95 protein-coding genes and 2 tRNA genes are annotated in these 100,962 nt (G+C 67.5%); 48 read left to right on the top strand and 49 right to left on the bottom strand.

Annotated elements, in window-relative coordinates; all coding sequences use genetic code 11:
• The 8 genes from ACE3P6_RS02850 to ACE3P6_RS02815 all read right to left on the bottom strand — a co-directional run.
• The coding region (locus ACE3P6_RS02850; RefSeq protein ID WP_374391445.1) for a hypothetical protein at nt 1–182 on the bottom strand (182 nt) is incomplete at its 3' end.
• A 4-nt stretch (nt 183–186) separates the two neighbouring features.
• Nucleotides 187–429: a DUF2484 family protein gene (locus ACE3P6_RS02845; RefSeq protein ID WP_294984018.1), complete on the bottom strand. Its 243-nt coding sequence runs from the start codon at nt 427–429 to the stop codon at nt 187–189.
• Nucleotides 429–695, bottom strand: coding sequence for a DUF2484 family protein (locus ACE3P6_RS02840; RefSeq protein WP_374391444.1), 267 nt, complete (start codon nt 693–695; stop codon nt 429–431). Before ACE3P6_RS02840 ends, ACE3P6_RS02845 begins: the two co-directional genes overlap by 1 nt.
• Before the next feature lie 79 nt (nt 696–774).
• Nucleotides 775–2,184 (bottom strand): UDP-N-acetylmuramate--L-alanine ligase, encoded by a 1,410-nt coding sequence (gene murC, locus ACE3P6_RS02835; RefSeq protein ID WP_374391442.1) that lies wholly within the window; start codon nt 2,182–2,184, stop codon nt 775–777.
• Nucleotides 2,181–3,275: a UDP-N-acetylglucosamine--N-acetylmuramyl-(pentapeptide) pyrophosphoryl-undecaprenol N-acetylglucosamine transferase gene (locus ACE3P6_RS02830; protein WP_374391440.1), complete on the bottom strand. Its 1,095-nt coding sequence runs from the start codon at nt 3,273–3,275 to the stop codon at nt 2,181–2,183. The genes murC and ACE3P6_RS02830 overlap by 4 nt, the downstream gene beginning before the upstream one ends.
• 88 nt (nt 3,276–3,363) lie before the next feature.
• Nucleotides 3,364–4,527 (bottom strand): putative peptidoglycan glycosyltransferase FtsW, encoded by a 1,164-nt coding sequence (locus ACE3P6_RS02825; RefSeq protein WP_374391438.1) that lies wholly within the window; start codon nt 4,525–4,527, stop codon nt 3,364–3,366.
• Between the two features lie 144 nt (nt 4,528–4,671).
• Nucleotides 4,672–5,310, bottom strand: a complete 639-nt coding sequence (locus ACE3P6_RS02820; RefSeq protein ID WP_374391437.1) for a nucleoside/nucleotide kinase family protein — start codon at nt 5,308–5,310, stop codon at nt 4,672–4,674.
• Nucleotides 5,311–5,479: 169 nt separating this feature from the next.
• Complete coding sequence (locus tag ACE3P6_RS02815) at nt 5,480–7,861, bottom strand: ATP-dependent helicase (RefSeq protein WP_374391436.1); 2,382 nt, start codon at nt 7,859–7,861, stop codon at nt 5,480–5,482.
• 202 nt (nt 7,862–8,063) lie between these two features.
• Here ACE3P6_RS02815 and ACE3P6_RS02810 point away from each other — a divergent pair, with 202 nt between their 5' ends.
• The gene (locus tag ACE3P6_RS02810; RefSeq protein WP_374391435.1) at nt 8,064–11,504 is read left to right on the top strand and encodes a pyruvate carboxylase; all 3,441 of its coding nucleotides are present in this window, start codon (nt 8,064–8,066) and stop codon (nt 11,502–11,504) included.
• Between the two features lie 142 nt (nt 11,505–11,646).
• Here ACE3P6_RS02810 and ACE3P6_RS02805 read toward each other — a convergent pair whose 3' ends face one another.
• Together ACE3P6_RS02805 and ACE3P6_RS02800 are read right to left on the bottom strand one after the other, a co-directional pair.
• On the bottom strand, nt 11,647–11,844 hold the full coding sequence (locus tag ACE3P6_RS02805) for a CsbD family protein (protein WP_374391434.1): 198 nt from the start codon (nt 11,842–11,844) through the stop codon (nt 11,647–11,649).
• Between the two features lie 163 nt (nt 11,845–12,007).
• The gene (locus ACE3P6_RS02800) at nt 12,008–12,253 is read right to left on the bottom strand and encodes an EF-hand domain-containing protein (RefSeq protein WP_374391433.1); all 246 of its coding nucleotides are present in this window, start codon (nt 12,251–12,253) and stop codon (nt 12,008–12,010) included.
• A 306-nt stretch (nt 12,254–12,559) separates the two neighbouring features.
• Between ACE3P6_RS02800 and ACE3P6_RS02795 the strand changes: the two genes are divergently transcribed.
• A tRNA-Gly gene (locus ACE3P6_RS02795) sits at nt 12,560–12,634 on the top strand.
• A gap of 143 nt (nt 12,635–12,777) precedes the next feature.
• Here the strand turns inward: ACE3P6_RS02795 and ACE3P6_RS02790 are convergent.
• The 3 genes from ACE3P6_RS02790 to ACE3P6_RS02780 are packed head-to-tail and all read right to left on the bottom strand — an operon-like array spanning nt 12,778 to nt 16,037.
• Nucleotides 12,778–13,572 (bottom strand): CpsD/CapB family tyrosine-protein kinase, encoded by a 795-nt coding sequence (locus ACE3P6_RS02790; RefSeq protein ID WP_374391432.1) that lies wholly within the window; start codon nt 13,570–13,572, stop codon nt 12,778–12,780.
• Nucleotides 13,573–13,578: 6 nt separating this feature from the next.
• Complete coding sequence (locus ACE3P6_RS02785; RefSeq protein WP_374391431.1) at nt 13,579–15,129, bottom strand: GumC family protein; 1,551 nt, start codon at nt 15,127–15,129, stop codon at nt 13,579–13,581.
• Nucleotides 15,126–16,037, bottom strand: a complete 912-nt coding sequence (locus tag ACE3P6_RS02780; RefSeq protein WP_374373112.1) for an ExeA family protein — start codon at nt 16,035–16,037, stop codon at nt 15,126–15,128. The genes ACE3P6_RS02785 and ACE3P6_RS02780 overlap by 4 nt, the downstream gene beginning before the upstream one ends.
• Before the next feature lie 564 nt (nt 16,038–16,601).
• Here ACE3P6_RS02780 and ACE3P6_RS02775 point away from each other — a divergent pair.
• From ACE3P6_RS02775 to ACE3P6_RS02750, 6 genes are all read left to right on the top strand, one after another.
• Entirely contained in the window at nt 16,602–22,934 is a 6,333-nt protein-coding gene (locus tag ACE3P6_RS02775; RefSeq protein ID WP_374391430.1) for an SDR family NAD(P)-dependent oxidoreductase, read from the top strand.
• Between the two features lie 13 nt (nt 22,935–22,947).
• Complete coding sequence (locus ACE3P6_RS02770) at nt 22,948–27,474, top strand: MupA/Atu3671 family FMN-dependent luciferase-like monooxygenase (RefSeq protein ID WP_374391428.1); 4,527 nt, start codon at nt 22,948–22,950, stop codon at nt 27,472–27,474.
• Entirely contained in the window at nt 27,471–28,118 is a 648-nt protein-coding gene (locus tag ACE3P6_RS02765; protein ID WP_374391427.1) for a 4'-phosphopantetheinyl transferase, read from the top strand. Before ACE3P6_RS02770 ends, ACE3P6_RS02765 begins: the two co-directional genes overlap by 4 nt.
• Nucleotides 28,115–29,062, top strand: coding sequence for a hypothetical protein (locus ACE3P6_RS02760; RefSeq protein ID WP_374391426.1), 948 nt, complete (start codon nt 28,115–28,117; stop codon nt 29,060–29,062). Before ACE3P6_RS02765 ends, ACE3P6_RS02760 begins: the two co-directional genes overlap by 4 nt.
• Nucleotides 29,063–29,229: 167 nt before the next feature.
• On the top strand, nt 29,230–29,835 hold the full coding sequence (locus tag ACE3P6_RS02755; protein ID WP_374373123.1) for a polysaccharide biosynthesis/export family protein: 606 nt from the start codon (nt 29,230–29,232) through the stop codon (nt 29,833–29,835).
• 6 nt (nt 29,836–29,841) lie between these two features.
• A complete protein-coding gene (locus ACE3P6_RS02750) occupies nt 29,842–31,176 on the top strand; it encodes a hypothetical protein (protein ID WP_374391424.1) in 1,335 nt (444 codons plus the stop codon).
• A 61-nt stretch (nt 31,177–31,237) separates the two neighbouring features.
• Here the strand turns inward: ACE3P6_RS02750 and ACE3P6_RS02745 are convergent, their stop codons facing one another.
• Together ACE3P6_RS02745 and ACE3P6_RS02740 are read right to left on the bottom strand one after the other, a co-directional pair.
• Complete coding sequence (locus ACE3P6_RS02745) at nt 31,238–32,209, bottom strand: glycosyltransferase family 2 protein (protein ID WP_374391423.1); 972 nt, start codon at nt 32,207–32,209, stop codon at nt 31,238–31,240.
• 45 nt (nt 32,210–32,254) lie between these two features.
• Complete coding sequence (locus ACE3P6_RS02740; RefSeq protein WP_374391422.1) at nt 32,255–33,034, bottom strand: WecB/TagA/CpsF family glycosyltransferase; 780 nt, start codon at nt 33,032–33,034, stop codon at nt 32,255–32,257.
• A gap of 18 nt (nt 33,035–33,052) precedes the next feature.
• Here ACE3P6_RS02740 and ACE3P6_RS02735 point away from each other — a divergent pair, with 18 nt between their 5' ends.
• Genes ACE3P6_RS02735 through ACE3P6_RS02725 form a run of 3 tightly spaced genes read left to right on the top strand, consistent with a single transcriptional unit; the run spans nt 33,053 to nt 35,366 of the window.
• A complete protein-coding gene (locus tag ACE3P6_RS02735; RefSeq protein WP_374391421.1) occupies nt 33,053–33,280 on the top strand; it encodes a hypothetical protein in 228 nt (75 codons plus the stop codon).
• Entirely contained in the window at nt 33,277–34,113 is an 837-nt protein-coding gene (locus ACE3P6_RS02730) for a glycosyltransferase family 2 protein (protein WP_374391420.1), read from the top strand. The genes ACE3P6_RS02735 and ACE3P6_RS02730 overlap by 4 nt, the downstream gene beginning before the upstream one ends.
• A 17-nt stretch (nt 34,114–34,130) precedes the next feature.
• Nucleotides 34,131–35,366: a glycosyltransferase gene (locus ACE3P6_RS02725; RefSeq protein ID WP_374391419.1), complete on the top strand. Its 1,236-nt coding sequence runs from the start codon at nt 34,131–34,133 to the stop codon at nt 35,364–35,366.
• 6 nt (nt 35,367–35,372) lie between these two features.
• On the opposite strand, the gene ACE3P6_RS02720 is transcribed toward ACE3P6_RS02725, so the two are convergent.
• A complete protein-coding gene (locus ACE3P6_RS02720) occupies nt 35,373–35,510 on the bottom strand; it encodes a hypothetical protein (protein ID WP_374391418.1) in 138 nt (45 codons plus the stop codon).
• Between the two features lie 21 nt (nt 35,511–35,531).
• Nucleotides 35,532–36,503, bottom strand: coding sequence for a glycosyltransferase (locus tag ACE3P6_RS02715; RefSeq protein WP_374391417.1), 972 nt, complete (start codon nt 36,501–36,503; stop codon nt 35,532–35,534).
• 178 nt (nt 36,504–36,681) lie between these two features.
• Between ACE3P6_RS02715 and ACE3P6_RS02710 the strand changes: the two genes are divergently transcribed.
• Nucleotides 36,682–38,160 carry a hypothetical protein gene (locus ACE3P6_RS02710; protein ID WP_374391416.1) on the top strand — a complete coding sequence of 493 codons (1,479 nt, stop codon included), beginning with the start codon at nt 36,682–36,684 and terminating at the stop codon, nt 38,158–38,160.
• A 6-nt stretch (nt 38,161–38,166) separates the two neighbouring features.
• Here ACE3P6_RS02710 and ACE3P6_RS02705 read toward each other — a convergent pair whose 3' ends face one another.
• Complete coding sequence (locus ACE3P6_RS02705) at nt 38,167–39,990, bottom strand: ABC transporter ATP-binding protein (protein WP_374391415.1); 1,824 nt, start codon at nt 39,988–39,990, stop codon at nt 38,167–38,169.
• Between the two features lie 414 nt (nt 39,991–40,404).
• On the opposite strand from ACE3P6_RS02705, the gene ACE3P6_RS02700 reads away from it, so the two are divergent.
• On the top strand, nt 40,405–40,635 hold the full coding sequence (locus ACE3P6_RS02700; protein WP_374391414.1) for a hypothetical protein: 231 nt from the start codon (nt 40,405–40,407) through the stop codon (nt 40,633–40,635).
• Nucleotides 40,636–40,819: 184 nt separating this feature from the next.
• Nucleotides 40,820–41,098 carry a hypothetical protein gene (locus ACE3P6_RS02695; protein WP_374391413.1) on the top strand — a complete coding sequence of 93 codons (279 nt, stop codon included), beginning with the start codon at nt 40,820–40,822 and terminating at the stop codon, nt 41,096–41,098.
• Here the strand turns inward: ACE3P6_RS02695 and ACE3P6_RS02690 are convergent.
• The 3 genes from ACE3P6_RS02690 to ACE3P6_RS02680 all read right to left on the bottom strand — a co-directional run bounded on the left by ACE3P6_RS02690 (nt 41,037) and on the right by ACE3P6_RS02680 (nt 44,333).
• Nucleotides 41,037–41,729: a sugar transferase gene (locus ACE3P6_RS02690; protein ID WP_374375214.1), complete on the bottom strand. Its 693-nt coding sequence runs from the start codon at nt 41,727–41,729 to the stop codon at nt 41,037–41,039. The genes ACE3P6_RS02695 and ACE3P6_RS02690 overlap by 62 nt on opposite strands.
• A gap of 558 nt (nt 41,730–42,287) precedes the next feature.
• A complete protein-coding gene (locus ACE3P6_RS02685) occupies nt 42,288–42,869 on the bottom strand; it encodes an isopropylmalate isomerase (protein ID WP_374391412.1) in 582 nt (193 codons plus the stop codon).
• Nucleotides 42,870–42,896: 27 nt separating this feature from the next.
• Nucleotides 42,897–44,333, bottom strand: a complete 1,437-nt coding sequence (locus ACE3P6_RS02680; protein ID WP_374391447.1) for a mannose-1-phosphate guanylyltransferase/mannose-6-phosphate isomerase — start codon at nt 44,331–44,333, stop codon at nt 42,897–42,899.
• 200 nt (nt 44,334–44,533) lie between these two features.
• On the opposite strand from ACE3P6_RS02680, the gene hisB reads away from it, so the two are divergent.
• From hisB to ACE3P6_RS02665, 3 genes are all read left to right on the top strand, one after another.
• Nucleotides 44,534–45,121, top strand: coding sequence for an imidazoleglycerol-phosphate dehydratase HisB (gene hisB, locus ACE3P6_RS02675; protein WP_374391411.1), 588 nt, complete (start codon nt 44,534–44,536; stop codon nt 45,119–45,121).
• Between the two features lie 67 nt (nt 45,122–45,188).
• Nucleotides 45,189–45,827 (top strand): imidazole glycerol phosphate synthase subunit HisH, encoded by a 639-nt coding sequence (hisH, locus tag ACE3P6_RS02670; RefSeq protein ID WP_374391410.1) that lies wholly within the window; start codon nt 45,189–45,191, stop codon nt 45,825–45,827.
• The gene (locus ACE3P6_RS02665; protein WP_374391409.1) at nt 45,824–46,732 is read left to right on the top strand and encodes a glutaminase; all 909 of its coding nucleotides are present in this window, start codon (nt 45,824–45,826) and stop codon (nt 46,730–46,732) included. The genes hisH and ACE3P6_RS02665 overlap by 4 nt, the downstream gene beginning before the upstream one ends.
• Here ACE3P6_RS02665 and ACE3P6_RS02660 read toward each other — a convergent pair.
• The 3 genes from ACE3P6_RS02660 to ACE3P6_RS02650 form a co-directional block, all read right to left on the bottom strand.
• Complete coding sequence (locus ACE3P6_RS02660; RefSeq protein ID WP_374391408.1) at nt 46,729–47,133, bottom strand: VOC family protein; 405 nt, start codon at nt 47,131–47,133, stop codon at nt 46,729–46,731. The genes ACE3P6_RS02665 and ACE3P6_RS02660 overlap by 4 nt on opposite strands.
• Nucleotides 47,134–47,164: 31 nt before the next feature.
• Nucleotides 47,165–48,040, bottom strand: a complete 876-nt coding sequence (locus ACE3P6_RS02655) for a DMT family transporter (protein WP_374391407.1) — start codon at nt 48,038–48,040, stop codon at nt 47,165–47,167.
• Between the two features lie 61 nt (nt 48,041–48,101).
• Nucleotides 48,102–48,491: a DUF2147 domain-containing protein gene (locus tag ACE3P6_RS02650; RefSeq protein ID WP_374391406.1), complete on the bottom strand. Its 390-nt coding sequence runs from the start codon at nt 48,489–48,491 to the stop codon at nt 48,102–48,104.
• A 138-nt stretch (nt 48,492–48,629) separates the two neighbouring features.
• On the opposite strand from ACE3P6_RS02650, the gene hisA reads away from it, so the two are divergent.
• The 3 genes from hisA to ACE3P6_RS02635 all read left to right on the top strand — a co-directional run bounded on the left by hisA (nt 48,630) and on the right by ACE3P6_RS02635 (nt 50,639).
• Nucleotides 48,630–49,349: a 1-(5-phosphoribosyl)-5-[(5-phosphoribosylamino)methylideneamino]imidazole-4-carboxamide isomerase gene (gene hisA / locus ACE3P6_RS02645; RefSeq protein WP_374391405.1), complete on the top strand. Its 720-nt coding sequence runs from the start codon at nt 48,630–48,632 to the stop codon at nt 49,347–49,349.
• Nucleotides 49,350–49,575: 226 nt separating this feature from the next.
• Nucleotides 49,576–50,337 (top strand): imidazole glycerol phosphate synthase subunit HisF, encoded by a 762-nt coding sequence (gene hisF, locus ACE3P6_RS02640; protein ID WP_374391404.1) that lies wholly within the window; start codon nt 49,576–49,578, stop codon nt 50,335–50,337.
• Nucleotides 50,334–50,639, top strand: coding sequence for a phosphoribosyl-ATP diphosphatase (locus tag ACE3P6_RS02635; protein ID WP_374391403.1), 306 nt, complete (start codon nt 50,334–50,336; stop codon nt 50,637–50,639). The genes hisF and ACE3P6_RS02635 overlap by 4 nt, the downstream gene beginning before the upstream one ends.
• A gap of 69 nt (nt 50,640–50,708) precedes the next feature.
• Here the strand turns inward: ACE3P6_RS02635 and ACE3P6_RS02630 are convergent, their stop codons facing one another.
• Complete coding sequence (locus ACE3P6_RS02630) at nt 50,709–51,116, bottom strand: CoA-binding protein (RefSeq protein WP_374391402.1); 408 nt, start codon at nt 51,114–51,116, stop codon at nt 50,709–50,711.
• Between the two features lie 157 nt (nt 51,117–51,273).
• The gene (rlmB, locus tag ACE3P6_RS02625; RefSeq protein ID WP_374391401.1) at nt 51,274–52,083 is read right to left on the bottom strand and encodes a 23S rRNA (guanosine(2251)-2'-O)-methyltransferase RlmB; all 810 of its coding nucleotides are present in this window, start codon (nt 52,081–52,083) and stop codon (nt 51,274–51,276) included.
• Between the two features lie 121 nt (nt 52,084–52,204).
• Here rlmB and ACE3P6_RS02620 point away from each other — a divergent pair.
• The 3 genes from ACE3P6_RS02620 to ACE3P6_RS02610 all read left to right on the top strand — a co-directional run bounded on the left by ACE3P6_RS02620 (nt 52,205) and on the right by ACE3P6_RS02610 (nt 54,198).
• Nucleotides 52,205–52,288 (top strand) — tRNA-Tyr (locus ACE3P6_RS02620).
• Between the two features lie 153 nt (nt 52,289–52,441).
• Nucleotides 52,442–53,233, top strand: a complete 792-nt coding sequence (locus ACE3P6_RS02615) for a dimethylarginine dimethylaminohydrolase family protein (protein ID WP_374391400.1) — start codon at nt 52,442–52,444, stop codon at nt 53,231–53,233.
• Nucleotides 53,230–54,198 (top strand): hypothetical protein, encoded by a 969-nt coding sequence (locus ACE3P6_RS02610; protein WP_374391399.1) that lies wholly within the window; start codon nt 53,230–53,232, stop codon nt 54,196–54,198. The genes ACE3P6_RS02615 and ACE3P6_RS02610 overlap by 4 nt, the downstream gene beginning before the upstream one ends.
• A 3-nt stretch (nt 54,199–54,201) precedes the next feature.
• Here the strand turns inward: ACE3P6_RS02610 and ACE3P6_RS02605 are convergent, their stop codons facing one another.
• Nucleotides 54,202–54,774 carry a tyrosine-protein phosphatase gene (locus ACE3P6_RS02605; protein ID WP_374391398.1) on the bottom strand — a complete coding sequence of 191 codons (573 nt, stop codon included), beginning with the start codon at nt 54,772–54,774 and terminating at the stop codon, nt 54,202–54,204.
• A gap of 96 nt (nt 54,775–54,870) precedes the next feature.
• Entirely contained in the window at nt 54,871–55,470 is a 600-nt protein-coding gene (locus ACE3P6_RS02600; protein ID WP_374391397.1) for a LysE family translocator, read from the bottom strand.
• A gap of 73 nt (nt 55,471–55,543) precedes the next feature.
• Here ACE3P6_RS02600 and ACE3P6_RS02595 point away from each other — a divergent pair, with 73 nt between their 5' ends.
• Nucleotides 55,544–55,996 carry an Lrp/AsnC family transcriptional regulator gene (locus tag ACE3P6_RS02595; RefSeq protein WP_374391396.1) on the top strand — a complete coding sequence of 151 codons (453 nt, stop codon included), beginning with the start codon at nt 55,544–55,546 and terminating at the stop codon, nt 55,994–55,996.
• 4 nt (nt 55,997–56,000) lie between these two features.
• Here the strand turns inward: ACE3P6_RS02595 and phhA are convergent, their stop codons facing one another.
• A complete protein-coding gene (phhA, locus tag ACE3P6_RS02590) occupies nt 56,001–56,789 on the bottom strand; it encodes a phenylalanine 4-monooxygenase (RefSeq protein WP_374391395.1) in 789 nt (262 codons plus the stop codon).
• Between the two features lie 111 nt (nt 56,790–56,900).
• Here phhA and ACE3P6_RS02585 point away from each other — a divergent pair, with 111 nt between their 5' ends.
• From ACE3P6_RS02585 to ACE3P6_RS02575, 3 genes are read left to right on the top strand one after another with little or no spacing between them, the layout of a single operon-like run.
• Nucleotides 56,901–57,374, top strand: coding sequence for an Lrp/AsnC family transcriptional regulator (locus ACE3P6_RS02585; protein WP_374391394.1), 474 nt, complete (start codon nt 56,901–56,903; stop codon nt 57,372–57,374).
• A 52-nt stretch (nt 57,375–57,426) separates the two neighbouring features.
• Nucleotides 57,427–57,879 carry an acyl-CoA thioesterase gene (locus ACE3P6_RS02580; RefSeq protein WP_374391393.1) on the top strand — a complete coding sequence of 151 codons (453 nt, stop codon included), beginning with the start codon at nt 57,427–57,429 and terminating at the stop codon, nt 57,877–57,879.
• Entirely contained in the window at nt 57,876–58,886 is a 1,011-nt protein-coding gene (locus ACE3P6_RS02575; RefSeq protein ID WP_374391392.1) for a GlxA family transcriptional regulator, read from the top strand. Before ACE3P6_RS02580 ends, ACE3P6_RS02575 begins: the two co-directional genes overlap by 4 nt.
• Here the strand turns inward: ACE3P6_RS02575 and ACE3P6_RS02570 are convergent.
• The 3 genes from ACE3P6_RS02570 to ACE3P6_RS02560 all read right to left on the bottom strand — a co-directional run bounded on the left by ACE3P6_RS02570 (nt 58,883) and on the right by ACE3P6_RS02560 (nt 62,009).
• Nucleotides 58,883–60,637 (bottom strand): monovalent cation:proton antiporter-2 (CPA2) family protein, encoded by a 1,755-nt coding sequence (locus ACE3P6_RS02570; RefSeq protein WP_374391391.1) that lies wholly within the window; start codon nt 60,635–60,637, stop codon nt 58,883–58,885. The genes ACE3P6_RS02575 and ACE3P6_RS02570 overlap by 4 nt on opposite strands.
• A gap of 141 nt (nt 60,638–60,778) precedes the next feature.
• Nucleotides 60,779–61,549, bottom strand: a complete 771-nt coding sequence (locus tag ACE3P6_RS02565; RefSeq protein WP_374391390.1) for an FkbM family methyltransferase — start codon at nt 61,547–61,549, stop codon at nt 60,779–60,781.
• 46 nt (nt 61,550–61,595) lie between these two features.
• Nucleotides 61,596–62,009: a VOC family protein gene (locus ACE3P6_RS02560; protein WP_374391389.1), complete on the bottom strand. Its 414-nt coding sequence runs from the start codon at nt 62,007–62,009 to the stop codon at nt 61,596–61,598.
• Between the two features lie 222 nt (nt 62,010–62,231).
• Here ACE3P6_RS02560 and ACE3P6_RS02555 point away from each other — a divergent pair, with 222 nt between their 5' ends.
• Nucleotides 62,232–63,521 carry an O-acetylhomoserine aminocarboxypropyltransferase/cysteine synthase family protein gene (locus ACE3P6_RS02555; protein WP_374391388.1) on the top strand — a complete coding sequence of 430 codons (1,290 nt, stop codon included), beginning with the start codon at nt 62,232–62,234 and terminating at the stop codon, nt 63,519–63,521.
• A gap of 15 nt (nt 63,522–63,536) precedes the next feature.
• Here ACE3P6_RS02555 and ACE3P6_RS02550 read toward each other — a convergent pair whose 3' ends face one another.
• From ACE3P6_RS02550 to ACE3P6_RS02540, 3 genes are all read right to left on the bottom strand, one after another.
• On the bottom strand, nt 63,537–64,334 hold the full coding sequence (locus ACE3P6_RS02550; RefSeq protein ID WP_374391387.1) for a hypothetical protein: 798 nt from the start codon (nt 64,332–64,334) through the stop codon (nt 63,537–63,539).
• A complete protein-coding gene (locus tag ACE3P6_RS02545) occupies nt 64,334–65,479 on the bottom strand; it encodes a hypothetical protein (RefSeq protein ID WP_374391386.1) in 1,146 nt (381 codons plus the stop codon). Before ACE3P6_RS02545 ends, ACE3P6_RS02550 begins: the two co-directional genes overlap by 1 nt.
• A gap of 119 nt (nt 65,480–65,598) precedes the next feature.
• The gene (locus ACE3P6_RS02540; protein WP_374391385.1) at nt 65,599–66,294 is read right to left on the bottom strand and encodes an SIMPL domain-containing protein; all 696 of its coding nucleotides are present in this window, start codon (nt 66,292–66,294) and stop codon (nt 65,599–65,601) included.
• A gap of 160 nt (nt 66,295–66,454) precedes the next feature.
• Between ACE3P6_RS02540 and ACE3P6_RS02535 the strand changes: the two genes are divergently transcribed.
• Nucleotides 66,455–69,349, top strand: coding sequence for a translation initiation factor 2 (locus tag ACE3P6_RS02535; protein ID WP_374391384.1), 2,895 nt, complete (start codon nt 66,455–66,457; stop codon nt 69,347–69,349).
• Nucleotides 69,350–69,498: 149 nt separating this feature from the next.
• Here the strand turns inward: ACE3P6_RS02535 and cobT are convergent, their stop codons facing one another.
• Nucleotides 69,499–70,503, bottom strand: coding sequence for a nicotinate-nucleotide--dimethylbenzimidazole phosphoribosyltransferase (gene cobT, locus ACE3P6_RS02530; RefSeq protein WP_374391383.1), 1,005 nt, complete (start codon nt 70,501–70,503; stop codon nt 69,499–69,501).
• 79 nt (nt 70,504–70,582) lie between these two features.
• Between cobT and cobS the strand changes: the two genes are divergently transcribed.
• The 5 genes from cobS (at nt 70,583) to ACE3P6_RS02505 (ending at nt 73,981) form a co-directional block, all read left to right on the top strand.
• Complete coding sequence (gene cobS / locus ACE3P6_RS02525; RefSeq protein ID WP_374391382.1) at nt 70,583–71,341, top strand: adenosylcobinamide-GDP ribazoletransferase; 759 nt, start codon at nt 70,583–70,585, stop codon at nt 71,339–71,341.
• A gap of 113 nt (nt 71,342–71,454) precedes the next feature.
• Nucleotides 71,455–72,537, top strand: coding sequence for a 3,4-dihydroxy-2-butanone-4-phosphate synthase (gene ribB / locus ACE3P6_RS02520; RefSeq protein ID WP_374391381.1), 1,083 nt, complete (start codon nt 71,455–71,457; stop codon nt 72,535–72,537).
• A 3-nt stretch (nt 72,538–72,540) separates the two neighbouring features.
• On the top strand, nt 72,541–73,041 hold the full coding sequence (locus tag ACE3P6_RS02515) for a 6,7-dimethyl-8-ribityllumazine synthase (protein WP_374391380.1): 501 nt from the start codon (nt 72,541–72,543) through the stop codon (nt 73,039–73,041).
• On the top strand, nt 73,038–73,520 hold the full coding sequence (nusB, locus tag ACE3P6_RS02510) for a transcription antitermination factor NusB (RefSeq protein WP_374391379.1): 483 nt from the start codon (nt 73,038–73,040) through the stop codon (nt 73,518–73,520). The genes ACE3P6_RS02515 and nusB overlap by 4 nt, the downstream gene beginning before the upstream one ends.
• A 41-nt stretch (nt 73,521–73,561) precedes the next feature.
• On the top strand, nt 73,562–73,981 hold the full coding sequence (locus ACE3P6_RS02505; protein WP_374391378.1) for an META domain-containing protein: 420 nt from the start codon (nt 73,562–73,564) through the stop codon (nt 73,979–73,981).
• 82 nt (nt 73,982–74,063) lie between these two features.
• Here ACE3P6_RS02505 and ACE3P6_RS02500 read toward each other — a convergent pair whose 3' ends face one another.
• Together ACE3P6_RS02500 and ACE3P6_RS02495 are read right to left on the bottom strand one after the other, a co-directional pair.
• Nucleotides 74,064–75,008, bottom strand: a complete 945-nt coding sequence (locus ACE3P6_RS02500; RefSeq protein WP_374391377.1) for an alpha/beta fold hydrolase — start codon at nt 75,006–75,008, stop codon at nt 74,064–74,066.
• Nucleotides 75,005–75,292, bottom strand: a complete 288-nt coding sequence (locus ACE3P6_RS02495) for an SCP2 sterol-binding domain-containing protein (RefSeq protein WP_374375347.1) — start codon at nt 75,290–75,292, stop codon at nt 75,005–75,007. Before ACE3P6_RS02495 ends, ACE3P6_RS02500 begins: the two co-directional genes overlap by 4 nt.
• A 66-nt stretch (nt 75,293–75,358) precedes the next feature.
• Here ACE3P6_RS02495 and ACE3P6_RS02490 point away from each other — a divergent pair, with 66 nt between their 5' ends.
• From ACE3P6_RS02490 to ACE3P6_RS02470, 5 genes are all read left to right on the top strand, one after another.
• Nucleotides 75,359–75,922 carry a tetratricopeptide repeat protein gene (locus tag ACE3P6_RS02490; protein ID WP_374391376.1) on the top strand — a complete coding sequence of 188 codons (564 nt, stop codon included), beginning with the start codon at nt 75,359–75,361 and terminating at the stop codon, nt 75,920–75,922.
• 3 nt (nt 75,923–75,925) lie between these two features.
• Nucleotides 75,926–78,787 (top strand): helicase-related protein, encoded by a 2,862-nt coding sequence (locus ACE3P6_RS02485; protein ID WP_374391375.1) that lies wholly within the window; start codon nt 75,926–75,928, stop codon nt 78,785–78,787.
• Nucleotides 78,788–79,108 carry an RNA-binding S4 domain-containing protein gene (locus ACE3P6_RS02480; protein ID WP_374391374.1) on the top strand — a complete coding sequence of 107 codons (321 nt, stop codon included), beginning with the start codon at nt 78,788–78,790 and terminating at the stop codon, nt 79,106–79,108.
• Between the two features lie 53 nt (nt 79,109–79,161).
• On the top strand, nt 79,162–79,500 hold the full coding sequence (fdxA, locus tag ACE3P6_RS02475; protein ID WP_374391373.1) for a ferredoxin FdxA: 339 nt from the start codon (nt 79,162–79,164) through the stop codon (nt 79,498–79,500).
• Between the two features lie 287 nt (nt 79,501–79,787).
• On the top strand, nt 79,788–80,297 hold the full coding sequence (locus ACE3P6_RS02470) for a CarD family transcriptional regulator (RefSeq protein WP_374375356.1): 510 nt from the start codon (nt 79,788–79,790) through the stop codon (nt 80,295–80,297).
• Between the two features lie 81 nt (nt 80,298–80,378).
• Here the strand turns inward: ACE3P6_RS02470 and ACE3P6_RS02465 are convergent, their stop codons facing one another.
• The 3 genes from ACE3P6_RS02465 to ACE3P6_RS02455 form a co-directional block, all read right to left on the bottom strand.
• A complete protein-coding gene (locus ACE3P6_RS02465; RefSeq protein ID WP_374391372.1) occupies nt 80,379–80,798 on the bottom strand; it encodes an N-acetyltransferase family protein in 420 nt (139 codons plus the stop codon).
• Entirely contained in the window at nt 80,795–81,343 is a 549-nt protein-coding gene (locus ACE3P6_RS02460; protein ID WP_374391371.1) for a hypothetical protein, read from the bottom strand. Before ACE3P6_RS02460 ends, ACE3P6_RS02465 begins: the two co-directional genes overlap by 4 nt.
• Before the next feature lie 91 nt (nt 81,344–81,434).
• Nucleotides 81,435–82,025 carry a riboflavin synthase gene (locus ACE3P6_RS02455; protein WP_374391370.1) on the bottom strand — a complete coding sequence of 197 codons (591 nt, stop codon included), beginning with the start codon at nt 82,023–82,025 and terminating at the stop codon, nt 81,435–81,437.
• A 94-nt stretch (nt 82,026–82,119) separates the two neighbouring features.
• Here ACE3P6_RS02455 and ACE3P6_RS02450 point away from each other — a divergent pair, with 94 nt between their 5' ends.
• The 3 genes from ACE3P6_RS02450 (at nt 82,120) to ACE3P6_RS02440 (ending at nt 86,694) form a co-directional block, all read left to right on the top strand.
• Nucleotides 82,120–83,433 carry a capsule biosynthesis protein gene (locus ACE3P6_RS02450; RefSeq protein ID WP_374391369.1) on the top strand — a complete coding sequence of 438 codons (1,314 nt, stop codon included), beginning with the start codon at nt 82,120–82,122 and terminating at the stop codon, nt 83,431–83,433.
• An 86-nt stretch (nt 83,434–83,519) separates the two neighbouring features.
• Complete coding sequence (locus ACE3P6_RS02445) at nt 83,520–84,662, top strand: polysaccharide biosynthesis/export family protein (RefSeq protein ID WP_374391368.1); 1,143 nt, start codon at nt 83,520–83,522, stop codon at nt 84,660–84,662.
• A gap of 97 nt (nt 84,663–84,759) precedes the next feature.
• Nucleotides 84,760–86,694 carry a capsular polysaccharide biosynthesis protein gene (locus ACE3P6_RS02440; RefSeq protein WP_374391446.1) on the top strand — a complete coding sequence of 645 codons (1,935 nt, stop codon included), beginning with the start codon at nt 84,760–84,762 and terminating at the stop codon, nt 86,692–86,694.
• A gap of 36 nt (nt 86,695–86,730) precedes the next feature.
• On the opposite strand, the gene ACE3P6_RS02435 is transcribed toward ACE3P6_RS02440, so the two are convergent.
• Together ACE3P6_RS02435 and ppk2 are read right to left on the bottom strand one after the other, a co-directional pair.
• Nucleotides 86,731–88,083 carry an MATE family efflux transporter gene (locus ACE3P6_RS02435; RefSeq protein ID WP_374391367.1) on the bottom strand — a complete coding sequence of 451 codons (1,353 nt, stop codon included), beginning with the start codon at nt 88,081–88,083 and terminating at the stop codon, nt 86,731–86,733.
• Nucleotides 88,084–88,149: 66 nt separating this feature from the next.
• Complete coding sequence (ppk2, locus tag ACE3P6_RS02430; RefSeq protein WP_374391366.1) at nt 88,150–89,076, bottom strand: polyphosphate kinase 2; 927 nt, start codon at nt 89,074–89,076, stop codon at nt 88,150–88,152.
• A 151-nt stretch (nt 89,077–89,227) separates the two neighbouring features.
• On the opposite strand from ppk2, the gene ACE3P6_RS02425 reads away from it, so the two are divergent.
• The 5 genes from ACE3P6_RS02425 to ACE3P6_RS02405 all read left to right on the top strand — a co-directional run bounded on the left by ACE3P6_RS02425 (nt 89,228) and on the right by ACE3P6_RS02405 (nt 93,756).
• A complete protein-coding gene (locus ACE3P6_RS02425) occupies nt 89,228–89,887 on the top strand; it encodes a glutathione S-transferase family protein (RefSeq protein ID WP_374391365.1) in 660 nt (219 codons plus the stop codon).
• A gap of 105 nt (nt 89,888–89,992) precedes the next feature.
• On the top strand, nt 89,993–91,012 hold the full coding sequence (locus ACE3P6_RS02420; protein WP_374391364.1) for an LLM class flavin-dependent oxidoreductase: 1,020 nt from the start codon (nt 89,993–89,995) through the stop codon (nt 91,010–91,012).
• 129 nt (nt 91,013–91,141) lie between these two features.
• Nucleotides 91,142–93,091 (top strand): DNA topoisomerase IV subunit B, encoded by a 1,950-nt coding sequence (gene parE, locus ACE3P6_RS02415; RefSeq protein ID WP_374391363.1) that lies wholly within the window; start codon nt 91,142–91,144, stop codon nt 93,089–93,091.
• 39 nt (nt 93,092–93,130) lie between these two features.
• Nucleotides 93,131–93,469 carry a type II toxin-antitoxin system RelE/ParE family toxin gene (locus ACE3P6_RS02410; protein ID WP_374391362.1) on the top strand — a complete coding sequence of 113 codons (339 nt, stop codon included), beginning with the start codon at nt 93,131–93,133 and terminating at the stop codon, nt 93,467–93,469.
• Nucleotides 93,466–93,756 carry a helix-turn-helix domain-containing protein gene (locus ACE3P6_RS02405; RefSeq protein ID WP_374391361.1) on the top strand — a complete coding sequence of 97 codons (291 nt, stop codon included), beginning with the start codon at nt 93,466–93,468 and terminating at the stop codon, nt 93,754–93,756. The genes ACE3P6_RS02410 and ACE3P6_RS02405 overlap by 4 nt, the downstream gene beginning before the upstream one ends.
• 189 nt (nt 93,757–93,945) lie before the next feature.
• Here the strand turns inward: ACE3P6_RS02405 and ACE3P6_RS02400 are convergent, their stop codons facing one another.
• The 6 genes from ACE3P6_RS02400 to ACE3P6_RS02375 all read right to left on the bottom strand — a co-directional run bounded on the left by ACE3P6_RS02400 (nt 93,946) and on the right by ACE3P6_RS02375 (nt 98,754).
• Nucleotides 93,946–94,605 (bottom strand): hemolysin III family protein, encoded by a 660-nt coding sequence (locus tag ACE3P6_RS02400; protein WP_374391360.1) that lies wholly within the window; start codon nt 94,603–94,605, stop codon nt 93,946–93,948.
• Between the two features lie 85 nt (nt 94,606–94,690).
• On the bottom strand, nt 94,691–95,344 hold the full coding sequence (locus ACE3P6_RS02395) for a ThuA domain-containing protein (protein WP_374391359.1): 654 nt from the start codon (nt 95,342–95,344) through the stop codon (nt 94,691–94,693).
• A 61-nt stretch (nt 95,345–95,405) separates the two neighbouring features.
• Nucleotides 95,406–96,050 carry a dihydrofolate reductase family protein gene (locus tag ACE3P6_RS02390; RefSeq protein ID WP_374391358.1) on the bottom strand — a complete coding sequence of 215 codons (645 nt, stop codon included), beginning with the start codon at nt 96,048–96,050 and terminating at the stop codon, nt 95,406–95,408.
• A gap of 21 nt (nt 96,051–96,071) precedes the next feature.
• A complete protein-coding gene (locus tag ACE3P6_RS02385) occupies nt 96,072–96,653 on the bottom strand; it encodes a DUF998 domain-containing protein (protein ID WP_374391357.1) in 582 nt (193 codons plus the stop codon).
• Nucleotides 96,653–97,990 carry a proline--tRNA ligase gene (gene proS, locus ACE3P6_RS02380; protein WP_374391356.1) on the bottom strand — a complete coding sequence of 446 codons (1,338 nt, stop codon included), beginning with the start codon at nt 97,988–97,990 and terminating at the stop codon, nt 96,653–96,655. The genes ACE3P6_RS02385 and proS overlap by 1 nt, the downstream gene beginning before the upstream one ends.
• Nucleotides 97,991–98,136: 146 nt before the next feature.
• Nucleotides 98,137–98,754 carry an undecaprenyl-diphosphatase gene (locus ACE3P6_RS02375; protein WP_374391355.1) on the bottom strand — a complete coding sequence of 206 codons (618 nt, stop codon included), beginning with the start codon at nt 98,752–98,754 and terminating at the stop codon, nt 98,137–98,139.
• A gap of 200 nt (nt 98,755–98,954) precedes the next feature.
• Here ACE3P6_RS02375 and ACE3P6_RS02370 point away from each other — a divergent pair, with 200 nt between their 5' ends.
• Nucleotides 98,955–100,862, top strand: a complete 1,908-nt coding sequence (locus ACE3P6_RS02370; protein WP_374372770.1) for a potassium transporter Kup — start codon at nt 98,955–98,957, stop codon at nt 100,860–100,862.
• Nucleotides 100,863–100,962: the final 100 nt, after the last annotated feature.

The following is a 100,962-nucleotide window of genomic DNA, read 5'->3' as shown; positions in this document are numbered from 1 at the left end:
ATCTGCACCCCTTCGGCGGCGGACAGCCCCTGTCGTTGCCACTGCATCGCGATCATCAGGGCCAGCGCAAGCACCGGAAGCGCGAGCGCGGCGCCCCAGCCATAGCGCCGCGTCATGGCATGGGCGATAACCCCGGCGAAGACGATGGTCCCCCCTCCGATCACCCAGACCAGACCCGGCATCGCCCTAGCCCACCTGACGGCGCAGCCAGCGCCAGAAGAAGACCACCGGCCAGCGCAGGATCGACGCCCCCGCCGCCAACAGCACGAGGCCAACCACCGGACCGCTCTCCCACGTCGCCCAGCCCAGGAGCGGCACGCCGATGGCGATCATCACATAGGCCGCCCGCCAATGCAGGTCGCGTGACGGGAACATCCCGATCACATTCGCCGCGATCAGCCAGACCAGACACAGGGCCAGGGGCAGCATCACTTCTCCAGTTCCTTCGGCAGCCGTGCCGGACGGCCCATCGCCCGACGCAGGACGTAAAGCAGCGGATTGCGGAACATCGACAGGAAGGCGAAGAGGCCGATGGCCAGCCACAGCCAGCCGTGGACAAGGCCGATCCAGACCAGCAGGACGGGGGCCGCAGCCAAGAGCGCCAGCCCCGGCACCATCTGCCGCCGCATCGGCAACATCGCGGTGGCCGCCGCAGCCAGCACCCAGATGCAGCCGAGGACCAGCGGCACGCTCATGCGAGGCAGCCCGGTCGGCTCAAGGGCCCAAATTCCTTCGAAGGAATTTGCAAGACTTTTCGAAAAGTCTTGTCCCCCCTCATGCCGCCTTGCCCAAAAGCTTTGCCGGCAGCGCATTGGCCCAGCCGCTGATCGTCCCGGCGCCGAGGCACACCACCATGTCCCCCGGCCGCGCCTGTTCCTTCACCAGTCGCACCAACTCGCCCTCGTCCTGCAGCGCCCGCGCGTGCCGATGCCCGTGGGCGATCAGCCCCGCCACCAGATCGTCGCGGCTGGCCCCCGGAATCGGGTCCTCCCCCGCCGCATAGACCTCGGCGATGGCGACCACGTCGGCCTCGTTGAAGCAGGTGCAGAATTCCTCGAACAGGTGGCTGAGGCGGGTATAGCGATGCGGCTGATGCACCGCGATGATCCGCCCCTTGGTCGCCTGCCGCGCCGCCTTCAGCACGGCGGCGATCTCCACCGGGTGATGCCCGTAGTCGTCGATGATCGTGACGCCCCCCACCTCGCCCACCCGGGTAAACCGCCGGTTCACGCCCGCGAACCCGGCCAAAGCCTCGCGGATCTCGTCCTTCTTCATCCCCAGATGTCGCGCCACCGCCACTGCGGACAGGGCATTGCTGACATTGTGGTCCCCCGGCATCGGCAGGGTGCAGCCCTCGATCACCCCACCCTCGCCCTGCAGCGCCACGTCGAAATGCGCCACCCCGTTCTCGTAAGTCAGGTTCACCGCCCGCACATCCGCCTGGGCGTTGAAGCCGAAGGTCACCACCCGCCGGTCCGTCACCCGCCCGACCAAAGCCTGCACCTCGGGATGATCCGTGCAGCACACAGCCAGCCCGTAGAACGGCACGTTCGAGACGAAATCCAGGAACCCTTTCCGCAGCGCATCGAAAGTGCCCCAATGCTCCATATGCTCGGGGTCGATGTTGGTCACGATGGCAATCGTCGCGGGCAGCCGGTTGAAAGAGCCATCCGACTCGTCCGCCTCCACCACCATCCACTCCCCCGCGCCCGCCCGCGCGTTCGAGCCATAGGCGTGGATCACCCCGCCATTGATCACCGTCGGATCGAACCCGCCTTTGTCCAGAAGCGTCGCCACCATCGTCGTCGTCGTCGTCTTGCCATGCGTCCCGGCAATCGCGATGTTCGACCGCAGGCGCATCAGTTCCGCCAGCATCTCCGCCCGGCGCACCACCGGCAGCTTCCGGCGCCGCGCTTCCTCCAGCTCCGGGTTGCCCTTCTTGATCGCGGAGGAGATCACCACCACCGACACCCCGTCGCCGATGTTTTCCGCCCGCTGCCCCTCGAAGAACTGGGCGCCCAGCGTCACCAGCCGGTCGGTGATCTTCGACGCCTTCGCGTCCGAGCCCTGCACCGGATAGCCCAGCGTCATCAGCACCTCGGCGATCCCGGACATGCCGATGCCCCCGATCCCCACGAAATGGATCGGCCCCAGCTCCAGCGGAAGCTTGGTTGCTGCGTTCATGACTCTACTCCGCCTAACTCTTCCACCAGGGCCACCAGCCGAGCCGTCGCGTCCGGCTTGCCCTCCCCCAAAGCCGCCCGCGCCATCGTCTCGGCCTTCATCGGGTCTTCCAGGATCGCGGCGATGTGGCCCGCGAGGCCTTCCGCGTCAAGCGCCTTCTCCTGGATCACCACCGCCGCTGCTGCGTCAGAAAGCCCCTTCGCATTCGCCGTCTGATGGTCCCCCGTCGCTGCCGCATAAGGGATCAGGATCGCCGGGCGCCCGATCACGCTGATGTCCGCCACCGACGACGCTCCCGACCGGCTGATCACCAGCTGAGCCTCCGACAGCCGCCGGGGAATATCCGCGAAGAACGGAGCAATCTCCGCCCTGACGCCCGCCGCCTCATACCCCGCCGCCGCCCGCGCCGCATCCTCGTCCCGCGCCTGATGCGCCACCCGCAGGTTCGCCCGCAACCCCTCCGGCAACAGCGCCACCGCCGCAGGCACCACGTCCGACAGGATCCGCGCGCCCTGGCTGCCGCCGATCACCACCAGCGCCATCGGATAATCTCCGGGCGGGATGTAGGGCGCCGAAGCCCGGTCCAAGACCGCTTGCCGCACCGGATTGCCGGTCGGATCGCCCACAACGCCCGCGGGCAAGGCCGTGGGCCAGGTCCCGCAGGCGACCTTGTCCACCCGCCGCGCGAAAACCTGGTTCACTCGGCCCAGAACCCCGTTCTGCTCATGGATCATCCGCGGCCGCCGCAACACCCAGGCCGCCGACAGCGCCGGGATCGACGGGTATCCCCCGAACCCCACCACCACCGCAGGCCGGTCGCGCATCTGCGACACCAGCGCACCCAGAACCCCGCCCAGAATGCGGAAAGGCACCAGAAGCTTCGCCGCCACCCCGCCCCGCGCGAAGGTGGCGCTCGCCACCCGCTCCACCACCACCGCCGCCGGGAAGCCACCCGCATAGCGCGCGCCCCGATCATCGGTCGACAGCTTCACCCGCCAGCCCCGCGCCAGCATCGCCTCGGCCAGAGCCTGCGCCGGGAACATATGCCCCCCCGTGCCCCCCGCCGCAATAAGAAGAAGCCTGCCGCTCATCGTCCGGGACCTCCGGCTGCACCAGGCGCCTCCCTCCCCCCACCGTGGGGGAGGGCCGGGGTGGGGGGGCTCGCGGTCAGCAAATCCATCAGCGCCCCCGCCGGAACACGTCGCTCATCTGCCCGCGCGGGCGTTCCCGCGTCAGCGCCAAGAGCATCCCCAGCGTGATCCCGGCGGCGATGACCGACGACCCGCCGTAGGACACGAAGGGCAGCGTCATCCCCTTGGCCGGCAAGAGCCGCACCGCGACACCCATGTTGATCATCGCCTGCACCCCGAAGATGCAGGCCATCCCCGCCCCCGCCAACCGGGCGAACGGATCACGCTCCGGCAGCAGCCGCCACAGCGACCGCACCACGATGACGCAGTAGAGCGCCAGGATACCCAGCACCAGCAAGAGCCCGTATTCTTCCGCCGCGACCGCGATGATGAAATCGGTATGCGCATCGGGCAGCGACCATTTCACCTGGCCCTCGCCCACGCCCACGCCGAAGAACCCGCCCTCCTGGATCGCGTTGGCCGCATAGCCAAGCTGGGTCCGGGGGTCGACATCCGGCGACAGGAACCCGTCGATCCGCCGCGCGAAGTGTTCGGAGCTTTCGTAGAACGCCAGCCCGCCCACGCCGACCAGCCCGCCGACGATCCCGATCAGCAGCATCGGCGCCCCGCCGACGAAATAGACCACCCCCCAGGCGAACAGCACCAGCGCCGACTGGCCGAAGTCCGGCTGCATCGCCAGGAACCCCACCACCACCACCGTCAGCACGAAGGACAGGATCTTGCCGGGCGGCCCGTTCAGGTCCTGGCTGGCCGCGATCAGCCAGGCCACCACGATCACGAAGCCGGGCTTCAGGAACTCAGACGGTTGTACGCTCGCGAAGCCGAACGAGAACCACCGCACCGCACCCTTGCCGAAATCCGTCCCCGCGACCGGCAAGAGCATCAGCGCGACCATCGAGACGGCGAAGCCCATCACCCCAAGCCGCCGCACCATGTCGGGCGGCATCATCGAGATGCCGATCATCACCACCAGCGCCACGCCCCCGAAGAAGGCCTGCCGCTGGACATAGTAGAACGGCTCCAGCCCGTTCCGCGTTGCCAATGGCACGCTTGCGGCGAGGCCCAGCAGCAGCCCCACCCCGAAGAGGATGAAGACGCTGGTCAGCACCCATTTGTCGATGGTGCGCCACCACCGGGGGATGACCGGCTCGGATACCCGAACGGGATTGGAGCCATAGACCATTTCAGTCATGGAAAACCGCCTGTTACGCCTGCTCTGCCTTTGGAAGCCCGGGTGTATCCCCCAGGTCTTCGCTGGTCAGACTAGCGCCAAACCGCTTGCAAGGCCAGCGCGAATGCAGGTCTTCGCTGTGGGGAATTTGTCGCGCCGGAACGCCTATCCGTTGCGGATCACATGATCCGCCGCAATCGACCCGTCGCGCACCCAACGCCCGTTCGGCAGGTCGTTCTCCTCAAGCTTCTCGATGATTTCCGCTTCTGTCAGCCCCAGCCGCTCCCACCGCCCCCGCAGCCGGGCGCGCAGGGCGTGTTCGGGGACCTCGACCATCACCGTCAGGTCGAACATCGGGTGCAGCCGGTCCCAGGGCGACTGGTTGAGCAAGAGCCAGTTCCCCTCGACCACGATCACCGGCACCTCCCTCGGGATCAGCCGCGCCCCGGCGCGGGCGATCTCGATCTTGCGGTCGAAGACAGGAACCGCCACCTCCGCCTCCTCCCGCGCCCGCAGGCGGAGAAGTGTGTGGTAAAGCCCGCCGACATCAAAGGTCATCGGCGCGCCCTTCCTTGGCCGCAGCCCCGCCGGGACGAGATAAAGATCGTCATAGTGATAGCCGTCCATCGGCAACACCGCCGCCAGCCCCGGCTGGCGCCCGTTCAGCTTGCCCGCCAGCTTGTCGGCCAGCGTCGATTTCCCCGACCCCGGCGCCCCCGCAATGGCCGCGATGACCCGCTCGCCGCCTGCCGCGCGGGTCTGCAGAAGGTCGGCAATCTGCGTCAGATCGACCGCGTCCGCCATGAACTTACCCCCAGGATTTTGACCAACTTGCCGCGGCAGACAACTGACGCGCAAGTCCCCTTCAAGTCCCTTGCAGCCCTCTGGGCAAACGTTGCCAAATTCCTAATGTCCGCGACCAACCCATTGAAATCGTTGACTCCAAAAATCTGTCCACCGTGGACACATCGCCTCAGAACGGCACGTCACCCACCTGATCCGCCGGGATCACCCAGCGGGCCACGACCTTCTTCGTCCCGGCATGATCGAACTCGATGTCCAGCTTGTCGCCCTCGATCCCCATGATCTCGCCGTAGCCGAACTTCTGGTGGAAGACCCGGTCTCCGATCACATAGGGCGAGGCCGCCTCCATGTCGATCACCACATGCCGCGCCTCCTGAGGCTGGCGTACGGGGCGGTGCGACTGGTTCTCCTGGAGCCGCCGCCAGCCCGGCGAATTGTAGACGTCCGCCTTCGAGACCCGGTCCTCCAGGCTCGACCCGAACCCCACCGGAGCCGCCGCCCCATAGCCCCCGCCATACAGGCCGGGGGCCGTCAGCACCTCGACATGATCCACCGGCAACTCGTCGATGAACCGGCTGGGAAGCTGCGACTGCCACTGCCCGTAGACCCGCCGGTTGCTGGCAAAGCTGATCGTGCAGACCTCCTCCGCCCGGGTGATCCCGACATAGGCCAGCCGCCGTTCCTCCTCCAACCCCTTCAGCCCGGACTCATCCATGCTGCGCTGGCTGGGGAAGAGCCCGTCCTCCCACCCCGGCAGGAAGATCACCGGGAACTCCAGCCCCTTGGCGGCGTGGAGGGTCATGATCGTGACCTTCTCCTCCGCCCCCTCGGTCTCGTTGTCCATGATCAGGGAGACGTGTTCGAGGAACCCCTGAAGGTTGTCGAACTGCTCCAGCGCCTTGATCAGTTCCTTGAGGTTGTCCAGCCGCCCCGGCGCCTCCGGCGTCTTGTCGTTCTGCCACATCTCGGTGTAGCCGGACTCCTCCAGGATCGTTTCGGCCAGCCGGATGTGGTCGTATTCGGGGTGGAAGGTCGCCGCATGCCAGCGGTCGACCCCTTCCACAAAGGCCCGCAACTGCGCGGCCCCCTTGCCGGGGATCACCCCCTTCGCCAAGGCCTCCCGCGCGCCGTCCAGAAGCGACACCCCCGCCCCCCGCGCCAGCACGTTGATCTTCGACTGCGCGGTGTCGCCAAGGCCGCGTTTCGGCAGGTTCACCACCCGCTCGAAGGCGAGGTCGTCATCCGGCGAGACGGCAAGCCGGAAATAGGCCATCGCGTCGCGGATTTCCTGGCGTTCGTAGAAGCGCGGGCCGCCGATCACCCGGTAGGGCAGTCCGATGGTCAGGAAGCGGTCCTCGAAGGCCCGCATCTGGTGGCTGGCGCGGACAAGGATCGCCTGGCGGTTCAGGTCGACCGGGTCCATGCCCCGGGTGCCGCGCTGGATCGCCTCGATCTCCTCGCCGATCCAGCGCGCTTCTTCCTCGCCGTCCCAGTGGCCGATGAGGCGGACCTTCTCGCCCAAGGCCCCCGCCGTCCACAGCGTCTTGCCCAGTCGCCCGGCGTTCTTCGCGATGATCCCGCTCGCCGCGGCAAGGATATGGCCGGTCGAGCGGTAGTTCTGCTCCAGCCGGATCACCTGCGCTCCGGGGAAGTCCTTCTCGAAGCGCAGGATGTTGCCGACCTCGGCCCCGCGCCAGCCGTAGATCGACTGGTCATCGTCGCCGACGCAGCAGATGTTCTTGTGCGCCTGCGCCAGCAGCCGCAGCCAGAGATACTGGGCGACGTTGGTGTCCTGGTATTCGTCGACGAGGATGTAGCGGAACCAGCGCTGGTATTGTTGCAGCACGTCCGGGTGCGTCTGGAAGATGGTGACGCAATGCAGCAGCAGGTCGCCGAAATCGGTGGCGTTCAGGGTCTTCAGGCGGTCCTGATAGGCCGCGTAAAGCTCGGTCCCCCGGTTGTTGTAGGCCCCCGCCTCGGAGGACGGCACCTTCTCCGGCGTCCAGGCGCGGTTCTTCCAGCCGTCGATCAGTCCCGCCAGCATCCGGGCAGGCCAGCGCTTTTCATCGATGTTCGCCGCCAGAACCAGCTGCTTGAGAAGCCTGATCTGATCATCGGTGTCGAGAATGGTGAAGTTCGGCTTCAGCCCCACCAGTTCGGCGTGACGCCGCAGGATCTTGACCGACAGCGAGTGGAAGGTGCCCATCCAGGGCATCCCCTCGGCCACTTCACCCAGCATCCGGTGGACCCGCTCCTTCATCTCGCGCGCGGCCTTGTTGGTGAAGGTCACGGCCAGGATTTCATTCGGACGGGCGCGGCGCTGGTGCAGGAGATGGACGATCCGGGCGGTCAGGGCCTTGGTCTTGCCCGTCCCCGCCCCCGCGAGCATCAGGACCGGACCATCCAGCGCGCGGACGGCTTCCAGCTGGGCGGGGTTCAGGCCGTCCAGATAGTCCTCCCGCCCCGCAGGCTGCGCCCGCGTCGCCATCGCGCGCTGCGACAGCGGAACAACGGCGGCCTCGAAGGCCTGGTCTTCGTCCCATCCGGTCATGCCCGGCAGTATAGCCGGATCGGCGCGGGGGGAAAGAGCCAGCGTTCCTTCATTGTTCCCGCCAGCCAGGCCCCAGAGCCGCAGCGCCGGTTGCAACACCTGCCCATGTCGCAATTCTGTTGGAAATCGCCGTCAAAGTCACTTGCGCTGCAGCGCAGCACCCCTAATGTGCACCCGTCCTGCTGCCTGGGGAGCGCCGCTGATGCCCGAGTTCAAGAAGATCCTGGTCGCCAACCGTGGCGAGATCGCGATCCGCGTCATGCGGGCGGCGAACGAGATGGGCAAGAAGACCGTCGCGGTCTTCGCCGAGGAGGACAAGCTTTCGCTCCACCGCTTCAAGGCGGACGAGGCCTACCGGATCGGCGAAGGCCTGTCCCCGGTCGGCGCCTACCTCAGCATCCCCGAGATCATCCGGGTGGCGCGGATGGCGGGGGCGGATGCGATCCATCCGGGCTACGGGCTCTTGTCCGAGAACCCGGATTTCGTCGATGCCTGCGACAAGGCGGGGATCACCTTCATCGGGCCGCGCGCCGATACGATGCGGGCCTTGGGCGATAAGGCTTCGGCGCGCAGGGTGGCAATGGAGGCGGGGGTGCCGGTCATCCCGGCGACGGAAGTGCTGGGCGACGACATGGCGCTGATCAAACGGCAGGCCAAGGAAGTCGGCTATCCGCTGATGCTGAAAGCCTCCTGGGGCGGCGGCGGGCGCGGGATGCGACCGATCCTGTCCGAAGACGAACTGGAAGCGAAGGTCCGCGAGGGCCGGCGCGAGGCGGAGGCGGCCTTCGGCAATGGCGAGGGGTATCTGGAAAAGATGATCCTCCGCGCCCGCCATGTCGAGGTGCAGATCCTTGGCGACAAAGCGGGCAATGTCTGGCACCTCTGGGAGCGTGACTGCACCGTGCAGCGCCGCAACCAGAAGGTCGTGGAACGGGCGCCCGCGCCCTACCTCACGCAAGAACAGCGCGAGGAAGTCTGCGAGATGGCCAAGCGCATCTGCGGCCATGTCGGTTATGAATGCGCTGGCACTGTCGAATTCCTGATGGATATGGACTCCGGCAAGTTCTACTTCATCGAAGTGAACCCCCGGGTGCAGGTCGAGCATACCGTCACCGAAGAGGTCACCGGGATCGACATCGTCCAGGCGCAGATCCTGATCGAAGAAGGCAAGACCTTGCCCGAGGCGACCGGGGTTGCGTCCCAAGCCGAGGTCAAGCTGAACGGCCATGCGCTGCAATGCCGGGTGACGACGGAAGACCCGCTGAACAACTTCATCCCGGACTATGGTCGCCTGACCGCCTACCGCTCGGCCACCGGCAACGGCATCCGGCTGGATGGCGGCACCGCCTATGCCGGGTCGGTGATCACGCGCTACTACGACTCGCTTCTGGTGAAGGTCACGGCCCATGCCCAGACGCCGGAGAAAGCGATTGCGCGGATGGACCGGGCGCTGCGCGAATTCCGCATCCGGGGGGTGGCGACGAACATCGAGTTCGTGATCAACCTCCTCAAGCACCCGACCTTCCTGAACGACACCTACACGACAAAGTTCATCGACACGACGCCCGAGCTGTTCGCCTTCAAGAAGCGGCGCGACCGGGCGACGAAGATCCTGCTCTACATCGCCGACATCACCGTGAACGGTCACCCCGAGACGGCGGGCCGCGCCAAGCCCCCGGCCGAGGCGAAGGCACCGAAGCCTCCGCTGGCCAAGACCGCACCGGCCATGGGCACGCGGAACCTGTTGGAACAGAAGGGCCCGCAGGCGGTGGCCGACTGGATGAAGGCGCAGACCAAGGTCCTGCTCACCGACACCACCATGCGCGACGGGCACCAGTCGCTGCTGGCCACCCGGATGCGGTCGATCGACATGATCAAGGTTGCCCCCGCCTATGCCGCGAACCTGCCGCAGCTGTTCAGCGTGGAATGCTGGGGCGGGGCGACTTTCGACGTGGCCTACCGCTTCCTGCAGGAATGCCCCTGGCAGCGGTTGCGCGACCTGCGGGCGGCGATGCCGAACCTGATGACGCAGATGCTGCTCCGCGCCTCGAACGGGGTGGGCTATACCAACTATCCCGACAACGTGGTGCGCAGCTTCGTGCTGCAGGCGGCAAAGACCGGGGTGGACGTGTTCCGGGTGTTCGACAGCCTGAACTGGGTCGAGAACATGCGCGTCGCGATGGACGCCGTGCTGGAGGCGAACAAGCTTTGCGAGGGGACGATCTGCTATACCGGCGACCTGCTGGACCCGGCCCGCTCGAAGTATGACCTGAAATACTACCTCGACCGCGCGAAAGAGCTGAAAGCCGCAGGCGCGCATGTGCTGGGGCTGAAGGACATGGCGGGGCTTCTGAAGCCCGCCTCGGCCCGGGTACTGGTCAAGGCGCTGAAGCAGGAGATCGGGCTGCCGGTCCATTTCCACACCCATGACACCTCGGGCGCGGCGGCGGCGACGGTGCTGGCCGCCTGCGACGCGGGCGTGGACGCGGTGGATGCGGCGATGGACGCCTTCTCGGGCGGGACCTCGCAGCCCTGCCTCGGCTCCATCGTCGAGGCGCTGCGGAACACCGACCGGGATACGGGGATCGACATCGCCGCAGTCCGGCAGATTTCCGACTACTGGGAAGCCGTGCGCAAGCAGTACACCGCCTTCGAATCCGGCCTTCAGGCCCCGGCTTCGGAGGTCTACCTGCACGAGATGCCCGGCGGCCAGTTCACCAACCTCAAGGCGCAGGCGCGCAGCCTGGGGCTGGAGGAGCGCTGGCACGAGGTGGCGCAGGCCTATGCCGATGCCAACCGGATGTTCGGCGATATCGTCAAGGTCACGCCTTCCTCCAAGGTGGTGGGCGACATGGCGCTGATGATGGTGGCGCAGGGGCTGACCCGGGCGCAGGTCGAGGACCCCAAGGTCGACGTGGCCTTCCCGGAAAGCGTGGCCGACATGCTGAAGGGCAACCTCGGGCAACCGCATGGCGGCTGGCCGGAGGGGATCCTGAAGAAGGTGCTGAAGGGCGAGAAACCGCTGACCGAACGGCCGGGCAAGTCGATGCCTGCGGTGGACCTGGAAGCGACGCGCAAGCGGGTCTCGGAGGAGATGAACGGGATCACCGTCGATGACGAGGACCTGAACGGCTACCTCATGTATCCCAAGGTCTTCCTCGACTACATGGGCCGCCACCGGCAATACGGCCCCGTCCGCACCCTGCCGACCCAGACCTTCTTCTACGGCATGCAGCCCGGCGACGAGATCGCGGTCGAGATCGACCCCGGCAAGACGCTGGAAATCCGGCTGCAGGCTGTGGGCGAGACGACCGAGGAGGGCGAGGTCCGGGTGTTCTTCGAACTGAACGGCCAGCCCCGGGTGATCCGGGTGCCGAACCGGGCGATCAAGGCGAAGACGGCGGCGAAGCCGAAGGCCGCCGAGGGCAACCCCGCGCATATCGGCGCGCCGATGCCGGGGGCTGTCGCCTCGATCGCGGTGACGGTCGGGCAGAAGGTGCGGGCGGGCGACCTGCTTCTCAACATCGAGGCGATGAAGATGGAGACGGGCCTGCACTGCGACCGCGAGGCCACGGTCAAGGCGATCCATGTCCATCCGGGCAGCCAGATCGAGGCCAAGGACTTGCTGATCGAGCTGGAGTGAGAGGAAAGCTCTCCGGGTTGTCCACGGTGGACAGATTTTTCGGCCTAATGAAATCAATGCCTTGGTCGTGGGCGTTAGGACTTTGGCAAGGATTGGATCTGGAAATCAGGGTGGGCGATGTCGCCCACCCGACCTTTGCATCCTAGTAGCGCGAGAAGAAGTCGTCGACTTCCCGCTGCGCTTCTTCCTTGGTGCGACCGTAGCGCTCTTGAATCTTGCCGGTCAGCTTGTCCTTGTGGCCCTCGGCGATGTCGAGGTCGTCGTCGGTCAGCTTGCCCCAGGCAATCTTCGCCTCGCCCTTCATCTGCTTCCACTTGCCGGCGATCTGGTCGGTGTTCATCGTCGTTTCTCCTGTCACGGGCAGCGCGGGCGCACCGCCTTCATGTGGGAATGACGCGGCAAGGCGGGGATCGGTTCCCGCCACGCGCCGGGTTCGGCGGCGAACCGCCAAAAGAAAAGGGCCGCCCCGAAGGACGGCCCCCGATTGCGCAAGGCGCAGCCGATCAGGCAGCGTCGAACGCCTTGGCGTCGACAGCGGCTTTCAGTTCGTCAGCCGACAGTTCGCCCGAAGCGTCGGTGTCGGCAGCCTTGAAGGCTTCTTCGGTGGCCGAGGCGTAAGCAGCCTGCACTTCGGCCAGCGAGAAGGTGCCGTTCGCGTCGGTGTCGGCGACGACCGGAGCGGCGTCCTGCGCGAAGACGGCGGTGGCGGTCAGGGCCGAAGCGGCCAGAACGAGAGCGAATTTGGTCATTGTCTTTTCTCCAGATTGCGGCAGCGCAGCAGGCGCGGTCGCAGAAGAAGGCGTATCTGCCTTCGCCGCGCAACCTATTCAAAACATTTCCGAATCCAAGTCGATTCTGCGGCTGGTTGCGCCAACCTCACAGCGAGTTTACCGCGCCGAAACGGGGCTTGACGCTGCGCCTGCATCATGCCGTTGCGCAGGGACTCTGGTCCCGTGCCCGCATGAGCGAAAATGTGCGAGAAATTTTCGTCGCACTGCACTTTCCCCCTTGCACCCCCCCGCTGGTCTTTATACATCCCCTCTCGTCCAGACGGTGCGGGCGTAGCTCAGGGGTAGAGCATAACCTTGCCAAGGTTAGGGTCGTGAGTTCGAATCTCATCGCCCGCTCCAACTGGACCGGATGAGGGGCCCCTTGCGGGCCCCTTTGTCATTTCCGGCGAATTGTCAGCTGATCGGGTGCAACGGGGCAGGAATCGGCCCCTTGCGGGTTTGATCGACCGCCCGGTGGCGGGCAGCCTTCCGGCAGGTCGGCCTCATTCGGAGTAGGCGCGCGATTCCTCGTCTTCCATGTAGCGGCACTTGTTCAGCACCACGCCCAGCACCTGGGTCCGCTTGGCAAGATCCGCGCCGCATTTCTCGATCTCGGCGACCGTCGTCTCTTCCGCCGCCGCGACCATCAGCGCGCAGTCGACCTGGTCGAGGAAGGCCAAAGCGTCGTCGCCGACCAGCATCGGGGACATGTCGAACAGGATCACATCCGGCCGCAGGCGGGCCTCCAGCGCGTCGATCAGGTCAGCCGTGCGCGGGGCCGACAAAAGCTCGGCCGGGCTCGCCACGCCCTTCGCGCTGAGCGCCAGAGCAAGGTTGGGCCCCACCCGCTTCACCTGGGACATGTCCAGCTCTCCCGCTCCCAGCCGGGCGGCGAATTGCGGTCCGTCGGACTGGCCCAGCATGCCCAGAAGCGAAGGCCGACGCAGGTCAAGCTCGATCACGAGCACGCGCTTGTCGGTCAACCGCGCCAGGCTGAACGCCAGGTTCAGCGCCACGGTGGACTTGCCGCAGCCCGGCGTCGGCGAGGTGATGGCGACCCGCGTCCACGAGTTCGCACGCAGCGTCCGCAGCAGGTTGGTGCGCATCACGTCGAAGCTGGCTGCGCTCTTTCCGGGGTGCATCGCCACGACGCGGTTTCGCGCCAGCAGCGCCTGATCGGGGCGGATTTCGGCAAGCTCCTGCCAGGGGCCGCTGTCGGCGGCAGCGGAATTGCCGGTCTGAAGCTTGCGATCGCGGGCCGAACGGGCCTTGGCGAGGGCGGACTGGATCCGTTCCATTTCGGTCTACTCGGTCTTGACGGTTGCGGCGCCGTCAACGGCTGCCGGTGGCGTTGGAGCCAGGCCGATCAGCGCGCCGATCGGGGCGATATAGATGTGCACCACCAGAAGGATGATGGGAATGTTGATCAGGAAGACCGCCAGCATCGCCAGGCGGTTTGCCGACCATCGGTAGCGGGGTGGGGCGCCGTCCAGGTAGCCGACCGTGCCGAAGGGCGGCGCGCCCAGTGCCCTGACCAGCTCCGACGGTCGCCGGACCGTCTGGTTCAGGACCTCCAGCAGCAGGAGCAGCGCGCCCGACAGGATCGCCCCGGCCCCGAACGACGCAATGGCGATGCGCTTGCGGTTCGGTTCCGAACGAAAGGCCGGTGGCACCGCCTTTTCGATCACGGTGATGCGCTGGCCGCGGTCGGTGACCTCGATCCGGTCGCCCATCCGGGCTTCGGAGAGGCTGGCAACGGCCTGCTCGTACTGCACGCGCAGGGTTTCATAGTTGCTTTGCAGCTCCGCCAGACGGATCGAATTGGCCGGCGTCGCGTCGATCGAGGCCTCAAGCGCCTGGAGATCCTTCTCCAGCCCGGTCTTCTGCTCGGCGAGGTAGGAAATCTGCCCGTCGATATCCAGCATCTGGACGTCGAAGGCCGACAGCTTGCCGCCGCTGCTGGCACCAAGCTGCGACTTCACCGCCTCTTCCAGTGCGGCCACTTCCTTCTGCAGCGCCTTCACCCGCGGGTTGGTCGCCGACATCACCACCAGTGCCGAGGCAAGCTCTTGCCGCGCGGCTTCGAGCCGGACCTGTTCGGGGGTGCGATCCTCGCCCGAGGCGACAAGCTGGCCGGTGTTGGCGTAAAGTTCGGTCAGGCGGTCGCGCCGGTCGCGCAACGCGGCAAGCTCGCGGTTGACCTGCAAAAGCCGCTCCTGCTGCGAGGCCTGCCGCGTGCGGCGATATTCCAGGCTTTCCGGCAGGGCGTCGCGGTTTTCCTGTTCGAACTTCAGGATTTCCGCGTTCTGCTGCGCCAGTTCCTCGGTCAGGCGACGGACTTCCTGCTCGAAGAAATCCAGCGTGTTGCCCGAAGCCTGGGTGCGCAGCTCGGTGCTCCAGGCAAGGACCTGGTCGGCGATCTCGTTGGTGATGTCGGCGGACAGCTCCGGCTCCGGCGCGGCGAAGGACACGATGACCACGCCGGTGTTGCCCTGGTTGGTCGGCATGTAGATCGCCAGCCGGTTGGCGATCTGGGTCAGCTTCTGTTCCTCGGTCTTCTGGTTCATCCCGTCGAACAGGTTGTGCGCATTGGCGATGGCGAACAGGTTCTCGCGCGTCATGATCCGCTGCTGGATCGCAAGCAGGATCTCGTCCGCGGTGGACACCACGGTCGAGGCGGCGAGGTTGTCGGGGATCTGTGGGCTTTCGATCAGGAGGCGCGCCTCGGCCCGGTAGATCGGGGGCATCGACACCGCGTAGAGGATGCCCGCCATCGTCGCCGTGAAGATGATGGCGATGATGATCGGCAGGCGTCGCAGAATCAGCGACAGGTAGAATTTGGGATCAAACGTCATTCGACAGTCTCGTTCGCCGGGCTTGCGGCATTGGCTGAAAAGAACACCCCGTCATCAAGGACCTGCTGGACGGTGGCAAGGCTGACGACCTGCTTGCCCTTGGTGAAGGCATAGACCAGCGACAGGTCGCACAGTTGGTTGACCAGGCGGGGAACGCCCCCGGTCACCTCGTAGATCAGGTTGACCGCCGTGGAGCTGAAGATGCGCCGGTTGCAGCCCGCCACTTTCAGGCGGTGCGGAATGTAGCCCCGGACGGTCTTCAGATCCATCGCCGTCAGGTGGTAGCTGGCGGCCACGCGTTGTGCGAATTGCCGCATGTCGGGGCGGGATACCAGGTCGCGCAGTTCGGGCTGGCCGATCAGGACCAGTTGCAGGACCTCGTCCTTGCCCGAGTTGATGTTGATGAACATCCGCAACTCCTCCAGCGCCTCGGCACTGAGGTTCTGCGCCTCGTCGAAGATCAGCACTACATTGCGACCGGCCGCGTATTCCGACAGGAGGAAGCCCTGGAAGCGCGAGAAGAGGTCGACGTAGCTTTCCTCGATCTCGGCAGGCTGCTCCAGCGCGTGCAGCACCCAGCGCAGCAGTTCGGCGCGCGAGCCGTGCGGGTTCGAGATCAGGCCGACGCGGACCTCGGAGCCAAGCGAGCGGATCAGATGCAGCAAGAGCGTGGTCTTGCCCGCGCCCACCTCGCCGGTGATGAGCGTGATCGGGGCATGGGCATGCACGCCGTATTCCAGCATCGTGTAGGCGCGCTGGTGCGACTGCGGCCAGAACAGGAAATCTGGGTCGGGGGTCAGCGCGAAGGGTCGCGCGGTCAGGCCGAAATGCTCGGTATAGATGTCGGCCGTCCGGGCCGAGGCGGGCGCATCGAACATGTAGCGCGACCGGGTCCGGGTGGTGGTCACGGGCCTCGGGGGCACTGCCTGCGGAGCGGGTTCGGCGGAAGGCAGGGGGGCGGGAGGGATCGGCGCAGCGGCGGAATCGCTCTCGTCTCCGGCACCGGGATCAAGCCACAGGATACGGGACAACAACTTGCGGGACCTGCTGCGCGTCATCTACTCACCTTTAAGCAATTCCCCGGACTCATGGGGTCTTGTCCCCCTTCTAATAAGCAAACTTGGGCAGCATGGCGACGGCTTCCGGGTCACTGATGCCGTGGCGGCAACAAAGCAGGGAAATCAGCGGTCTACCAACGCGTTTGACCCAGGAATGGCCATTTTCTTACCCAATATCCGTGCGCATCTAGGCAGAGTAATGTAGGAAAGCTCAAGGGAATTTTTGACAGCGCGCGAATCGTTGATGAACTCGATGGGTCCCCGGATTTCGGGCAAGTGCAGAGTGGGTAAGATTCTTCCGAGACGTGGTTCCGGCCCGCTGCCAACCGGGTCGAAACGTCTTGTCGGGCCGTCGCAGCCTGCACCCTGCAGCCGGACGCCGCGCCGCCAGAACCAAGTCGAAGGGAAACGGGCATGACCGATCTGATGCAGGATCTTCCCGCGGATACGGATATTGCCATCGTGGGGATGGCGGCGCATCTGCCCGGGGCGGCGGACATCCAGGCCTATTGGCAGAACCTGCGTGACGGGCGGTCGGCGGTCCGGCGGCTGAGCGAGGAGGAGATCCTGGCCTCGGGTGAAAGCCCCGCCCTGCTGCGCAACCCGAACTACGTTCCGGCGGCGGCGCTGCTGGAAGGCTTCGACCGCTTCGATGCCGAATTCTTCGGCTTCTCGCCCAAGGAAGCCGCGATCCTTGACCCGCAGCACCGGCAGTTCCTGGAAGTGGCCTGGGAGGCGCTGGAAAATGCCGGGCACACCCCGGAAGGCTTCAAGGGCCGGATCGGCGTCTTTGCTGGCTGCGGGATGGGCAGCTACTTCTACTTCAACCTCTGCTCGAACCCGGCGCTGGTCGAAAGCACGGGGATGTTCCTTCTGCGCCACACCGGCAACGACAAGGATTTCCTGTCCACCCGCGTCAGCCATGTCTTCGACCTGAAGGGGCCAAGCCTTGGCTTGCAGACCGCCTGTTCGACCTCGCTGGTCGCCACGCACTATGCGATCCAGGCGCTTCTGAACGGCGAATGCGACATGGCCTTGGCCGGGGGCGTGACCATCGACCTGCCGCAGGGCCGGGGCTACATCTACAAGGAGGGCGAGGTGCTGTCGCCCGACGGTGTCTGCCACGCCTTCGACCACCGGGCGCAGGGCACGGTCTTTGGGTCAGGTGCGGGGACGGTGCTTCTCCGCCGCCTTGAAGATGCACTCGCCGATGGCGACCATATCTGGGGCGTGATCAAGGGCAGTGCCGTCAACAACGACGGGGCGGCGAAGGCGGGCTATCTGGCGCCCTCGGTCGAGGGGCAATCGGCCTGTGTCGCGACCGCTCTGGCCGTGGCCGGGACCCCCGCTGAAACCGTCGACTACATCGAATGCCACGGCACCGGGACCTATCTGGGCGACCCCATCGAAGTCGCCGCCCTGACCGAGGCCTTCCGGCGCACCACCGAGGCCAAGGGCTTCGCGCGCATCGGCAGCGTCAAGACCAACATCGGCCATCTGGATACGGCGGCGGGGGTTGCGAGCCTCATCAAGACCACGCTTGCGCTGCACCACGGCCAGATGCCGCCCAGCCTGAACTTCGAAGCGCCGAACCCCGCCATCGACTTCGACAACAGCCCGTTCCGGGTCAACGACCGCCTGATCGACTGGCCCCGCCGCATGGGCCCGCGCCGGGCCGGGGTGAACTCGCTGGGGGTCGGCGGGACGAACGCCTTCGTCGTCGTGCAGGAAGCGCCTGCGGTCGCGGCCTCGGAAGCCTCCGACTGGCCCTTCCAGCTGATCACCCTTTCGGCCCGCAGCCAGTCGGCTTTGGGTGAGGCCTCGTCGCGCCTTGCCGCCCATCTGCGCACGCATCCCGAACAGGACATGGCCGACGTGGCATGGACCCTGAAGCACGGCCGCCGCGCCTTCGAACACCGCCGTGTGCTGGTCGCCGCCTCGCATGAAGAAGCCGCGAAGCTGCTGGAGGCAGGCGATCCCCGCCGCGTCTTCACCCAGCGCCGGTTGGGCGACGCGCCGGATGTGGTCTTCATGTTCCCCGGCGGTGGCGCGCAATACCCCAACATGGCGCGGGATTTGTATGAGACCGAGCCGGTCTTCGCCGAATGGATGGACCGGGGCCTTGCAGCACTTGGGGAGGCCGAGGCCGAGACCCGCGCGCTCTGGCTGCCCGCCGAGGGGCAGGAGGCTGCCGCCGCCGAGGCGCTCCGCCAGCCGTCGAAGCAGTTGCCGCTGATCCTGATCGTCGAGGTCGCGCTGGCGAAGCTGTGGGAAAGCTGGGGCATCCGGCCCGCCATGCTGATCGGGCATTCGATGGGCGAGAACGCCGCCGCCTGCGTGGCGGGGGTGATGACGCTGGAGGCCTGCGTCGGGCTGGTCCGCTTGCGCGGGCAGTTGTTCGACACGGTGCCTGCGGGCGGGATGCTCTCGGTCCCGCTGTCGGAAGCCGCGCTGAAGCCCTATCTTGGCGATCTCGACATCGCCTCGGTCAACGCGCCGGAACTGACCGTGGTTTCCGGCCCCGATGCCGGTCTCAGAGATCTTGCCGCACGGCTCAAGGCCGACGACATCGACACCACCCGCATCGCCATCGACATCGCGGCGCATTCGAAGATGCTGGAAGGCATCCTCGCCGCCTTCCGCGCCCATCTTGCGGGCATGCAGCTGTCGCCGCCGCGGATCCCGATCATCTCCAACCGCTCCGGCCAGGTCCTGACCGATGCCGAGGCGACCAGCCCCGACTACTGGGTCGCCCACCTGAGGAACACGGTGCGTTTTGCCGACGGCATGGCGACCCTGCGGCAGAAGGCGGACCGGGTCTATCTGGAGGTCGGGCCGGGCCGGGCGATGGCCTCGCTGGCGCAAGCCAACGGTGCGATGGGGGGCCAGCCGGTTCCGGCCAGCCTGCGCCACCCCGACGACACCGGCTCCGACGACCGCCATTTCATCGCCACGCTGGGCCGCCTTTGGGCCTGCGGGGCGGAACCGGACCTGTCGCAACTGTGGGGCGAGGCGAAGCGCCGCCGGGTGCCGCTGCCGACCTATCCCTTCCAGCGCAGCCGCTATTTCATCGAGCGCGGCCAGCCAGCCGTGGTGACCGAAGCGGACGTGACGGTGAAACGGCACGAGAGCGTCACCGATTTCGGCTACCGCATCGGCTGGCGGGTGATGCCCGCCGACTGTCCGGTGGACGTGGAGACGGAACTGGGGGCGCCGCTGACCTGGCTGGTCTTCGCCGACGAGGCGGGTCTTGCCCGCGCCGCCGTCCAGCGGTTGCGCAGCGGCGGGCACCGGGTGGTGACGGTCCACGCCGGAGACGCCTTCGCCCGCACCTCGGACGACACCTATACGCTTGCGCCCGAGCATGGGCGCGAGGGCTATGACGCGCTCCTCGCCGACCTTGCGCAGCGCGAGCTTGCCCCTGCGCGGATCGCCCATTTCTGGCTGGTCACGGAAGGCGAGACCTTCCGCCCCGGCTCCAGCTTCTTCCAGCGCAATCTGGAACAGGGCTTCTGGAGCCTGTTCTTCCTCGGCCAGGCGATGGGCGAGATCGGGCTGAAGCCCCTGCCCCACCTGACCGTCATCACCTCCGGCGCCGCGCAGGTTCGGACCGAAGCGCTGCCCTACCCGGAGAAGGCCACCGTCGCCGGTCCCGTCCGCGTCATGCCGCGCGAACTGCCGGGGTTGACGGCTTCGCTCCTCGACGTCGCTCTCCCCGAGGGCCGCAAGGCGATCCCGGCGGAAACCGTCTCCGCGGTGCTGGAGGAAATGCTCGCCACCCCCGCCTCGACCGTCGCCGCGATCCGTGGCAGCCGCAGGCTCGAATCCCGCCTCGTCCCTACCCCCCTGCCGCCGCAGGCCGAGGTGCCGGAAGGCTCGGTCTGGGTGATCACCGGCGGCTTCGGCGGGATCGGGGTGACCGTCGCCGAACGCCTGATGCGCGACCGCCGCGCCAAGGTTGCCCTGATCGGGCGGCATCTGCCCGAGGCCGGGTCTGTCCGCGCCGGGGTGCTCTCGCGCCTCGAACGGCTGGGCCGGGTGATGGCGGTGGCGGCGGATGTCTGCAACCCCGAGGACATGCGCGCCGCCTTTGACCGGGTGAAGGCCGAGTTCGGCCCGATCTACGGGGTGGTTCACGCCGCAGGCACCGTCGACGACGCCCCCCTCCTCGGCAAGGACCCCGGCAGCGCCGATGCGGTGCTGTCGCCCAAGGTGCACGGCACGAAGCTGCTCGACGCGCTTTTGCCCGACGGCAGCGTCGACCGGATCGTTCTGTTCAGCTCGACCTCGACCGTGATCACTCCGGCGGGTCAGGCCGACTATGTGGCCGCGAACGAATACCTGAACGCCTTCGCCCGCAGCCGGGCCGGGGGCATGACCAAGGTCACGGCGGTCAACTGGGGCATCTGGTCCGGCATCGGCATGGCCGCCGACGCCGACGCCCGCCGCCAGGGCAAGGACGCCGGTGCCCCGCTGCCCGGCCAACTGGTGCTGGAGCGGATGCAGAAGGGCGAGGATGAAACCCGGTTTCATGCGACCCTGACCAAGGACCACTGGGTGATGGACGACCATCGCCTGCTCGATGGCACCGCCGTCCTGCCCGGCGCCGCCTGGCCCGAGATCGCGCATGAGGCGTTGATGGCGGCGGGCGGCAAGCCGGGCCTGCAACTGACCGACCTGACGGTGTTCCGCCCCCTGCGGTTGGAGGCCGACCTCCCCCGCGACCTGCGCGTTTCCCTCACCCGCACTCGCGACGGCAACCAACGTCTGCAAGCCCGCGCGCTGGAGCCGCAGGGCTGGGCGCTGACCGCCGAGATGGGCGTCGCCCCCCTCGCGACGTTGGCCGAGCCGCTCGACCTAGCGGCCATCGCCGCGCGCTGCCCCGACAAGGCCACGGCACCCGGCGGCGAGAACCTGCCCTCGGCGCAGGAAGACCGCATCGCCTTCGGGCCGCGCTGGCAGGTGTTGAAAGCCACCGCGCTTGGGAACCGGGAGGGGCTGGCGACCCTCGCCCTGCCGACGCAGGCAGTTCAGGACACCGCAACCTGCACGATCCATCCCGCGCTCTACGACATCGGCACCGGCTGGGGCATCGCGCTTCTGCCCAAGGTGGCCGAGGGCTTCGTCTGGGCCCCGGTGATGACCACCGCGATCCGCGTCCACGGCGCGCTCCCGGCCGAAATCCGCAGTTGGGTGCGGCTGGCGGGCGATCCGGCGGAGGACGTGGCGAGCTTCGATGTCACCCTCACCGATCCGACAGGAAAAGTGCTGGTCGAAGTCGAAGGCATCACCTTCCGCAAGGTCGCCTTCGAAGAGGCGCTGGCGCGCCCCGCGCCGCCCAACCCGCGCGAGGTGATCCGCGACGACGACCATCGCGGCCACTCCCCCGCCGAACAGCGCCTTGCGCAGGCCCTTGCGGGCGGCATCCGCCCGGCGGAGGGCGCCGAGGCTTTCCTCCGCGCCATCGCTGCGGACGGGGCACAGGTGCTGGTCTCCTCGCTCGACCTCGACGCGCTGGTGAAACAGGCCAACGCCCCGGTCGCGACGGAAACCGAAGGCCCCGGCTTCGCCCGGCCGGAGTTGGAAACCGCCTATGTCGCGCCGAGGAACAGCGTCGAGCGCACGCTCGCGGGCTTCTGGTCCGACCTTCTCGGCGTCGCCGAAGTCGGGGTGGAAGACGACTTCTTCACCCTCGGCGGCCATTCCCTGATCGCCGTCCGCCTCTTCGCGATGATCCGGCGGCAATGGAAGGTCGACTTCCCGATCTCGGTCCTGTTCGAGGCGCCGACCATCGCCCGCTGCGCGACCCTGATCATCGAGCGCATCGGCCCGCAGGACGACAGCGCCCCGGCCCCGACCGAACTCGCCGACCCCGCGGGGCCGAAGTTCACCCATCTCGTCGCCATGCACCGGGGCGATGGCGGGCCGAAGACGCCGTTCTTCCTCGTCGCCGGCATGTTCGGCAACGTCCTGAACCTGCGCCACCTCGCCAGCCTGCTGGGCACCGACCGGCCCTTCTACGGGCTGCAGGCCAAGGGGCTTTTCGGCGAAGATGCGCCGCATATGACCATCGAAGAGGCCGCGGCCTCCTGCCTTGCCGAAATCCGGCAGGTGCAGCCGAAGGGTCCCTACCTGCTCGGCGGCTTCTCCGGCGGCGGGCTGACCGCCTGGGACATCGGGCGGCAGTTGCGCGCCGAGGGCGAAGAGGTGGCGCTGATGGTGCTGCTCGACACGCCCCTGCCCGTCCGACCGCATCTCACTAAGCCCGACAAGGCGATGATCAAGCTGGCCGAGCTTCGCGCCGGAGGACCGCAATTCCTGGCGGAATGGGCGCGCAGGCGCTGGGAATGGGAACGCTCGCGCCGCGCCAAGGCCGCGAACGAGCCCGATCCGACCGTGCCGTCCTTCCACAACGCATCCATCGAGGCCGCCTTCCGACATGCCATCGGCGTCTACGATCTCAAGGGCTGGGAAGAAGGCAAGGTCGTCCTCTACCGCCCGCCGCTCGACCGCCGCTGGAAGGTGACGGGGGGCAACTGGGTCTCCTCTGCACGGGAGTATGTCTACCCCGACAACCTGTGGACGCCCTTTGCGCCCCGGCTGGAGGTGGTGGAAGTGCCCGGCGACCACGACGCGATGGTGCTGGAACCGAACGTGCGCGTATTGGCCGCACGGATGAAGGCCGCGATTCAGGCCGCCGAGGCTGGCGATTTGCGCCATCCCGATCATAGACTTGCCGCCGAGTGACCGGAGAATTCCCATGACCCTGACCGCCCTTCTGATCGGCAACGAAAGCCTGACGGTGGAGTGTGGCAAGCGCTGGCTGGAGCGGGGGCACGCCCTCGCCGCCGTGGTGACGCGCGAGCCGAAGGTGGCAGGCTGGGCGTCCGGCGCGGGCCTGCGGGTCCTCGCGCCGGGTGCCGGGCTGGTCGAACGGACGGCGGGGCTGGCGGTCGACTGGGTGCTGTCGGTCGCGAACCTGTCGCTGGTGCCGGAGGCGGTGATGGCGTTGGCCCGGCAGGGGGGCGTCAACTTCCACGACGGCCCCTTGCCCGGCTATGCGGGCCTGAACGCCCCGGTCTGGGCGCTGCTGAACGGCGAACCCGCCCATGCGATCACCTGGCACCTGATGACGTCCGGAATCGACGAGGGCGAGGTGCTGGCGACCCGCAGCTTCCCCGTCGAGGCCGACGACACCGCCTTCACCCTGAACGCCCGCTGCTTTGCCGCCGCCGTGGACAGCTTCCCCGAGGTGATCACCGCGATGGAAGCCGGAGGCCAGCCGCGCCAGCCGCAGGCCTCCGGTGCACGGCATGTCTGGCGCCGGGCGGATCGGCCCCGCGCGGGCGGTCTGCTGGACTTCACCCAGCCCGCCGAGACCGTCGCCCGGATGGTCCGGGCGCTGGACCACGGCGGCTATCGCAACCCGCTGGCTGTCGCGAAGGTGGACGCCGCAGGCCAGCTCTGGGCCGTGGGCGCCGCGGAGGTCATCCCCGGCGCTGGCGCCCCCGGCACGGTGCTGGGCCGCAGCGCCGATCACCTTGACATCGCCTGCGCCAGTGGCGCGGTGCGGCTGTCCGGCCTGACCTGCCTCAAGGGCCTGCCCATCGACACCGCCCGCGCCGGGGCCGCGCTAGCCTCGCCGACCGGGGCCGAAGCCGAAGCGCTGGACGAAGCCCTTGCCCCGGTGGCCGAAGCCGAGCCCCGCCTGCGCGGCCTGCTCCTGAAGGCCGATCCGGCGCTCGCCTCCGTCATTTCCACCGCCCCGGACTGGCGGCAGATCGCGCTTCCCGCCGCTGGGACAAGCTGGCTGGCCCTCGCCGCGCTGCGCGCGCTGGGGCGTAGCGGTGGCGACATCGCCTTCGCCTCGGGTGATGACCCCGCGCCGGGCCACGTGCTCCCTTGGGTTCCGGTCCGCCTCGATGCCTCCGGCCCCGTCCTCGCCGCCGAGGCACGGGTGGCGAAAGCGCTTGCGGCTGCGGAAACCGCGACGGGCCTTGCCGCTGACCTCGCCCTGCGGGAACCGGGGCTGACGGCACTCACGCCCTCCGGCCTTGCGGTCAGCGAGGGGTCCGGGCCGCTGACCGGGACCGCCGTGACGCTGGCAGGCAACGCCCTCTGGCACGATGCCGTGCAGGTTTCGCCTGCCAAGGCGGCGACGCTCGCCGCCCGGATCACCCGCCTCCTCTCCGAAATGGCGGCCCATCCCGACGCCGACCTTGCGGGCCTCAGCCCGCTGTCGCAGGCGGAAACCGAGGTCTACGCGGGCGCCCTCGCCGCCACCGCACGGGACTACGACCGCAGCCTGACCATCCCGGCAGCCATCCTGACGCAAGCGCAACGGACGCCCGACGCCGTGGCCGTCATCGCAGGCGAGACTCATCTCACCTATGCCGACCTCGTCACCCGCGCCGCCCGCATCGCCAACACGCTCCGCAGCATGAACGTCGGCCAAGGAACCCTCGTCGGCCTCGCCTGTCGCCGGACGACCGACATGGTCGCGGGTGCGCTTGGCATCCAGCTGTCGGGTGCGGCCTACGTCCCGATGGACCCCGCCTACCCCGCCGACCGGCTGGCGCTTTACGCCGAAGATTCCGGCTGCCCCGTGATCCTCACCGAAAGCGCGGTCGCCGAGGCCCTGCCGCAAGGCCCTGCGCTGCTGATCCTCGACACCGACCCGAGCCTCGCTGCGGCATCGCCCACCCCACCGACCGGCCCCGGCGCAGAAGACCCGGCCTATGTGATCTACACCTCCGGCTCGACCGGCAGGCCGAAGGGCGTCGTCGTCACCCACCGCAACGCGCTGAACTTCTTCGCGGGGATGGATGACATCTTGGGCACCGACCCCGGCACCTGGCTTGCCGTCACCTCACTTTCCTTCGACATCTCCATCCTCGAACTGTTCTGGACCCTGACCAACGGCTTCACCATCGTCCTTGCCGACGATGCCGCCCGCGTCCGGCCCTCGGGCGGCGGCGCCCCGGGCGTCTCGGCGCGGGGGATGGAGTTTTCGGTCTACTACTGGGGCAACGACGACCTGCCCGGCCCGGCGAAATACGAGCTGCTGCTGGAAGGCGCGAAATTCGCCGACCAGAACGGCTTCGTCGCCGTCTGGACGCCCGAGCGCCATTTCCACGCCTTCGGCGGCCCCTACCCGAACCCCTCCGTCACCGGGGCGGCGGCTGCGGCGGTCACGAAGACCATCGGCGTCCGGGCGGGCAGCATCGTGGCGCCGCTGCACCACCCGGCACGGATCGCCGAGGAATGGGCGATCATCGACAACCTGACCAACGGGCGCGCGGGCTTGGCCTTCGCCTCGGGCTGGCAGCCGGACGATTTCGTGCTGCGCCCCGAGAACACGCCCCCCGCCAACCGGCAGGCGCTGTTCGACACGCTCGACCAGGTCCGCCGGTTGTGGCGCGGCGAGGCGGTGGAATTCCCGAGGAAGGACGGCCAGCCCTTCGCGGTAAAGACCCAACCCCGCCCGGTGTCGAAAGAGGTCGCGGCCTGGGTCACGACCGCAGGCAACCCCGAAACCTGGCGTGATGCCGGAAAGATGGGCGCGAACGTGCTGACCCACCTTCTTGGCCAGTCGATCCAGGAGGTCGCGGACAAGGTGAAGCTCTACCGCGCCGCGCTGGCCGAAGCCGGGCATGACCCGTCGCGCCACAAGGTCACGCTGATGCTGCACACCTACCTTGCCGCCGACCGCGAGGCCGCGCGGGAGGTCGCGCGCGAGCCGATGAAGAACTACCTGCGCTCGGCAGCGGGGCTGATCAAGCAATACGCCTGGGCCTTCCCGGCCTTCAAGAAGCCGCAGGGCGTGGCGAACCCGATGGACATCGACCTCGGCTCGCTGGCCCCGGACGAACTGGAAGCGATCCTCGACTTCGCCTTCCTGCGCTATTTCGACGAGTCAGGCCTGTTCGGCACGGTGGAAGACGCAGTGAAACGGGTCGAGGAGCTGAAGGCCATCGACATCGACGAGGTTGCCTGCCTGATCGACTACGGCATCCCGACCCAGGTGGTGCTGGAAGGCCTGAAGCCGGTGGCCGAGGTCCTGCGGCTGACCAATGCCGGGGCCGGGGCGGACGAGACGATGGCGGGCCTGATCCAGCGCCACGGCGTCACGCATCTGCAATGCACCCCCTCGATGGCGCGGATGCTGGCCGAAGACGACGGCGCCCGCGCGGCGCTGAAGGGCCTGAAGCGGATGCTGGTCGGAGGCGAGGCGCTGACGGGCCGTCTGGCGGGCGATCTGGCGGGCCTGATCGGCGCGCCGGTGCTGAACATGTATGGCCCGACCGAGACGACGATCTGGTCCTCGGTCGAGGCGACGACCGGCGCGGATGGCGTGGTCAACATTGGCCAACCCATTGCGAACACGTCGCTTTACGTCCTGGACGACACGCAGGCCCCCGTGGCGGACGGCCAGCCGGGCGAGCTTTGGATCGGCGGCGAGGGCGTGGCGCAGGGCTACTTCCAGCGTCCCGACCTGACCGCCGACCGCTTCCGCCCCGACCCGTTCGCGGGCGCCGGACGGATGTACCGAACCGGCGATCTGGTGCGCAAACGCACGGATGGCAAGCTCGACTATCTCGGTCGCGCCGATTTCCAGGTCAAGATCCGCGGCCACCGGATCGAGCTGGGCGAGATCGAGACGGCACTGGAAGCCTCCCCCGGCATCCGTCAGGCCGTGGTCATCGCGCGGGAGGATCAGCCCGGCGATGTGCGCCTCGTCGCCTATGTCATTGCCGATGGCCCGGTGGACGAAGCGGCGCTCAAGGCCAATCTGGCGGTGCACCTGCCCGAGGTGATGGTCCCCGCCCATGTCGTGAAGCTGGATGCCTTCCCGCTGACCCCGAACGGCAAGGTTGACCGCAAGGCCTTGCCCGCCCCCTTCGCCGCCGCCCCGGTTGCCGCGAAGCCGGTCGCGCTGGAAGGCGGGATCGAGGCGACCATCGCCACCGTCTGGGCCCGGGTCCTTGGCGTGCCGCAGGTCGGGCGTTCGGATAATTTCTTCACCCTCGGCGGCCATTCGCTCTTGGCGGTGCAGGCCCACCGCGAGATGAAGGTGGCGCTCAACTCCGACCGGCTGGCGATCACCGACATCTTCCGCTTCCCGGTCGTTTCGGCGCTGGCCGCCCATCTGGGCAAGTCGCTGCCCGTCGCCGCTGCGGCCCCCGCTGCGGCGTCTGCCCCAGCCGCCGAAAGCGCCGACACGCGGATGGACGCGATGGCCCGCCGCCGGGCGATGCGCGAGGCGCGGGAGAAGGCGCTGGGATGACCGCCGACCCTCTGGCGGTGGAGGCGGCACTTCGGTCGCTCTTCCCCGCCGGGGTTGCCGTGGCGGTCGAACCCATCCTCCCGGCCAGCGCGACGCGGCTTTGGCCCGAAGAAAAACCGGCCATCGCGGGCGCCGTCCCCGCCCGGCTGGCCGAGTTTGTCGCCGGACGGACCGCCGCCCGGCGGGCGCTGTCCCGGCTCGACCGGTTGCCGCAGGCCCTGCCGATGGCCCGTGACCGTGCCCCCATCTGGCCCGATGGCATCTCCGGTTCCATCGCCCATGCTGCAGGCCTTGCCCTTGCGGTCGTCCGGGAAGGCCCGCCCATTGGAGTCGACATCGAGGACGACAGCGCCATCGCGCCCGATCTCTGGCCGATCCTCTGCGGGCCGGAGGAGTTGGCAAGGCTCGGCCCTGATCCCGGACCCGAAGTGAAGCGGCTCTTCTGCGCCAAGGAGGCGGTCTTCAAGGCGCAGGCCCCGCACAGCCGCGCGATGTTCGGCCACGAAATCCTGTCCGTCACCCTTGCCGGAAACCGCTTCGATGCCCAGTTCCAGACCGATGCCGGGGCGTTCCGGGCCGGACAGATCGTCCGGGGCCGGATCGTCGTGGCGGGTGGGCTGGTCCTGGCAGGGGTGGCGATGTGACGGTGACGCGACGGTTGGCAATCATCGCGGGTCTGGGCGCGCTTGTCGGCGGCGGCGGGCTCTACGCGCATCTCCGCCCACCATCGGCCGCCTCGGTCCGCGCGCGGCTTTCCGGCACCCATCCCGCCCCGACCGGCCCGCTCTCGGTCTTTCATCTCGGCCACAGCCTGGTCAACCGGGACATGCCCGCAATGCTGGCCCAGCTTGCCCCCGCAGGTCACCGCTACGACAGCCAGCTCGGCTGGGGCACCACGCTGCAGGCGCATTGGGGCGATGCCCCGATCAGCGGATTCGACACCGAAAACGCCCATCCCCACTTCCGCCCCGCGCAGGAAGCGGTGGCAAGCGGCGACTACGACGCCATTGTGCTGACCGAGATGGTCGAGATCCGGGACGCGATCCGCTATTTCGACAGCCCGATCTATCTGGCCCGCTGGGCGGAAAGGGCGCTGGCGGCAAGGCCGGACGTGCGGCTTTATCTTTTCGAAACCTGGCACCGGCTGGACGATCCGGAAGGCTGGCTGACCCGGATCGACCTTGACCACGACCGCTACTGGCTGCGCCAGGTGCTGGGACCGGCGCTGAGCAAGCTGCCGATGGCCACCCGGATCCACCTGATCCCGGCTGGGCCCGTCCTCGCCGCCTTCGTCCGCGCCGTCGAGGGCCGGGGCGGCGTCGGCAATGTCCGCAGCCGCGAGGATCTTTTCTCCCGCAGCGACGACGGCGCAGTGGACCCGATCCACCTAAATGATCTCGGCAACTACCTCGTCGCCCTGGTGCATTTCACCGTGCTCTACCATACCTCGCCGGTCGGCCTGCCACATGCCCTGAACCGGGCCGACGGCAGCCCGGCCACGGCCCCCGATCCCGAAACGGCCCGCCTGATGCAAGACGTCACCGCCGAGGTTGTCGGCACGCTGGGGTTGTCGGGGATCGACGCCTGATGTGGCAAATCGGCCACCGCGCCCGGCAATCGGGCAAGCGGCGCCGGAGCCACCCGCTTTAGACCCGATTCGCGGTGCATTTCCTCTTTCCGAACCGGCGCGAGCCAAATACTCTTGGGCAGTTGCAGTCGCGCCCCGTTTTGACCGGACGCAAGGGAGTATTTTCGATGTCTATCCTCCGCCGCCTGGCCTTTGCCGTGCTATTCCTGCCGCTTCTTGCGGTTTCGACCTGGGCCCAGGATTACAAGGTCCGTCCGGGCGATGTGCTGCAGATCGAAGTTCTTGAGGATTCGACGCTGAACCGCACCGCCATCGTGCTGCCCGATGGCCAGATTTCCTTGCCCCTGGCCGGATCGGTGCGCGCCGCCGGTCGCAGCCTTGCCGAAGTGCAGGCCGATCTTGCCGGTCGTCTGGCGCCGAACTTCGCGACCGCGCCCACCGTCTATGTCACGCTCAACGCGCTGGCCGAACGTACGACCACGACCGCCGCGCCCCGCCTGACCGACATCTTCGTCCTTGGCGCCGCAGCGACTCCGGGCAAGGTCGAGGTCAAGCCCGGCGCCACGCTGTTGCAGGCGCTGGCAATGGCGGGCGGCGTCACGCCCTTCGCCGCCAAGAAGCGCATCCAGCTGCGCCGGGTCGACAAGTCGGGCGTGGAACATGTCTATAAGTTCGATCTTGACGCCATCGAACGCGGCGAAGCCGGTGGGGGAGCGACCCGTCTGATGTCCGGCGACGTGATCGTCATTCCGCAGCGCAAGCTGTTCGAGTAATCTGTCATGCGCCGGTCTGGCCTTGCCTTTGGCGGTTTCTGTGCCGTCAGCGCCGCCCTGTCGTCCTCTGCCGCACTGGCACAGGACGGCGGGGTGCGGATTGTCTTCGGGCTGGAAAACCGGCTGGAAATCTCGCGAAATGATCGCCTGGCAGTCCCGGCCGGCGGGACCAACATCCGCGATGAGACGCGGCTCTCCCTTGGCCTGTCCAGCAGCCGCGAGATCGACCAGCTCGAATTCTCGGCCTCGGGCGCGCTGATCGCCGAGAATGGCACCGACGGGCCGGGCACCCAGTTCACCTTTGGCCGCGAGGCCATCGACCTGACCTATCACCGCGAGATTCCGGCGGCCGTCTTCGACTTTGGCGCCAGCTACCGCAACGACGACGTCGACGAATTCGATGACGACCTGACCGGCATCGACGAAACCGGCACCCGGACCGATACGGGGCTCAGCACCCGGCTGGAAACCGGCCGCACCTCTTCGGTCGGCTTCGCCCTGGGTGCTTCCTACCGGTCGACCGACTATCAGGACACGACCGATCCCGATCTCAACGACAGTACCGAAGTCACCGCCGATGTGGCGATGATCCTTCATGCCTCGGAAGTCGCCACCGGCCGGGTCGGCCTGCGTTTCAGCCGGCTCGACGAGGACGACCTCGCGACAACCCGCACCGACACCCGGACCGCCTATGCTGCGCTCGACTATTCGCTGAGCGAGCGGCTCGATCTGGCAGCCGAGATCGGCTATGTCGAAAGCGAGGTCGAGGAGTTGGGCGTCATCGACCGCACGACCGGCCCCGACCTCAGCCTGGGCCTGACCTATGACATGCCGGTCGGCACCGCGCTGGCGTTGTTCCGCATCACCACCGACGCCGACGAAGGCCAGCGCGAGACGTTCGAGATCGGTCGCGACCTGGAAACCCCCGCCGCGACGATTTCGGCTCGGCTTGGCGTCACCCATGCCGATGTGGGGGGGACCGACCTGATCGGGCGGCTTCAGATTGGCTATGCCTTGCCTGATGGCGCTCTGGGCCTGACCCTTGAACGTGGCACAAGCTACGACGACGAGCCCGTGACCACCTCGCGGGCTGCGATCAACTGGTCCAAATCGGTGAACGAGCTTTCGTCCATTTCGCTCGACCTCAGCTACGAATTGCGCGATGCCGCCTCCGAGCGGATCGAGCAAGTGTCCTTCGGCGCAGGCTACCAGCACAAGCTGACCGCCGACTGGGCGCTGGACACCGGGGTGGGCTACCGGATCCGCAACGACGGCGACGGCCACGCGGAATCGCCGACGCTGTTCGTCTCGATCAGCCGCAGTTTCGACTTCCGGCCCTGAGGCTGGTCACCCTGAAGGTGCCGCCGGGCCGACCCGGCTGCGCCGGGCCCGCGGCATCCGCCTACCTGGACCCGAAGACCTGCCGCACCGCATGGCCGGTCAGGTCGCGCAGGAAGCGCTCCGGTCCTCCGCCGCTGCCGCTCGGTTGGAACACCCGACGCAGCTGCCGGATCATCGCCCCGGCAAGATAGGCCAGCGTGACACCAATCGCCCGTCCCGTGCCCCCCGCCTTGCGGAAGTACAGCCAGCGGCTGTCGAACCAGTAGCCCGGCACCCGGCGCCAGTCCTTCATCCCCGTCGAGACCGAACCGATGTGCTCCACCCGGCTTTCGCGGACGAAATGGGTGGGCCAGCCACCTTCGGCGGCGCGCCGGCAAAGATCGGTCTCCTCGAAATACAGGAAGAAGGCCTCGTCGAAGGTCCCGACAGACCGGACCACCGCCTCGCGGATCATCAGGCTTGCCCCGGCCAGCCAGTCGACCGGGCCGCTGACCTCGGGCAAGTCCATCCTGACCGTCCGCTTCGCCAGCACTCGGCTGACCGGCCCGGTCCGGGCCGCAGCCTCGAACTCGGACGCGGCCGAGGGGAAGCGGAAACAGGTTGTATGCGGCTCGCCGTCGGGGCCGTGGATGTAGCTTCCCGCGAGGCCGACTTTCGGATGCCGCTCCATGTAGTCCCGCAGCAGGCGGATCGCGTCGGGGGCCGGAAAGGCGTCCGAGTTCAGGATATAGACGTAGTCGGGCCGCACGCCCCCCGGCAGGCCCAGCCGGATGCCGACGTTGTTGCCCGCCCCGAAGCCGCCGTTCCGCCCCGACTGGACCACGCGGATCCGGGGCCGATCCCTCAGCGCCTCGCTCATCCGCTCGAACGACCCGTCACCCGAATCGTTGTCGACCACGACGATGCCCCCGGCGATCCCCTGCATCGCGACATCGGCCGCATCGACCGAGCGCAGGGTCATCTCGGCGGTGCGCCAGTTCAGGATCACGGTCAGCACGGTCGGGGGTTGGTCGGGATCAGGCACGTTGGTCACCAAGGGTTCTACTGTTGACAAAGGGCGAGAAGGGGCTGCCGGGCTCTATTTCCGGGCGCCGCGCGCCGCCAGCGCCTGCCCGGCCAGCGAGGGCATGACCAGTGCGCAATCCAGATAGCGCCGGGCCAGACGGCGCGGGTTGGTCAGCATCCGCCACAGCCACTCCATTGCGATCTTCCGTACCCAGGCCGGGGCCCGCGTCTGGTGGCCCGCGATGAAATCCAGTCCCGCACCAATCGACAGGAAGCCCAGCCCGGGATGCCGCGCCAGCCCGCGGGCGGCGAGACGTTCCTGCTTCGGCGCCCCCAGCGCCAGAAGGCAAATCCGCGCGCCCGAAGCCGCGACCTGGTCCAAAGCCGCATCCGCCGCCGCGCTGTCGGGATCGAAGCCATAGGGCGGGGCCAGGCAGGTCGCGACCTCCAGTCCCGGATAATCCGCCTTCAGCCGCTCTGCCGCCAGCGCCAGCACCGGCTGGGTCGACCCGAGGAACGCCAGCGGCGTCCCAAGCCGCGCCGCCAGCGCCGCCACCGGCGCGATCAGTTCCGATCCCGGCACCAGGCTGACCGGCCGCCCTGCCAGGCGCGACATCCAGACGATGGGATTGCCGTCGGCGACGACATGGCTGTGCGCCCGGTAGGCCCGCAGGAAGCCTGGGTCGCGGCGTATCTTCACCACATGGTCGAGATTGAGCGTGGCGATGGCAAAGCCCTTCCCCGCCTTGAGGCATGCCTCGACATCGGCCAGAAGCGCGGCTTCGGTCGCGAAGTTGACCAGGTCCAAAGGCAATGGTGCGGGGGGCCGTTGCCCCGAATGTGGTTCGGTCATCAAGTCCCGTCAGTCGCAATGTCCAGCCTGTCCGTCCTGGACAGCATATCCAGCCCAAAGGCTTCTTGGCAGGATTTGCAAGTTCTTTCTGCCGTTATTGATTTTCCGGCGACGGCGCCGCATGGCGAACAGCGATTGTTGCGCGCCGAACCCCGGCATTTCAGCGTCGCACAGGCGCGCCTTGATCCCGCCACGGTTTTCGACCAGTTTCCAACCGACATTGCCGCGAGATGCACTGGAAGATGACCGACATTGATCTGAGCGTGATCATCCCCGCTCATGATGAGGAAGCCTGGATCGACCGCTGTCTGTCCGCGCTTCTGGCGCAGGTCGGCGAAACCGGCGCGGTCGAAATCCTGGTGGTGGCCAATGCCTGCCGCGACCGCACCGTATCCCTTGCCGAAGGCTACGCCCCACAGGCAGCGGCGCGCGGCTGGACACTGCGGGTGCTCGACCTGCCGCAGGGCGGCAAGATCCTGGCCCTGAACGCGGGGGACCAGGCCGCGACGGGCAGAAGCCGGGTCTATCTCGATGCCGACATCGCCTGCGATCCCGCCCTGCTGGCCCAGGTGCGCGCCGCGCTGGCTGTCGCCCTGCCGCGCTATGCCACCGGGACGCTCGCCGTGGCCCCGGCCCGGTCCTGGGTCACGCGGGCCTATGCCTCGGTCTGGCGCAGGCTGCCCTTCGTGCGCGGGGGCGCTGTCGGGGCCGGGCTCTTCGCGGTGAACCGGGCCGGTCGCAGCCGCTGGGGCGCTTTCCCGCCGGTCATCTCCGACGATACTTTCGTCCGGCTGAATTTCGCCCCGGACGAACGCATCGAGGTCCCCGCCCGCTATCACTGGCCGATGGTCGAGGGTTTCGCGAACCTCGTCCGCGTCCGCCGCCGCCAGGATGCCGGCGTGGCCGAGTTGCGCGGCCTTTACCCCGCGCTATTCGCCAACGAGGCCAAGGCCCGCCTGACGCCGGGCGATCTTTTGCGCCTCGCCCTGCGTGTGCCGCTTGGCTTTGTCGTGTATCTCCTTGTCCACATCGCCGTGCGGCTGCGTCCGCCCGCCGCCGGTTGGACGCGAGGGCGATAGGCCCTGAAAGGACGACCGTGACCGATCCCCGCCCCATCGCCTACCTGACCGGCGACTATCCCAAGGTCTCGCACACCTTCATCCTGCGCGAGGTCGAGGCCGTCCGCGCCGCCGGAGTTCCCGTGATCACCTGCTCGATCCGCAAGCCCTCCAGGGCCGAGTTCAAGGGCCAGGAGGAACTCCGCGCCCGTGGCGAAACCTTCTACGTCAAGGCCGCCGCGACGAGCCCGGTCCGGCTTATGGCCGCGCATGGCCGGGCGATCCTGCGCAGTCCCGCAACCTGGGCCCGGACGCTGGCACTGGCGATCAGGATGCGCTCGCCCGGTCTCAAGTCGCTGATCTGGCAGCTTTTCTACTTCCTAGAAGCGGGAGTCCTTGCCGACCACCTGCGCCGCAACCGGGTCCGGCACCTGCACAACCATTTCGGCAATTCCAGCTGTTCCGTCACCGTCCTCGCCGCCGAACTGGCGGGCATTCCCTTCAGCTTCACCGAACACGGCCCCGCCATCTTCTTCGAGGTCAACCTCTGGTCGCTCCCGGAAAAGATCGCCCGCGCGGCCTTCGTGGTGGCAATCACCCATTTCTGCCGTTCGCAGCTGATGCTGTTCTCCGATCCGGCGCATTGGGGCAAGATCACCATCGTCCACTGTGGCGTCGATCCGACCGCCTACCGCCGCGACCCCGACGGCACCGGCAAGCGGGTGGCCTTCGTCGGTCGGCTCGACCCGGTGAAAGGCGCCCTTCTGCTGGTGGAGGCGATGGCAATCGTCCTCAAGGCCCATCCCGACGCCACCCTTGCCCTTGCGGGCGACGGTCCAGCCCGGGCCGGGGCCGAGGCGCGCGCCAGGGCGCTTGGCATCGAAAGTGCCGTGCATTTCGCAGGCTTCATGTCACAAGGCCAGGTCGCCGACCTCCTCGCAACGTCCGACATGCTGGCGCTCCCCTCCTTTGCCGAGGGCCTGCCCGTCGTCTACATGGAGGCCCTGGCCTCGCGCATTCCGGTGGTCGCCAGCCGCGTCGCAGGCGTGCAGGAACTGGTCGAGGATGGCGTCACCGGCTACACGGTACCGCCCGGCGATGTGGCGACACTGGCCGACAGGATGATCCGGCTGATGGACGACCCGGCAACCGCGCGGGCAATGGGCGAAGCCGGACGCAAGGCGGTGGAGGACGGATTCGACATCCGCGCCGAGGGTGCCCGGCTGGCCGAGATCTTCACCAACGGCGGGCCGGGCGGGCGGCTCCGGCTCTGACTGCGATCAGCTGTCGGCGAACCGGACCGGCCTGACCTCGGGCAGACCCGCCAGCACCATCCGCCCCTGCCGGGCAAGCGCGGACGGCCCGGTGCCGGGGAATGTCCGCCGCGCCGCCGACGCCAGGGCCGACTGTCCGGTCAAGGCCGTGTGCTCAGGTCTCTGTCACTTGTATTCGATCAGGGTCGCACGACGGTGCAGCAGCCGGTGCAACCAGAATTGCACGACCCCCAGCGCTTCGGGAAGCTTTCCCAGCGTCAGGAACAGGGCGCGCTCCAGACCCAGCCGCGGCCAGAGCCGCAGGACCTGGACCGGGTAGACCGCGAGAATCAGTGCCGCCCAGGGGCTGACGATGCATCCGAGCAGCGCCAGCACCGGCAGGACCAGCCCCCAGGCCAGCGCCCGCCGGGTTTCGGCAACCCAGTGAAACTCTGGCGCCGCACCATGCATCGCCGCCCCTTCGGCAAATGCGAACCCCGCCCGCCGGGTGCGCTTCCACCATTGCCCGATCCGGTGCATCGCCGCGTCGTGCAGCGTCATCTCTGCGTCCAGCCGCCAGACGCGCCACCCGGCTGCCTGCAGGCGCAGGCAAAGCTCCGGCTCCTCGCCCGCGATCAGCGTCGGATCGAAACCACCCACCTGCCGCAGCGCCGCACTGCGCATCAGGGCATCGCCGCCGCAAGCCTTCGCCTCGCCCACCGGCGTATCCCATTCGGCATCGCAAAGCCGGTTCCAGACCGAGGCTTCGGGATGGATCTCGCGCCGACGGCCACAGACGACGGCGACTTCGGGATGCGTCGCCAGGAAGGCCTTGGCTGCCGGAAGCCATCCCGGCTGCACCCGGCAATCGCCGTCGACGAACTGCACGAACTCCGGGGCCCCCGCCTCGATCAGCCGGTCAAGACCCGCGTTGCGCGCCCGCGCCGCAGTGAAGGGAATCGTCGTGTCCAGCGCAACCACCAAAGCCCCTGCCGCCCTTGCGGCCGCCACGCTGCCGTCGGTCGACCCGGAATCAACATAGACCAGAGGCCGCACCGCACCGGAAAGCGACTCAAGGCAGGCCACCAGCCTCGCTCCCTCGTTGCGGCCGATGACCACCGCACCAAGGCTGCCAGCCGCCAAATCCTGCTGTTTCAATCTTCGCGTCCAGACTTCAGCGCCACATCCCCCAAAAAGCATAGATTCCGCCTGCCTCCAAGGGAAAGCACGGCCTCGCTTCTGCACAATCCGGATCGATCGTACACCGGGTTTGCATTTTCCTTGGCCACCGAACCCGCTACAACCGGATCAGCCCGTTTCTGCAAGGCCTGTCGGAATGCCGAACATCGTTGCCTACCTGGCGCTTTTCAGTTGGCCCATCGTCGCGATCCTGCTGTTCCGGCTTCTGCCGCTGCAGAAGGCCCTGGTCTGGACGATCATCGGCGGCTACCTGCTCTTGCCCAGCGCCACCCAGGTCAAGTTTCCGATGCTGCCTCCCGTCGACAAGACGATGGTGACCAGCCTTCCGGCCCTGATCCTCTGCCTCCTGATGGCCCCGGCCCAAGCCCCGACCCAGGCCCCGATGGCCAGGACCGGGCGGCATGTGCTGCTGGTGCTCTTCCTGATCGTCGTCACCTCTCCGGTGTTGACCGTGCTGCAGAATACCGAGCCGGTGATCGACGGCCGCACCTTCCTGCCGGGCCTGCGTCTCTATGATGCGATGGGCCTGATCTCGCAGCTTCTGGTGTCGCTCATCCCGCTTTGGCTTGGCCTGCGCTACCTGAACTCGCGCGAGGGGCTGCGCACCATCCTGGAAGTGATCGCGATCGGCGGGCTGGCCTACACCCTGCCGGTGCTTTTCGAGGTGCGCTTCAGTCCGCAGTTGCATACCTGGATCTATGGCTTCTTTCCGCACAGCTTCTTGCAGCACATCCGCGAGGACGGCTTCCGACCGGTGGTCTTCCTGTCGCACGGGCTGCTGGTCGGCATCTACCTCTGCATCGCCACGCTCTCCGCCGCCACGCTTTTCCGCGAAGCCCGGCGCGAGGGGCGCCCCGCCACCTACTGGCTGCTCTCGACGATCTGGCTTCTGATCGTGCTGTCGGTGTCGAAGAACTTCGGCGCAATGATCATTGCCGTGGCGCTGACATCGGCGGTCTTTCTTCTGGGTCGCAAACCGTTGCTCATCATCGGGCTCGCCGTCGCGACCGTGGTGATGTTCTACCCGATCCTGCGCGGTGCAGGCTGGATCCCGGTCGATGCCATCTACGACTACGTTCACTCGATCAACGCCGAGCGGGCGGCCTCGCTGAAATTCCGGCTGGACAACGAAGACTTGATTCTGGCCCGCGCCAGCGAAAAGCCGCTCGTCGGCTGGGGCAGCTGGGGGCGCGACCTGGTGCACGACCCGGCGACCGGCAAGCTGGTCAGCATCGTTGACGGCATCTGGGTGCACGAGATCGGCAGCTTTGGCTGGATCGGGTACATCGGCCGATTCGGGCTTCTGACGGTGCCGATCCTGTTCTTTGCCCTGCGCCGCCGGGCGATGGGCGATTCGTTCATTCCCTTGGGGCTGATCATCACCCTCAGTGCAACGCTGATCGACCTTCTGCCGAATTCGGGGCTGGTCAACTACGTCTGGCTGATGGCAGGGGCCGTCATGGGCCATGCCCTGTGGTGGCGCGGGCCGGAGGCCGAGGGCGATCCTGCCGCACAGCCCTTCGCCGCCCCGCCCCGCGCTGCCTGGCTGATGCCCGACACCGGCCCAACGGCCACGCGCGGCCCGCGCACGCAGGGGCTGCACAGCCGCCGCTGAACGGGATCAGTCGCCCTTGTCTGCCACAGCGTCGGACCCGCCGCTGACCATGCGTCGGAACACGGCGCTGGTGGCCAGCAGCGTGTCGTAGCTTCCCTGCGCCAACAGCCTGCCGCGCTCCATCAGGAAGATCGTGTCGCAGCTTCGCACGGTGGACAGCCGGTGCGCGATCAGGATGATCGTCTTGTCGCCCCGGATGCGCTGCACCGCCTCCATCACCTCGCGCTCGGTGACATTGTCCAGGGCCGAGGTCGCCTCGTCCATGATCAGCAGCGTCGGATCGCGGTACATGGCCCGCGCGATCCCGATCCGCTGGCGCTGCCCGCCCGACAGCCGCACGCCGCGTTCGCCCACGCGGGTCTCATAGCCCGCCGGCAGGTCGGACAGGATGAAGTCATGCAGCGCCGCCACCTGCGCCGCATGCTCGACCGCCGCCATGTCGATCTCGGCCTTCGGCACGCCAAAGGCGATATTGGCCGCGATGGTATCGTCGGTCAGGAAAATCGTCTGCGGCACATAGGCGATCGAGCCCCGCCACGACCGCAGGTTGTCCGGCGTGAGCGTGGTGCCGTCCACCCTGATCGCGCCCGACGCGGGTGACAGCAGGCCAAGGACCAGGTCAACCAAAGTCGTCTTGCCCGCGCCGGTGCCGCCGACGATGCCGACCGTGGCCCGTGCCGGGATGGTCAGGTCGACCCCCTGCAGCGTCGGCCGATCCGTGCTGTCATAGGCAAAGCTGACCCCATCCAGCGCCAGCTCACGCTCCAGCTTCATCGGGGGCGCATCCGGTTCGGGATCGGGCAGCGGCGGCGGGCTGCCTGCAAAATCCGCCACGATCGCATCCAGGACCGGTCCCGCGCTGCGAATGGTGACCATGCCGAAATAGATCTGCTGCAGCGAGGGCAGGAGCCGCATCGTTGCCATCGCGATCACCCCCAGCGTCGGCACGATCTGGGTCATGTTTCCGTTGTTGCGGAACAACAGAAGCAGGATCAGCGAAACCAGCGTGCCGAAGGTGATCGCTTCCAGCACGAAACGCGGCAGTTCCGCGACCAGCCCCATCCGCGTCATCGCCTTGGCCGACCTGAAGGCTTCGGCGGCATAGCTTTGGACATAGACATCTTCCAGGCCCATGACCTTCACGTCCTTGATCCCGCCCGTGGCTTCCTTCGCGACCAGGTAGCGGGCTTCAAGCGCTTCCTTCATGTCATTGCCGACGCGCACCATCTGGCCGCGGACCCGCAGGTAGATCAGCGCATAGACAAGGCCAAGCACGCCGCCGCAGAAAACCGTCACCAGCGGATCGACCAGCATCAGGAAGGACAGGATCGAAATCGCAAGGATGCTGTTCGCCACCAGGCGCAGGCTGGGCGTGATCACCCGCGCGACCAGCCCGTCCACCTCGTTCAGCACATTCTTCTCAAGCTCTGCGCTGTTGTGTTGCAGGAACCAGGGATAGGGGTGCCGCAGATAGGCCGACAACAGGCGGCTGGAAATGGTATAGCCCCGCATCGTCGAGTAGCGGGTCATCGCGTTGGTGCCCACCGCCTTGATCGCCAACCCGCAGGCGACCACGCCCAGCACGCTCAACGCCAGGACCACCTGGAACTGGAAATCGCTGGTGAAGCCAAGCCGGGTATAGACAAAGGACAGGGTCGAGTTGGTCTGGATCTTCTCCGGCGCCGAGATCACGTTCAGAAGCATGAGCACCGCCGAAAACCCGGCAATCTCGGCTGCGGCGACCAGAAGCATGACGACCGCCAGCCACCAGAAGTTCCGCCGCTCCCGATCGTCAAGCAGCGCAAACAGCTTGCGGTAGGTCTTGATCACTTGCTGTCCTCACACCTGCGACCGCCGCACCTTGCTGCTGCGGCATGACAAAAGAAAGGCATTCCGGGCCACAACCGGGTTTGCAGCCCGGACAGGGAAGCCACCATCGGTTCCGGCACAGCTTCGCCGAGACGACATCACTGGTTCCTGGCAGTCCCGCCTTGCCCAAGTGCTTGCAGTCAGGATGCAATTGCCATGATCCGGAATGCATTTCAACGGGTTGTGCAAGCTGCCCTCGCCCGCCAACCGCGCATTTAACCCTAGGTTGCAAGGCTCCAATCGACAGCTTCTCTTCGGTTGCATACGCCCCGCGCGGCCCGCCGCACTTTTGCGACGCCGCGTCACCCGGTTCGCGGAACGCAGATTCACCCAAACGCGGCCACAATCTTGCCACGCCATGCGAGCAACGTGATCTTGTTCTTCGCGTGGGGGTTGAAGCACATGATCGCGGGTCTGGTTCTTGTGTCTACGGCAGTCGGGCTGATGGCGATGGCGATGGCCGTCGCGCTTTCGGTTCCGGTCTGGGTTGCGCTGCTTGGGTATCCGGTGGTCTGCAGCCTGACGCTCCTGCTCGCGGCAACCCTCTCGGCCCTGCGCTCGACGCAGGTCGAGCAATCGGTTCAGATGCTCCACCCGCAGGCCTGACCGTTCGGCCCAGGTACGACCCGGGCCGGCATTCAGGCGGGGCCTTGCTGGCATGATGCCGGTTGATCGGCCAAGTTTCGCCACAAAAGACACACTGCCCGACTTACATCATTTCTACCATCTCGACGCGCTGCCCCACGAGACCTAATCTATCGACCTGAAGGGGACAGTTTTTTCAGAAACGATGGCTCCGACCAAGGAGACGGGGATGGCATTGGGGCTGGTGATCATAGCGATGCTTGGCGCAAGCGGCGTCACGGCGGCGCTTTTCGCCTATGGCTTCCCGCTCTGGATCGTCCTGCTCGCCTATCCGCTGACCGGCACCATCATCCTGCTTCCCGGCGTGGCGCTTTTCGGCTGGATCCGGCAGCATCCCCCGTCGGCGGGGCCGGATGGGTTGCTTACTTCCCGGTCGCCCGCAGCACCACATTCACAGTCGCCAGCAGGATCCTCAAATCCTTGAAGAACGACAGGTTGCGTTCGTAGTCGGCGTCGAACTCGGCGCGCTGCGCGAAGGTCGACTGGTTCCGATCCGAGATCTGCCAGGTTCCGGTCAGGCCCGGGCGCAGCGCATAATAGGCGCTGCCGGGGTAAAGCTCCTGCTGATCGACCAGCATCGGGCGCGGACCGACCAGGCTCATGTCGCCCACCAGCACGTTCCAGAGCTGCGGCAGCTCGTCCAGCGAGCTTTTGCGCAGGAACTGGCCGAATTCGGTGATCCGGGGGTCGCGCGAGAGCTTCTGATAGGCATCCCATTCGCGGCGCGCGGCGTCATCCGTCTGCAGATAGGTCTGCAGCCGGGCTTCCGCATCGGGAACCATCGTGCGCAGTTTCCAGAGCCGGAAGGTGCGACCGCCAAGACCCACGCGGTCCTGGGTGAAGAAGGGCGAATGCCCCGTCACCTTCAATACGGCAACAAGCACAAGCACCACCGGCGCAACAATCGGCAAAGCCATCAGCACGAAGCCGACATCCATCCAGCGCTTCAACGCCCGGCGATACAGGGGTTCCTTCCGCGTACGGACCCAGCCCTGGCTGACGGTCACGGACGGCCGCTCGAAATCGTGCCCGTCTATTCCAGAACGAACGTCCATCTGCAACGCCTCCGCAAGGGTGCCAATCGCTAAGCGAAATCGTGCGGAACCGGCTTCAATGCACCGGCCCGTTTCAAAACATCGCACTCGCTACACCACGTTCCACGTTGTCTATCTAGCATTCGATGCACCTTGCCGCAATGTGCCCCTGGGTGACAAAACTCGCAGAAAGTGGTTACTTCTCATTGGGTTACACGCTATGGTTGTATCCGGGAGTGTATCCGGGGACAGACGCCGAAGGCCGGATTCCCCGTCGATACGATGCATCTGCGTGCCCGGCCCATAGGCCGCCACATCATTGCCATGATTTTCTTCGTTTTTTACCCGGCTTGCCAAAAGTCAATTCTGACTGGTCCGCCGCTGCCCGGTCGCGACCCGCCTGAATTGGGGATCAGGTCACTCATTCCAGACACGAAATTATGCGGAATCTCGAAACGGTGAATTTTCCGTTAATGTGAGCCGTTCACCACATTCCGGGCATCTGAAACCGCGAACCCGGCCTTGCCGGACCCTGCCCGAGGCCGACGGCAGCCCGGACTCGATTCGCTCGACCGCCCTTCACCCCGGGCCGACGACCCTGCGGCGGCGTGCCGCAACCAAGGCAACCAGAATCGGGCCGGGAAGTTCCAGCAGCCAGTTGACCTTGATCCCCATCGCCCAGCTCCCGATCAGCCCGTCGACGTCATGGAAGCTCGCCGCGCGGATCAGCACGAAGGCGCAGACGAAGCCGATGCCCAGCAGCGCAGGCCAGACCTGCCCCAGCAAGCCGCGCAACAGCAGGGCCAGCAGCCCCACCGTCAGCACGCCGGCAATCCCCACGGCCAGGATGAATTCGCGCTGGATGGTGTGGCGCATGTCGTACCAGCCCATGAGCCGCGCATTGCAGCGTCCGATCGTGGTGAAAAGCGTCTGCAGATCCAGTTGCTTGTTGACCGCGAGGAAGAACAGCACCGCCGCCGTGATGCGCCAGAAGGTCCGCTCCCGCCTGACCTTTGCCTCCGGCCCCTGCATCGCCCGCGCGGCCTGCGTCGAAAGGATGGCCGCAAGCAGGTAGACCAGAACCGTCACCCAACCCATCGCCGTGTTGTCGCCCAGGCCGGGGCTCCACTGCGAAAAGGCGCATCTCAGCGTGGTGATCATCCGGGCCTCCCGACCCTCGTTCCCGGGTCAGCGGGCGCTGCCCTTCTCGTCGCCGCGGGCATAGATGTCTTCGTAGCGGATGATGTCGTCCTCGCCGAGATAGGCCCCGGTCTGCACCTCGATCAGCACCACCGGCACCTTGCCGGGGTTGGCCAGCCGGTGCACCGCCCCCAGCGGCACATAGACCGACTGGTTCTCGCTCAGAAGCTTCACCTCGTCGCCCACCGTCACCTGCGCCGTGCCGGAGACGACGATCCAGTGTTCCGCCCGGTGGATGTGGCTTTGCAGGGAAAGCGCTGCGCCCGGCTTGACGACGATCCGCTTGACCTGGAAACGGTCGGCCAGGGCCAGCGTCTCGAACCAGCCCCAGGGCCGGTGATCGCGCGGGAAGACCTCTGCCTGCCGGACCGAGCGCGCCTTCATCTGCGCCACCGCCGTCTTCACCTCCTGCGCCCGCGCGCGGTCGGCGACCAGCACCGCATCGGGCATCGCGACGACGACCAGGTCCTGCAACCCTATCCCCACCACATGCTGGCCCTCGACCTCCGACCGAAGCAGGCTGCCCTCGCAGTCGATGGCGGTCACCGGCCCCTGCGCGACCGTCCCGCCGCCATTCTCGCGCCAGACGGCATTCCAGTCGCCCAGGTCCGACCAGGCCGCGCCCAAGGGGATCACCTCGATGTTCGCGGCCTTCTCCAGCACCGCGAAATCGACCGAGATGTCGCGCACCTTGGCCCAGGGCCCTTCGGCCAGCCGCAGGAAGCCCAGGTCGGCCCGCGCCCCGGCAACCGCCTCGCCCACCGGGCCGATCAGGTCGGGTGCATGGTCCGCGAAGGCCGCCAGCAGCGTGCGGGCCGAGAAGAGGAAGATCCCGGCATTCCAGAGATAGCGCCCCTCGGCCAGCATCGCCTCGGCCTTCTCCAGCACCGGCTTCTCGACGAAGCGCTGCACCTTCTGCGCCGCGCCGTCCACCGGCGCCGATCCCAGCTCGATCCAGCCATAGCCGGTTTCCGGCCGGTCGGGCCGGACCCCGAAGGTCACGATCTGCCCCGCCAGCGCCCGCGGCACCCCCGCCGCCACCGCCGCGCGGAAGGCGTCGATGTCGGGAATGCTGTGATCGGTCGGCATGACCAGAAGCAGCGCTTCGGGGTGCGCGGCCGCCAGATGCAGCGCCGCCGCCAGGATCGCCGGGCCGGTGTTCTTCGCCTCCGGCTCGATCAGGATCGCGCCGGGGCGGATGCCGTCCTCGGCCAGCTGCTCGGCCACGATGAAGCGGAAGTCGGAATTGGTGATCACCACGGGGCTTGCCACATCCGGCGCCCCTAGCATCCGGCTGGCGGCGGCCTGGAACAGCGTGCCCTGCCCGGTCAGCGGAACGAACTGTTTCGGGAAGCTCTTGCGCGACACCGGCCAAAGCCGCGTGCCCGACCCGCCGCACAGAAGAACCGGAAATATCTCGGCCATGACCTGAAAGAACTCCACCTGTCGACCGGGCACGCAGCACCCGGGCCTCGTCAATATCTTGCAGCAAGTCCGGGCAGCATTAAGCCCGGATTCTGGCAAAGGGGATACGCATTTGCCCCCCAATTGCAACCGGGGAATCGGAACGCTTCCCCTTGCAGCGGCTGCGCCCTATAAGGCCCGCGTCATCAGGGGAACCGCCCATGCGCGAAGCCACCGTCACCCGCACCACCGCCGAAACCGCGATCTCGGTCACCGTCAACCTCGACGGAACCGGGCGGCATGACTGCCAGACCGGCGTCGGTTTCTTCGACCACATGCTTGACCAGCTTTCCCGCCACAGCCTGATCGACCTGACCGTCCGCGCGAAGGGCGACCTGCACATCGACGACCACCACACGGTCGAAGACGTCGGCATCGCGCTTGGCCAGGCCCTTGCGAAAGCCCTTGGCGACAAGCGCGGCATCCGCCGTTACGGCCATTTCCGGCTGGCGATGGACGATGCCCAGATCGCCACCGCGCTGGACCTTTCCGCGCGGCCCTTCCTGATCTGGACCGTCGATTTCCCGACCCCGAAGATCGGCAGCTTCGACACCGAACTGGTGCGCGAATTCTTCCAGGCGCTTTCCACCCACGGCGGCATCACCCTGCACGTCGACATGGCTCACGGGGTGAACAGCCACCACATCGCCGAGGCCACGTTCAAATCCGTCGCCCGTGCGCTGCGCGAGGCCGTGGAACCCGACCCCCGCCTCGGCGACGCGCTCCCCTCCACCAAGGGCGCGCTCTAGCCTTTCATCTTTGCCAAAATATCCCCGCCGGAGGCTCCGACACCTCCGCCCGCGCCAGGGTAGAAAAATGCTCACCACCCTCGTCGACTACGATTCCGGCAACCTGCACTCCGCCGAGAAGGCCTTTCAGCGCATGGCGGTCGAGGTCGGCGGCGGCGACATCCTCGTCACCTCGCGGCCCGAGGACGTGGCCCGCGCCGACCGCATCGTCCTGCCCGGCGACGGCGCCTTCCCGGCCTGCCGCGCGGCGCTCGGGTCCTACGGCGGGCTGTTCGAGGCCATCGAAGAGGCCGTCATCCGCAAGGCCCGCCCCTTCCTTGGCATCTGTGTCGGCATGCAGATGCTGGCCAGCCGGGGCCACGAATACCGCCTGACCGAAGGCTTCGGCTGGATTCCGGGCGACGTGGTCCGGATCGAGCCCGAAGACCGCGCGCTGAAAGTCCCGCACATGGGCTGGAACGACCTTGTCGTCGACCACCCCCACCCCGTCCTTGACGGTATCCAAACCAGCGACCACGCCTATTTCGTCCACTCCTACCATTTCCGCGTCACCGACCCCGCGCACCGCCTCGCCTTCTGCGACTACGGTGGCCCGATCACCGCCATCGTCGGGCGCGACAACATCCTCGGCACCCAGTTCCACCCCGAGAAATCCCAAGCCGCAGGCCTGCACCTGATCGGCAACTTCCTGCGCTGGACACCGTGAGCGAGCGGGTCGCGCAGCATCTGGCCGACATCGCGGCCGAGATGGCAGCGCGCAGCGACCGCGGCCAGGTGGCCGGTTACATCCCCGAGCTTGCCGCCGTCGACCCCAACCAGTTCGGCATCTCCGTCACCCTCGCCGACGGCACGCAAGCCTCTGCGGGGGACAGCGCCGTGCCCTTCTCGATCCAGTCGATCTCCAAGGTCTTCGGCCTGGCCATCGCGCTTGGCCGCCTCGGCGACCAGCTCTGGACCCGCGTCCGGCGCGAGCCCTCGGGCCTTGCCTTCAACTCGATCCTCCAGCTCGAAAGCGAAGGCGGCATCCCCCGCAACCCCTTCATCAACGCAGGCGCCATCGTCACCACCGATGCGGCCCTGGGCAAACGCCCGCCGCGCGAATACCTGGCCGAACTCCTCACCTTCATGCGCACCGCCGCCGGGGATGAGGACATCCACATGAACCCGTCCGTCGCGCGGTCGGAAACCGAAACCGGCCACCGCAACTTCGCCCTTGCGCATTTCCTCGCCTCGCAGGGCAACCTCACGAACCCGCCCGACCATGTCCTCGGCGCCTATTTCCACCAATGCGCCATCGCCATGAGTGTCGAGCAGCTGGCGCGTTCCGGCCGCTTCCTCGCCGGTCTCCAGCACCTCATCGCGCCCGAAAGGGTCCGCCGCATCAACGCGCTGATGCTGACCTGCGGCCACTATGACGGATCGGGCGAATTCGCCTTCCGCGTCGGTCTGCCCGGCAAGTCCGGCGTGGGCGGCGGCATCCTCGCCATCGCCCCCGGCCGCGCCTCGATCGCCGTCTGGTCGCCCGGCCTGAACGCGCAAGGCAACTCGCAACTCGGCACCGAGGCGCTGGAGATGCTCGCCCGCCGCACCGGCTGGTCGATCTTCGGCTAATCCCAAAGCCGCGGCTCGGCGAATTCCACCGAATTGCCGCCAGGGTCGCGGACATACAGCGACCGCGCCCCGCTCGGCCAGTCGAACTCCGCCTCGATCGCCACCCCGGCGGCCACGAAACGCTTCCGCCACCCGGCAAGCTCCGCGCGCGAGGCGGCAAAACAGACATGCCCCGCCCCCCGCGCGCCATGCACCGGCACCGGCAGCGCAGGGTTGTGCGAGGACACCTCGGTCGCCTCGGGATCGAAGACCAAGAGCACCCCCGCCCCCACCCGGAAGAACACATGCCGCCCCTCGACTTCGGCGATCACCGGCAGCCCCAGCAAATCGCCATAGAATGCCTTCGCCGCAGAAAGGTCGCGGGTGTAAAGCGCCGTCTCCAGGATCGCCTTTGGCCTCATCCCGCCATCCTGCGCCCCCGCCGCCGCCCGGTCAACGCCGCCGGAAGAGCCGCCCGTCGATCACCGCCAGCCCCGCCAGGATCAGCCCCAGCCCGATCAGATGCCGGGTCTCCAGCCGCTCGCCCAGGACCAGCCAGCCCAGACCCGCCGCCGAAATCGGGATCAGGAAGGTCACCAGCGACACCGCTGTCGCCCCCGCCTGCGCCAGAATGCGGAAGAAGATCAGATAGGCCAGCGCCGAAGACAGGCTCGCCAGCCCCACCACCGCCAGCACCGGCTCCCACCCCGGCCAGTCGAGCGCCCAGGGCCGGTCCACCAGCAGCCAGACCGGCAGCATCAGCGCCGAGCTTGCCGTCACCTGCCCGAAAGCCGTGGCCAGGGGCGCCAGGCCCGCCGCCCGGAACCGCCGCCCCCAGACGCTTGCCAGCGCATAGCTGAACGCCGCCCCAAGACAGGCCAGAAGAGCCAGCCGCGTCCCCGACATGCCCCCGTCCAGCACCATCGCCAGCACACCCGCGAATCCCAGCGCCACGCCGATCCCCCTCGCGGGCGTCAGCTTCTCGTCCGAGGTCGCAAAATGCGCGACCAGCACGGTGAAGATCGGCGTCATCGCGTTCAGGACCGAGGCCAGCGCCCCGGTGATCTGCCCCTGCGCCAGCACGAAAAGCGTGAAGGGCACCGCGTTGTTCAGGAGGCCCATCACCAAGAGCGCAGGCCACAAGCTCCGGGGCGGCAGCTCCGCGCCCGTCGCCCGCACCACCCCCCACAGGATCAACGCCGCCAGCCCGACCCGGCCCCAGACCACGGTCAGCGCGGGCAGCCCCGCCAGCGCCAGTTCGTTGAACAGAAAGGACCCGCCCCACAGAAGGGACAGGGTCCAAAGCAAAAGCCAGTCACTGCCGCGCATGATGTCCCTCCACCGCGCGACCCTGCCCCGGCACGCGGCGAAAGGCGACCCGATAGTTGCGCTACTTCACACGCTTCCAGGTCCCGCCGTCACGGCAGATGCCCAGCACGCAGCCCCGCACCTTGAGGCTGTCGCCCGTAAGCGTCATGTCGCCGTTGTAGGTCTTGTCGCGGTCCGGCGAATAGATTTGCCCGTCGTCATAAAGTCCATCGGGATAGGCCACCATGTCCCAGACGATCTTGCGCCCGATATTGTCGCTGGCCTTTTCCTTGCCCGCACTGTCGAAGGCCTTGATCAGCACACCGCAGAGGGCGGGCCCGCAGGGCTTGATCTCGACATAGCCGAAATTGCCGTTGTCATCCTTCTTGGTTTGCCAGACCCCCTCGACCGGATCGGCCCAGACCGCCCCCGCCAGCATCGCCAGCCCCGCCGCAACTGCGAAAACCTTCATCTTGCGTCCTCCTCCGCAATCTCCTCGCGCTGACTTTGCCCCAGTCGCGAATCCGATCAAGCGTGACGTGGGGTCGCTTTCGCTTTCCATTCCGCGCCGCCCATGCCAAAGACCCCGCGAACCGCAGGGAGCCCGCCGATGATCCTCTATCCCGCCATCGACCTGAAGGACGGCCAATGCGTCCGGCTTCTCCGCGGCGAGATGGCAGCGGCCACCGTCTTCGGCGACGATCCGGCGGCGCAGGCGCTGAAGTTCCAGCAGGCGGGCTGCGACTGGCTGCACCTTGTCGACCTGAACGGCGCCTTCGCGGGCCAGCCGGTGAACGCCGCCGCCGTGGAAGCGATCCTCAAGGCCATCACCGTCCCGGCCCAGCTTGGCGGCGGCATCCGCGACATGGCGACCATCGCGATGTGGCTGGAGAAGGGCCTCGCCCGCGTCATCCTCGGCACCGTCGCGGTGGAAAACCCATCGCTGGTGCATGAGGCCGCGAAAGCCTTCCCCGGCAAGGTCGCCGTCGGCATCGACGCCCGCAAGGGGCGCGTCGCGACGAAAGGCTGGGCCACGGAAACCGACGTGATGGCCACCGACCTCGCCCGCAGCTTTCAGGACGCCGGAGTCGCCGCGATCATCTACACCGACATCGACCGCGACGGCGCCATGCAGGGCCCGAACATCGAGGCGACCGAAGCCCTCGCCCGCGCCGTCACCATCCCGGTCATCGCCAGCGGCGGCGTCTCCCGCATGGCCGACCTCATCGCGCTGCGCGACACCGGCGTGATCGCAGGGGCCATTTCGGGCCGGGCGCTTTATGACGGGGCCATCGACCTGGCCGCCGCTCTCCAGGCGCTCAAGGCCTGACCGGCGACTCCCCGTCCGACCACGTCACCTCGTCGCCCGTCCGGCATGACGCGGTCACCGGCCAGCCTTCTTTGCAGGCGTAGGGCCCCGCGACAGATCCTTGCCAAATTCTTAACGCCAAAAGGTAAGTATCTGATTGAATTGCCCTATCCGAGTTTGTCCACCGTGGACACCCGGCCAGCCGATCCTGCTTGCTTTTCCGCCCCCCACGCGGCATTCCTCCCCCATGCTCAAGACCCGCATCATCCCCTGTCTCGACGTGGCCGACGGCCGCGTGGTGAAGGGCGTCAACTTCGTCGACCTGATCGACGCGGGCGACCCGGTTCAGGCCGCGAAAGCCTACGACGCCGCCGGGGCGGACGAGCTTTGCTTCCTCGACATCATGGCGACCGAGGACAACCGGTCGACGATGTACAACCTGGTCACCCGCACGGCGGAACAGTGCTTCATGCCGCTGACCGTCGGCGGCGGCGTCCGCACGCCCGAGGACGTGCGGAAGCTCCTCCTCGCGGGCGCCGACAAGGTCAGCTTCAACTCCGCCGCCGTCGCAAGGCCGGATGTGGTCGCCGAGGCCGCCGACCGTTTCGGCAGCCAGTGCATCGTCGTCGCCATCGACGCCAAGACCGTGGAACCCGGCCGCTGGGAGATCTTCACCCACGGCGGCCGCCGCGCCACCGGCATCGACGCGGTCGACTTCGCCCGCACCGTGGCCGCGAAGGGCGCCGGGGAAATCCTCCTCACCAGCATGGACCGTGACGGCACCCGCGCCGGGTTCAACCTGCCGCTGACCCGCGCCATCGCCGATGCCGTCGACATCCCCGTCATCGCCTCCGGCGGCGTCGGCACGCTCGACCACCTGGTCGAGGGCATCACCGAGGGCCACGCCTCCGCCGTCCTCGCCGCCTCGATCTTCCACTTCGGCACCTTCACCATCGGCCAGGCCAAGGCCCACATGGCCGCCGCCGGCATCCCCGTGAGGCTGTCGTGAGCCTGGAAACCCTCGCCGCCACCATCGCCACCCGCAAGGGGGCGGACCCGGAAACCTCCTGGACCGCGAAACTGCTGTCCAAGGGCCCGGAGAAATGCGCCGAGAAGTTCGGGGAAGAAGCCGTGGAAGCGATCATCGAGGCGGTGAAGGGCGACCGCGCCCGGCTGACATCTGAGGCGGCGGACGTCCTTTACCACCTGCTCGTCATGCTCGCCGCGCGAGACGTGACGCTGGCGGATGTGGTCGCGGAACTGGACCGCCGCGAGGGCACTTCCGGGATCGCAGAAAAAGCCGGGCGCTGACCCGATTTCTTCAAAGAAATCGGACCGGAGCCTTCAAGGCTCCGAACCGGAATTTTCGAAAATTCCGCCCTACAACCCCAACCGCGGAATCTCGATCGCCGGGCAGCGGTTCATCACCACTTGCACCCCTGCCGCCCGAGCCCGCTCCGCCGCCGCCTCGTCCACAACGCCAAGCTGCATCCAGACCACCTTCGCGCCCAGCCGCACCGCCTCGTCGGCGACCGCGCCCGCCTCTTCGCTGCGACGGAAGACGTCGACCATGTCGACCGGCCCCGCCTCGGCCAGCGTCGCGACCACGGTCTCGCCCAGCGCCTCCTGCCCGGCCTGGCCCGGATTGACCGGGATCACCCGATAGCCTTGCCGCTTCAGGAACGCCGCGACCCCGTGGCTCGGCCGGTCGGGCTTCGGCGACCAGCCGACGACGGCGATGGTCTTCACGCGGGTCAGGATGTCACGGATCTCGGCATCGGTGGTCATGGTCACTCCAGACAGGAAAAAGGGCGCCCGGGTCGAAGCCCGGACGCCCAGTCGCGGAACGAGGGACAGTGAAGAGAGTACGGGGTTCCGGTCCCGTCCTCCTCACCATCATTTAGAAAGCCGAGAGGCCCGTTAAAGACCTGTCGCAGAGATGTGATCACACGCGAGCCCCCGCCGTCGCCGCATACAGCGAGACGGCGGCGGCGTTCGAGACGTTGAGGCTGCCGAAAGCGCCTTCGAAGGGGATGCGCGCCAGCACGTCGCAGGTCTCGCGCGTCTTCTCGCGCAGGCCCGGCCCTTCGGCCCCAAGCACCAGCCCGATGGGCCGCCCCTTCACGCCCGCCACCGCTTCGCCCAGCGCCACCGGTGCCTCGCCATCCAGGCCGATCAGCGTGAAGCCCATGCCTTTCAGCACCTCCATCGCCTCGGCCAGGTTGGTGACCTTCAGGTAGGGCTGGCGCTCCAGCGCCCCGCTCGCCGTTTTCGCCAAGGCTCCGGTTTCCGGTGCCGAATGATGCTTCGGCGCGATAACCGCGCGCGCCCCGAACACCTCGGCCGAGCGCAGGATCGCGCCGACGTTGTGCGGGTCGGTCACCCGGTCCAAGAGCACGACCAGCGGCAGGCCTTCCCCTGCCGCACAGACATCGGCGAACTTGCCCCAGTTCAGCGGCTTCACTTCGACCGCCGCGCCCTGGTGGACCGAGCCCTCGTCGATCGGCACGTCGAAGCGACGCGGCTCCACCACCTCGGGCGCCATGCCCGAGGCCGCGACCGCCGCCTCCAGCTTGTCGAGCGCGTTCTTGGTGACCACCAGCCGCAGCTTCTCGCGCCGGGGGTTCATCAGCGCGTCGCGCACGGCGTGCAGGCCGAAGAGCCAGACGGTCTCCCGCGCCTCGCGCCGCTCGCCGCGTTCCTTCTCCACCACCCAGGCCGGTTTCTTGCCACCCGCCGCCCCGCCCGCCGCCATGTCCAGAACCCTTCGAAAACCAGCCCGGACCTTTGCGCAGCCCCGGCCCCGGATGCAAGCCGAAATCTTCCGCGTTGCACCCTTGACGCCCCCCGCCCCCGCGAGTAGACGAACCCCCGGCGGGCGACGAGCTGCAAGGTGCGGCAGGGGACTGTAACTCCCCCGGGGCGACCCACGCCTGGTTCGATTCCAGGGTCGCCCACCATTTTCATGGTGATCAATGACTTAAGCCGCAACCTCCGCTCATCCGGGGTGCTGGGCGGACATGTCTTGCAGCGCGCGGCCGACCGGAACCACCCCGCATGCCCTTGCGCCCCGGCAGGACGCCTGCCAAACAGGCGGCAAACCCGGGGGTCCCATGTCCTTTTCCACGCATTTCACCCACGCCATCACCCGCCGCCCGGCGGGTTCGATCATCCGCGGCCTGCGCGCGGTGGATACCGGCACCCCGGACCTGGCGCTGATGCAAGAGCACCACGCAGCCTACATCGCCACGCTGAGGGAAACCGGCGCGACGGTGATCGAGCTTCCCTCGCTCGACGCCTATCCCGACAGCGTCTTCGTCGAGGACACCGCGCTCTGCCTGCCGCAAGGCGCCGTCGTCATGCGCCCCGGCGCGCCCTCCCGCCTCGGCGAGGCCGCCGAAATGGCCCCGCACCTGCGCGCGCTTTACAGCCAGGTGGTCGAGATCACCGGCGCAGACAGCTTCATCGAGGGCGGCGACATCCTCGTCACCGAGCGCGAGATCCTCGTCGGCCGCTCGGCCCGTACCAATGCCGCCGGGATCGCCGAACTGACCCGGCTTGTCGCCCCCTGGGGCCACACCGTTCGCGAGGTGCACACGCCCCCCGGCGTCCTCCACTTCAAGACCGACTGCTCGCTTCTCGACGGGGATACGGTCCTGTCGACAAAGCGCCTCTCCGCTTCCGGCTGTTTCGCGGGCTACAAGGTCATCGACGTGGCCGAGGGCGAGGAAGCCGCCGCCAACACCATCCGCTTCAACGACCTGGTGCTGATGCCCGCAGGCTTCCCGAAGACCCGCGACGCCATCGCGGCGGCAGGCTTCACCACCCGCGAGATCGGCAATACCGAATGCGCCAAGCTGGACGGGGGCATGTCCTGCCTCTCGCTCCGCTTTACCCCTGCATGACCTTCAACCTGCTGGCCATCGCCCAGTCCGGCCGGCTGGAGCACGAGGCGATCCTGCTTGCCGCCTCGCTTCGCCGCTCCGACCCCGGCTTCGCGGGCAGCCTTTTCATCGCCGAACCGCAGCCCGGCCCGAAGTGGCGCGACGACCCTCGCATGTCCGACCGCAGCCGCAAGGCGCTCACCGCCCTCGACGCGCAAATCCTGCCCTTCGAGAGCCGCGCCTTCGGGTCCGACTACCCGCATGGCAACAAGATCGAGGCGCTGGCGGCCCTGCCTGACGCACCCTTCCTTTTCCTCGACACCGACACGCTGATCACCGGCCCGGTCAGCGACATCCGCTTCGACTTCGCCAGACCCTCCGCCTCGATGCGGCGGGAAAACACCTGGCCGAAGGTGGAGCTTTACGGCCCGACGCTGCACGACACCTGGGCGGCGCTCTATTCTCGCTTCGGCCTCGACTTCGCCGCCTCCTGGGACACCAGCCACCCCGAGGACTACTGGCAGCGCTACCTCTATTTCAACGCGGGCTGGTTCTTCCACGAAAGCCCCCGTGCCTTCGGCAACCGCTTCCTCGCCTGGGCGCGCGACATCCGCGACGCCCCGCCCGAAGCCCTGGTCTGCCAGGAACTGTACCCCTGGCTCGACCAGATCACCCTGCCGCTGGTCATCCACTCGTTCGGAGGTGGCCGCCCCGGTCCCGACCTCGGCGCGCTGGACGGCAGCGCGACCTGCCACTACCGCACGCTGCCGCTGCTCTACGCCCGCGAAAGCGACCGCGCCGTCGAGGTGCTGGAAGGGCTTGCCGACGACCTCCGCCCCGTCCTGCGGCAATGGGGGGCCTTCAAGCGCATGGTGATCCAGGGTGAGGGCGTCACGGCTCGCACCCTCTTCGACCGCGACAACCTTCCCCGCCGGGAACAGGTGATCCGCAACACCCTGAAACGCGAAGGGCTCTGGGTGCGATAGGCGTCAGCTTTCGCCGAAGCCCAGGCCCGGCTCAAGCCGTTCCCAGCTTTGGTCCATCGGCCAGGCATCCGACAGCCAGGGCACCGCGAAATGCCCGAACCGCAGCGAAAGCTGCGCCTCCGCCTGCTCCTCGTCCATGCCCTTGATCGCTGCCAGATACAGCGACAGCGCCAGTCCGGTCCGGTCCGACCCATGTCGGCAATGCACCAGCAGCGGCTTCGGCATGTCGCGCATCAGCGCGATGAGCCGGGCTGCCTCTTCCGGCCGCAGCTCCCGCGAGGCGTTCATCGCGAAATCGACATGCTCCAGCCCAAGCGCCGCACTGGCCGCGATCTCGTCGTCATACCAGCCCTGCCCCGGCCCAGCCCCGCGCAGGTTCAGTACGCTGCGGATACCGTAGCCCGCCTGATAGTCCTTCAGGTCCGCCGCCGTGACCTGGGCCGAGCGATAGACCTCGCCCGCCACCACCGCGTGAAAATTGCCCGACAGATGCAGATAGGCCAGGAAGCCGCACAGTGCGACAACTGCGCCGGACGCCGCCAGCACGCCGACCCGGATGAACTTCCAGCCTCGCATCCCGGCTCTCCCGTCACGTTGGCCCGGTGTGCCGGGGAAAGGCGCATCGGTCAATAAGCGGGAGTAGCATGCCGCCGGACGTGACCGGATCGGCGATCACATCTCCATCACCACCACCGGCCAGAGCGACAGCACCAGAAGCCCCGCCATCCCCCAATTGAAGGCGCGCAGCCGCCCCGGCCCTTCCAGCCAGCGCCGCACCGCCTGCCCCGCCCCCGCCCAGACCGACACCGAGGGCAGGTTGACGCAGGCGAAGGCCACGGCCACGGCGGCATAGGCCCAGATCGACGGCTCCGTCACATAGGCCGCGACCGCCCCCAGCGCCATTGCCCAGGCCTTCGGGTTCACCCACTGGAACGCCGCCGCCTGCAGGAATGTCATCGGGCGCGCCTTGGCCCGCCCCTCGCCCGGCGCTCCGGACTGCGCGATCTTCCAGGCCAGCCACAGCATGTAGGCGACCGACGCCAGTTTCAGCCCCATCAGCGCCGGGGGCCAGGCCCGGAACACCCCGGCCAGCCCGAGGCCCACCAGGAACACCATCAGCGCATGGCCGATGGAGATGCCCAGCATATGCGGCACCGTGCGTCGGAAGCCGAAGTTCACCCCGCTTGCCAGCAGCATCATGTTGTTCGGCCCCGGCGTGACCGAGGTGACGAAGGCAAAGCCCAGGAGGGCAAGGAACAGGTCATGGGTCATGGCTGCAATTCTGCAGCGTATTCGATAGCACATGATTGCAAAAATGCGACCAACCAGACTATCTTCGCAACAAATGACGAAGCTTGACGAGATAGACCACCGGATATTGCGAGAGCTTACCCGCGACGCCCGCCAGCCGAACCTAGCGCTGGCCGACCGGGTGGGCCTGTCGCCCTCGGCCTGCCTGCGGCGGGTGCAGGCGCTTGAAAAGGCCGGCGTGATCAAATCCTACCGCGCCGTCCTTGACCCTGCCCAGCTTGGCATCGGTTTCGTCGCCTATGTCACCGTCGGCCTCGGGGCCCATACCAAGGCCGCGCAGGAAGCCTTCGAGCGCGCCGTTGCCCGCGCCCCCGAAGTCCGCGAGTGCCACAACATCACCGGCACGGTGGAATACCTCCTCCGCGTCGAATGCACCGATCTTGCCGCTTTCAAGCACTGGCATACCGAGGTGCTGGGCACCCTGCCGCAGGTGCGCGCCATCACCACCTTCGTCGTGATGGGCAGCCCGAAGGACGACCGCGCCTGACCCGTCAGGCGGCTTTCGGCGGATATTTCGGCGTGTGCAGCCCCAGCCTCCGCGCCGTCGCAACGTCCGCCAGCAGGTCCCGTTCCGCCGCCTTGAACAGATCGTCCAGCCGCTCGATCACGAAATAGACCGGCTGGTGGATGTCGATCCGGTAGGGCGTGCGCAGGATGTCGATCACGTCGAAGGGCCGCAACTCCGGCTTGCCTTCTCCCTGCCCGACCGACCACAGCAATTCCGACGGCGAGGAAGCCAGCCCCGACCCCAGCGTCTTCGTCTCGCCGCCCTCCACCGTCAGCCCGAACTCGATGGAAAACCAGTAGAGCCGGATCAGCCAGGCATAGTCCTCCTTGGCGCAGGCCATCCCGGCCCGCCCGATCGCCTGCGAGAACCCGGCAAAGCGCGGGTCGGTCAAGAGGGGCGTATGGCCGAATATCTCGTGGAAGATGTCCGGCTCCTCGATGTAGTCGAAATCCTTGCGACTGCGGATGAAGCTGGCGGCAGGAAAGCTGCGGTCGGCCAGCATCGCGAAGAACCGCCCGAAGGAAATCAGCGCCGGGACCGGCACCACCTGCCACCCGGTCAGCACCCGCAGCTTGCGCGACAGGTCCGGGCATTGCGGCACGCGGGTCTGGGGCATGTCCAGCACCTCCAGCCCGCGCAAATAGGGCTGGGCGGCATGTCGGTGGACCATCGGCCATTGCCGCGCCACCAGGTCGCGCCAGACCGCATCCTCCTCCGCCGTATAGTCGATGAACCCCGCCGCATCGGGATGCTTCGCGGCATAGCTGGTCATTCGCGGCCCTCCTGGCTTTCCCTAAGCTTGCCGGATTTAGACGGAATCTCATTTCTTTCTGCGCCCGATCTGGCACAATCGGGGCAAGCCATACCCAGAAGACGCGGCATCATGAAACCTGATTTCCCCCTGGACGACGCCGACCGCCGCATCCTCGCCGCCCTGCAACGCGACAGCACCCTGTCGGTGCAGGCCCTTGCCGAGATCGCGCAGATGTCCCCCTCGCCCTGCTGGCGCCGGGTCAAGGCCCTGAAGGAAGCCGGGGTGATCCGCGCCGAGGTGGCGCTGGTCGACCGCCGCCGCGTCGGAATGCCGGTCCTCGCCTATATCCACCTCTCGCTGGTCGACCATTCCGAAATGACGATCCGCAAGCTCGACGACTTCACCAGGGCCCAGGACCGCATCGTCGAATGCGCCACCATCACCGGGGCCGACGACTACATGATCAAGGTCATGGCCCGCGACCCCGAGGATCTGGAGCGTTTCCTGATGCATGACCTCCTCGCCTTGGGCGTCGTGCGCTCCTCCACCACCCATTTCGTCCTGCGCCAGACCAAGTACACCACCGCCGTTCCGCTGGACTGACGCCGCGTCTCGTGCCAAAACGCGCCATGCCTGTCGCAAAAGGGGACATCGGATGACCGTCTGCTTCACCACCGACCGGATGCTGCATTTCGGCGATTGCGACATCTCGGGCACCGCCTATTACCCGGCCTACCTGAACATCCTGAACGGCGTGGTCGAGGAATTCTGGGCCCATATCGGCTGGCCCTGGCACGAGATCATCTGGAACGAACGCTGGGGCACGCCCACCGTCCATCTCACCTGCGATTTCTCGAAACCCTCGTTCTTCGGCGACACGCTGACGTTCCGGCTGACGATCCTGAAGGTCGGCAAATCCTCGGTCCGCCTGCGCCATACCATCCACTGTGGCGAAGAACATCGCTGGTCGGTCGAACAGGTGCTGGCGGCAAGCTGGCTTGACAAGCATACCTCGATGCCCTGGCCCGACGCGGTGAAGGCCAAGCTGGAAAGCCTGATGGCCCCGCCCGAACCCGACCGCCGCGCCGTCGGCGCGCCGCAGCCATGAGCGCCGACACCGCCCCCCTGATCCCGGCTGGCGCCGCCTATTTCCGCCCCGCCCGCGCCGATGCGCCGACCCGCGCCTTCGACTTCCTGATCTGCCCCACCTTCACCCTTCTCGCCTTCGCTTCCGCGGTCGAGCCCCTGCGCATCGCCAACCAGCTTTCGCAGCGCCCGCTCTATGCCTGGCGCACCGCCACGGCGGACGGCCAGCCCGTCACCTCGTCCTGCGGCCTGACGGTGCAGGTCGACGGCCCCCTCGGCACCCCGACCCGCGACGCGACCCTCGTCGTCTGCGCCGGCAACCAGCCCGAGAAGGTGATCACCCCCGCCCTCGTCGCCGCCGTCCAGCGCCACCACCGCCACGGCGGCCCGGTGGCCGGGCTTTGCACCGGCCCCTTTGCGCTGGCGAAGGCGGGCCTTCTGACCAACCGTCGCTTCACGCTGCACTGGGAAAACCAGCCCGCCTTCCGCGAGATGTTTCCCGCCCTCACCCCCGCCGAGACCAAGTTCGAGATCGACGACCGCATCCTCACCAGCGGCGGCGGGGCGGCAGCGACCGACCTGATGATCGACATCATCGCCCGCGACCAGGGCGAGGCCTTCGCGACGATGGTCCTCGACATGTGCCTGCGCCGCGTCGCCATCGGCCGCGACCCGGGCCAGCGCTCCTCGCTTTCCGCCGTGGCGCAGCTCAGGAACCCCGGCCTTTCGGCGATGGTCGAGCTGATGAAGCGCCACATCGAGGAGCCCTTGTCGATGGAGGAAATTTCCGCCCGCGTAGGTTACTCCCGCCGCAACGTCGAGCGCATCTTCCGCAAGGCGCTTGGCCAGCCCCCCGCGCGGTTCTACCTCGACATGCGGCTCGACCATGCGCGGAACCTGCTCTCTGGCACCGACCTCAGCCTGTCCGAGATTTCCGCCGCCTGCGGCTTTGCCACAAGGTCGCATTTCTCCAAGGCCTTCACCGCCCGCTTCGGCACCGCCCCCAGCCGGTTGCACGCAAGGCTCTAGCTCCGCACCGTGTGCTCTGCGTTGCCGATGATCAGGCTCTGGCCCGAATAGATGTCCCCCGTCATCTGCAAGGCCAGCCGCTCCGCATCGCGGCGCCGGATGCTCTCGGCGACGTCCTCGATCTCGTCGTCATCCACGCCCAGCACCTCCAGCGCCTTGCCGCCAAGCGCAAGGGCCGAGTGGAAGACCTCGCGCATGTAGTGGTCGACGCCCTCTTTCACCAACTCCAGCAGATGCGCCCGGTCCCAGGCCCGCGCCAGGATCACCGCGTTCGGGAACTCGTGCTTGACCAGCTTCGCGATCCGCGTGGTGGTTTCCTTCCGGTCGGTCGCGATCATCACCGCCCGCGCCGTCTCGGCCCCGGCGGCCTTCAGGATATCCAGCCGGGTGCCGTCGCCGAACCAGACCTTGAAGCCGAAGGTCTCGGCCACGCGGATCATCTCGGGGTCGTCGTCGATGATGTTGATCGTGCATTTCCGCGCCAGAAGCGGCTGGCAGGCGATCTGTCCGAAGCGGCCAAAACCGATCATCAGCACCTGCCCCTTCAGCCCGTCGGGCGCCTCCATCCCGTCGGTCGAGACGACCTCCGCCGGTTTGAACCGGTCATGGAGGATCACCATCACCGGGGTCAGCGCCATCGAGACGATGATGATCGCGTTCAGGACCGCCGCCGCCTCGCTGTCGAGCAGCCCCACCGCCAGCGCCGCCGAATAGAGGACGAAAGCGAACTCGCCGCCCTGCGCCATCAGGACGGTCCGCTCCATCGCCTCGGCGCGGCTTGCCTTGTTCATCCGCGCCACGACATAGATCGCCAGCGATTTCAGCACCATGAAGGCCACGACGCTGATGGCGACCAGCCGCCAGTTGGCCGCGATCACCGACAGGTCCAGCGCCATGCCCACCGCCAGGAAGAACAACCCCAGAAGGATGCCGCGGAACGGCTCGACATCCGCTTCCAGCTGGTGCCGGAACGTCGATTCCGACAAGAGCACCCCCGCCAGGAACGCCCCCATCGCCGTCGACAACCCGCCCAGCTGCAGCCAGAGCGCAGACCCCAGCACCACCAGCAGCGCTGCCGCCGTCATCACCTCGCGCGCCCGCGAAGCCGCCAGCAGCCGGAACATCGGGTTCAGCAGGTAGATCCCCGCCACCACCAGCACCGCAATCGCCCCAAGCCCGATCGCCACGCCCTGCAGGCGGCCGACCAGCGTGACCTCCTCGCCCCCCGGCGCCAGGAAGGCGACCAGCGCCAGCAGGGGCACGATGGCCAGGTCCTCCAGCAGCAGGATCGACACGATCCGCTGCCCCTTCGGCGCGGAAATGTCGTTCCGTTCCTGCAGCATCTGCATCACGATGGCGGTCGAGGTCAGGGTGAACCCCGCCCCCGCGATCAGCGAGCCCGCGTAGGGGTAGCCCAGCACCACGCCCACCAGGCTGAGAAGGCCCACGCAAAGCAACACCTGCAACAGCCCGAGGCCCAGGATATCCCGCCGCATCGCCCACAGCTTCGACGGCTCCATCTCCAGGCCGATGATGAACAGGAACATCACCACGCCCAGTTCGGCCACATGCAGTATCGCCATCGGGTCCGAGAACAGCCCCAGCCCGAACGGCCCGATCACCAGCCCCGCCGCCAGGTAGCCCAGCACCGACCCCAGCCCGATCCGCTTGAACACCGGCACCGCAACCACCGCCGCGCCCAGAAGCGTCACCACCGAAACCAGATCGACGCCCGCCGTCTCTGTCGCCATGCCCCGCTCTCCCCAGCTGTGCAGACAGCATGACCGGCGACGGGCCAATGGCAACCGGATTCCTCCGAAGTCGACCCGCGCGTGAAACCTCTCGGACGGGACTGCTGCCGCCGTGGCCACGCAGCCGGATCTGCCAGAGGTCTATCTCACAAGCAGCAGCTTCTCCCCGCTTTGCGAGATCGTCCAACCCGCGCAGGCCCTGCGGACAAGCGCATCTGCCTCGTCGCCGTGGGTTTCCACCAGGATCGCGGACACGTCCTTCAGCCATCCGGTATCCTTGAACAGCTCCAGCTCGGCGCCTTCGATATCCAGCTTGACCAGGTCGCACTGCCGGCCCGAGAGGATCGACCCCATGTCACAGGCTTCAAAGCCAGCTGGATCGCCCGCATCCGCTTCGACGCAGCGAAACGACCACGGCGCATCGCCGGGGTTTTCGATCTTCAACCGTGTCGAGGATGACCAGATCGCAGTCCGGACAACTTCCACGTTCATCCCACGGGTGTTGCGCACGCACAGCGCACAATTCTCCGCGTTCGGCTCGACCGCGATGATCTTCGCGCCCGGGTAGCGGACGGCGAGGTAGAGCGAGGCAAGACCGCAGTTGGCGCCGCCATCGACGATGAATTTCGGCGAGTCCAGCGGAATGGCGAACTCGTCCTCGATGAAGATCTGTTCGAAAACCTCGATATCCGAACTTGACGATCTGAGGTGGATCCTGCGTCCCAGCGACCCGTGCATGAAGGATATCACCCGCCGCCGGAGCGTCTGCTGGACCTCGAACGAGATCGCATTGAGCAGCCCGATACGCTTGCTCCACCGGACGACGCGACCGAATTTGTATCGCAAATCCAACGCAGGACTCCTCTTGATCCGGATGCCGGCCCGCTCGGATAAGGCGTTCGCGGCCTCCACCTGTCAAGGAAGGCTTCTTCCGCGACAGCCTGATTGCCAGATCAGCTCATCCCTTGAAGACGCTCGCCATATCCGCAAATCCCTTCACCTCGATCGGGTTCCCGCTGGGATCACGGAAGAACATCGTCCATTGTTCGCCGGGCTGGCCCTGAAACCGCACCTGCGGCGGCAGGACGAACGCCACCCCCGCTGCCGTCAGCCGCTCGGCCAATGCCCGCCAGTCGGGCAGGTGCAGGACCAGCCCCAGATGCGGCATCGGCACCATGTGGTCCCCGACCTTGCCGGTGTCCGTCGTCCTGAACGGCTCGCCCAGATGCAGGCTGATCTGGTGGCCGAAGAAGTCGAAGTCGACCCAGGTCTCGGTCGACCGCCCTTCGCGGCAGCCCAGGACCCCGCCATAGAAGGCGCGGGCTTGGTCCAGGCTGGTGACGTGATAGGCCAGATGGAAGGGGGTCAGCATCGTTCTTGGCTCCGTCTCGGGTGCGGCGATCCAAGCATGGAAGCGCCGCCAACCGCAACGATCCTTCTTCCGAAGCCCTTGGCAAGAGATGAATATTCCGTAAACGTCCGCAGCCAAGCCATTGATTTCCTTATATCTGACAAGCCTGTCCACTGTGGACACTCCGACGTTGCCAGTCGCCTCGATCCCTCCTACCCTCACCCCAACCCAAAGGAGGCTCCCATGACCGACCGACCCCTCGGCTTCGACACGCTCGCGATCCACGCCGGTGCCGAGCCGGACCCCGCGACCGGCGCCCGGCAGATCCCGATCTACCAGAGCACGGCCTTCGTCTTCCGCGATGCCGACCACGCGGCCAAGCTCTTCAACCTGCAGGAGGTGGGCTACATCTACTCCCGCCTGACGAACCCCACGGTGTCCGCGCTGGCGAACCGGGTGGTCGCGCTGGAAGGCGGCGCGGGCGGCATCGCCTGCTCGTCCGGCCACGCCGCGCAGATCATGGCGCTCTTCCCGCTGATGCAGCCGGGCCGCAACGTGGTCGCGTCGACCAAGCTCTACGGCGGCACGATCCAGCAGTTCTCGAACACGATCCGCAAGTTCGGCTGGTCGGCGAAGTTCGTCGATTTCGACGACCCGAAGGAGATCGAGAAAGCCATCGACGGCGACACCCGGGCGCTCTTCTGCGAGACGATCTGCAACCCTGGCGGCGCGCTCTCGGACATCCCCGCCATCGCCCGTGTCGCAACCCAGGCCGGCATCCCGCTGATCGTCGACAACACGACCGCCACGCCCTACCTCTGCCGCCCGATCGAGATGGGCGCGACCCTCGTCGTCCATTCCGCCACCAAATACCTGACCGGCAACGGCACCGTGACCGGCGGGATCATCGTCGATTCCGGCAAGTTCAACTGGTCGGCCGACGACAAGTTCCCCTCGCTTTCCCAGCCCGAGCCCGCCTACCACGGCCTCGTCTTCCACCCGACGCTGGGCAACATGGCCTTCACCTTCCACTCCATCGCCATCGGGCTGCGCGACCTTGGGATGACGATGAACCCGCAGGGCGCGCATTACACGCTGATGGGGATCGAGACCCTGGCCCTGCGGATGCAGCGCCATGTCGAGAACGCGCAGATCGTCGCCGAATGGCTGGAGCAGGACCCGAGGGTCGGGAAAGTCACCTATCCGGGGCTGAAGTCCTCGCCCTACTACCATCTCGGCCAGATGATCACGCCGAAAGGTCCCGGCGCCCTTTTCACCTTCACGATCAAGGGCGGCTACGAGGCCTGCGTCAAGCTGATCGACAACGTGAAGCTCTTCTCGCATGTGGCGAACCTGGGCGACACGCGGTCGCTGATCATCCACCCCGCCTCGACCACGCACCGGCAATTGTCGGAAGAGGCGCAGGTCAAGGCCGGGGCCGCGCCGGATTCGGTGCGGCTGTCGATCGGGATCGAGGATGTGCGCGACATCATCGCCGACCTCGACCAGGCGCTGGCCAAGGCCACGGCCTGACCGAAGACCCGCCGCTCAGCCGCCCTTCGCGGGGTCGAGCGGCGGGGCCACGAACATCCCCTTCGGCAGCGGGTCGAGCCAGGCGATCACGGCCCGCGCCTTGACCGGCTGGCCCGGTGTCCAGTCGATGTCCATCTGCGTCGGGCGGCAGGCCTGACCGACACTCTCCCCGGCGCAGGCGGCGGCGACCGTCTCGACCAGCGCCAGAAGTGCCGCGTCGGGGCTCGCGCTGCCCTCCGCGCCGGGCTCGACCTCAAGCGTGACCAGATCGCTGCGCAGGACATGGGCGGCCAGATCGGGAAGCGCTTCGCCCGGGTCCTTCAGGCGAAAGACGATCTCGACCGCGAAACGCGCTGTCCCGGCCACCGGATCGACACTACCCTCGATCACCCGGCCCGCATTCACCGCGCAGTCCTGCGCCAGGCTGTCCAACAGCACCCGGCACAGGCCATCGGCCACTTTCGGAGCACGGATGTCGGCCAGCGCCTGCAGGAAGGCTGGCTCGGGCAGCTGTTCCCCCTCGGCCAGCAGATCGGTCAGCTTCGCCTGCCGTTCGACCCGCAGCACCCGTTCGGGAACGAAGCGGTCCTGCACAAGATAGGCGCGCACATCGGCCTGCGGGATCAGCCCGCCGGTGGGCGAGATCAGCCAGCTCTGCCGCGCAGGCACGACGGGCGCCGGGACTGACGGCGCGGCTGCGGCGGCTTCCCCGGCCGGGGCAGCCTTGGGCAGCGACTGCCAGTACTGCCATCCCGCGGCGCCGAACCCCACGGCCATCAGCACCAGCCCCGTCCCGATCAGAACCCGCAGCATCAGAAGGAAACTCCCTGCCGGAGGGTCTTCAGGTCACCGAAGGCGAAGCTGGTCGCGATGGCCTTGACGCGCCCGGCGAAATCCTCGCCCGCGGCGACCTGACCGCGGATTTCGAAATAGCTGTCCTGCGTCGCCCGTATCCGCGCGCCCTGGATCGGTGCATAGACCGCCTTCGGCCCGACCGCGCCGGGCAGCGGCCCGACGACCGAGAGGGTCCCACCGGCAAAGCCGGCACGGGTCTCATCCGCGGGAACCCCGAAACTGTCATGGAACCAGGTGTTGTAGGCGGCGACGCGGTCCTGCATGACGGCCAGCTTGGCCTCTGCCTCGGCCTTGTCGGCGCTGGTGCCGGTCTTCAGCACCTCGAAGAAGCGATGGCCCGGGTTCAGCGGATAGAACGGCTCGATCCCGCAAGCCGCCAGCGCGTCGCCGGGCAGCACCTCGACCGGGACCACGGGATCAAGATTCGCCACCCCCGCATGCGCGCCGCCCAGAAGGATCACCCGCTCGACCCGGGCACCGGGCGCAAGGTGGATGTTCCATATCCGGTTGCCGCGCGCGGTTTCCAGGACAAGGTAGACCGGCGCGCGGGTTTCGGTCACCGCCACGTCATAGGCCTCGTAGGAGAGGTCCCCGCCGTCGCCCGGCCTGGACAGCCCGGTGTCGCGGTAGGCATTGACGAAGGTCTGCACCGCAGCGGCAAGGTCGCTGTCGTTGTAGGTCAGGAAAGCCAGCCGCAGGCCGGTGTCCTCGGCGGTGACATGGCCGATGGCCGTGCCCTCAAGCGGCGGCGTCAGGCGGCAGCCCGAGATCGGCCGGATCGTGGTGATTTCGGCCGGGATGGCGGACCCCACCTGCGTGGTGTAGCCGTCGATCACATCCGCAATGAATGCCGGCCGGTTCCCCGCCATCGCCGCCACCGGACCTCGCGCCTCAAGCCCGTCAACCCCGTCGTCCAGCAGGTCGGCAGGCGTGTCGCCCGTGCGCTGGGAGCCGTCGATGGTTCCTGCAAGGCCGCCATCAAGAAGCGCCATGACCCGATCCGGCAGGTAGCGTTCAAACGCCTGCGGCCCCAGCGACACCAGGGCAAACCCGGCAAGCATGATGGCACCGACGATCAACAAGCTGATCGGTCCGCGGATCATGGGGAACTGCTCCTGCCTTCTTCTCGTGCTGCAAGATTGCCCGGCGACTTGGGCCAAATCATGACGGAAACCGGCGGAATCCCGTTGAATTCCGCCGGGCGCGGCCGGGAGCGACCGCTCTACTCGGCGATTTCCCAGGTGACCGCGACATTGGCGACCAGACCCAGCTCGCCACCGACCACCGGCACCGGCGACGAGGCAGCCGCCTCGCGGTACATCGGCGCCGGATCGGTCATCGCACCCGCATCCGAGATCGTCAGCAACTGCCCAAGCTTCACCCCGGCAGCCGTCGCCAGAAGCTCGGCCTTGGCACGGGCATCGGCCACCGCTTCCTTGCGGGCCTCGTTGTAGGCGGGTTCGGGATCGGCCAGCCCGAAAGTCAGGCCGTTGAGCGTGTTGGCCCCGTCGGCCACCGAGGCATCCAGCACGGCCCCGGTCGTCTCCAGCGCGCGCACCCGCACCGTCAGCATGTTCGAGGCGACATAGCCGGAAATCGTTGGCGTCGAGCTGTCGTAGCCGGTCCAGTTCGGGTTGATTGACAGGTTCGAGGTCTGCATGTCCCGCGCCTCGATCCCCGAGGCGGCCAGCCGGGCGATCACGGCATCGGTCGCCTTGGAATTCGCGGCCAGCGCCTCGGCTGCCGTGGCGCCCTGCGTGGTCACGCCGATCATCAGGGTTGCCATGTCGGGCGCGGCCTCGACCGTGCCGGTGCCGGTCACGCTGATCGTACGGGTCATGGCATCCTCGGCAAGCACTGGGGCGGCCAGCGGCAGGGCCAGCGCGGTGGACAGGATCAGGGCGGAAAGCACACGCATCGGATTCTCCTTGGTTCGGCGTGACAGTTCTTTGTTGTGACGCGCGCCGCAATGGCTTCCTTGGCCGTTTTCCTTCCCTTCGGCGAAAAGCTGCTTTAGTAAAGCGGCATCCGGCTGGGGCACGTTCCAGCACTTCCAGAATCCGTGCTAGACCCGCGACATGAAACCGACATTTGCACTTGACCTGACCAGCGAGGCCATCGGGCTTCTGCACCGCACGCCGAAAGGCTGGCTCCCGATCGGCGAGACAGCCTTCGACGCCCCCGACCTGGCCGAGGCGATGGACTACCTGCGCAAGACGGCGCTGGGTCTGTCGCCCCTGGGCGTGGCGACCAAGCTGATCCTGCCGAACAGCCAGATCCTCTACACCGAAATCCACGCCCCCGGCCCCAGCCGCGACGAGAAGCGCCGCCAGATCGCGACCGCACTCGAGGGTCGCACGCCCTATGAGGTGGAAGACCTGGTGTTCGACTGGTCGGGCAAGGGTGCCACGGTCAAGGTTGCGGTCATCGCACGGGAGACGCTGGAGCAGGCCGAAGGCTTCGCCGCCGAACACCGGCTGAACCCGGTCTCCTTCGTCGCCATCCCCGAGGACGGTGCCTTCGTCGGCGAGCCCTGGTTCGGCCCGACGACTGCCGCCGCCAGCATCCTCGCCTATGACGAGAAGGTCGAGCGCGACCGCGAGCCGGTGGTGGTCCTGCACCGCGAACTGCCCAAGGCCGAACCTTCGGCCCCGGTTGTCGAGCTGGCGGCGGAACCGGCACCCGTCGCCGAACCGACGCCCGTCGTCGAGGCTTCCGTCCCTGTCGAAGACGAGCCGTTGCCCGGGCTGGAAGAGGCGCTGAACGCCGAGCTTCCCGAACCGCCGCCAGCGCCGACCGCGACCGAACCGGCACCCGCGACCGAAGCGGCGGACGAAGGAGCCGAGGACGGGCTCGACGCAGCCAGCCTCCGCGACCTCGAAGCCGCCCTTGCCGACGACGGGCCAGTGGCCGACGCCCCGTCCATTGCAGCCGCAGTCGAGGAACCGGCCACCCCGGTTGCGCCCGCAACCGCCGCCGACCCCGACGAGGCGCCCTTCGCGCATGTCACCGACAGCGCCGCCTTCCCCGAACCCGAAGACAGCCTCCCGCCCGCTCCGGCGGCGCGAAAGCCGGTCATCGACGACCTGGACGACGACATTCCCCCGGCCCCGCCCTCGGCGGCGATGGTCGCCTTTGCCAGCCGCCGCGCCGCCAGCGCCGATGCAATCCCGCGGCCGATGGAGGGCGTCACCCGCCCGAACCTTGCGGCATCCGGCGGCAAGGCCGGAGGCATCGCCCGCCCGGCGCCTGTCGGCAAGGGCTTCCCCGGCATGGTCACCGCGCCGTCGATTCCGGGCACCCGCGCCAAGCCCAAGCTCAAGGGCGGCGAGATCCCGCGTCCCGCGACGGCAGGCCCGACCACGGTGAAATCTCCCGCCCGGCCCGGTGGCACCTTCGGAACGGTCGCCCCGGCGAAGAAGCGGACCGGCACCGTCTTCCTGGTCATGGTTGCGCTGCTCCTCCTGTTCCTGGCCCTTGTCGCGGCCTGGGCCTCGTATTTCATCAGCGGCAACGGCGCGACGACGACCACGGACGAGGCCTCGGTCACCGACACCACGCCGGGCGTCGACGACGAGATGCTGGCCGACATGCAGGACCCCGAGGGGATGACCGCCCCCCTCCCGGAAGCCGAAACCGCGCCGCAGACCGAAGCCGATGCCGGAACCCTGGCAACCGAAAGCCTGCCGGTAAACATGGGGGGTGAAGACCCCGCTGCGACGACGGAGGCAACTGCGGTCGCTGCGGCGCCCGAACCTGTCGACCCCGCTGCCGTCGACGTCGCCACCGAGGCGGCACCGGCGGCGACCCCCGCGCCTGTGGCGGAACCGGCCCCCGGCACCGTGGTCGCCACCGATGTCTCTGCCGCCTCAGCCCCGGCCGAAGATCAGGACGAGATCTTCCTGTCGGCGATGGACGCTCCGCCTCCGGCACTGGACGCGCTTGCATTGCCCGCGCTGGCCGACGTGACGGATGCCCTGCCTGATCCGGCGATGCCGCCGCCGGCGCCGGGGACGGTCTACCAGTTCGATGCCAAGGGGCTCCTGAAGCCGACTCCAGAGGGGATCGTCAGCCCGGACGGAGTGATGCTGATCGCCGGGAAACCGCCGAAACTGCCTCCGGCACGCAGCGACGTCGCGACGGCCGCCGCTCTGGCGGCCGCAGCCGTTTCGCCCCCTCCCGTGACCGAGCCTGCGGCCTCCGATGCCTCGCTTGTCACCGCCGCCCCCGCTGCCGAAGCGCCGCTTCCGCCGTCCGATCCGGCGATGGCGGGTTTCCGCCCGAAAGCGCGGCCCGAGGGGCTGGCCCCGGCCACGGCGGGCGACGATGCAGCACTTGCCCCCGAAACCGCCAGCGAGTTCGCCGGGATCCGGCCCCTGGCCCGCCCGGCAAGCGTAACCGCCGCGGCAGCGGCTGCGGCCCCCGTCCAGGCCGCCGACCTTGGCGCGCAGGGTGCCTCGCTCACCGCGCAGGCCGAGGCCAAGCTGGCCGAAGCGGCGGCGCTCGAGGCGAAGAACCCGTCGATCGTCGCGATCTCGATGCGACCCGCCGCCCGGCCGAATGATTTCAAGGGCGCAGTCGAGGCCGCTGTCGCTGCGGCGGTCCGCGAGCCGGCCCCGGTCGAGGAAGCGGCCCCGGTCAAGGTCGCCGCCGCCCCCGAAGCGAAGCCCGAGGAAACGGCCGACCTTGACGAGCCGGAGCCGACAAAGGTCGCGCCCTCGATCCCGACCAAGGCCAGCGTGGCGAAGCAGGCAACCTATGCGAACGCGATCAACCTGTCGAAGATCAACCTGATCGGGACCTACGGCACCGACTCGCGCCGCTACGCGCTGATCCGGCAGGCGAACGGGAAGTACAAGAAGGTCAAGGTCGGCGACAAGATCGACGGGGGCACGGTGAAGGCGATCACCGATACCGAGGTCCGCTACCAGAAGGGCGGGCGGCTGGTCAGCCTGAAGATGCCGAAGGCCTGAGCCTGTCCACGGTGGACAGAAAATCAGCCCCTTTGAAATCAATAGTTTGCGCGCGGACGTTTACGATCTGGTAACGCCTGCTCGTCGGGGACTTCGTCCCTTCTCGCGGGAGTGCGACGAGGAGACGAAGTCGAACGAGGAGCCTCCGCTCAGCCCGCCGCGACGCCAGCTTCCGCGAAGGTGGCCATGCCGGAATGGCAGGCGACGGCGCCCTGCACCACGCCGATGGCCAGCGCCGCGCCCGAGCCTTCGCCCAGCCTCAGGCCCAGCGACAGGAGCGGTTCCTTGCCCAGCTTCTCCAAGAGGCGGGCATGGGCACCCTCGGCACTCTGATGCCCCGCGACGCAGTGATCCAGCGCGCCCGGCGCGGCCTTTTCCAGCACCGCCGCTGCCGCCGTGGCGATGAAGCCGTCCAGGATCACCGGCACCCGCGCCATCCGCGCGCCGAGGATCGCGCCGGTCATCGCGGCGATCTCGCGTCCCCCAAGACAGCGCAGCACCTGAAGCGGATCGGCGAGGAGCGCCTTGTGCCGTTCCAGCCCCGCCGCGACGGCGGCTTCCTTGCGGCGCAGGCCCTCGTCATCCACCCCCGTGCCGCGCCCGGCCCAGCCGACCCCGCCGTAAAGCGCAGTCGCAATCGCCGCCGCTGCGGTGGTGTTGCCGATGCCCATCTCTCCGGCGACGAAAAGGTCGGCCTTGGGGTCGACCGCCTCATAGCCCGTCTGCAAAGCGGCCACTACCTCCCCCTCGGTCATCGCCGGGGCCTCGGTGAAATCCGCCGTCGGGCGGTCGAGGTCGAGCGCGTGGACGTCCAGTTTCGCGCCGAAGGCCTTGGCCAGCTGGTTGATCGCCGCCCCGCCGTGGGCGAAGTTCGCCACCATCTGCACGGTCACTTCCGCCGGGAAAGCCGAGACGCCCTTGGCGGTAACGCCATGATTTCCCGCGAAGATCACGATCTGCGGAGTGGCGGCGCGGGGCTTGTCGGTCCCCTGCCAGCCCGCCATCCAGATCGCCAGCTTCTCCAGCCGACCCAAGGCCCCCGGCGGCTTGGTCAACTGGCCGTTCCGCGCCTCGGCCCCGGCAAGCGCGGCCTGATCAGGGGCGGGAAGCTGGCCCAGCAGGGCATGGACATCGGCGAGGCTGTGGAACGGCATGGTCGTCTTCCCGGATTGCACCTTTTCGCGTCTCGGGCTACCCCAAGGCCCAACCCGACGCCAGCCGGAACCTGCCGCTTTGCCCCCAATCCGCGACATTGCCCTCGGGCTTCCCTGCGACCTTCTGTCTGGTTTCGCGCTGCTGACGCGCCTGCCCCTGCCGAACCATCAGGGAACCGGGGCGAGGTCGGCCTGGGCCTGGCCGCTGGTGGGTGCTGTCCTTGGCGCATTCGGGGCGGCGCTGGCGAGCGGTGCCCTGTGGCTGGGGGTCACGCCGGGGGTGACGGCGGTGCTGGTGCTGGCGCTTGGCGCGATGCTGACCGGGGGGCTGCACGAGGACGGGCTTTCGGACACGGCGGACGGGCTTTACGGCGGCTGGACGAAGGCGCGGCGGCTGGAGATCATGAAGGACAGCCGGGTCGGCAGCTACGGGGTGCTGGCGCTGGTGCTGGTCACGCTCGCCCGCTGGGCAGGCCTGACGGCGGTGCTGGTCTATGGCGGCCACTGGGCGGCGCTGGTGGCGACCGGGGCCCTGTCGCGCGCGCCGATGGTGCTGGTGATGGCGCTTCTGCCCAATGCACGCGGCGAGGGGTTGAGCCATGCCACCGGGCGGCCCAGCCCGGCGGTGGCTTTGGTGGGGTTCGGGATTGCCGTGGCGATTGCGGTGGCGCTGACCGGCTGGACGGCGGTGCCGCTGGTCTTTGCGGCGCTGGGTGTGACGGTTGCGCTGGCGTTTTCGGCGCTGCGGCGGATCGGGGGGCAGACGGGGGATATCCTGGGGGCCTCGCAGCAGCTGGCGGAGGTGGCCTGTCTCGCGGTGTTGTCGGCGCGCGTTTGAAGGGAGTCGGGGTAAGGGAGTCGGGGTGAACCCCGACCTACGACGGGCTCCCTCTGGCCTTTGCGCCCGGCCCGCGCTAGAGGAACGCGAGAGAGCTTGCGAGGCTGCCGCCCATGTCCGACTATTCCGACGCCATTTCCTCGACCGAGGAGATCATCGAAGACGCCCGCAACGGGCGAATGTTCATCCTGGTCGATCACGAGGACCGCGAGAACGAAGGCGACCTGGTGATCCCGGCGCAGATGTGCACGCCGAACGCGATCACCTTCATGGCGACGCATGGCCGGGGGCTGATCTGCCTGGCGCTGACGGCGGAACGGGTGGACCACCTTGGCCTGCAGCTGATGGAGCGGAAGAATTCCTCGCGCCATTCCAGCGCCTTCACCCTGTCGATCGAGGCGGTCGAGGGGATCGCCACCGGGATTTCGGCGGCCGACCGGGCGCGGACGGTGGCCGTGGCGACCGACCCGATGAAGGGGGCGGCGGATATTGCCTCGCCCGGTCACATCTTCCCGCTGCGGGCGCGCGATGGTGGCGTGCTGGTCCGCGCGGGCCATACCGAGGCGGCGGTGGATGTGTCGCGGCTGGCGGGGCTGAACCCGTCCGGCGTGATCTGCGAGGTGATGAACGACGACGGCACGATGGCCCGCCTGCCCGACCTGATCAGGTTCGGCCAGAAGCACGGCATCAAGATCGGCACGATTTCCGACCTGATCGCCTATCGCCGCAAGCACGACAACCTGGTCAAGGAACGCTCGGTCCGCTCGGTGCATTCGGTGCATGGCGGCGACTGGCTGATGCGGGTCTTCACCGACGACCTGCAAGGCGCGGACCATGTCGTGCTGACCAAGGGCGACCTGACGACGCCCGATCCGGTGCTGGTCCGCGTCCATGCGCTGAACGCGCTGGAGGATGTGCTGGGCCTTGGCACCGGCAGCGACCTGCCGGCCGCGATGCGGATCATCGCGGCGGAAGGCCGGGGCGCGGTGGTGCTGCTGCGCGACACGACGATGAAGATGGTCGAGGATGGCGAGCATTCGCCGCAGACGCTGCGCCAGTATGGCATCGGGGCGCAGATCCTGTCGGCGCTGGGGCTGAAGACGATCACGCTGGTGACGAATTCCGTGGCGCCGAAGCTTGTCGGGGTCGAGGGCTATGACCTGACCGTCGCGGGCACCCACCCGATCAAGGAGTAGGTCATGGCCGGGACCGAGACGCATTACACGCTGCCGCTGCCGAAGTTCGACAAGCCGGTGAAGCTGCTGGTCGTGGTGGCGCCCTACTACAAGGACATCGCCGACAACCTCGTCGCCGGGGCGAAGGCGGTGGGTGCGGCCTGCGGCGCCACGGTCGAGGTGATCGAGGTGCCCGGCGCGCTGGAAGTGCCCTCGGCCATCGCGATGGCGGAGCGGATGGCGGAATATGACGGCTATGTCGCGCTTGGCTGCGTGATCCGGGGCGAGACGACGCATTACGATACGGTCTGCAATGACTCGAGCCGGGCGATCAGCCTCTTGGGCTTGCAGGGCGCCTGCATCGGCAACGGCATCCTGACGGTGGAGAACCGCGCGCAGGCCGAGGTGCGGGCGGACCCTCAGGGGCAGAACAAGGGCGGGGGTGCCGCAGCGGCGGCCTTGCATCTGGTGGCCTTGTCGCGCAAATGGGCCGGCACATCCAAGGGGATCGGTTTCCGGGCATGACGTCGGTTAAGGGGCAGGATCGCGGCCAGCAGAAGCGCCAGATGAAATCGGCGTCGCGGCTTTATGCCGTGCAGGCGCTCTTTCAGATGGAAGTCTCGGGCCAGACGGTGGAAGCCGTGACGCGCGAGTTCGAGACGCACCGCTTTGGGGCTGTCTATGAGGAAGGCGAGTTCGCCGAGGGCGACGTTGACCATTTCCGCAGCGTCGTGGGTGCGGCGGTGAACTGGCAGGCGAAGATCGACCAGCTGACCGACCGGGCCTTGGTCGCGGCCTGGCCCATCGACCGGATCGACCCGGTGCTGCGGGCGTTGTTCCGCGCGGCGGGGGCCGAGCTGGTGGACACGGGCACACCGCCCAAAGTGGCGATCACCGAATATGTCGACGTGGCCAAGGCTTTCTTCCCGGACGGAAAAGAGCCAAAGTTCGTCAATGCCGTCCTTGACCACATGGCGCGCGAGGCCAAGCCCGAGGCTTTCTGACGCGTCATAGGGATATCCGACCCGATGAAGGAGCCCCGATCATGCGTCTTCCCCTCTTCCTGTCAGCGGCTTTCGCCCTGACCGCCTGCGTCACCCCCGCCCTGTCGAACGACGAGATCGCCGGGGTCGACTGGCATCTGGTGGGGCTGGAGGGGCAGGAGGTCGGCTGGGAAGCTTTGCTACGCTTTGAGGGCGACAAGGTCGCGGGGAACGCGCCCTGCAACCGCTGGTTCGGAACGAATTCGGCGGCGCTGCCTGCGGTGTCGATCCTGGGCATCGGCGCGACCAAGATGGCCTGCCCGGACCTTGCTGCGGAAAGCGCCTTCTTCGAGGCCCTGCAAGCCATGCAGCGGGCCGAACTGGATCAGGGACACCTGTACCTGATCGGGCCGGAGGGGCGGATCATGGAATTCGCGAAAGGCCCAGGCGAGCCCTGCCTGTCCTGCCTCGCGCGGCAGTAGGACGTCAAGAAATGCCAGGCGGTGCGTGTAATCACGCACCCGACCGGGGGGGTAGGGTGCGGGATTTCACGCACCCCCCCGATCAGCGGTTCGCCTCGAACAGCGCCGCGGCCCGGTCGAAGAAACGCTCCCGTACTGCAGGGCCTTCCATCATGATCTCGTGCTCGGCGCCAGGGTAGAGGTCGAGCTGGCCGTTCGACCAACCCGCCATCCGCAGATGCACCGGGGGCACGTCCACCACTTTCTCTGCCGTCCCCAGCGCGCAGATCGCCGGGATTTTCGGCGCGGGCAGCACCGACAGCGCGGCGCATTCGCGCAGCGCCTGCTTCAGCCAGCCGATCGAGGGCCCACCCAGCGCCAGATCCGGCACTTCGGCGACCTGGCGGCGCATGTAGTCCCACATCTCGCGGTCGGTGGTCAGCACGTTTCCGGCAAAGGGCGCCTGCAAGAGATAGGTCTCGGCGCTGGTCGAAGGGGCGAAGCGGTTCGCCAGGCCCAGCGGCCCGGCAAGGGCCGAGACAACGGAAGCCACGGGGCGCAGCCAGGCGGCCATCGCGATGCCCCACATCGGCGCCGAGAACACCGCGGCCTTCACCGGCATGCCCCGCAGCAATCCGCGCAAGCCGATGCAGCCACCCATCGAATGCGCCAGCATGAACCAGGGCTGCGGCAGGCCCGCGCGCGTCGCCTCGGCCAGAAGCGCGTCAAGATCCTGCTGATACTCGGAAAAATCGCCGACATGGCCTTCGCGCCGGTCAGGCAGCGCACGGTCGGCCAGCCCCTGCCCGCGCCAGTCTATCGTGATGACGGAAAAGCCGCGCGCGACCAGATCACCCGCCGCGCGGCCGTATTTCTCGACGCATTCGGTCCGGCCCGGCAGCAAGAGGACCGTCCCCTTGTCCCCCGCCTTCCACCAGGCCACGCGGATGCGCGCCGCCCCGGCCTGCAGCCAGACGCAGGTCGCGTCCGGCGGTGCATCGGCAAGCCCCGCGTGGAACGGGGCCGGGAGGACCGCGTCGTGCTTCACCCCAGCACCGAGCCCAGTTTCATCGCGAGACCCATGTTGCCGTCGACCGCAAGCTTGCCGGTCATGAAGGCCATCGTCGGGTTCATGTCACCGTCGAGGATCGAACGGAACACATCGGCATCGGCGGTCAGCGTCACGTCGGCCTCTTCATCCCCGGCGCGGACACCCTGCCCGTCCAGCATGATCGCCCCTTCGCCGGGGATCACGAATTTCGCAATGCCGTCGAACCCGCCCGACAGTTTCGCCCCCAGCGCCTTGACGGCTGCGTCGATCATTTCGCTCATCACAAGTCTCCCCTTCGTGACCCGGGCGCCACTGGCAATCCGGCGCGGATCGGTTACCATCATGTTATGGGTCGTGAAGCCGCCATTCTCAATCGTATCGTTGCGGCACTTCTGTCGCTTTTCCTGACTTGCGCGGGGGCCTGGGCCGAGGACACGGCCAAGCTGGACGGGTTGTTCGAGCGGCTGAAGACCGCGGACGAGGGCGAGGCGAGCCGGATCGAGCGGGAAATCTGGCTGGAATGGTCGAAGTCGGGATCCCCTGCCGAGGATCTGCTCTTGCAACGCGGCAAGGATGCGATGGACCTGGGCGACTATCCGGCAGCCATCGAGCATTTCACCGCGATCATCGACCACGACCCCGACTTTGCCGAGGCCTGGAACGCGCGGGCCACGGCCTATTACATGGCGGGCGAGTTCGGGCCCTCGGTCGCCGACATCGCCCATGTGCTGAGCCTGAACCCCCGGCATTTCGGGGCGCTGTCGGGGCTGGCGCTGATTCTGGAGGAAAGCGGCAAGCCGGAAAAGGCGCTGGAGGTCTACAAGGCCGCCCTTGCCATCCACCCCCATCTTCAGGGCGCGGTGGAAGCCGTCGAGCGGCTGGAGACGGAAGCCGAGGGGCAGGAGCTTTAACGCATGGACGCGACCCGGCGGGTGACGGCGGTCCTTGGGCCGACGAATACCGGCAAGACCCATCACGCCATCGACCGGATGCTGGCGCACCGCACCGGCGTGATCGGCCTGCCGCTGCGGCTTCTGGCGCGCGAGGTCTATGACCGGATCGTCGCGCGGGTCGGGCCTTCGGTCGTGGCGCTGGTCACGGGCGAGGAACGGATCGTGCCGGAGCGGACGCAGTACTGGGTCTGCACCACGGAAGCGATGCCCCTGGAGATCGGCGCCGATTTCGTCGCCGTGGACGAGATCCAGCTTTGCGCCGACGCCGACCGGGGACATGTTTTCACCGACCGGCTCTTGCGCGCGCGGGGGCTGAACGAGACGCTGTTCCTGGGGTCCGACACCATGCGCGGGGCGATTGCCGGGCTGGTGCCGCATGTCACCTTCCTTCGCCGCGAGCGGATGTCGACGCTGACCTATGCCGGGTCGAAGAAGATCAGCCGGATGCCGCCCCGCAGCGCCATCGTGGGCTTCTCGGTCGAGAACGTCTACGCGATTGCCGAGCTGATCCGGCGGCAGAAGGGCGGCTGCGCGGTGGTGATGGGGGCCTTGTCGCCCCGGACCCGCAATGCCCAGGTGGCTTTGTACCAGAACGGCGACGTGGATTATCTGGTGGCGACCGATGCTATCGGCATGGGGCTGAACCTCGACATCAAGCATGTGGCGTTTTCCGCGACCGCCAAGTTCGACGGCCGCCGGATGCGGGCGCTTTACCCGCAGGAGCTGGCGCAGATCGCGGGGCGGGCCGGGCGGCATACCGAGGACGGCACTTTCGGCGTGACCGGCGAGGCGCGGCCCTTCGACGAAGAGCTGGTGGAGGCCATCGAGACCCACCGCTTCGCACCCGTGCGGAAGCTGCACTGGCGCAACGAGGCGCTGGATTTCGGCTCGGCCGAGCGGCTGATCCGCAGCCTGGAGGAACCCACCTCGAACGACTGGCTGACCCGGGCGCGCGAGGCGGACGACCTTTTGTCGCTGAAGGCGCTGGCGGCGCTGCCCGAGGTGCGGGACAAGCTGACCGAACCGAAGCGGGTGCAGCTCCTCTGGGACGTGTGCCGCATCCCGGACTTTCGGTCGTCCTCTGGGGTGGAGCATACGACGCTGTTGACCCGCATCTTCGAGTTTCTCGTGGGGCGTGGTCTGGGCGGCGGCCGCATCCCAAGCGACTGGCTGGCGCAGGCGATCAGGCGGATCGACCGGACCGAGGGCGACATCGACGCTTTATCGCGCAGATTGGCGCATATCCGCACCTGGACCTATGTCAGCCAGCGGAAAAACTGGGTCGAAGACGAAAGCCATTGGCGCGACGAAACCCGCGCTGTAGAAGACCGCCTGTCGGACGCGCTTCACGCGGCACTGACGCAACGATTTGTCGACCGGCGGACGTCTGTGCTGCTCCGCCGGTTGAAGCAGAAGGAGGCTCTGGTGGCCGAAGTGAACGACAAGGGCGAAGTGACGGTCGAAGGCGAATTCGCCGGGAAACTGGAGGGGTTCCGCTTCCGGCAGGACGCCTCGGCGACCCCGGATGCCGCGCGGACGCTGGCGCAGGCCGCGATCCAGGCCTTGAAGCCGGAATTCCACCTGCGCGCCGACCGCTTCTACAACGCGCCGGACACCGAGCTGGACTTCACCGAACAGGGCGGCCTGATGTGGGGCACGAATGCGGTGGGCAAGCTGGTCAAGGGCTCCGAGCCCGCGAAACCGGCGGTCGAGGCCTTCGTCGATGAAGAGGCCGGGCCGGAGGTGGCCGAAAAGGTCCGCCGCCGGTTGCAGCATTTCATCGACCGCAAGGTCGCCGCCCAGTTCGAGCCGCTTCTGGCGATGGGCCGCGACGAGGCGCTGACGGGTCTTGCGCGGGGTTTCGCCTTCCGCCTGTCCGAGGCGATGGGCGTCCTGCCGCGTGACGCCGTGGCGTCCGAGGTGAAAGAGCTGGACCAGGAGGCGCGGGGGGCCCTGCGCAAGCATGGCGTCCGCTTCGGCCAGTTCACCATCTTCCTGCCCGCGCTGCTGAAACCCGCACCCACGCGGCTGCGGCTGGTCTTGTGGTCGCTGTGGAACGGCTTGCAGGAGTTTCCCGAATCCCCGCCTCCGGGTCTGGTGACGATCCCCAACGTCGCCGAAGTGCCGAAGCAGCACTACACGCTCGCGGGCTACCACCCTGCTGGCACCCGTGCGATCCGCATCGACATGCTGGAACGCCTGGCCGACATCCTGCGGCAAAAGGACAGCCGCGCCGGGTTCGAGGCGACGCCCGACATGCTGTCGATCACCGGCATGACGCTGGACCAGTTCGCCGACCTGATGGGCGGTCTGGGCTACAAGGGCGAAAAGGCGGAACGCGCCAAGGTCAAGGCCGAGGCGCCGAAGGCCCCCGAGATTTCCGAGGAAGCCGCCGCCGCCATCGCCGCAGGCGTGCCGATTCCGGAAGAAGTCTCGATCCTTGCCCCGGTCGCGGAACCGGAAGCCGAAGCCGCGCCGGAGATGGAGGCCTTCTACACCTTCACCTGGGCACCGAAGCCCCGGCAGCGCCCCGAACGCACCCCCCGCCCCGAGCGGAAGGAGGGCGAAGCCCGTGCGCCGCGCGGTGATCGTGCAAGGGGAGACCGCCCACAGGGAGACCGTCCGCAGGGCGACCGGCCCAAAGGCGACCGTCCCCGCGGCGACAGGCCGAAGGGCGACCGGCCCAAGGGCGATTACAAAGGTGGCAAGCCGCAGCGCGACGACCGGCAGAAATCGTTCGAGGCCCGCCCGCCGCGCGCGGAAAAGCCCATCGACCCGGACAACCCCTTCGCCGCGCTTCTGGCGCTGAAGGGAAAGGTCTGATTGGCCGGGCCTTCGGGCAAACCCGACCCGAATGCCGCACGCAAACTGCGGCTGGACAAATGGCTCTGGCAGGCGCGGTTCTTCAAATCGCGCGGCCTGGCTGCCGAGGTGATCGAGGCGGGCTCCGTCCGGGTGAACGGAACCCGCATCACCCGCCCCGGTCGCGATGTGACCGAAGGCGACACGCTGACCTTCCCGCAAGGCGACCGCATCCGCGTGGTGCGCATCCTTGCCCTTGGCCAAAGGCGCGGCCCGGCCCCGGAAGCACAGGCGCTCTATCTCGATCTCGACGCATCTGCCGCACCGGACCCGCTTGAATGATCCGCCCGGCTGCTCTAGCTACAGCCTGAACACATCGCACCAGAGTCACGCCCATGACCTATGTCGTCATCGACAACTGCATCGCCTGCAAATACACCGACTGCGTCGAGGTCTGCCCGGTCGACTGCTTCTACGAAGGCGAGAACATGCTGGTCATCCACCCGGATGAATGCATCGACTGCGGCGTCTGCGAACCGGAATGCCCCGCCGACGCGATCCGCCCGGATACCGAGCCGGACATGGAGGAATGGGTCAGCTTCAACCGCAAATATGCGGTGCAATGGCCGGTGATCGTGACCAAGAAGGACCCGCTCCCGGGCTACGAAGAGCGCGACGGCGAGACCGGGAAACGCGACAAGTACTTCTCGGAAGCGCCCGGCACCGGCGGCTGACCGCGCGACCCGATTCGGGCGAAAGCAAGGCCACGAATCGGTTACATCGGGGGAAACCCAGTTGTTCCAATGCGTTATGCCTGAACTGTCCGGTTTCGCGGCAGTTGGAATCAGCGCGTTTTTGTGTTATTGTTCGTTTACAAAGCAAGCATGGAAGCCTGACACCGGCTTAGCGCGCACCGCCTGGGCCGAAATCTTTTGTGACAATCCAGCTCCACTCGCCTGAACTGCGGTTCAGCGCGCGCGGGGTCTTTGTCGCGGAGGGGGCTCCTCACTGGGGAATGTGTATGACCAAGTCGAAGAAGCCTGAATTCCGCCCGAACGATTTCGTGGTCTATCCCGCGCATGGCGTGGGCAAGATCATCTCGATCGAAGAACAGCAGATCGCCGGGATTCAGCTGGAGCTTTTCGTCATCTCCTTCGAGAAGGACAAGATGACCCTGCGCGTCCCCACCCACAAAGCGCTCGACATCGGCATGCGGGCGCTGTCGGCCCCCGACGTGGTGACCAAGGCGCTCGACACGCTGAAGGGCAAGGCCAAGGTGAAGCGCGCGATGTGGTCGCGCCGGGCGCAGGAATACGAGCAGAAGATCAACTCGGGCGACCTGTTGTCGATTGCCGAAGTGGTCCGCGACCTGCACCGCACCGACGACCAGCGCGAGCAGTCCTATTCCGAGCGCCAGCTCTACGAAGCCGCGCTGGAACGCCTGACCCGCGAAGTGGCGGCTGTGTCGGGCGTGGATGAGGCGGGTGCCGCGAAGCAGGTCGATCAGGTGCTGGTCGGCCGCGCGGCCTGAGCCTTCGCGGATGGAGTGCGGAACGGCGGTCCGAAGGGGCCGCCGTTTTTCATTGGCGCGTCCGCCGCGGCCCGCCGCCGGTCAAAGTCGCAGCAGGAAGCCCATCTCGCCATCGGGCTGCAGGCCCTGCGCTTCCCATCCCAATCCGGCGTAAAGCCGCGCCGCCCGGGTGCCGGGATCGGTGGACAGGCGAAGCATGGCATGGCCCGCGGCCTTCATATCCTCGCAGACCTTGACCAGCAGCCTTTTGCCAAGACCCGCGCCTTCGAAATCGGGATCGACGAACAGCGCCCAGATCGTTCCGTCGCGCGGATCGCCTGCCGCAAATCCGGCGATCTGGCCATCGACCTCAGCCAGCCAGACCAGATTCCGCGACACGAACCAGTCATAGTCCTCCCGCGTGACCGAAGCCGGATCGCGCAGCCGGTTCTCCCGCACGGCCCCGCGAATGCGGATCAGCTGGTCGATGTCGTCGGGTGTGGCGCGGCGCGGTTCGGTCACCCGAAATACCGCTCTGCCGGCAGATAGCCCGCGAGCCGCCCCGCCGCGCACCAGTCGCGCTCCAGCCCCAGGTCGCCCACCAGGATCACCTGATCCGACGGCACCCTCCCCAGCGCCGCGCGCACCCGGTCCCGCATCTCGCCAAACCCGGCCAGCGCATAAGGCGCCGGATGCACCCCATCCAGCACCGGATTTGCCACCTCCAATATCCCGGGGCTCAGCGGCGCCACCGCCAGCGCCAGCCGCCCGCAAGCAACCTCGGCCAGCTTCACCGCCCGCGCCTCGGGCATCGCCGGGCTGACCAAAGACACCCGCAAGGCGTTGGAGGAAAACAGGAAGGCCACCACGTCATGCCCGGTCGCCGCCCGCACGCCGGCATAGGTCCTGTAGTCCAGCCCCAAGGCCTGCGCCCGGCGAACCCGCAGCCGGACCACTTCGATGGGAAGCGTCGGCAGCAGCGCCTCGCGCGCCGCAGACCAGCAATGCCTGCGCCAGCTCACCCCGCCCGCCAGCGACGGCCCGCCGTTATGCCCGATCCCGCCCATCACAAACTCCGAACCATTTGACTCAAATTATGCCTGCTCTTTAGAGAAATACTCCACGGGGGTCCGGGGGTGTGAAACCCCCGGTCCGCCCTCAGTCATACTCCCTGAGCCGCGCCACATAGCGGGCCATCGTGTCGACCTCCAGGTTCACGAAGGTACCCGCCGCGACCTCGCCCCAGGTCGTCACCTCCTGGGTATGCGGGATCAGGTTCACCCCGAATTCCGCCCCCGACACCTCGTTCACCGTCAGGGAGGTCCCGTTCAGCGCCACCGACCCCTTCGGCGCGATGAACTTCGCCAAAGCCTCCGGCGCGCGGAAGGTCACGCGGACCGAGCCGCCCTCGGGGCGGACCGAAACCACCTCGGCCAGCCCGTCGACATGGCCCGAGACGATATGCCCGCCAAGCTCGTCCCCGACTTTCAGCGCGCGCTCCAGGTTGACACGCTTGCCGGGGACCCAGCCGCCAAGATTGGTCTTCGACACGGTTTCCGCCGAGATTTCCACGTCGAACCAGCCCTCCGGCCCCAGCGCGACCACCGTCAGGCAGACCCCGTCGCAGGCGATCGACGCCCCGATGTCGATGCGGCCCACGTCATAGCGGGTGGCGATCCGGGCGCGCAGGTCGCCGGTGACCTTCGTTTCGACGATCCGGCCGACATCGGTGACAATTCCGGTGAACATGGGCGTGCTCCTCAGCTTTCGATCCGAGGTAAAGCCCCACACCCGGCCTTGCAAGCCTGCAGCACCTGAGGCCATGATCCCGCCACGCTTTCCGATGAGACTGCCCGAAATCCCCGCAAGGCCCCCCGTGACCGACACCCCCCGCCGCTTCCTCTTCCTGCAAGGGCCACACGGTCCCTGGTTTCACCGGCTCGCCAGGATGCTGCGCGAGACCGGGGCCGAGGCCTGGCGCGTCGGCTTCAACCTGGGCGACCGGGTGTTCTGGCCGGGGCCGGGCTACATCGCCTTCCAGGACATCCACGACCGCTGGCCCGACGCCTGCGCCGCAATCCTCGCGCGGCACGCCATCACCGACCTCGTGGTCTATGGCGACACCAGGCCGATCCACGCCCAGGCCATCGCGCTGGCCCGGGCGCGGGGGATCACCGTGCATGTCTTCGAGGAAGGCTACCTGAGGCCCTACTGGGTGACCTACGAACGCGGCGGCGCCAACGGGCATTCCCGGCTGATGGAGTTGGGCGTGCCCGAGATGCGCGCGGCGCTGGAGCCGGTCGACCTCGACCTTCCCGAGGCCCCCGCGACCTGGGGCGACATGCGCCAGCACATGTTCTGGGGGGCGCTCTACCACGGTTTCGTGGCGCTCGGACGGCGCGCCTACCGCAACTTCCGGCCGCATCGCAGCCTGACCGTCGGGCAGGAATTTCAGCTCTATCTCAAGCGCTTCCTCATGATGCCGGTCCACCGCTGGGAGCGCCGCCTTGCCACCCGCCGCATCCGGCGCGGCGGGTTCCCCTATCACCTGGCGATCCTGCAACTGGAACATGACGCCAGCTTCCGCGACCATTCGCCCTTCGCCAGCATGACCGACTTCCTGGCCTTGGTGCTGGAAGGGTTTGCCAAGGGTGCCCCACCGCATCATCATCTGGTCTTCAAGGCGCATCCGCTGGAGGACGGCCGGGCGCCGATCCTGCCCACCATCCGCCGCCTGGCCGCAGCGCATGGCCTGCGCGAAAGGGTGCATTTCGTGCGCGGCGGCAAGCTGGCGCAGCTTCTGAACGAGGCCCGCTCGGCGGTGACCGTGAACTCTACCGCCGGGCAGCAGGCGCTCTGGCGCGGCCTGCCGCTTCGCGCTTTCGGCGCGGCGGTCTATGCCAAGCCGGAATTCGTCTCCTCGCAACCGCTGGAGGCCTTCTTCGCCGCGCCCGACCGCCCCGATACCCGCGCCTACCGCGACTACCGGCATTTCCTGCTGGAAACCTCGCAGGTGGTGGGAGGCTTTTACTCCTCCCGCGGGAGGCGGGCGCTGCTGCGCCAGGTCGTCGACCTGATGCTGTCGCCAGAAGATCCCTATCAGGCGCTGGTCGCGGGCAAAGCGGCACCGCGGCAACAGTTGCGGCTCGTGCGCTGATCGGCGCTTGTCGTGCTGGTCAACCCTTGGGCGTTTCGCTAGACTCCGCCACCAATAACCCCAGACAGAATGCGGGAACCCGGGCAGTGATCTCCAGAACGTCTTTGGCCGTCAAGGCGATCGTCCTTCTCACGTCGGTCGCGCTGGTGGCCGGTTGCGGCCTGCCGCGCTCGGGTCCGAACAAGCGCGAGGTGCTGTCCGGTTCGGTCGACAAGAAGGGTGACGCCCATGTCGTCACCGTCACCCCGGAAGTGTCCCGCCTCACGGCCGTGCAACCGAGCTTCGGCTTCAGCGAAAGCTTCCGCAATGCCGGGGTCGTGGCCTCGGACATGATCTCGGCGGGGGATTCGATCAACATCACCGTCTATGAGAACGTGAAGGACGACCCGCTTCTCGGCAACACCGGGCAGCGGGTGTCGGGCCTGTCCACCGTGCAGGTCGACGGGCAGGGCTATATCTTCATTCCCTATGCCGGGCGGATCAAGGCGGCGGGCCAGACCAACGAGGGTCTGCGCCAGGCGATCACCCGCAAGCTGGAAGGCCAGACCCCGGACCCGCAGGTCAGCGTGTCGCGGATGGCGGGCGTCGGGTCGACCGTGTCGATCTCGGGCCAGGCGGGGGCGAACGGCGTCTATCCGATCGACGCCTCGACCCGGACGCTGGCCACCATGCTGGCCAAATCGGGCGGCGTGACCATCGACCCGGCAACCGCCATCGTGCGGGTCACGCGCGGCGGCCATACCGGCAAGATCTGGCTGAAGGACCTCTACGAGAACCCCTCGCTGGATATCGCGCTGCGCCCCGGCGACAAGATCATGATCGAGGATGACAGCCGCAAGTTCATCGCTCTGGGGGCGACGGGCGCGCAAAGCACGGTGCCGTTCGTCTCGCCGACCATGTCGGCTCTGGAGGCGATCGCGACGGTGGGCGGGCTGTCGACCATGTCGGCCGATCCGAAGGGCGTCTTCATCCTGCGTGACGAATCGGAAGAGATCGCCCGCAGCGTCCTGGGCAGGCCCGATCTCGTCGGCGACCAGCGCATCATTTATGTGTTGAACCTGACCGAGCCGACCGGCCTGTTCGAAGCGCGGGATTTCCAGATCCGCGACGGCGACACGCTCTATGTGACCGAAGCGCCCTTCGTGCAGTGGCAGAAGACGCTGGGTGCGATCACCGGATCGACCTCGGCGGCGGCAAATCTGGCCAGTACCGCGAATTCCGGCAACTGATCGCGCCGTGGCGGGCGGCGGCGAGGGGCTGACCGGCGTTCCGCGACGGCTCTTCCACCAGAACTTTTCCCTGCTGCGCAACCAGCGCCTGCACAGGATGCTGGCGCTGGCCGGGCATGAGCTGCGCCTGGGCCTGCCCGGTCCCGGCGATGGGGTTCTGGTCTGGGGGGCCAGCCCGACGGCCTGGCGTGGTGAGGCAGTCGCCGCCCGGCGCGGGGTGCCGCTGGTGCGGGTCGAGGATGCCTTCCTGCGCTCGGTCCTGCCGGGGCGGGCGGGGGGTGCCGCGCCGCTGGGGCTGCTGGTCGACCCGGTCGGGGTGCATTTCGTCAGCCGGACCCCATCACGGATCGAGCAGATCCTTGGCGATCCCGGCTTGTATAATTCGAACATTCTGGATGAGGCCAGTCGGTTAACACATTGTTTGATAAAAGCTGACTTGTCCAAATACAATAATTCTGACCCCGACCTGCCCTGCCCCGAGCCCGGCTACGTCCTGGTCGTCGACCAGACCCGCGGCGATGCCTCGATTGCCGGTTCCGGGGCCTCGGCGGCGACGTTCGGCGCAATGCTGGAGCGGGCGAAGCTTGGCCACCCCGAGGCGCGCATTGTCCTGCGCAGTCATCCCGAAACGGCACTCGGCCTGCGTGCCGGCCATTTCACCGCCGCCGATGCCGGAGGCCGGGTGTCGCTGCTGACCGCGCCCGTCTCGCCGCACCGACTGCTGGCAGGGGCCTCGGCGGTCTACACCATCTCGTCGCAACTGGGCTTCGAGGCGATCCTGCATGGCCACCGCCCGCGCGTCTTCGGCCGGCCCTTCTATGCGGGATGGGGGCTGACCGAGGATGAACACCCCCTGCCCCGTCGCACCCGCCGCCTGACGCCGGAAGATCTGTTCGCCGGGGCCATGCTGCTGGCGCCCTTGTGGTACGACCCCTGCCGCGACCGGCTTTGCGGGCTTGAAGAGGTGATCCGCCAGCTTGAAGCCGAAGTGCGGGCCTGGCGCGAGGACCGGCGCGGCCATGTCGCCGCCGGGATGCGGCTGTGGAAGCGCGGGCGGCTGCAGGCGGTGTTCGGGGGCGTGAAGCCCTTGCGCTTCCGCGACGATCCGGTGGCGGCGGACCGGCTGGCGGTGGCCACGGGCCGCGGGCTGCTTGTCTGGGCGGGGAAGGAGCCTGCCGGTTTCGCTCCCAAAGCCCCCTGCCTGCGGGTCGAGGACGGGTTCCTGCGCTCGCGCGGGCTGGGGGCGGAACTGGTGCCGCCGCTGTCGCTGGTGACGGACGGGCTTGGCATCTACTACGACCCGACCCGCCCTTCCCGGCTGGAAGCGCTGATCGCCACGCCCCTGTCGGAAGCGCAGCACGCCCGGGCCGAGGCGCTGATCGCCCGGCTGAAGGCGGAAGGGCTGTCGAAGTACAACCTTCCCGGCGCGGTCCCCCCGCTGCCCGAGGGCCACCGCATCCTGGTGCCGGGGCAGGTCGAGGACGACGCCTCGATCCGCCTCGGCGCGGGGGAGGTGCGGACGAACCTTGGCCTGCTGCAAGCAGTGCGGGCCGCGAACCCCGGCGCGGTGATCCTCTACAAGCCGCATCCGGACGTGGAGGCGGGCCTGCGTCCCGGCAAGGTTGATGCCTCGGGGTTGGCCGATATGGTCCTGCCCGGCGTCGACCCTGCGTTGCTGATACCACAGGTGCAGGAGGTCTGGACCATGACCTCGCTTCTGGGCTTCGAGGCGCTGGTCCGGGGAGTGCCCGTCACCACCCTCGGCGCGCCCTTCTACGCGGGCTGGGGGCTGACCCGCGACCTTGGCCCGACCCCGTCACGCCGCACCGCGCGGCCTGACCTCGCGCAGCTGGTCCACGCCGCGCTGATCGCCTATCCGCGCTACTGGGACCCGGTCAGCCGCCTCCCCTGCCCGGTCGAGGTGGCGCTGGACCGGCTGGCGGGCGGCGAGATCCCGCACCCCAGTCGCCTGAACCGTGCGCTGTCGAAACTGCAGGGCCGCTTCGCCAGCCTCGCGCCTCTCTGGCGGTAGGCTCCTCGTGCGCCTTCGGCTTCTCGTCGCGCGACGTCACCGACGCGCGGTCAGCCGCCAGAACCGCACCATCAGGCTGGCCGAGGCGCAGGCCAGGCCCACCACCAGCCCCAGCCACAGCCCGACCCCGCCGAAGCCCAAGGGGAAGGCCAGCACATAGCTGCAGGGGATGCCGATCAGCCAGTAGCTGACCGCCGCCAGCCCCATCGGCACCTTGGTATCCTTCACCCCGCGCAACAGGCCCAGCGCCATCACCTGCATCCCGTCGGCCAGCTGGAAGAGGGCCGCCAGCCCCAACAGCACCACGCCGTAGTCCAGGATCTCGGCGCTTTCCGGCTTCGTCATGTCCAGGAACAGCGCCACGATGGGCCGCCCCAGCGACAGGAACAGCGCGACCGAGAAGAGCGCCACCCCGAAGGAGATCGCAACCGACACCTTTGCCGCCTGCCGGAGCGCCGCCCGGTGCCCCGCCCCGTCGAAGCGGGCGATGCGGATGGTCGCGGCGCTGGAGAGCCCGACATGCAGCATGAAGGTCAGCGCCGCCACCTCCAGCGCGATGCCATGCGCGGCCAGGGGCACCGTCCCGATCCAGCCCATCATCAAGGCCGAGGCCTGGAAGAGCCCGCCCTCGGCCAGCCCGGTCAGGCCAATCGGCACCCCCAGCCGCCAGACCTGGCCCATCGCGTGCCAGTCCGGGCGCCAGAAGCGCTGGAACAGGCGGAACCGCCGCAGGTCGGGCAGCAGGCCCGCGTAAAGCGCCAGGATCGCCAGCGACAGAACCTGCACCGTCAGCGTCGCCACCGCAGACCCCCGAGCGCCCATCTCGGGGAAGCCCCAGTTGCCGAAGATCAGCGCCCAGTTGACCGCGACGTTCACCGCCACCGCCGCCAGCGTCACCCACAGCACCACCTGCGTCCGGTGCAGCGCGGCAAGGTAGCTTTGCAGCACCGTCACGCACAGCGCGGGCACCAGCCCGAAGCCCGCGATCCGCAGGTAGCCCTGCGCGATACCGGCAACCTCCGGGTTCTGCCCCAGCGCCAGAAGGATCGGCCCCGACCACCAGAAGACCGGCAGCACGACGATCCCGTAAGCCACCGACAACCACAGTCCCATCCGGGTGTCGCGGCGGACCTGCACCTCGTCGCCCTGCCCCATCGCGGTCGCCACCATCGGCATCACCGCCTTGGCGAAGCCCGAGCCCACCACGTAGATGATGAAGAAGGACGAGGCCCCCAGCACCACCGCCGCCAGCGGCACCACGCCATACCAGCCGACCATGACCGTATCGGCCACATGCAGCGCCATCTGCGCCAGTGACGACCCGATCAGGGGAAGCCCCAGCACGAGCGTTTCCCTCGCGTGGGTGGAATTCGACAGTTGTATAGTCATGCCGAAGGCTTACGCCGGGCAGGGACGCTTCACAAGCCGCCACATCCGCCGCAGCGCAGCGCGGGTTCAGCCCCGATGCATCGCCGGATGCGTCGCCGCGTCGTAGATGTCGGGCGCCATGCCCAACACCTGCTGCGCCCGTCCGACGATCAGCGGATCGGGGCTGCCCACCACCGCATGGTCCTTGTTCGGATAGTCGATGGTCGACAGGAAATGCTTCATGCAGTTCAGCCGGGCCCGCTTCTTGTCGTTCGACTTGACGATCACCCAGGGCGCATCGGCGGTGTCGGTGTAGAAGAACATCGCCTCCTTCGCCTCGGTATAGTCGTCCCAGCGGTCGAGGCTGGCCTTGTCGATGGGCGAGAGCTTCCACATCTTCAGCGGGTCGGTCTCGCGCGCCAGGAACCGCGCCCGCTGTTCCTCGCGCGTCACGCTGAACCAGTATTTGTACAGCCGGATGCCCGACCGGGCCAGCATCCGCTCGAACTCCGGCGCCTGGCGCATGAATTCCAGGTATTCGGTGGGCGAGCAGAAGCCCATCACCCGCTCCACCCCCGCCCGGTTGTACCAGGATCGGTCATAGAACACCATTTCGCCCGCCGTCGGCAGATGCGCGATGTAGCGCTGGAAGAACCACTGGCCCTTTTCCACGTCGCTGGGCTTGGTCAGCGCGCAGACCCGGGCGTAGCGCGGGTTCAGATGCTCCATGAAGCGCTTGATCGTGCCGCCCTTGCCCGCCGCATCGCGCCCCTCCATCAGGATGACGAACTTCTGCCCGGTCTCCTGCGCCCAGATCTGCACCTTCAGCAGCTCGGCCTGAAGCTTGGCCTTTTCCGCCTCGTAGGTGGCGCGGCCCATCAGCCTTGCATAGGGATAGCGACCGGATTCGAAGGCCTGGTGCAGCGGGTTGTTCGCCACCGGAAAGGTTTTCGGACCGGGGGTCGCCTCGGCGGTTTCAACGGCGGGGGGCAGGATCGTCGCGCTGTCGTCCATAGGGGCACCTCTGTTGCACATGACCCGGAAACCCATGCACGACCTGCGGCAAATCGCCTTGATGCGGATCAAGACCCGCGCGCTTTCGCGCCCCCTTTTGCTTCCCCGCCACAGGGCATAGGCTGGCCACATCTTCGATGGAGTGCCCAGAATGCCCACCCTCTACGGCGTCTTCCGCAGCCGCGCCTCGCGTCCGATCTGGCTGCTCTACGAATTGGACGAGGCCTTCGACCATGTCCCGGTGATCCAGGCCTACCGCCTGCCCCAGGCCAGCGCCCCGGATGCACCGCTGAACACCACCTCGGCCTCGTTCCTGACGGTGAACCCGCAGGGCCAGATCCCGGCCTATGTCGAGGGCGACCTGGTGCTGACGGAATCGCTCTCCATCACCAACCACATCGCCCGCACAAGGGGCGGAGCCCTTGGCGCGAAGACCCCGGCAGAACAGGCGCTGATCGACCAGTGGACCCTCTTGGCGGTGACGGCGGTGGAAACCCCGGCGCTGGAGATCCTGAACGTGCAGGGAGCCGGCGGCGACAAGACGCCCGAGGGCCAGGGCGCCATCGCGATCAATGCCGAGAAACTCCGCCGCCCGCTGAAGCGGCTTCAGGCGCATCTGGCCGCCCACCCCTACCTCGTCGGCGACCGCTTCACCGTGGCCGACCTGAACCTCGCCGAATGCCTGCGCTATGCCCAGGGGCATCCGACCCTGCTGGCGGAGTTCCCGGCGGTGAAGGCTTGGCTGGAAACCTGCCAGTCCCGCCCGGCCTTCCAGCGGATGTGGGCGGCGCGGATGGCGGAACCGGCGTAAAACGGCACAGTCGCTGTGCAACCCGCGCGGCCCCTGCGCACTGGCGCAAGGCAGGGGCCGCACCTACCTTACCCGCAACGCAAGCTTTCCGGGAAAGGTCCCGCCATGAAGAAGATCGGCTTTCTCTCCTTCGGCCATTGGTCCGACGAACGCGGCTCTGCCGTCCGCTCCGCCGGTGATGTGCTGACCCAGTCCATCGAACTCGCCGAAGCGGCCGAGGAGCTGGGCGCGGACGGCGCCTATTTCCGCGTCCACCACTTCGCCCGCCAACTCGGCTCGCCCTTCCCGCTGCTCGCCGCCGTCGGCGCGCGGACCAAGCGGATCGAGATCGGCACCGGCGTCATCGACATGCGCTACGAGAACCCGTTCTACATGGTCGAGGACGCGGGCTCCGCCGACCTGATCTCCGGCGGCCGCCTGCAGCTTGGCATCTCGCGCGGGTCGCCCGAACAGGTGGTCGAGGGCTGGCGCCACTTCGGCTATGCCCCGAAAGAGGGCGAGACCGATCAGGACATGGCGCGCGAGCATGCGCTGACCTTCCTGCGGCTTCTCGACGGCAAGGGCTTCGCCAAGCCGAACCCGCGCCCGATGTTCCCGAACCCGCCGGGCCTCCTCCGGCTGGAACCGCATTCGCCGGGGCTGAGGGACCGCATCTGGTGGGGCGCCGCCTCGGACGCCACGGCGGAATGGGCGGGGACGCTGGGGATGCACCTGCAAAGCTCGACCCTGAAATGGGACGAGTCTGGCGAGCCGCTGCACCTCCAGCAGACGACGCAAATCCGCAAGCACCGCGAGGCCTGGAAAGCCGCCGGTCACGCAGGCACACCCCGCGCCTCGGTCAGCCGGTCGATCTTCCCGATCACCAGCGATCTTGACCGGATGTATTTCGGCCAGGGCCGCCCGGAACAGGACCAGATCGGCGTGATCGACGACACCCGCGCCGTCTTCGGCCGCAGCTACGCCGCCGAACCCGACCGCCTGATCGAGGAATTGCGCAAGGATACCGCCATCGCCGAGGCCGACACCCTGCTTCTCACCGTGCCGAACACCCTGGGCGTCGACTACAACGCCCATGTGATCGAAGGCATCCTGAAGCACGTCGCCCCCGCCCTCGGCTGGCGCTGACACCTCACGGGCCAAGGGGACATCGGCTTCCTCTTGGCCCAAATACTCCCGCCGGAGGCCCCCGCACCACATCTTGCGCCCCTCCCCCCGGAAATGGTCTAATGCCTGCGCATTTCCAGCGGGTGACACATGAACGACCTCCTCTCCGGCGCCGCCACCTATGACGCCTCCTCGATCGAGGTGCTGGAAGGGCTGGAACCCGTCCGCAAGCGTCCCGGCATGTATATCGGCGGCACCGACGAACGCGCGCTGCACCACATGGTTGCCGAAATCCTCGACAACGCGATGGACGAGGCCGTCGCGGGCCACGCCACCCGCATCGAGGTGGAGTTGCATGACGACAACTCCGTCACCGTGCGCGACAACGGCCGCGGCATCCCCGTCGACCCGCACCCGAAATTCCCCGGCAAATCCGCGCTGGAGGTGATCCTCTGCACCCTGCATGCCGGGGGCAAGTTCTCCAACAAGGCCTATTCCACCTCCGGCGGCCTGAACGGCGTCGGCTCCTCGGTCGTCAACGCCCTCTCCGACGCCCTCACCGTGCAGGTCGCGCTGAACAAGGAACTGTACGAACAAAGCTTCTCGCGCGGCATCCCCCTTGGGCCCATCCAGAAGCTTGGCCCGATCCAGAACCGCCGTGGCACCTGGTTCACCTTCCACCCCGACCCGGAGATTTTCGGCCACCAGGTCCTGAAACCCGCCCGCCTGTTCAAGATGACGCGGTCCAAGGCCTATCTCTTCTCCGGCGTCGAAATCCGCTGGAAATCGGCGGTCTCCGACGGCGAAACCCCGCAAGAGGCCACCTTCCACTTCCCCGGCGGCCTCGCAGACTTCCTGAACGAGTCCTTAAAGAAACTCACCACCTACTCAGAACGCCCCTTCGCCGGACGTGTGTCATTCGAGGAAAAATACCAGATCCCCGGCTCGGTCGAATGGGCGATCAACTGGACCCCGGCGCAGGACGGCTACCTGCACAGCTACTGCAACACCGTCCCGACGCCCGAAGGCGGCACGCATGAGGCCGGGTTCTGGGCCGCGATCCTGAAGGGCATCCGCGCCTATGGCGAGCGCGTCAAGAACCGGAAAGCCGAGCAGATCACCCGCGATGACCTCCTCACCGGCGGCTGCGCGTTGCTTTCCATCTTCATCCGCGAGCCCAGCTTCGTCGGCCAGACCAAGGACCGCCTCTCGACCGAGGAAGCCGCGAAATGGGTGGAAAACGCCGTCCGCGACCATTTCGACACCTGGCTCGCCGCCGACCCCAAGTCCGCAGGCGCCATCCTCGACTTCCTGGTCCTGCGCGCCGAGGAACGCCTGCGCCGCCGCGAGGAAAAGGAAACCGCCCGCAAGACCGCCACCAAGAAGCTGCGGCTGCCCGGCAAGCTGACCGACTGCTCCGCCAAGAACCGCGAGGGGACCGAGCTGTTCATCGTCGAGGGCGACTCGGCCGGGGGCTCCGCCAAAGGCGCCCGCAGCCGCGAAACGCAGGCGCTTCTGCCGCTGAAGGGCAAGATCCTGAACGTCCTCGGCGCGGCCTCGGCGAAGCTGAACGAGAACGCCGAAATCCGCGACCTCTGCGAGGCTTTGGGCACCGGCATGGGCACCCGCTTCCGCCTCGATGATCTGCGCTACGAAAAGATCATCATCATGACCGACGCCGACGTCGACGGCGCGCATATCGCCAGTCTGCTGATGACCTTCTTCTTCACCCAGATGCGCCCGCTGATCGACAAGGGCCACCTCTACCTCGCCTGCCCGCCCCTCTACCGCCTGACCCAAGGAGCGCGGCGGATGTATGTGGCGGACGATGCCGAGAAGGAGGAGTGGCTCGCCAAGGGCCTGGGCGGCAAAGGCAAGATCGACGTCCAGCGCTTCAAGGGGTTGGGCGAGATGGACGCCAAGGACCTGAAGGACACCACGATGAACCCCGCCACCCGCAAGCTGATCCGGGTCTCGATCGACGAGGACGAACCGGGCGACACCTCCGACCTGGTGGAGCGCCTGATGGGCAAGAAGCCGGAGCTGCGGTTCCAGTACATCCAGGAGAACGCGAGGTTCGTGGAGGAGTTGGATGTGTGACGCCAATGCGCCATTGACTTATACGCCAATGGCGCATATATGCTGACCACGGTGGTGGAACTGGCCGAATTCGTCCGGCAAGCCAAGGCGGTGATGACCGAGGCGGAACGCAGGGAACTGGTCGATTATCTTGCTGCCAACCCCGAGGCTGGCGTCTCGCTCGGCGGCGGTCTCCGCAAGGTCCGCTTCGCCCGCGAGGGCGGCGGCAAAAGCGGCGGGTTCCGGTCGGTCCACTACTATCAGGTCGAACGCGACTTGCCGGTCTTCCTGATGACGGTCTTCGCGAAGAATGACAAGGCGAACCTGACCAAGACCGAAGAGGCCGCAATGGCCGCAGTCGTAGAACGGATCGTCGCGGCCTACAGGAGAACAAAATGACCAAGGCATATGACAGCATCATGCGCGGACTAGCCGAGATGGAGGCCTATCTGAACGGTCAAACCGAAGGATCGATCACGCACCACATCGAAGTCCCCACCCCCAACGTCAAGGCCATCCGCGCCAGCACGGGCCTCAGCCAGGCCGACTTCGCCCGCTCCATCGGGGTGAAGAAGGCGACGCTGTTGAACTGGGAACAGGAGCGGCGCATTCCTGATGGACCAGCGCGGGTGCTTCTGGCGCTGATCGCCAAGGAGCCGGGGATCGTGCAACGGGTGCTGTCATGAGGGACGTCTGATCGGCAGGGAGCTGGGTGCGGTTCCAGCTGGCGTGGGTGCCAACCCACCGTCTTACCTGCCCATCCATGCAAAGTGGCGGGTTTCACCCACCCACATCGGGCCCATAGTGTGGGTGGAAACACCCGCCAACCGCAGCCCGCACCGCTTCCCGGTCTACTGCGCACAAGCCGCCGCCCCTCACACCAGCGCCACCGCCACCGCGGCGAAGTGCAGCCCTGCCGCCACCGCGACGAATCCGTGCCAGATCGCATTCTGGAAGCGCAGGCGGTGCCAGACGTAAAACCCCACCCCCGCCACATAGGTCGCGCCCCCCGCCACCAGCAGCCAGAGCGACACCGAAGGCAGCGCCGCTGACACCGGGCCGATGGCGATCACGCCCACCCAGCCCAGCATCACATAGGCCAGGATCGACAGCCGGTCATAGCGCCCCGGCAACACCACCTTGACCAGGATGCCGAGCGCCGCGCCGGTCCAGACCACCGCGCCCAGCATCCAGGGCCAGGCGCCGTCCAGATGCGGGATGACGGCGGTATAGGTCCCGGCGATCATCACATAGATCATCGAATGGTCGAACCGCCGCAGCAGCCATTTCAGCGCCGAGGGCGGGGTCATGTTGTAGGCCAGCGAAAAGCCCCACATCAGGAAGAAGCCGCCCGCATAGACCGTCAGCGCCGCGAAGGTGCCGATCCCGGCGGTCTGCAACCCGTGGAACAACAGCAAAGGAAAGGCGATCAGCCCGGCCAGCAGCGCCAGTGCATGGACGATGCCGTCGGCCAGCAGCTCGCCCAGCGACAGCTCGCGTTTCAGGATCCGGTAGTGGTCGGCAGGCAGGGTCATGTGTGCAGTCTGTCAAGGGAATGTTGCCAAAAGATGACCACGCTTCGCCCGTGGTCAAGCCACCTTCCCGCGACCTGCCGTCACGTCACCGCCGCGCCGCCCAAAGGAGCCCGCGCCGCATCAGCTCGGCCGCAGGCCCGTGGTCGATCACGTCCTTCTGGTGCCCAAGCGCATTGTAGTAGACCCGCCCCGCCCCGTAGCCCTTGGTGAACACGACCGGCATCGCCACCGGGCCGTTCACCGCATGCGGGCCGTCGACCACCGGGAAGTCGCAGACGGCATGGACCTTCACCACTGGGTCGACATGTAGGTAGTACTGTTCCGTCCTCACGGTGAAATCCCCGACCCCCGCCACCAGCGGGTCGTCCGAGACCATCCGCACCGCATATTCCACCCCGTCGTTCCCCGGATGCGCCACCCATTGCGCCCCCGTCATGAACTGCCAGTCGACATTCTCGCGGAAGGCGTCGCACATTCCTCCATGACAGCCCGCGATCCCCGTGCCCGAGGCCACCGCCGCGCAGGCGTTCAGGGCCTGCTCCTTGCCGATCTTCGACATGGTCCAGACCGGGACGATCAGGTCCAGCCCCGCCAGCGCCCCGGCATCGTCGAAGCAGGAAAGACTGTCGGTCAGCGTGACCGCCATCCCGGCTTCGCGCAGCCAGTCGGCGAACATCGCGCCCACCTTGTCGGGCTGGTGGCCGTCCCAGCCGCCCCAGGTCACCAGTGCCTTCGCCATCCCTTCCTCCGGTCGCCGCGTGTCGGCAGGATCGGGCGGCGCAGGGCCAAAGGTCAAGGACTCAGGCCCGGCCGATCACCAGATGGTTGGCCCCTTCGCCCTGTACCTGCCGCTTGACGGCATAGCCAAGCGCAGGCAGGTCAAGACCGGCGAACACCGCCTCGCCTTGGCCCAGCAGCACCGGCGAGACGGCGAAATGCGCCTCGTCGATGTGGCGGCCCCGGAAGGCCTCGCGCAGGGCCGCGACCCCGCCGCCGAGGCGCACGTCCTTGCCCCCGGCAGCAGCCCGGGCGCGGGCGAGCGCGGCGTCCAGCCCGTCGGTGACGAAGTGGAAGGTCGTGTCCGAAAGCACCAGGTCCGGGCGCGGGTAATGGGTCAGCACGAAGACCGGGCAATGGTAGGGTGGAACCTCGCCCCACCAGCCGTTCCACGCCGCCTCCGGCCAGTCTCCCCGCACCGGTCCGAACATGTTGCGCCCCAGCACCCAGGCCCCGATGTTGCGAAAGCCTTCGGCGGCAAAGCCCTCGTCCACCGTGTCGGCATCGCCGCCGCCCGCGCCGTGCATGGCCAGGAAGGTCTGCGTCTTGAACACCCAGCCGTGCAGCGCCGTGCCGCCCTTGCCCAGCGGATCAGCCAGCGATTGCTCCGGCCCCGCCCCGAAACCGTCGACAGAAATCGAAAAGCAGCGAACGACGAGTTGGGACATTGCGGCCTCCTGTCGGACGGATCATAGCGGCGGCAGCGTCAGCGTGGCCAGCAGAAACCAGATCGCGGTGGACCAGAGGAACACCCGCTCGGCCAGGCCGAACCAGCGGCGCAGCGGGGACGAGATCGTCAGGACGACGGCCAGGAAGCTGACGCTGATCACATATTTCAGCACATGGTCCGCCATCGACCGCGCGCCTTCGTGCAGCGCAAAAAGCTGGGGCGTGGCCTCGATCACCACCATGAAGGCCGAGGTGAAGGCCAGAAGGGTCGCGACGTGGTGGATGTTCCCCGACCGGGTCGGCGGGGCGCCATGCGGATCGCTGCGCCAGATCGCGATGCCGAGGCGCCCCAGCGCGACCAGCGCCAGGTAGACCGGAAGCATGACCGGAAAATCGGGGTCGCCCGAGGCATGGATCTGCCAGGCCAGGATCGGCGGTGCGATGCAGCCCGCGATCAGGTAGACCCGGAACAGCCGCGCCGTCCGCCCCAGGCCATATTCGCTGACCGGGCGGGCAAAGACCGGCATGTCCCGGTTCAGGATCTGGAAGGACAAGAGGAACAACAGGTCGAGGCCGTAAAGCGCGGCCGCGACCCGTTCCATCAGCGCCCGGCGTAGATCTGGGCGATCCGGTCGACGGCGGCCTCGGGCGAGACCTCCTCGCTTTCGCCGGTGCGGCGGCTGGTCAGTTCAACGACGCCGTTCGCCAGACCGCGCGGCCCGACGGTGATCCGCCAGGGCAGGCCGATCAGGTCCATCGTGGCGAATTTCGCCCCGGCGCGTTCGTCGCGGTCGTCGTAAAGCGGCTCCAGACCCTTCGCCTTCAGCGCCTTGTAGAGCCCCTCGCAAGCCGCATCCGCCGCGCCGTCGCCCTGTTTCAGGTTGACGATGCCGACCGGGAAGGGAGTGACGCCTTCGGGCCAGATGATCCCCTTGTCGTCGTGGCTGGCCTCGATGATCGCGCCCAAGAGGCGGGAGACGCCGATCCCGTGCGAGCCCATCTCGACCGGAACCTTGGTGCCGTCCTTCGTCACCACCTCGGCGCCCATCTTCTCGGAATACTTGGTGCCGAAGTAGAAAATCTGCCCGACCTCGATCCCGCGCCCCACCTTGCGATGCGCTTCGGGCACCTGGTCGAAGACCGCCTGATCGTGGGTCTCGTCGGTGCGGGCGTAAAGGGTGGTGAACTCCTTGCAGACGTCCGCCACCTGGGTCCGGTCGTCGTAGTCGATGTCGCGCTGGCCGAGTTTCAGGGCGGTCACGCGGTCGTCGTAGAAAACCTCCGACTCGCCCGTGTTCGCCAGCACCAGGAATTCATGCGTGTTGTCGCCGCCGATCGGGCCAGAGGCCGCCCGCATCGGGATCGCGGTCAGGCCCATGCGTTCGTAGGTGCGCAGGTAGCTGACCATGTGGCGGTTGTAGGCATGCAGCGCGGCTTCCTTGTCGACGTCGAAGTTGTAGCCGTCCTTCATCAGGAACTCGCGGCCCCGCATCACCCCGAAGCGGGGCCGCATCTCGTCGCGGAACTTCCACTGGATATGATACAGCGTCAGCGGCAGGTCCTTGTAGGACGACACATGCGCGCGGAAGATGTCGGTGATCATCTCCTCGTTGGTCGGGCCGTAGAGAAGTTCACGCTTCTGGCGGTCGGTGATCCGCAGCATCTCCTCGCCGTAGTCGCCGTAGCGGCCCGACTCGCGCCAGAGGTCGGCGGGCTGGATCGTGGGCATCAACAGGGGGATGTGCCCCGCCCGGATCTGTTCCTGATGCACGATCTCCTCGATCCGGCGCAGGACGCGGTAGCCGAGCGGCAGCCAGGAATAGATCCCCGCCGCCTGCTGCTTGATCATGCCGGCCCGCAGCATGTAGCGATGGCTGACGATCTGCGCCTCGGCGGGGTTTTCCTTGAGGACGGGGAGGAAGTAGCGGGAGAGACGCATGTCCGGGCCTTTGCTGAAGGGTCCCGCGTTTCCTAGCGGGTCGTGCCTTCGCAGGCAAGCCGCGCGGGAATGTCCACGCAGGACGGGTCGGGCTCGCCAAGGGATTCCAACGGGTTGGATGTGGGCGTCAGGGTGGGGTTAACCCTCTAGCGGCGCGGGAACAGGGCTTCGGGCAGGTGCAGCTTGCGCAGGACCCGGTCGTAGAGCCCGAGGGCGACCGGATAGAGCCTGCCGTGCAGCGGGCCGCGCAGCGCGACAATGCCCCCGCAGGCGACCAGCGCGACCGCAAGCCCGCCCAGCATGTCGGCGGGAAAGTGCACGCCCAGGTAGACACGCGCCCAGGCGGTGCCCAGTGCCAGCGCCAGAAAGGCCAGGCCAAAGGGTCGCGCCGCGCGCTCGAACACCAAGGGCAACGCCAGCCCGAACAGAAGCGTGGCATGGTCGCTGGGGAACGAGGCTTCCGGCGCATGGTCCAGGAATTGCCGCCCCAGGCCCAGCTCGGCGGGTCGCGGATGATACCAGAGCGCCACGATGACCTGGGCAATCGCCAGCCCGACGAGGGCCGTCGCGGTTGCGTCCAGAAGGGCGAAGCGGACCGCGCGTCCCTGCCGGACCCAGAGCAGCACCAGCATCAGCGCTGCCAGCGTCGGCGCGCCTTCGGCGATCACGCGCGCCAGGGCGACAAGTCCCGGCGGCGAACTGGCACCGGCATTGACCAGGGCGAAAAGCCACTCGTTCCAGCCTTCGATCGGCTCTGCAAACACCGCAACACACCCCCTGCCCGGGACCACTTCCGGTCCCTACCAGCCCCCCTTGCGCCGGAAAAGCGCGTGTTGCGCCGCGCCGATCACGATCACGAGGGCGCGGCGGGCCACAGGCAAAGCCCGCCCTTTCCGCCTTTTTCCCCGCAACCTTGTCGGCCCTGCCGGGTTCGGATAAATGATGGTCCGCCCGGGGGTGCCTCATGTCAGACCAAACCAACGCAGGCTCCCAGCCGAAAGCCAGCGAGCACGGCGCCAAGGGAAGCCTTGCCATCCTGATCCTTGGAAGTATCGGGGTGGTCTACGGCGATATCGGCACCAGCCCGCTCTATGCGATGCGGGAATCGGTCCGCACCGCCAGCGAGAACGGGCTGATGCGGCATGAGGTGCTGGGCATCGTCTCGCTGCTTCTGTGGACGCTGATCCTGATCGTCACGGTCAAATATGTGATCCTGATCATGCGCGCCGACAACCACGGCGAGGGAGGCACGCTGTCGCTGGTCGCGCTGATCCAGCAATCCTTCGCGAAACGGCCGGCCTGGCTGATCGGGATCGGGATGGTCGGCATCTCGCTCTTCTTCGGCGACGCGATGATCACACCGGCAATGTCGGTGCTGTCGGCGGTCGAAGGCATGGTGCTGGTCGCGCCGAATTTCGAACCCTTCGTCGTGCCCGTCACCCTGACCATCATCCTGATCCTGTTCTTCGTGCAGCGCTTCGGGACGGCGGTGGTTTCCGTCCTGTTCGGCCCGATCATGCTGGTCTGGTTCTTCACGCTCGGCCTCCTCGGCCTGCGCCACATCGGCGACGACTGGGCGATCTTCAGCGCGGTGAACCCCTATCACGGCGTGCTGTTCCTGATCGAGAACGGTCATTCCTCGCTGATCGTCATGGGATCGGTCTTCCTGGCCGTCACCGGCGGCGAGGCGCTTTACGCCGACATGGGGCACTTCGGACGCCGTCCGATCCGCATCGCCTGGTCGGCGCTGGTCTTCCCATCGCTGATGCTCAGCTATCTTGGTCAGGGCGCGATGGTCCTTGGGCATCCGGAAAGGGCTGAGAACCCGTTCTTCCTGATGGCCCCGGACTGGGCGCTCCTGCCGCTGGTGATCCTGGCGACCTGCGCCACGGTCATCGCCAGCCAGGCCGTCATTTCGGGCGCCTTCTCGATGGTGAAGCAGGCGGTGCGGATGGGCCTGCTGCCGCGGATGGAAATCCTGCACACCTCGGAAAGCCAGGTCGGGCAGATCTACCTGCCGAAGGTCAACACGATCCTTGCCGCTGGCGTGGTCTTCCTGGTGCTGCAGTTCCAGTCCTCGTCCAACCTCGCCTCGGCCTACGGGATCGCGGTGACGGGCGACATGGTGATCACCTCGATCCTCGCCACGGTGCTCTTCCGCCGGGTCTGGGGCTGGTCGCCCTTCCTGACCAATGTGGTCATCGGCCCGCTGCTGGCGATCGAGGTGATGTTCCTGATCGCCAATGCCACCAAGATCGTCGATGGCGGCTATGTCCCGATCCTGATTGCCACCGGCCTCTGCCTGATGATGTGGACCTGGATGCGCGGCTCGGCCTATGTGCTGTCGCAGGCGCGGCGGGATGCGGTCAGCATCGACACGCTGATGACGACGATCCAGAAATCGAAGCGCGTGAAAGAGGTGGCGGGCACCGCCGTCTTCCTGACCGCCGACCCGGACTTCGCCCCGGCTGCCCTGCTGCACAACCTGAAGCACAACCAGGTGGTCCATGCGCAGAACCTGATCGTCGGCGTGAACATGGCGAACACGCCCTACGTCGAGGAAGAGGACCGGGTGGTGATCACGCCGCTCAACGACCGCTTCACCCGGATCAACCTGATCTTCGGCTACATGGAGGAAACCAACGTGCCGAAGGCGCTCGCGCTCGCGCGGCGGGAGGGCGTCAAGTACGACATCATGTCGACCTCGTTCTTCCTGAACCGGCGGTCGTTCAAACCGGGGCGCAAGCAGGGTCTTCCGGTCTGGCAGGAGAAGATCTTCCTGTCGCTGACCCGCAGCGCCGCCGATGCGACCAGCTTCTACAAGCTGCCGGTCAACCGGGTGATCGAGCTTGGGCAGCAACTGGTGATCTAGGGCGCGGGCCCTTGACTTCCGGCGACCCGCCCCCTCCCCTGTCGCGATGCGCCCGCATGACAATCGCGCCTGGCTCCTGGTTCTTCCCGCGCTGACGCTT

Source organism: Tabrizicola sp., from assembly GCF_041911175.1.
In the GTDB taxonomy this organism is placed as follows: Bacteria; Pseudomonadota; Alphaproteobacteria; order Rhodobacterales; family Rhodobacteraceae; genus Tabrizicola.
The sequence above is the reverse complement of the archived record's forward strand: the minus strand, read 5'-3'. Positions and strand labels throughout refer to the sequence as shown.

What these genes read in the sequence shown, in the direction of transcription:
- ACE3P6_RS02845 (WP_294984018.1), bottom strand. Translation starts at nt 429, where the DNA reads ATGCTGCCCCTGGCCCTGTGTCTGGTCTGGCTGATCGCGGCGAATGTG.
- ACE3P6_RS02840 (WP_374391444.1), bottom strand. Translation starts at nt 695, where the DNA reads ATGAGCGTGCCGCTGGTCCTCGGCTGCATCTGGGTGCTGGCTGCGGCG.
- murC (WP_374391442.1), bottom strand. Translation starts at nt 2,184, where the DNA reads ATGAACGCAGCAACCAAGCTTCCGCTGGAGCTGGGGCCGATCCATTTC.
- ACE3P6_RS02830 (WP_374391440.1), bottom strand. Translation starts at nt 3,275, where the DNA reads ATGAGCGGCAGGCTTCTTCTTATTGCGGCGGGGGGCACGGGGGGGCAT.
- ACE3P6_RS02825 (WP_374391438.1), bottom strand. Translation starts at nt 4,527, where the DNA reads ATGACTGAAATGGTCTATGGCTCCAATCCCGTTCGGGTATCCGAGCCG.
- ACE3P6_RS02820 (WP_374391437.1), bottom strand. Translation starts at nt 5,310, where the DNA reads ATGGCGGACGCGGTCGATCTGACGCAGATTGCCGACCTTCTGCAGACC.
- ACE3P6_RS02815 (WP_374391436.1), bottom strand. Translation starts at nt 7,861, where the DNA reads ATGACCGGATGGGACGAAGACCAGGCCTTCGAGGCCGCCGTTGTTCCG.
- ACE3P6_RS02810 (WP_374391435.1), top strand. Translation starts at nt 8,064, where the DNA reads ATGCCCGAGTTCAAGAAGATCCTGGTCGCCAACCGTGGCGAGATCGCG.
- ACE3P6_RS02805 (WP_374391434.1), bottom strand. Translation starts at nt 11,844, where the DNA reads ATGAACACCGACCAGATCGCCGGCAAGTGGAAGCAGATGAAGGGCGAG.
- ACE3P6_RS02800 (WP_374391433.1), bottom strand. Translation starts at nt 12,253, where the DNA reads ATGACCAAATTCGCTCTCGTTCTGGCCGCTTCGGCCCTGACCGCCACC.
- ACE3P6_RS02790 (WP_374391432.1), bottom strand. Translation starts at nt 13,572, where the DNA reads ATGGAACGGATCCAGTCCGCCCTCGCCAAGGCCCGTTCGGCCCGCGAT.
- ACE3P6_RS02785 (WP_374391431.1), bottom strand. Translation starts at nt 15,129, where the DNA reads ATGACGTTTGATCCCAAATTCTACCTGTCGCTGATTCTGCGACGCCTG.
- ACE3P6_RS02775 (WP_374391430.1), top strand. Translation starts at nt 16,602, where the DNA reads ATGACCGATCTGATGCAGGATCTTCCCGCGGATACGGATATTGCCATC.
- ACE3P6_RS02770 (WP_374391428.1), top strand. Translation starts at nt 22,948, where the DNA reads ATGACCCTGACCGCCCTTCTGATCGGCAACGAAAGCCTGACGGTGGAG.
- ACE3P6_RS02765 (WP_374391427.1), top strand. Translation starts at nt 27,471, where the DNA reads ATGACCGCCGACCCTCTGGCGGTGGAGGCGGCACTTCGGTCGCTCTTC.
- ACE3P6_RS02755 (WP_374373123.1), top strand. Translation starts at nt 29,230, where the DNA reads ATGTCTATCCTCCGCCGCCTGGCCTTTGCCGTGCTATTCCTGCCGCTT.
- ACE3P6_RS02750 (WP_374391424.1), top strand. Translation starts at nt 29,842, where the DNA reads ATGCGCCGGTCTGGCCTTGCCTTTGGCGGTTTCTGTGCCGTCAGCGCC.
- ACE3P6_RS02740 (WP_374391422.1), bottom strand. Translation starts at nt 33,034, where the DNA reads ATGACCGAACCACATTCGGGGCAACGGCCCCCCGCACCATTGCCTTTG.
- ACE3P6_RS02735 (WP_374391421.1), top strand. Translation starts at nt 33,053, where the DNA reads ATGTCCAGCCTGTCCGTCCTGGACAGCATATCCAGCCCAAAGGCTTCT.
- ACE3P6_RS02730 (WP_374391420.1), top strand. Translation starts at nt 33,277, where the DNA reads ATGACCGACATTGATCTGAGCGTGATCATCCCCGCTCATGATGAGGAA.
- ACE3P6_RS02710 (WP_374391416.1), top strand. Translation starts at nt 36,682, where the DNA reads ATGCCGAACATCGTTGCCTACCTGGCGCTTTTCAGTTGGCCCATCGTC.
- ACE3P6_RS02695 (WP_374391413.1), top strand. Translation starts at nt 40,820, where the DNA reads ATGGCTCCGACCAAGGAGACGGGGATGGCATTGGGGCTGGTGATCATA.
- ACE3P6_RS02690 (WP_374375214.1), bottom strand. Translation starts at nt 41,729, where the DNA reads ATGGACGTTCGTTCTGGAATAGACGGGCACGATTTCGAGCGGCCGTCC.
- ACE3P6_RS02685 (WP_374391412.1), bottom strand. Translation starts at nt 42,869, where the DNA reads ATGATCACCACGCTGAGATGCGCCTTTTCGCAGTGGAGCCCCGGCCTG.
- ACE3P6_RS02680 (WP_374391447.1), bottom strand. Translation starts at nt 44,333, where the DNA reads ATGGCCGAGATATTTCCGGTTCTTCTGTGCGGCGGGTCGGGCACGCGG.
- hisB (WP_374391411.1), top strand. Translation starts at nt 44,534, where the DNA reads ATGCGCGAAGCCACCGTCACCCGCACCACCGCCGAAACCGCGATCTCG.
- hisH (WP_374391410.1), top strand. Translation starts at nt 45,189, where the DNA reads ATGCTCACCACCCTCGTCGACTACGATTCCGGCAACCTGCACTCCGCC.
- ACE3P6_RS02660 (WP_374391408.1), bottom strand. Translation starts at nt 47,133, where the DNA reads ATGAGGCCAAAGGCGATCCTGGAGACGGCGCTTTACACCCGCGACCTT.
- ACE3P6_RS02655 (WP_374391407.1), bottom strand. Translation starts at nt 48,040, where the DNA reads ATGCGCGGCAGTGACTGGCTTTTGCTTTGGACCCTGTCCCTTCTGTGG.
- ACE3P6_RS02650 (WP_374391406.1), bottom strand. Translation starts at nt 48,491, where the DNA reads ATGAAGGTTTTCGCAGTTGCGGCGGGGCTGGCGATGCTGGCGGGGGCG.
- hisA (WP_374391405.1), top strand. Translation starts at nt 48,630, where the DNA reads ATGATCCTCTATCCCGCCATCGACCTGAAGGACGGCCAATGCGTCCGG.
- hisF (WP_374391404.1), top strand. Translation starts at nt 49,576, where the DNA reads ATGCTCAAGACCCGCATCATCCCCTGTCTCGACGTGGCCGACGGCCGC.
- ACE3P6_RS02630 (WP_374391402.1), bottom strand. Translation starts at nt 51,116, where the DNA reads ATGACCACCGATGCCGAGATCCGTGACATCCTGACCCGCGTGAAGACC.
- rlmB (WP_374391401.1), bottom strand. Translation starts at nt 52,083, where the DNA reads ATGGCGGCGGGCGGGGCGGCGGGTGGCAAGAAACCGGCCTGGGTGGTG.
- ACE3P6_RS02615 (WP_374391400.1), top strand. Translation starts at nt 52,442, where the DNA reads ATGTCCTTTTCCACGCATTTCACCCACGCCATCACCCGCCGCCCGGCG.
- ACE3P6_RS02610 (WP_374391399.1), top strand. Translation starts at nt 53,230, where the DNA reads ATGACCTTCAACCTGCTGGCCATCGCCCAGTCCGGCCGGCTGGAGCAC.
- ACE3P6_RS02605 (WP_374391398.1), bottom strand. Translation starts at nt 54,774, where the DNA reads ATGCGAGGCTGGAAGTTCATCCGGGTCGGCGTGCTGGCGGCGTCCGGC.
- ACE3P6_RS02600 (WP_374391397.1), bottom strand. Translation starts at nt 55,470, where the DNA reads ATGACCCATGACCTGTTCCTTGCCCTCCTGGGCTTTGCCTTCGTCACC.
- ACE3P6_RS02595 (WP_374391396.1), top strand. Translation starts at nt 55,544, where the DNA reads ATGACGAAGCTTGACGAGATAGACCACCGGATATTGCGAGAGCTTACC.
- phhA (WP_374391395.1), bottom strand. Translation starts at nt 56,789, where the DNA reads ATGACCAGCTATGCCGCGAAGCATCCCGATGCGGCGGGGTTCATCGAC.
- ACE3P6_RS02585 (WP_374391394.1), top strand. Translation starts at nt 56,901, where the DNA reads ATGAAACCTGATTTCCCCCTGGACGACGCCGACCGCCGCATCCTCGCC.
- ACE3P6_RS02580 (WP_374391393.1), top strand. Translation starts at nt 57,427, where the DNA reads ATGACCGTCTGCTTCACCACCGACCGGATGCTGCATTTCGGCGATTGC.
- ACE3P6_RS02575 (WP_374391392.1), top strand. Translation starts at nt 57,876, where the DNA reads ATGAGCGCCGACACCGCCCCCCTGATCCCGGCTGGCGCCGCCTATTTC.
- ACE3P6_RS02570 (WP_374391391.1), bottom strand. Translation starts at nt 60,637, where the DNA reads ATGGCGACAGAGACGGCGGGCGTCGATCTGGTTTCGGTGGTGACGCTT.
- ACE3P6_RS02560 (WP_374391389.1), bottom strand. Translation starts at nt 62,009, where the DNA reads ATGCTGACCCCCTTCCATCTGGCCTATCACGTCACCAGCCTGGACCAA.
- ACE3P6_RS02555 (WP_374391388.1), top strand. Translation starts at nt 62,232, where the DNA reads ATGACCGACCGACCCCTCGGCTTCGACACGCTCGCGATCCACGCCGGT.
- ACE3P6_RS02550 (WP_374391387.1), bottom strand. Translation starts at nt 64,334, where the DNA reads ATGCTGCGGGTTCTGATCGGGACGGGGCTGGTGCTGATGGCCGTGGGG.
- ACE3P6_RS02545 (WP_374391386.1), bottom strand. Translation starts at nt 65,479, where the DNA reads ATGATCCGCGGACCGATCAGCTTGTTGATCGTCGGTGCCATCATGCTT.
- ACE3P6_RS02540 (WP_374391385.1), bottom strand. Translation starts at nt 66,294, where the DNA reads ATGCGTGTGCTTTCCGCCCTGATCCTGTCCACCGCGCTGGCCCTGCCG.
- ACE3P6_RS02535 (WP_374391384.1), top strand. Translation starts at nt 66,455, where the DNA reads ATGAAACCGACATTTGCACTTGACCTGACCAGCGAGGCCATCGGGCTT.
- cobT (WP_374391383.1), bottom strand. Translation starts at nt 70,503, where the DNA reads ATGCCGTTCCACAGCCTCGCCGATGTCCATGCCCTGCTGGGCCAGCTT.
- ribB (WP_374391381.1), top strand. Translation starts at nt 71,455, where the DNA reads ATGTCCGACTATTCCGACGCCATTTCCTCGACCGAGGAGATCATCGAA.
- ACE3P6_RS02515 (WP_374391380.1), top strand. Translation starts at nt 72,541, where the DNA reads ATGGCCGGGACCGAGACGCATTACACGCTGCCGCTGCCGAAGTTCGAC.
- nusB (WP_374391379.1), top strand. Translation starts at nt 73,038, where the DNA reads ATGACGTCGGTTAAGGGGCAGGATCGCGGCCAGCAGAAGCGCCAGATG.
- ACE3P6_RS02505 (WP_374391378.1), top strand. Translation starts at nt 73,562, where the DNA reads ATGCGTCTTCCCCTCTTCCTGTCAGCGGCTTTCGCCCTGACCGCCTGC.
- ACE3P6_RS02495 (WP_374375347.1), bottom strand. Translation starts at nt 75,292, where the DNA reads ATGAGCGAAATGATCGACGCAGCCGTCAAGGCGCTGGGGGCGAAACTG.
- ACE3P6_RS02490 (WP_374391376.1), top strand. Translation starts at nt 75,359, where the DNA reads ATGGGTCGTGAAGCCGCCATTCTCAATCGTATCGTTGCGGCACTTCTG.
- ACE3P6_RS02485 (WP_374391375.1), top strand. Translation starts at nt 75,926, where the DNA reads ATGGACGCGACCCGGCGGGTGACGGCGGTCCTTGGGCCGACGAATACC.
- fdxA (WP_374391373.1), top strand. Translation starts at nt 79,162, where the DNA reads ATGACCTATGTCGTCATCGACAACTGCATCGCCTGCAAATACACCGAC.
- ACE3P6_RS02470 (WP_374375356.1), top strand. Translation starts at nt 79,788, where the DNA reads ATGACCAAGTCGAAGAAGCCTGAATTCCGCCCGAACGATTTCGTGGTC.
- ACE3P6_RS02460 (WP_374391371.1), bottom strand. Translation starts at nt 81,343, where the DNA reads ATGGGCGGGATCGGGCATAACGGCGGGCCGTCGCTGGCGGGCGGGGTG.
- ACE3P6_RS02455 (WP_374391370.1), bottom strand. Translation starts at nt 82,025, where the DNA reads ATGTTCACCGGAATTGTCACCGATGTCGGCCGGATCGTCGAAACGAAG.
- ACE3P6_RS02450 (WP_374391369.1), top strand. Translation starts at nt 82,120, where the DNA reads ATGAGACTGCCCGAAATCCCCGCAAGGCCCCCCGTGACCGACACCCCC.
- ACE3P6_RS02440 (WP_374391446.1), top strand. Translation starts at nt 84,760, where the DNA reads ATGCTGGCGCTGGCCGGGCATGAGCTGCGCCTGGGCCTGCCCGGTCCC.
- ACE3P6_RS02435 (WP_374391367.1), bottom strand. Translation starts at nt 88,083, where the DNA reads ATGACTATACAACTGTCGAATTCCACCCACGCGAGGGAAACGCTCGTG.
- ppk2 (WP_374391366.1), bottom strand. Translation starts at nt 89,076, where the DNA reads ATGGACGACAGCGCGACGATCCTGCCCCCCGCCGTTGAAACCGCCGAG.
- ACE3P6_RS02425 (WP_374391365.1), top strand. Translation starts at nt 89,228, where the DNA reads ATGCCCACCCTCTACGGCGTCTTCCGCAGCCGCGCCTCGCGTCCGATC.
- ACE3P6_RS02420 (WP_374391364.1), top strand. Translation starts at nt 89,993, where the DNA reads ATGAAGAAGATCGGCTTTCTCTCCTTCGGCCATTGGTCCGACGAACGC.
- parE (WP_374391363.1), top strand. Translation starts at nt 91,142, where the DNA reads ATGAACGACCTCCTCTCCGGCGCCGCCACCTATGACGCCTCCTCGATC.
- ACE3P6_RS02410 (WP_374391362.1), top strand. Translation starts at nt 93,131, where the DNA reads ATGCTGACCACGGTGGTGGAACTGGCCGAATTCGTCCGGCAAGCCAAG.
- ACE3P6_RS02405 (WP_374391361.1), top strand. Translation starts at nt 93,466, where the DNA reads ATGACCAAGGCATATGACAGCATCATGCGCGGACTAGCCGAGATGGAG.
- ACE3P6_RS02400 (WP_374391360.1), bottom strand. Translation starts at nt 94,605, where the DNA reads ATGACCCTGCCTGCCGACCACTACCGGATCCTGAAACGCGAGCTGTCG.
- ACE3P6_RS02395 (WP_374391359.1), bottom strand. Translation starts at nt 95,344, where the DNA reads ATGGCGAAGGCACTGGTGACCTGGGGCGGCTGGGACGGCCACCAGCCC.
- ACE3P6_RS02390 (WP_374391358.1), bottom strand. Translation starts at nt 96,050, where the DNA reads ATGTCCCAACTCGTCGTTCGCTGCTTTTCGATTTCTGTCGACGGTTTC.
- ACE3P6_RS02385 (WP_374391357.1), bottom strand. Translation starts at nt 96,653, where the DNA reads ATGGAACGGGTCGCGGCCGCGCTTTACGGCCTCGACCTGTTGTTCCTC.
- proS (WP_374391356.1), bottom strand. Translation starts at nt 97,990, where the DNA reads ATGCGTCTCTCCCGCTACTTCCTCCCCGTCCTCAAGGAAAACCCCGCC.
- ACE3P6_RS02370 (WP_374372770.1), top strand. Translation starts at nt 98,955, where the DNA reads ATGTCAGACCAAACCAACGCAGGCTCCCAGCCGAAAGCCAGCGAGCAC.